Below are 93763 nucleotides of genomic sequence, written 5' to 3' on the forward strand. Positions count from 1 at the left end.
ATAGGACAAGGAACAAAAACGAACACAGACAGTGGTTCGCCCGAGAGGGTGATCCGGATCGTTCCCGTGGGGACGATGGGCAAGGTGATCCCGTTAGCAGGCACGATCCTGGGACGAACTCTCCCAAGGTCGTTCAACAGATTGAGACGCCTCGCTCTCCTGACCCCATCATGCGGCGGCTCCGCGCCGACCGCGACGAGAAGCGAGTGACCCGCGGGGCGACATGATCCGCAAAGAAGACAGGAAAAGCTTGACGTCAACGACCCCAATCAGAGAAGCCTGCTAGGACCGTGCGGCTGGTCGATCTAAACTATTTCATCGCAATCGTCTGATCCCCACACCATATCAGGGATGACAACGGGTTGGTTTCTGGGCAGACCAGCGAAAACGCCAAAAGACATTCCTGACAACAGGTCGGCGGCCTAAAATTGCGAGTCCAGCGCAGGCCTTTTGGCTAGGCGACAGAGGACACATATCAATGACTAGGATCACCTCAATACCCGTCGACGTGCGCGAGGCGATGGGCGCTATTCTCGAAACCGCTCGGGGACTCGATCGGCCGTTTGGTGTGTCGGAGGCGGTTGATCAAATCAGGCGCCAGTTTCCGAATATGGAGGTATCCGACAACGATTTGGTTGGAGCCTTCGTCGGCGAGGCCGTAACCGCCGATGTAAAAATGGACCTGGCTATGTCAACAGAGAATCGCCTTGGCACGCCTGAACCATCAAAATCGCTCCACCGGCAGAAAAGAGGAAGACCAGGCGAAAACGACAACTCACGATTGGAGCTCATGCAGAATGGGGAAGCAGGTATTATCAATAACAACGATATGTGAACCAATCGCCGCGAGCCGGAAAAGAGGTTTCTGGGAACGTGATATATGCCCGATACAACTGTCCATCGAGACATAGCATTCGAACTTTACGTAGTTGCTGAAAAGCTTGGCGCGTCGACCGATCTATTGGCAATCATCGGTAGTTACGGGCAAACACAGACGGATGAGGCTGTTCTAAGCGATTTGCGGATATGGAACGAACTTCATCTCGAAGGCTACGGTTTTTGGTCGAAGGTGAACCAGTCGATTAGGCTTCTTGGGCGACCCATTTCCCGGAGGCGCCGCTAACCGACCGAAAGATCACGTCGCAGCGAAGTCCGATCGCGTTGCGTGGCGTCTCCAAAATGCCGCAGAAATGCGAGGTTACGATGGCGGCGAGATTTACCGCCGAGATGTGCAGCCTGATAGGCGAACGTTTCAGTCGGAGCAAACGACTACGGTGCCCCTCGCTGATCGCATTCTTGGCGCCGTGCTGGCCTTAGATGAACATGGAAAACCGCTAGGCGTTGATCTTCATTGGTCCAGCCCCAAGGCCCGATGAAGCTTCAGATACGCTTTGCTGAGGCGATGGGTGTTCTGACGGTTATGAAAAGCATACAGCGCGACATCGGAACAAAGTTCCCAGACGATCCAAGGCCGCTGCTAAGCCGCATCCTCGGCCACCCGCTTCCCTAACTCCCGCATTTGCATGAACGCCTCGGGCAGGAACCTCGCCGGATGATTGTAGCGGCACAATTCTCGGATCGTGTCGTTAAACAGGGTCCGCATTGTGGTGCCCGGTAGCGCACGCGCGGCGCGGTAGATCATCTCCGTTGCTTTTCCGGCGGCAATTTCGATGCTCTCGTCCTTGGGAACTACCGCCCACTCGGCGCCGGCCCTGAATGCTTCGAACGTGACGGGTTCGGGCGTCCAGCGGGTGCCGTCCCGGTCGATGATCTGCGCCACCTTGTCCACATGCAGGATGTTTGCCGCCGGATAAACTAGGAGCGTTTCAGGGTGGGAGCACCAGAAGTAAGCGAGGCCGCCCTTCACGCCCGCGAATATCTTCACCAGCTTCGACGGGCTTCCCGCCGCCGCGTACATCACCACATCGCCGATGCGGACGGGCGCCTGCGGGTCGATCACCAGGCGCTCGGCGGCCTCGCCGATGATGGACTGAAGGCAATGCCCCTCAAGCGGGAACTCGGCCCTGCCTCTGAAGGCGTCCAGAAGCCCGGCGTCGACCATGATGCCGTCAAGGTCCAGTTCTGCCATCTGCTCGATCGCAGCGCGGCACTTTACCATGCTTGGGAGGTTTTCCGAACCGGCGAACAGGCGGTCGAACAGTTGTGGGCGAGACGTTGCTGCGATTGGCCAGTCGAACCGCCTCATGTTCCCGATGTTGCTCACCGTGTAGGCGCCAACGGGCGCCGTAAGCGCGCTGACGCCCGCCACTGCCGCCTGAGCCAAAAGTGCAACGCCTGCGAAAACCTGTGGCATGTTCGTCTCCTATAGTTGGCGAGCCTGCGCGTTTGCCATTCTGGCGCCGAAGCTGCGCTTCAGTTCGCCGTCGTATTGTTTGAGACCGGCGCGCGTCACATCCTTTGCTTGCTTCTGCGACACGCTTTCGACAAACGGCTGTAAATTGCCGTTATTGTCCGCGGACACCCCGACAGTGACGTGAACGTCCTGACCTGCACCGCCTCGATATCCACCTTTCGGCACTACGATCTCGCCACGCTGAAGGATGGCCGGAAACTCGTCGGGCAGAAGGCCCTTATGGAAGCGGCGAGCGCCTGCGAATGCTGAGGCTGAGACTGCGCGGTTGTGACCGTAGCCATCTTTGCCGACCACACCGCCGTCGTGCAGGATGCCGGGGATAAGCAGACCCCCGAGCAAGCCGCCTGCACCCGGAGCAGCCGGCGCAGGAGGGAAGAAATTGAGACCTGATCCCGTTCCCCCGCCACCGAACAGCCCGCCGAAGAGACCCCCGGCACCGCCAGCCCGAGGCATTGTCAGAAGCTGCTGCACGATCTGCATGATAATCTGAAGGACTTCCTCGCCCTCGATCTTCCCGTCAGCAAGGGCAGTGGCAATGCCGTTAAGCGCCGTAGTGCCTATCTGCCCGAGGTTATCATACGCTTGCTTCTGCGCTGCCACTGCTGCTGTCTGCGCATCTGTCGCGGCCTTGGCTTCTGCCGATTGCTGCGTCAGGTTTTGAAGCGCGTCCGTTGGAACTTGGAAAGCATCCGTAGCCCGACGCGCGACAACCTCTGAAGCGTTTACCCAATCCGTCGAAACCTTGTCCGACGCATTGCCGGAAAGCATTTCGATTTGCGAAATACCCTCCGCAGTGACGCGCAACTGTCCTGTGGCGAAACCTACGTGGCCGCCTGTCTGGCCGGCACGCCTGCCGTTCGCATCAACGAGGATGTCGCCGCGCTGGATGTCGGACAGGTTCACGCCCTTGCCAAAATTGAGGAAGTCGGTGGCGACGTTGCTGCCGGTGCCCTTCACTCCGACCTGCGCCAGCGCGGAATTAACGAACGCTGCACACCATGCGGATGTCGCCGCGTCGAGATCGACACCGCCACGCTTGAGGAAGGCATTGATCGTCGAAGCGTCGCTGTTTTCCGACTTGCCTAGAAGTGTCGTCGCGGCGTCGACGGCAACCGAAGTCTGGCGCGCGATGGCATCGTTCAGCTTATCTGCGGCGCGTTCAGCCTCGCGTTGGAGTTTTTCGGCCGCATTGTCGCTGCCGCGAAGGGCGTCGGCAAAAAACGGATCGACACGAGGTTCCGGCGTCTCGTTCACGGTATCCGGCAGCGGGATCGTTGGCCGTGACCGATCGCGCAGGAATGTTCCGACATCATCGCCCATGTCGACGCGGAAATTGGCCCCGAGATTGTCCGCGATGCGTCTGGTGCCTTCAAGCTTGGCATTGGCCTTGTCGACCAGCGGCAACAAATCCTGGATCTGCTGTTTGAGGGTGGAGAAACCCTTGGTCGTGCCGATGCTGGCTTCCAAATCCTGGAGCCGCGTGAAGATGGGCAAAATGTCGGTAGCGCTGGCGTTGCCGCCGTCGATGGCGTCCTTCATGCGATCGAAGTCTCGCCGGAGGTCGCTGAGAACCTTGGCGTCGACGTTTCGCGTTTCAAGCCGGGCGAACAGTTGGTCGAAGGTCTCGGCTGCTGCTGCTGCGGCCTCGTTGACCGGTTTCAGGCCGTCGCTGATGATGATCTTCAACGCCGCGCGCTGTTTCTCCAGATCGCTGAGCCGTTCCAGTTCCTGATTGTAAGCGACGAGTTCCTTCGGCGGTGCGCCATCCCATGCGTCGAGCGCGGCTTTTACAGCGGCACGATGCTCTTCCAACTTCTTGTTGGCGTCTTCCGCGTCCTTCGCCGTATCCTTGAAATATGCCGTCGCCACGCCGGCCAGCGTGGTGATTGCCACCGTCGCTAGCGTGAAGGGATTGAGCGCGGCGGCACCGACCAGCCGCAGCGCCCCGAGAACGCCGCCGGAGCCGGTGAGCGCCTGCACGACCTGCCCACCCTGCTGTGCCATCACCTGGAAGGGCGAGGTGCCGGATGCAAGCTGAGTGGCAATGTCGTTCAGTTGGAACTGAAGCTGTTGCGTGGCGGCTTTCTGCGCGCCAAGAGATTGGGTGACAGCCGTTTGCGCTCGGCGGGCGCCACCTTCCACAGTGCTGAATGTCCGCTTGAGATTGTCGTTGACCGCCGTGCCCATGTCAGTGAATTGCCGCTCGACAGCTTTCGCCGAGCGGTTGCTGTCCTTCTCCAGCCTTTCCATCGCGCGCCGGAGTTGGTTCGTGTCGGCGCTGATGCTCAGGACGAGTTTTTCAATGTCGTCGGCCACTTTATGCCGCTCCTTCTTCTGCACCGAATAGGACGCCGTACCTGTGAAAGACGCCGGCCCAAGCGGCTGGGTTCTCTGATTTCTTGGCGATGTCGAGTGCGCCGCCGAGGAAGCCGCAGGCAATCTGAGCCTCGGGAAGTCCGGCGGCACGTGCTCGGGTCAGAACGTCGGCAACGATGGTGCTGATGACGGTGGCGGCTTCGTCATCGGTCATCGGGACGCCTCCATCAGCGCCAGATGCAATCGCTGGCCTTCCGGCCACCAAGTCGCGCCACCAGAGCCTTGCGGCCAAGGCGAGGCCTCGTTCAGCGGTGGCAAGGTGGGAAATTCCCACGGGCACAGGGACATGGCGTCACGAAGGGCGGCCTCGTCACCGGCGACGAATGCAGCGACAGCGTCAGGGTTGATTTGCTGGCGCCTTTTGGTCGCGCGGCGCTTAACTGGCATTTCGAGGATCTCCGTAGGTGACCAGCCCGTACGGCGGTTCCGGAGATCGGGACGGGTGCTGCTCGAACTGGTCGAGAAATGCGCCTCCCAAGCGTGCCCAAGCCTCTGGGAACGCTGCGGCGACGGCCTCGTCGGTGCCGAGACCGAACTCCTCCAGATCGCGGAAGAAATCCCAACGATGCAGGAACGCGTCGCGCCATGCCGCAAGCTCGGCTGCATCGTTGGTGCGGCGCTTTCCATATCGACGCTTGACCGGCACGTTCATCCCCTCCTGTTGCTGGCGATGGCCGGCGGTCGACGGTCTGAGCGGCCGCCCTCGAAATCGAGGTCCAGTTCTCTCAGCAATCGCGCAAATCCAGTGCGCGCGTCCTTCTCTATTGCCACCGCCGGATGAGCCCGGACATTCTTCCGATCGTCGAGGACTGTGACGCCATCCTGCTCGATGATGGCGCGCGCTTGCTCGGCGCGGTCTAACGCTTCGGCGGCAAGCTTCAGCAACAGCTCGTGGTGTGGCTCCAGTTGATATTCCTCGGTCACCGTTCGCCACCATTTCTTGGCGGCGTCACTCAGGTGAGAAGGAGGGTTAGGTCCACGCTTTTTCATTAATCATCGTCCTCCTTGGCATGGCGTGGACGAACCGGGGACGCCATTGTGAAAATGGTGGGATGGCGCGGGTCTAGGATCGAAACCCCTTTGACTTCGGAACCCCCGCCCCCCTGGTCTGCCTTGATGATGGTCATGTGTTCACCACCGGTCGCCAAGAGAGATGCGGCAGGACCGACGCGAACTCGTCTATGCGCAGCAGCGCGTCGGGCGTGAGCGGCATGGGCGCGGGAAGCTTGGCGCGGTAGGTGCTACTAACGCCAGGGTGAATGTGCCTGTCGAACACAATGGTTCGGCCATCGTCGGACAGGTAAATGTGGATGGCTCCCATCTGCTTGACAGTGAGACACCGCTGCTCGGGCGGTATGATCTCGGCTTCAGGCACGCCACCGGCCCTTTGGACGGAAGCCCAAAGCACGTCCATTTCAGCCTCAGAAAGCGGGCGGCGTTCGGACTGAATGAAGGTCAGATACCAAAGCTTGGCCGTCTCGATCAGCTTTTCGCGGCTATCCTGTTCGGCAATCATCGGCCCGCATCCTTTCCGCGTTTCACAGCGAGCGTCCAAGCCCGCTCGGTTCCGTATTCTTCAGGGGTTGAGCTGGTTGCGCGGTCGCAGTGGAACATCGAGCCGGCATGGGTCACCATATCGCCGGGCCGATAAGCGGTTCCGGCCTTGAATGTGCCCCTGTAGTTCATGGGCTTTACCTCGCCGGCTTCGATCTTGTCGGCGAGCGCCTTAAGCGGCCCGGCGGCCTTGGCGAATTGCTGTTCCAGTGCGTGAAGTCGCACTTCCGCGAATTTCACCATCCCCATCTGCGAACCGATTATCATCGCTAGAGTGCGGAAGGAGACGTAGCCGTTGGGCGCTATGTTATGATCCTGGTACACACGCGAAACCGTTGCGATGCCCCAATCTTGAAAAGCATCGTAAGCAACTTCGAATGCAGGCTCTCCGAACTTGGCGTGCTCCGGGAAATCAGGTTTGTTTCGATGCGCCGGGTTGATTTCCCAGGGTGCCGGCGGGGCGGTCGGCGCGGCCTTGGCATGGATAGCGGGCCTCTGAAGCTCGTCGTCGTCGGCAAGTTCGATCGCCAGCCGCTCGGCGTGAAGCTTTTCGATCTTTTCATTGAAAGCCCGATGCTCTGTATTCAGGCGTCGCTCCTTTTCGTCGGAACGGTCCAGGCAATGCTTTCGCTCTTCGGCTGCGAGAAGATCGGCTCGCTCCTTGCGCAGCACCGTCAGGCGGGCGATGTCGGCGTCGATCGCTGCGATCCTAACGAACCGCGTGGCCGACTCCGGCGCCGCCTGTGCGGGGGGTGGTTGCGGGCGCCTGGTCACCGGATGACTTTCTTGACGTAACTGTGGTTTCGCAACGCCGAGCGCATGTGCTGGGCATTGTCCGTCGCGGAGTTGCTGCGCAGGGAGCGCGGCAAAATCGAAACCAACAGCCAAAACTGTCTGGATTGTGGGTCGCCGATCGGCGGGATTGAGACCGGCATATCCATTTTGGCCTGATAGGTTTCGCCGAGATATCGAACGCGGGTGCCTTCGAAATATTGCGAGCCCCGTTGCCATTGCCGTCTGTCTGTCATTGCCGTTGTCCCTTCACCACCGATCGACGAATGCCACCACGCCGTCGCGCAGAAGCCTCTTCACGGTCGAAGCTGCTCCAGTCGCCTTGCCGTCGAGCGTGATCCTGCGCGCTTTCACCGCGCCGTCGAGCGCGTCCAACGCGTCGATAATGGCGGCGGCCTCGTCCAGGCGGATGCGGACTGCGGCGATGGCCTCGGCGAGGGCTGGCGCAAGCTCGGCTCGCGCTGTCGCTTCGTATGCCGCCAGCGCCGGCAGGCGGGCGTCGTATGCGCATTTTAGGGTTTCGGCGGCGGCCATGCTTTCGCGGCATGTCGCCTCCTTTTCGACTAGTGCCTCCTCGACTTCGGCGAGCGGCCTGCCGGGCTTGCAGGCGATGGACATATGACGCTGATCGGCCCGCCGCGCGCGTTCCCGTGCTTCGTCCTCCACCTTGCGCGCCTCGGCCACGACCCTATCGGCGTCGAGCAGTTCGGCCGGCGCCGATGGCAGCGCCAAGGCGGCGCAAATACGCGATCCGGTGGTTTCCTTCTTTGTCAGTCTCGCCAGCAAGTCGGCCTCCATCTCTTCGGATTTCACAATAGCGCCAGTGAATCGCGTGACAGGAAAACCGTCACGCTGATTGCTTCAGCGCCGCCCTCAGTGCCTTGATGACCGCCGTGGCGTCGTCCGCGTCCCAGGCGCCGATGTCGCCGCGCTCGGCGAGTTCGTCGCCGATTTCGCCGAGTTGAGTGTCAAGCTTGCCGGCGCGGTCGCGATCTCGCTTTCGCCGCTGGCGAGCGCGGTCAAGTTCGCGACGACGTTCAAGGGTTGTCGTTTTCCGGCGGCTCATTCCGCGCCCCCGGGAATGTGCCACGCCTTCCAAGCGATCGGCTGCGCAATCCAGCCGGTTCGGCTTTGGCTTATCCACCACTTGTCGGTGCGCAGCGCGGCGCAAAGGCGGTTGCCATCGGCCAGGATCAGGCCCGCATCGCCCGGCATCGGCGTCAGCGTCTTAGGGAACCCATTCGCCCGCATGACGCGATTGACGGCCACCGCCAACCCACCACGCTCTTGAAGCCACCGCTCGCCGTCCTCGATCGGCCTGCCATAAACCGCGAGCGGGTCGCGCCCTGTTCGATGCGTGATCCAATCGCCGACTAACTTCGCGCAAGCCCAATCCTGCGCCGGCTGCCCCATGCGGCTGCGGACAAACTCGGCGGGCGTCATTCATCCCACCTCTTATCCGGCTCACCGCTAGCACCCCCCGTAAGAGCGATAAGATGATAAGATTCCGGATCGGCGTCCCCGTGCTGCTCGTCACCGCCGTCGACGTAGTTTCTTATCTTCTTATCGTTCTTATCGGGGGTAGAGGGGGAAGCGGCGATAAGGTCGCTGCGGTCGGGGTGCACATACAATCCACGGCCCGATTTGAGCACCTCACCGGCCTTCGCCATCTTGAAAAGCAACTGGTCGGCGTTGTTCCGAGGCATCCCGCAAGCGATGGAAATGTCGCGCGGGTTCATCGGTTCGGTGGCGTCGATAAGAACCGATAAGATTTCGGAACGCTCGTCGGTGCGGCGCACTTCGGCAGCATTGCCAAGAGCTCGCCACCGACAGGTCAGCTTGTCGAATTGAACCGCAGTCTCGATTTCCTCGATGTCGCGGCCTCTGCCGTAGAGGGTGCAGCCTTCCTGGTCGCGATCGAGGATCAGGGTAGTGTCGGCGGCACCGGACAGGCCCAATGTGCCGGACACCTTTTCGAACGGGTCAGCCTCGGCGCCGGATTTTCGTGTATGATGCACGACGACGATGGCAACACCGGTTTCCATCGCGAGACTCTGAAGCTCCTTGATGGCCATGTAGTCGGCCTCATAGAGCGTCTGGTCCTTTCCCTTGGCGGTCGCCTTAAACATTGCCAACACGTCGACAATCACGAGACGGGCTTCGGGGTGAACCTTGATCCAGTCGCGGATCGCGTCGATGCCGCCCTCGTTGGCCCTAGGCCATTCGGTGGCAAGATGGAGGCGCTCAGGAACCGGCGCGCGCACCATTGCCTCCATCTGCCAGAGCTTGTTGATGCGGGACTGAAGCCGGCGCGTGTTATCCTCAAGGGCGAGATAGAGCACGTCACCGGCTTCGCATTTTACGCCGCCCAGGCAGATACCGGCTTCAGAGACGGCGATGCCGATCTCCATGCAGAACCAGCTTTTGCCAAGTTTCGGCTTGCCCGCGAAGAGGGTCAGGCCCTCCGCAATGTAACCGGGCACGACGTACTTGATCGGCTCGAATTCGAGCGCGCAAAGATCGCGGGCGGTGATCGTCACCGGCTTTGATTTCGGGCGCTTGCGCGACGGGCGAACGTGTTCGTCGTCGTCATCCTTGATGGGGAGCCGATCGTCTTCAGGTATCAGCGGGTCCGACAGCGCATTCTCTTCAAGCCACCGATCGAACGGCACGGCGGAAACTTTAGTCATGGGCGCCTCGCTTCTGCGCGATCAGCGCATCGTTGAAATCGTCGTGTTGAGGAGAAGGGGTGAGGACTTGGACATCGCGTCGAGCGCGTTGCCACCGCGATCCGGTCAGGCGACAAGCCTCCCGGCTGGCCGCATTGTTCTCGGCGAGCAAGACGATGCGCTTTACGCCGTCGAGCACCGGGAAATGGCCGACTGCGCCGGCCGAGCCGCACGCCCACGCCGCCGGCAAAGCCGGGAACATTTCCATCGCGGCCAAGGCCGTCTCGACGCCCTCGGAGATTGCCAGCACTTCGCCCGGCGATCCGAGCCGGACTGCCGAGCGATGCGAAATTCCGAGCATCCGGCGATCCAGTTTCGAGCCGTCCGGCTTCAACGCGATCCGATGGATTGCCAGGGGAGTTGCGTCGTCTACGCTGGAGAACATCGCTACCAAGGCCGGCAAGAACACCGTCCGGCCTGTGTTCTCATCGCGCCATGGACAGCGCGGGTGGAACCGCAGCACATCGCCGTCAAATCGGCCTGCAAAATCGATTTGGCGGTGCTGCCGCAGATACCGCTCGGCCAAAGTTCCGCGGATGCGGACGGCCTCGTTCCAGACCTTCACGGAAGTATCGATGCGCCGCTGCTGGTCAACGTCCCACACGAGCCGCAGATCAATCTCACGGTCGACTGCGGCTGCATCGAATTGCTTTCGGGCGGCGGGATGGACACGGCGGTCACGATCGTCACCGGGTTCCCATCCGTCGTTGTCGTCGTGCGCGTAACCGGCCTCTCCGCACCGCGCGCACCGATAGGTCGCGAAGTGGGGGTCGTTGCGCCAGATGCGGAGGACAGGGCGTTTGCGGTTGGCGTTAGTCTTGCGGCCAGGGCCGCATTCCGGACAAGGCGCGTCGTGAACGCCGTTCCGGCCGTAGGTCAGGGCGTCGAGTTCGGAGAAGGCGATCATGTGCTCGCCACCTCCGATTTTTTCTTGCCACCGGACGGCCGCACGGAACGCGCGGAGATCAGGCTGTCGGCAATGACCTCCAGCGTCTCGCGCGGTGTGCCGGACTGATCGGTCCACTTAGAAAGCTGGCAGCGGCCGGAGACGCTGACCATCTCGCCCTTCATGTGGCGAAGGAGGATTTCAGCCAGTTTGTTGAATGCGACGACGCGAACCCAGAGGGTTTCGCCGTCGAGCGTCACAGCCACCGGCGCCGTCGCCATCGCAGTGCCGGTCTTCGTTGTGATCTGGTTTGGGTCGCGGCCGAGCCGGCCGTGGATGGCAGAGTGCATCATGTGCTGCACTCCTTCGCGAAGGCGAGGGACGCGACGGCGAGGGCCAATTCGGAGGAAATATGAAACCGCCTGCGGAGGCGGGCGGCTTGCAGGTCGAGGATGTTTTCGGTAATTTGCGGTTCTTCATGCTGCCAGGCTCTGAAGAAATCCGCGACGGCCACGTCACCAGCGTGGCCGTTCGCATTTTGGAGGTGCATGTCTTATGCTGCCCTCCGCGACGGGTTCGGGCGGTGCGCCCTACCTGCCAACCAATTCGCGGACGCCTTCACACCACGGAACTTTCTGCCGCCGACCATCCAGAAAGGGAGGCCGTTCGGCAGCTTTTCGTATCTGTTGAGAGTGCGGGTCGAGACGCCCCAGGACGCGGCGAGTTCCTCGTCGAGGACGAGTTCGTCGTCGGTGATGGGAATGCGGATACCGGATGTCACTGCATCGGCCCTTTCTGCCACGGTGTGGCGTTGGGTTGACGATGCAGGACGACTTAAGACACGCTGTTACACAGAAGCGCCGCTGCTGTGTCAGGCTGAGGAAGCCTCACGCTTTTTATTCAGGTATCCTTGCAAGAAGCTGCGCTTTTTAAGTGTGCCCACGTCTGCGCGGGTTGTCTCCCTGCCCATGTCGACACAGCAGACTTTTTCACCGTCCCTGTAAAATCCCAGAGCAATAGCCGCTGTGTCGATCTCCAATGGCTTCTCTCTCCCTGCCGGGATTTCCTCCCAACTATCGATGCTATCCGCCAGAACCTCGGCCCACGGCTTTCGTTTCGACACGCTGGCGTTCTTTCGATTTTGTTCGCTGGTAGCCCGTTCTTTCTCAGCGACCGCTGCTTCTGCGCGCATCAGGCGGGCCGCCTCCCTACTCCGCAATCGCTCCAGAACGAATTGGTATCCGTTTTCTAACGTTTCCAGATGGTGCTCCGCCTCATCGAGCTTGCCCATGCTCAGTTGGAAATCCGCGTTCCCCAAGTGGTGCAGCCACATATTAGGGTTGATGGCGTCGCGGATGGAGCGCTCATAAACTGGATCGTCATAGGCGGCGATGAGGCTTTCGACATGGTCTGCTGGGAGTGCTTTCCTGCCGCTAGCGGCATCGTCGCGCCAAGCAGCGATTCGAACCTCCAGCTTCACTCTTCGGATGCTCATGTCACACCGACCTTCATCGGCTTGATCTCGGCGCCCTCCCCTGTCGGCATCACGATTGCGCCGACGCGTTCTGTCGCCTGCCGCAGCGGGTCATCGAGCAGGTGCGAATAGCGGGCTGTCGTTGCGGGCTGCGAATGCCCGAGCAGCGCGCCGATGATGGGCAGGGACAGCCCAGCACTGGCCAACACAGATGCATAAGTGTGACGCAGGTCGTGAATGCGGGCCGATGGGGTGACGACGATGCGTTCCCTCCCCCTCCCGTCCTTTTCCGTCGTCGTCGTGACGATGCCGGCCGCAATGCAGACATCGCGCCAAGCATTCTTGATTTCGACGCGGTGTCCATCGCTGCGGCCGGGAAACACAAATTCGGCCCCCTCTTCGGCCTCGGCCAAAAGCGCGGCCAGCAATTGCCGAGCCGGTGCCGAAAGCGGTACCCGATGGGTTGTCTTTTGCTTGGTGGTCGAGCCCGGCTTGGTCCACACGCCGGTGGTTAGATCAAGGTCGGCCCAACGCGCCGCCTGCACCTCGCCCCGGCGTGCGCCGGTGAGCAGCAGCAGGCGGAAGATGTTCGCCGCCTGCTGATCCTCAAGAGCGGCCAGCGCCCCGGTGAGGCTCGATATCTCGGCGGGAGACAGATATCGGTGACGCTTGGCCTCCTGGTTGCGCTCGATGCCCTTTGCCGGGTTGTCCGTCCTCCACCGCCATTTCATCGCCAACGCGAACATCTTCGACAGGACGGCGACGGTGCGGTTCGCAAGGTAGGGCGCACCTCGTCGGGTTATCTTTCGGTGGAGAGCATCGATGTCGCTGAATTCAACCTCATCGACGCGCCTGTGCTTTAGTGCTGGTCGTATTTCGCGGCGGATGAGCGCCTTATAGTCGCGGGCTGTAGCCTCGCGTTTTGACCCAAGGTGATCTTCCTCGAAACGGTCGCAGAGGTCCGCCACCGTCTTCGCGGCGCGGTCTGCATCAACCTCAGCCATTGGATCGAAGCCAACGTCGATCCGCTTTTTGAGTTCGGCAGCTTGGGCTCGTGCTACCCCCGTTTTCCAATCCGGGAAGGCGCCGATCGTATACCGCCGCTCACGCCCTGTCCTAGTCCGATAGTTCAGAATGAAGGCGCGTGCGCCCGCCGCCGTGACGCGGACGCCGAACCCCTTTACGTCGGCATCGTAGGCGATCTTGTTGCCGGTCGCCGGCAGCGGCAGCGCTTTGACGATGGTGTCGGTCAGCTTCTGCATAAACAGTTGGTTCCCGTGTCCGCACTGTGTCCGTCCGATGGACGGCAGGTTAATTGCGGCTAGTGTCGCACGGTGTCCGAATGTGTCAAGATATGTCCATTGAAAATCAACGGCTTAATTGCTATCGTGCCGAAATGCGATTCATTTCAAGGGCTTGCCGGTTTCGGCTGAAATGAACTTTTAATCAGTAGGTCGTGGGTTCGAGTCCCACTGCGCTCACCAATAGTTTTACTGCTAAATCAACGCTCTACCCGCGTCGATGCACCTTATCCAACTCGCAGCGGAGGCCGTTTGGGTTTTGCGGCTGACGGTCAAATCCCATGAATTTGCCGTCGTTGCAGCTTCCCATGATTCCTGAGTACCCTGCCCACCCTGCCGGGAGTCTATGGCTATCCGTGCCGGGCCCATCGAGCCCTCACGTGGAAAACCGCATTGGAAACAGAGGAGACGGCCCTACCTCTGCTTCAATGGATACTGTCAAGGCGCTGATAACCATCGTCGCACCGCTGCTGATTATCGTTGCGGTCCTTTACGCGCTGTCGGTCTGGATTTAGGTCGTCTTGCCTGCCGCCAGCCCGTCAACACCCGGTTTGGCCTCGCGAAATCGGTGGCTACTCAGCGGCTTCCGAGCCACTTGATCCAGGATATTTGGCGTCATACTGCGGGTTTGGCGGCCACCGATTGTGAGGAGTGACGGGGTGATGGACCTGCGGCAACTGCGCTATTTTGTGCAGGTCGTGGAAAGCGGGTCGTTTTCGAAGGCGGCCGCCCAATTGCATGTCGCCCAGCCGGCCTTGAGCCAGCATGTCCGCCATATGGAGGAAGAACTGGGCACGACGCTGCTGCATCGCGGCACACATGGCGTGTCACCGACCGAGGCTGGCGGCCGCCTCATGCATCACGCCAGGCGCATCCTGGCGGAGTTCGCGGAGATCCCGGACAGCGTCCGCGGCGAGGCGGTCGCGCCGCGCGGCGAGGTCCGCTTCGGCCTGCCCGGCACGGTCAGCGAATTGCTGGCGGCACCGCTGATCGAGGCGGCTCGGGAACGCTACCCGCAGGTAAGGATCCGCGTCGTCGAGGCCATGAGCGGCTACATATTGGACTGGCTGAAGCGAGGCGACATAGATCTAGCGATGATCTACAATACGTCGAGCCCGAAGGGCCTCGCGGTCCATCACGCGCTGTCGGAGGAGATTTGTCTTTTTGCCGTCCCGTCCTTCGGCGGCAAGGACGACATCCATGGCGAGGCCGTGCGGCTGGAGGATGCAGCCACGCTGCCCCTGCTGGTGCCGGGGCCGGGACATGGGCTGCGCGAGTTGATCGAGGAGGCTGCGCGGACCATCCGCGTGCCCATCATGCCGGCGGTCGAGATCGATTCCTATAGCCAGATCAAGAAGTTGGCGGAACGCGGACTAGGCTGGGGCATCCTGCCGCGCATGGCGGTTCAGCGCGAGGCCGAGGCCGGGATATTCCGGGTGTGGCGGATTGAGGAACCCAAAATCACGCGAAAAGTCTACCTCGCCTATTCGACAGAGCGCCCGCTGCTCAATGCGCCACGCGCTGTCGGCCAACTGGCTTGGTACATAGTACGGGGGCTGGTTCAAGACTCGACCTGGACCGCCAAGCTTTCCGATGACAACCAGAACCCCAAGCTGTTCTCCTGACCCCTCAAATGGGTTTTCTCTCGGGGCGATTTTCATTTGTTTTCAATTTCTTATCTGGATCGTTGAAATTGATGCGTCATGCTTGTGCATCTGATATCCGGGCCAAAGACCGGGCGTCACGGCAACCCCTTAATATCAATTGATTTCAGTCACTTGCTTCGAAAACCATTGTGGAACGAAATTTTGACCTGACGCGACCCCCTCGCCAACTCGGCGCAGACCCATCGCGAGCTTGACGCGACCCGGCGCCTCCGGTGATTCGCGCCGACAGCCGGACTGCTTCGACACGAAGAAGCTCGGCGTATTTCTCGAAGACGCAAAAGGATGCGGAGGACTTCACCGGCAAAGCGCCTTATATAGAATCGTTATGATGGCTGCGTCTCGGTGTACGCTTTCGATATACCCCTTATCGCTAAATCCTATTTGACTTGACGTGCTGCCTGCACAAGGTCTGTGCCGGACAAACAAGGGCCAGACATGAGCGGCGCACTCGAGGGACAGATTGTCGTCGCACTGGAACAGGCGGTTGCCGCGCCGCTGGCGACCTCACGTCTGGCGGATGCCGGCGCCCGCGTCATCAAGCTGGAACGCCTCGAGGGCGATTTCGCTCGCGGCTATGACGACTATGTGCTCGGCCAGTCGAGCTATTTCGTCTGGAACAACCGCGGGAAAGAATCCTGCACGGTCGACCTGAAGAAGGCAGAAGATCTTGACCTGCTGCTGTCGATGCTGGAGCGGGCCGACGTGTTCGTCCAGAACCTGGCGGCCGGGGCCACGGATCGGCTGGGGATCGGCAGCTTATCGCTGAGGGAGCGGTTTCCGCGATTGATCGTCTGCGATATCGGCGGCTATGCCGAAGGCACGCCCGACCACCAGCGCAAGGCCTACGACCTGCTGATCCAGGCTGAGACGGGCCTTGCCGGCGTGACCGGTTCGGACGAATCAGGGCCGAGCCGCGTCGGCATATCGCTATGCGACATCGCCACCGGCGAAGCCGCCTATGCCGCCATACTGGAGGCGCTGTTCAAACGGGAGCGCACCGGCCAGGGCAGCCATGTCCAGCTTTCGCTGTTCGACACGATCGCGGAATTCATGAACGTGCCCTATCTGGCGCGCCGCTACGGCGGCAGGGAGCCCCGCCGCCCAGGCCTCGCGCATCCGTCCATCGCCCCCTATGGCGTGTTCCGCGCCAGCGACGGCGAAATCCTGATCTCCATCCAGAACGATCGGGAGTGGAAGGTTTTTTGCGAGGAGGTGCTGCGCGATGCGGCCCTCACTACCGATCCGCTCTATGCCCGCAACACCGAGCGCGTCAAAAACCGCGCCGGCCTGGATGCGAAGGTGCAGCAGGCGATCGGAGCCATGTCGAGCGATGACATCTGCCGCTTGCTGGATGCCGTTCGTATCGCCTATGGCCGGCTGTCGACCGTCGGCGACCTGATGCATCACCGAAGCGCGGCTTTTGCCGAGGTCGAGACGCCGGCAGGCAAGGTCGCGTTGCTCGCTCCGCCGAATGTCGTCGACGGCCGCCGGCCCGCACTGCGTCCGGTGCCGGCGCTCGGCGAGCACGATGCGGCGCTGCGCGCGGAATTCGGGCCCCGCGAGACCGCATCCCAAAACGCAAGGTAGTTGGCATGGTATTCGAAGCAGAAGACCATCCGGAAATCCGCGAGGCCGTGCGAAAACTGTGCGAGCGGTTTCCCGGCGAGTATTGGCGGAAACTTGATGCTGCCCGCGCCTATCCCGCCGAATTCGTCTCGGCGCTGACCGAAGCAGGATATCTGGCGACGCTCATCCCGGAAGAATATGGCGGCGCCGGGTTGAATTTGCCGGCGGCGGCGGCGGTGCTGGAGGAAATCCAGCGCTCCGGCTGCAACGGGGCTGCCTGCCACGCGCAGATGTATGTGATGGGCACGGTGCTGCGCCATGGCAATGCCGACCAGAAGGCGCGCTACCTGCCGCGCATCGCCACAGGAGAATTGCGGCTTCAGGCATTCGGTGTCACCGAGCCGACCAGCGGGACCGACACGTCTTCCATCCGCACCTTCGCCCGCCGCGACGGCGACCACTATGTCGTCAACGGCCAGAAGATATGGACCAGCCGCGCGGAACATTCAGACCTGATGCTGCTGCTTGCCCGCACGACGCCACGCGACGAGGTCGCCAAGCGGACGGACGGGCTGTCGGTTTTCATCCTCGACATGCGCGAGGCACTGCAGAATGGCCTCAGCATTCGGCCGATCCGCACCATGATGAATCATTCGACGACGGAGGTGTTTTTCGACAATGTCCGCGTGCCGGCCGAAAACCTGGTCGGCGTGGTAGGAAGAGGTTTTCGCTACATCCTGTCGGGCATGAATGCCGAGCGCATCCTGATCGCGGCGGAATGCGTCGGCGATGCAAAATGGCTGATCGAGAAGGCGGCGAATTATGCCAGGGAGCGCAACGTCTTCGGCCGCCCGATCGGCGCGAACCAGGGCGTGCAGTTCCCGATCGCGCGGGCCTATGCCAACATGCGCGCCGCGGAACTGATGGTGAAGGAGGCCGCCCGTCTGTACGAAGCCGGCCGCGACTGCGGCGCGGAAGCCAATATGGCGAAGATGCTCGCCGCCGATGCCTCCAACGAGGCCGCCAACGCGGCTATCCAAACCCATGGCGGCTTCGGCTTCTCCGAGGAATATGACGTCGAGCGAAAATTCCGCGAGACGAGGCTTTATCAGGTGGCGCCGATCTCCACCAATCTGATCCTTTCTTATCTGTCAGAACACGTGCTCGGCATGCCCCGCTCCTATTGAGCTGAGACTGGAGGGCAGACAGCCAGGAGAATGTCATGACGGACGCCAGCGAAAAACCTTTCGCCGACTGGATCGGACGGACTTCCGAGAGCGAGGACATGCTTACGGAGCGGCTGGCCGCGAGTTTCCGCGCCATCTTCGGAAAACATCTCGCGCCGGTGGCAGATGGCGCCGCGCCGCTCGGCATACACTGGTGCCTGTCGCCGTCGATCGCCGGAATGGACGAACTCGGGCCTGACGGTCACCCGGCCAAGAACCGCGACCTGCCGCCGGTCCCGCAACCGCGCCGCATGTGGGCGGGCGGTTCGGTCGAGACATTCGGCGAATTGAGGATAGGCGACCGTGTCAGCCGGACATCCAGCATCGCCGACGTGACGCGGAAAACTGGAAAATCCGGCGAGTTGTGGTTCGTGGCGGTCGATCATGTCTATTCGACTGAGCGCGGCATTGCGATCAGGGAACGGCACGACATCGTCTATCGCGAGGCAGCCAGACCGGCTCCGGCAAACTCGGCAGCAGCGCCAAACATGGCGCCGGCGGAACGGCCCTTCCAGCGTTCCGTCCAGGTAACCACCTCTCCGGTGATTCTGTTCCGTTATTCGGCGATCACTTTCAACGGCCACCGCATCCATTACGACCTGCCCTACGCGACCGAGGTGGAGGGATATTCAGGCCTTGTCGTCCATGGTCCGATCCAGGCGACCCTGCTCTTCAATATGGCGGCAACCGAAATCGGCGCCGCGCCTCGAAAATTCGACTACCGAGGACTTTCGGCGGCGATCGCGGGTACAGGCATTTTTGTCAGGCGCGGCATCGGCGCCGAAGCCGACACCTATTGGACACAGGGCGAAAGCGGCGCGATCCACATGGAGGCTAGATCCCAACAGTACGCCAGCGGCGTCGACTTGGTTCGGATCACATAGACCGTGTCCGACCAGGCACACTGAGCCGCTGGTCCTGTTTCGGGCAGGCCAGCGGCCCAGGGCCGCGTGATGTGGTCATCGCGTCAGTCTCACCGTCGGAGGTGACCCCTCTCGTCAGCCCGCACAAATCCTAACAGGCAAATTAGGAACTGCGAATTCATCAAATGGGGCTAAATCGTTAGAATAGTTTGATTATCGCCTCAATCGCCGCTCCCACGCCGCGGCGCTTCGCCTGCTAGTTCGCATAGTCGACAGGGAAGAGTTCATTTATCTTGTAAGCCACCTCGGTCCGGTTGGTGGCCTTGACCTTCTTCATGATGGCCCTGACGTGAACCTTGACCGTGCTCTCACAGAGCTTCAGGTCGTAGGCGATGATCTTATTGGCTTTTCCCTTGCGAAGAGCTTCCACCACTTCCGCCTGACGGGCGGTAAACATGCCCGCCATCGGCGGAGCCGCCCGCACGCCGCTTTCGAGCATCTGCCGCATGGAAATGACACTGCTCGCCGGTACGAAGATGCCGCCGGCAACGGCGAGATTAATCGCCTCGATGCAGATTTCGATGCCTACGGATGAGGGAATATATCCGCGAGCGCCATGTTCCAGGGCTTTCAGTATCTGGGGAAGTTCGTCCGTATCGGCCAGAACGATGACAGGCGTCTTATCGAATTCCGAGGAGAGTTTCTTGATCGTCTCGCCAACGGCCGGATCGGTGAACCTCTTGCCGCCGATATTGAGCAGGATCGCGGCAAGCGGAGGATGAACATCTTTCTCCCGCTTCCAGTCTTCAATCGATCCGAAGGCCAGGACTTCCATTTCAACGTCGTGCGCAATGATGCTCCGGGCGAGGCATTCCCTGTCGAGCGCCCGCGGATCGACAATCACCAGCGATGGATATGACTTGGAAGGTGCGGTGGCCTCGACTTCCGCCAGCGGATCGGCAAATTTCTTCAAAGCCGACGAAACGAGGCTGATCGGCGTCTTATTTGCATTGGTCGTGATCGTATACATTTCTGCCATGCTCCCAAAAATGCGCGTGACAGCCCACGCCTCCCGAAGAGACGCGATCATCTTATCCGCGCTGCTACCCACCCAGTTGCAGCCAAGTTAATGGATACGCCCTATGTAGGCGGTCGGTAAAACAAGACCGCAGGCATCAGGACCGAAGTCACTACCCAGCTCGCCGCGACACCCGCCGCAGTCACCCGATATGTATATAGATTGAAAGGCTGAGCACTAATCTAGATCAACTGTTTGATAATTTTCTGAAGACCTACGGCATTCGGAGTATTTTGTCCTCGATTAATGTTAATGAAACAATGGCAGGATCCGGAGCAAAGGGCGGCTGCACGCCCCGTTGCCCGCGATCCCGAATTCTGGACGCTTCGTCGTTTTCGAAGACGAATGCCAGGCGTCATCCCGATCTCTGTTCGATGAATACGACACCGGCCGCTTTTCCGAGACACCAAGTCAGACTGGGTTGCCTCATTTTCCTGATCCATGCTGGGAGGGCCAAAGAGCCGATTCCGCAGAGAAGCGAGCCCCCTGCGAATGGCGTCAAAAATGCCGCGGCAATGGAAAGCGACACGGCAAATAGAGAAGCCGCTCAGGTATCGGCGCGACTGCTTGAAAAAAGGCCGGGCTCGAAAACGGCCCGGCCAAATTGAAGGTTCAAAACCTCCAGAGGGGAACACCATCCGGCGACAATGGGAGGAGAACCGCCGGATGATGATTGCTATATTGGGGTATATCGCCCGCGATTCCAATCACTGCCTTCTCAAAATGAGGCGATATGGGAAAAATTCGTCCTAAAGTACGACGCTGCAGTGCCCCGAATCACCCTAATTGCTGTGTTGTGGGCCCTTTAGCCGTCTATCGTCGACTGGCTAGCACAGGTTTGGCGATCGTCGGCAGAGGCGAATCAGACATCCGGTCACTTATCGGATTTGCGTGCCACCCGTCTTATGCGCGCTCACCGCCCGAAAACGGACTGTGGCCGAGATCGGTACGTCGGGCAGCTTGGCATTGTGTGGCACGCCGGTGATGACGATGCTGACGGAGGCGTCGCCGACACCTTCGGGAAGGGGCGCCGTTCGCGGCACGACCGCGACGCCGGAGATGGCATCCGGCGGCAATTCGAGATTGGGCTGCGAGCGGGCCAGCATGGGTTCGCCGGCGGCCTGCGTCGCCCTGCCTTCGGGCGTGGTGTAGCTGGTGTAGAGCGCAACGCCGCGCAGGCCCGAGGAGCCCGCATCGACCTCGATGGCGCCCAGGGCTTCGAAACGCTCGCCGGCGGCAAGGTCGGGCGGGTCGATATCGGACGAGATCACCACGGACATCGGCGTCGGATCGACGGGATCTCCCCCGGCGTTGATGGCGGCCGGAACACCGGACACGACGACCTGCTGCCACTCCTCGCCCTCGACCATGACCTTGCTGAAGCTGGCGGACAGCCCCTGCCCGGCCTCAGCCGACCAGCCCTCCGCCAGATCGCCGCCGCAGCCTTCGCCGAGCAGGCCGCCGGTGCCTTCGAGCAAGGGGTTGAAGTTGAGCGATCCGCCGGGATCGGCCTGCGAATAAAGGTCGTCATTCGACGTGACGAGGCGCGCACGCGGCAAGAACAGCGTGTCGAAGATCGGAGCCAGCGCCTCAGCTACCAGCCGCGCGCCGACGGGTCCCCAATGTATACCATCGCGCAGGATACCGTCACGGGCGCGTCCTTCCGGACTTTCCGGATCGAGCATCAGCGGCCACGGATCGGCCGCATAGACGTTTCTGACGGCGGCCTGCGCCAGGAACCAGGACCGGACCTGCAGCGCGTCGTCCAGTTCGATGTCCGAAAGGGTGCGGCGGATGCCGTCCGGCGTGCTGTCGCCGCGCGGGCTGCCGGCGATCCAGATCAACTTGTGGCCGTAGGACAGAATCTTGGCCTGGTAGGCTGCCAGCGCCTCGATGGTGCGCGAGGCCCGCCAACCGGCGGTCCTGTCATTGGTGTCGACGATGGCGACGACGTAGCCAGGTGGCTTGCCGCGCAGGTCGGCCGCGCCGTCGCGAACCTCCTCGCTGTCCATTCCGCTCTTGGCGAAGTTATAACCGGGCTGGAAATCGAAGCGCCCGCCGGTCATCAGTTGCAGCCACCACAGCCAGCCTTGCGTGGTCGTCCTGCCGGTGTTCGAGGCGAGATCGGCGCGGCTGTCGCCGTCGAGGTAGACGCGTGGCAGCGCGGCGACGGCGGGCGCCTCCCCCGTGCCCGCGCCTGACGATCGGATCAGTTCCACCCGCTCGGCAAGATCGGCATCAGCCGTGTCGCTGAAGGCGAACAGGCCGAAACCGGAGAGCAGGATGCGGGCCACCAGTCCCGCCTTCGCGCCGAAATTCACGATGCTTGTTCCCTCGCGCCGGGTTCGCCGGCAGCGCACTGACCACCCGATCCCGACGAAATCGTGACTATTCGCGGACGGACGCTTCCGTCAGCATCAGGTGCTGGATGAGGATGATGGTCTTGGCGTCGATGATGCGTCCGTCGAGACAGGCCTCGTAGGCTTGCCGGAGCGGCATCTCGATCACTTCGATGTCCTCGCCCTCGTCGACATGGCCGCCGCCGTCGGACACGCGGTCCGCAGCGGAATAATGCGCGGTGAAGAAGGCAAGCTTTTCGGTGACGCTGCCGGGGCTCATGAACGGCATCATGACGAGCTTCAGGTCGCGCAGGCGGTAGCCAAGTTCCTCCTCCGCCTCGCGGCGGGCGCAGGTCTCGGGATCGTCGGCGTCGAGCAGCCCGGCGCAGGCTTCGAGCAGCGGCTCGGCATGGCCCTCGACATAGGCCGGGAAGCGGAACTGGCGGACCAGCAATACCGTACCGCGTTCGGGATCGAGGGGAAGCACGGTGGCACCGTGGCCGCGGTCATAGGTCTCGCGGACCTGCGGCTCCCAGATGCCTTTCGAGTTGCGGTAGTCCAGCGTCGTCTTTTTCAAGACGCCCCAATTGTCGGACAACAGAACGACCGAATTGATGCGAACGCGATCCTGCATGAAGCGGCTCCGAGTTTTTTCTCACGCTGCCGATACGCCGGAACGCCATGCCGCTCAACGCTTTCTTTGGCGTTCGGCGACAACCTCCGCGTGCCGTGGCGGCCGAAAATTTGGAACCATCGCTGATTCGTCCCGTTGGCGAACCGAGGACATCACTTCCAAGGAGACCGACATGAACAAGCTTTTGAGCGGCGTCTGCGCCACCACCCTCGCCTTCGCCGTCACCGCGACCGGAATGGCGCCGGCCTTCGCAGCACCCAGGGCAATGCCCGAATCACCGGCCACCGACGGCAACGGCGTCATCAAGGTGCAATCCAGCTCCGATGACGTGATCAAGCTCCGTCGCGACCGGCGCGAGGCTCAGCGCGAGCGGCGCGAGGACCGACGCGAAGCCAGCCGCGAACGCCAGCGCGATTGGCGCGAAGCCCGGCAGGAGCGCCGCGAGGACTGGCGAGAAGCAAGGCAGGATCGACGCGAGGCACGCCGGGACGATCGGCAGGGCTATTATCGGGGTTATCGGGGCTATCGGGACTACCGCCCCGGCTACAAACGCCATGGCGACTATTGGTATCCCGCGGCAGCTTTCCTTGCCGGCGGGTTGATCACGGGCGCCATCGCCAACTCGCAGCCGCGTGAGGTGATCGTACAACGCGGCGGCTCGCATGAAGAGTGGTGCGCCAACCGCTATCGGTCCTATAGGGCCTACGACAATAGCTTCCAGCCGTATAACGGGCCGCGCCAGCAGTGTGTCTCGCCTTACGGCTGATCGACACCCGATACGAAGCGACACACGATACGAATGACGGCACCGCTCTACAAGAAGGCGGTGCCGTTTTGTAATCCGACGACGAATGTTAAACTTTTGTACGCGGGGAACAAACCACATTCCCGCTCGTTTGCTGCCGCATAGGGACGACGTCCACCGCAAGGAGAAGTCATGAGGAAGTTCTTATCAGGGTTGTGCGCAACGGCGCTGGCCTTTTCGGTCACCGTCGTCGGCCTTGTGCCGGCGGAGGCCGCCCCCATCTATGTGCCGCAGACCGTGGCCAAGGCCCAAGGGGACGTGATCCAGGTGCAGTCGAACAGCGAACGGCGTAAGTGGCGCCGCGAAGGACGCCGGGATCGCCCCGAATGGCGTCGCGACAATCGGCGCGACCGGCGTGAATGGCGCCGCGACAACCGCCGCGACCGTTGGGATCGCCGCGAATGGCGGCGTGAGGCGCGCCGGGACTACCGTCGAGGTTATTATCGCGGCTATCGCGGCTACGACTACTACCGTCCGGGCTACCGCCGCTACGACGACGGCTATTGGTACCCGGCCGCCGCTTTCATTGCCGGTGCGATCGTATCCGGCGCAATCGCCAATTCTCAGCCGCGTGTCATAGTGGAGGAAGGCGGTTCGCATGCACAGTGGTGTTACAACCGCTACCGGTCGTATCGGGCCTATGACAATACGTTCCAGCCCTATAACGGGCCGCGCCAACAGTGCATTTCGCCCTATTGATAGCCGGCTAAATTACTGAACTCCGACCCGCGCCAAGCCTTGGCGCGGGTTTTGTTTTACGGGGAACTCAGCGTGCGGCGCACCGCGTCGCGCCAGCCCTTCAGCTTCGCGGTGCGCGTCTGACCGTCCATCGCCGGATCGAAGCGCCGCTCAAGCGCCCAGGATTTCGCGAAGGCTCGTGCGTCGGGCCAGACCCCTGCCCGCGACCCCGCAAGCCAGGCGGCGCCAAGCGCCGTGGTCTCCAGTACCGTCGGGCGGTCGACCGGGGCATCCAGAATGTCGGCCAGCCGCTGCATCGTCCAGTCGGACGCAACCATGCCGCCGTCTACCCTGAGCACCGTGCTCGACTTGCCGCCCTTCCAGTCCTTCTTCATCGCATCCAGCAGGTCGCGGGTCTGGAAGGCGACGGATTCGAGTGCGGCGCGGGCAAACTCGGCCGGCCCGGAATTGCGGGTCAGGCCGAAGATCGCGCCGCGCGCCTCGGCATCCCAGTGCGGCGCTCCGAGGCCGACAAAGGCGGGAACGAGATAGACCTCCTGCGCCGGATCGGCTCTTTCGGCGAGGTCGCCGCTATCGGCCGCCTTCGAAATCATCCTGGCGCCGTCTCTCAGCCACTGCACGGCCGCGCCCGCGATGAAGATCGAGCCTTCCAGAGCATAGGTCGTCTTGCCGTCCAGCCGATAGGCGATGGTGGTGAGTAGGCGGTTCTTCGACCGCACGAGGTCGGCGCCGGTGTTGAGGACGGCGAAACAGCCGGTGCCGTAGGTCGACTTCATCATGCCGGGTTCGAAGCAGGCCTGACCGATGGTGGCCGCATGCTGGTCGCCGGCCACCCCGAGGATCTTTATCTCGGCTCCAAACAGTGATTTTTCAGTGATCCCAAAATCGTCGGCGCAGTCCTTCACTTCCGGCAACAGCGCGGCCGGGATTTTGAGGATGTCGAGCAGTTCCTCGTCCCAGAGGTTCTTCTCGATGTTGTAGACCAGCGTGCGGGATGCGTTGGTGGCATCCGTCGCGTGAACCTTGCCGCCGGTCAGCCTCCAGACCAGGAATGTGTCGATGGTGCCGGCGAGCAATTCGCCTTTCTCGGCCCGCTTGCGCGCGCCTTTGACCTTGTCCAGCAGCCAGGCGATCTTGGGGCCCGAAAAATACGGATCGAGCAGCAGCCCCGTCTTCCTCGAGAATTTCTGCTCAAGACCCTGCTTGCGCAGTTTTTCGCACAGCGGCGCGGTGCGGCGGTCCTGCCAGACGATGGCGTTGTGGATCGGCTTGCCGGTCACCTTGTCCCAGATCACCACCGTCTCGCGCTGATTGGTGATACCAACGGCGGCGATATCCGCGGCGGTCACATCCGACTTCCTCAGCGCTTCCCTGACCGACCAGACGACCGAGTGCCAAATTTCTTCCGGATCGTGTTCGACCCAGCCGGAGGCTGGATAGATCTGGGTGAATTCCTTCTGGCCGGCGCCTGCTGGCTTCATCAAACCGTCGAAGACGATGGCGCGGGTCGAAGTGGTGCCTTGATCGATTGCAAGGATACGATCCTTCGTGCAAAGCATGTTACTTTTCATATCTCTACCCACATGCTACAATTACTTTGATTTGAGGGCACGCATTGACCTCTGAACTTAAGAGCGTGAAGAACCGCAACATCCCCACCTCGGGGATCGGGGAGCGATGGCTACCCGTTATGGAGGCCAGTTGGAAGCCAATCGCAGCGCTGGCAATCCCCATCGTCGTCGCGTTCGCGCCAAACTTCGGCAGCCTGCTCACCAACGACCGAAAAGTCGATTCGATCATTGTAGAGAAATCGCTCGAAATACTGGCGAAAGAACCACAATCCGAGGGTGACAAAGCGGTGCGAGACTGGGCCATCGCAAACCTCGAAACTTTTTCTGGTGTTGCGTTTTCTGCGGCGGCCAGAGATGCGCTCAGAAACGAACCGGGTCCGATTTCCCAGACCGCCATAAACCCATTTCCGGTTACCCCACAGGAAGTGGAGGAGGCCCTTGTTGCGGCAAAGGCCGTCAACAATGATAAGCTGCTCAAGTTCGCCGTACAAGAAATTGGTATAAATGAGAGCGACGCCAAAGGCCGATCCAGAATAGCACAGTATAACCAATCCGCCGGATTCAATTTCGACCCATCAACACCATGGAACTCACAGTTCCTCAACTGGATTGTCAAGACCGCAGGATATGAAGGGACGAACGATGCCAGAAGCCGCAGTTGGGCTAGCTGGGGGAAGGATTCGCAGGAGGAAGTCGGCGAAAATATCCCTGGATGCATAGCTGTCTTTTGGAGAACTAGGCCGGAAGATTGGGCTGGAATGGTCGGCATTTATCTGGGAACCGAGGATGGCGGCCGTATGCGTGTTATCGGCGGCAATTTTTACAACGCAGTTGATGCCACCTGGATCAAGTCGTCACAACTCCTCTCATGCCGGCTTGCAAACGATTGGGTCGGCCCGGCTCAGTGAAATTTGCCAAGGGGCAGGAGGCGGCGGTACGCCGCCTCCCATGGGTGTCGATCGAATAGTCTGGCTTGAGGTGTTACTTCTGCCAGCTCTTCACGAGTTCGTCGTAGCCGATGGTCAGCGGCTTTTCCTTCTCGTTCTCGATCTTGAGCTGCGGAGCGAGGTTGCCCTTCTTGACCGCATCGGCATTCCAGTAGGCAAGGTCATGCTCCTCGGCCAGCTTCGGACCGATGTCGCCTTGCACGCCGGCGCGCTCCAAGCGTTCCAGCACCTTCTCCTGCTCGGCGCAGAGCGAGTCCATCGCCTCCTGCGGCGTCTTGGCACCCGACGACGCGTCGCCGATCGCCTGCCACCAGAGCTGCGCCAGCTTCGGATAATCCGGGATGTTCGTGCCGGTCGGCGACCACTGGACGCGGGCCGGCGAACGGTAGAACTCGATCAGACCGCCGAGCTTGGGTGCCCGCTCTGTGAAGCTCTTATCCTGGATGGTCGACTCCCGGATGAGCGTCAGGCCGACATGGCTCTTCTTGACGTCGACGGTCTTCGATACGACGAACTGCGCGTAGAGCCAGGCGGCCTTGGCGCGGTCATCCGGCGTCGACTTGAGCAGCGTCCAGGAACCGACATCCTGATAGCCGAGCTTCATGCCGTCCTTCCAGTAGACGCCGTGCGGCGACGGTGCGAAGCGCCATTTCGGCGTGCCGTCCGCGTTCACCACCGGCAGGCCGTCCTTGACGAAGGATGCCGTGAACGCCGTGTAGGTGAACATCTGCTGGGCCACCTCGCCCTGAGATGGCACCGGGCCGGATTCGGAGAAGGTCATGCCCTGGGCGGCGGCCGGCGCGTAGGCCTTCAGCCAGTCCAGATACTTCTGGATCGCGTAGACCGAGGCGGGGCCGTTGGTGTCGCCGCCGCGCGCCACACAGGAGCCGACGGGCCGTGATTTCTCGTCGACCTTGATGCCCCATTCATCCACCGGCAGACCGTTCGGGATGCCCTTGTCGCCATTGCCGGCCATGGACAGCCAGGCGTCGGTGAACCGCCAGCCGAGCGACGGATCCTTCTTGCCGTAGTCCATGTGGCCATAGACCTTCTTGCCGTCTATCTCGCGGCCGGTGAAGAACTCGGCGATGTCCTCATAGGCCGACCAGTTGACCGGCACGCCGAGGTCGTAGCCATACTTCGCCTTGAAGTCGGCCTTGTTCTTCTCGTCGTTGAACCAGTCGTAGCGGAACCAGTACAGGTTCGCGAACTGCTGGTCGGGAAGCTGGTAGAGTTTTCCGTCCGGCGCGGTGGTGAAGGATTTTCCGATGAAGTCATCGAGGTCGAGGTTCGGGTTGGTGACGTCCTTGCCCTCATTGGCCATCCAGTCTGTCAGGCTTCGCGCCTGCTGGTAGCGCCAATGGGTGCCGATGAGGTCCGAGTCGTTGACATAGGCGTCGTAGATGTTCTCCTTGGACTGCATCTGCGTCTGGAGCTTTTCGATCACGTCACCCTCGCCGATGAGGTCGTGGGTGATCTTGATGCCGGTGATGGCGGTAAACGCGGGCGCCAGGACCTTCGACTCGTAGCTGTGTGTATCGATGGTCTCGGAGACCACCTTGATGTCCATGCCGGCGAAGGGCTTCGCCGCGTCGATGAACCATTGCATCTCGGCTTCCTGTGCCGCCCGGTCCAAAGTCGACAGATCGCCGATCTCGGCATCCAGAAAAGCCTTGGCCTCGTCCATGCCGGCGAAGGCCTGACTGCTGCCCAGAATGAGTGCAATGACGCTGGTTGATGCTAAAATATGCCGTCGCATGCGATTCCTCCCTTTTCAAAGGTTTTCAAGTGCGATCGAGGCGGTCGCCGGCACGCGGCCGCCTCAACGAGTTTTCCCCCTCTATACGTAGCGAAATACGCCGATGGCGTAGACCACGGAGAGAGCGAGAGCCCACCACAGGCTGGGTCCGACAAGACCCAGCCAAGCGAGATGGATGAAGGCGCTGCCGAGCAGCGAAACGAACAGACGATCGCCGCGCGTCGTCTCGAAACGCAAAATGCCGACCCGCGGATTGCCGCCCGGCGAGGCGTATTCCCACACCGCCATCAGGCAAAGCAGCAGAAGGATGGTGAGGAAGAACAAGGCGGTCGGGAACGTCCACGCCATCCAGCCAGCCCCGAGCGAGCCGAACCAGTCGATCGCGTCGTCCTTTCTGGGCAGCGCGGCGACCAGAAGCCCGGCGGCGGCAAGATAGGCTACGAGGACCGCGCCCAAGGGGATTTGCCAGCTGCGAGTGGCGGTCATGAGGCTTCTCCCCCTACCTGTCCCTCGGACAAGGATGGCTCGATAGTGGCCGCAGCCAAGGCGGAGCAGATGCCCGCAAGATGATGCAGGGCATGCCACGGCAGGCCAAGCGAAAGCGGGGATTCGGGGTCGCCGATTTCATCGCGAAGGTCGCCCAGGTCGTCAGCTATGTCCGACACGACCAGGTCCGGCTTTTCGGCAGAGAAGATATCGGTCGGAAATACCGACCAGTATGTCGCTCGACCAACCTCGATCGTCTCGATACCGGATGCCGCAAGCTTATCGAATACCGCCAGGGCAATTTTTCTTACCTCCCGCACCGAGATTGTCTGGCGGTCGCTCATCACACCCTCCCCAGGGCAAAGCCCTTGGCGATGTAGTTGCGCACGAACCAGATGACGAGCGCGCCTGGGATGATGGTGAGCACGCCGGCCGCCGCCAGCACGCCCCAGTCGAGGCCGGAGGCCGAGACGGTGCGGGTCATGATCGCAGCGATCGGCTTTGCATCCGTAGTCGTCAGCGTGCGGGCGATCAGCAGTTCCACCCAGGAGAACATGAAGCAGAAGAAGGCGGCGACGCCGACGCCGCTGGCGATCAGCGGCATGAAGATTTTTACGAAGAATTTCAGGAACGAATAGCCGTCGATATAGGCGGTCTCGTCGATCTCCTTCGGCACGCCGGACATGAAGCCTTCCAGGATCCACACTGCCAACGGCACGTTGAACAGGCAGTGCGCCAGCGCCACCGCGATATGCGTGTCGATCAACCCGAAGGCCGAATAGAGCTGGAAGAACGGCAGCGCGAACACCGCCGGCGGCGCCATGCGGTTGGTCAGCAGCCAGAAGAACAGGTGCTTGTCGCCGAGGAAGCGATAGCGTGAGAAGGCATAGGCGGCGGGCAACGCCACGACGATCGAAATCACCGTGTTCATCACCACATAGATGATCGAATTGATATACCCCGAGTACCAGGAGGGATCGGTGAAAATGACCCGGTAATTGCCCAGGGTCGGATTGTTGGGCCAGAGCGAGAAGGTGCCCAGAATCTCCTGATTGGTTTTGAAGCTCATGTTGATGAGCCAATAGATCGGCAGCATCAGGAAGATGATGTAGAGCGTCGGCACCAGCCACCAGAACCGGCTCTCGTCGCCGCGCCGGCGCATGGCGCGGGAAACCGCGTCCTGCCCGGCCGCGACAGTGCCGGCGGGTGCGGCGCCGAGATCCCCGGCTCGGGCACTGGCGGCGGTGGTCTTCACATCCGCCATCTCAGCGCTCCGCGTCGTAGTTGGTCATGACGGTGTAGAACACCCACGACAGGAGCAGGACAATGAGGAAGTAGATGATCGACATCGCCGCCGCCGGGCCGAGGTCGAACTGCCCGACCGCCATCTTGACCAGGTCGATCGACAGGAACGTCGTCGAATTGCCCGGGCCGCCGCCGGTCACCACGAACGGCTCGGTGTAGATCATGAAACTGTCCATGAAGCGCAGCAGCACTGCGATCAGCAGCACGCGGTTCATCTTGGGAAGCTGGATGTAGCGGAAGATCGACCAGCGCGAGGCCCCGTCGATCTTGGCGGCCTGGTAATAGGCATCAGGGATCGAGACCAGACCAGCGTAGCAGAGCAGAACGACCAGGCTCGTCCAGTGCCAGATATCCATGACGATCACCGTCACCCAGGCATCGAACGGGTCGTTGACATAATTGTAGTCGATGCCGATCGCCTCCAGCGAATGGCCAAGCAGGCCGATGTCGACGCGGCCGAACACCTGCCAGATCGTGCCGACCACGTTCCACGGGATCAGCAGCGGCAGCGCCATCAGCACAAGGCAAACCGGCACGCCCCAGCCGCTCTTCGGCATGTTGAGCGCTATGAAGATGCCGAGCGGGATCTGGATCGCCAGGATGACGAAGGAGAAGATGAGGTTGCGGCCCATCGCCTCCCAGAACCGGTCGGAACTCAGCATCTCCTGGAACCACTCGGTTCCGGCCCAGAAGAACTCGTTGTTGCCGAAGGTGTCCTGCACCGAATAGTTGACGACCGTCATAAGCGGGATCACCGCCGAGAACGCCACTAGGAGCAGCACCGGCAGCACCATGAACCAGGCCCGGTTGTTCCAGGTCTTGTTCATCGAACGCCCCCCGTCTCTATGCGCCAGGAATCGGCGTAGAGGTTTATGCCGGCTGGATCGAAGGCTATGCGCGGGTCGGCAGGCAGCTCCTCGTCCTCGTGAAGGATCGCGGCGATCTCGCGTCCTTCCAGCGTGGCGCGAACCACCTTGTGGCGGCCGATGTCCTCGACCTTGGTGACAGAGACGGGCATGCCGGATGTTCCGAGCCTGACATACTCCGGCCTGATGCCGAGTTCGACCGTGCCGCTCGCGCCCGCAGGCGCGCCCGGCAGTGCGACCACATGCCCGCCCAGCCGCGCGCTGGCTCCATCGACCTCGACAGGGATCACGTTCATGCCCGGCGAGCCGATGAAATAACCGACGAAAGTATGCCTTGGCCGTTCGAACAGTTCGGCCGGCGTGCCGATCTGCACGATCTCACCGTCATACATCACCACCACTTTTTCCGCGAAGGTCAGCGCCTCGGTCTGGTCATGTGTGACATAGACCATGGTGTAGCCGAAGCGCTTGTGCAGCTGCTTCAACTGCGAGCGCAGCACCCATTTCATATGCGGGTCGATGACGGTCAGCGGTTCGTCGAACAGGATGGCGTTGACGTCGGAACGCACCAGCCCGCGGCCGAGCGAGATCTTTTGCTTCTGGTCGGCGGTGAGCCCCCTCGCCCGGCGTTTCGCCCAGTCGGCGAGGTCGATCATGTCGAGCGTCTCGCGCACCTTGCGGTCGACCTCGGCCTCCGGCACGCCGCGGTTGCGCAGCGGGAAGGCCAGATTGTCGTAAACGGTCATGGTGTCGTAGATGACCGGGAACTGGAACACTTGGGCGATGTTGCGCTCCTGCGTCGAGGTGTGGCTGACGTCGCGGCCATTGAACAGCAGCCTTCCATGCGAGGCGTGCAGAAGCCCGGATATGATGTTGAGCAGCGTGGTCTTGCCGCATCCCGAAGGGCCCAGCAGCGCATAGGCGCCGCCGTCCTCGAAGGTGTGGTCCACTTCCTTCAGCGCGTAATCCTTCGGCGAGGTCGGATTCGCCGTGTAGGCATGGCGGATATGGTCGAGATCGATGCGTGCCACCCCTCCCTCCTCAAGCCGCCAGCTTCCGCCGCGAAGCCGCCGAACGGCCGGCCGCGTCGAACACCATGATGTGGCGCGGGTCGATGAACACTTCGACCGTCTCGTCCGCCTCGAACACTCTTATGCCGGGCGTCAGCATCACCCATTTCGCGTCGGCGAAATGCAGATGAACGAAACTCTCGGAGCCGGTGATTTCCGTCACCGTCACTTTGGCCGGTACGGAGACGGCGTTCGCCGTCGGCCGCGTCAGCGACAAATGATGCGGCTGGAACCCGACCGTGTAGGCACCGTCGGCAATGCCGGAAAGTTCCGGGGGCACGGGCAGCCCCACGCCGCCGTCGAGCAGGAAGCGCGCGCCCTCCTTGCGCATGACGATGGTGTTCAGCGGCGGATCGGAGAAGGTTTTGGCGGTAATCAGATCGACGGGCTGGCGGAAGACGTCGATGGTCGGCCCGAACTGGGTGACGCGGCCTTGCGACAGGGTCGCTGTGTTGCCGCCGAGCAGCAGCGCTTCGTGCGGCTCCGTGGTCGCATAGACGAAGATCGTGCCGGCCTCCGCGAACAGCTTTGGCAGTTCGGCGCGCAGTTCCTCGCGCAGCTTGTAGTCGAGATTGGCGAGCGGTTCGTCGAGCAGCACGAGGCTGGCATTCTTCACGATGGCGCGGGCAAGTGCCGTCCGCTGCTGCTGGCCGCCGGACAGGTTGAGCGGCGTGCGCTGCAGATAGGGCGTCAGTTTCATCAACTCGGCCGCGCGCTTCACCTCGCGATCGATCCTGGCCTGATCGGTGCCGGCGACGCGCAGCGGCGAGGCGATGTTTTCATAGACGGTCATCGCGGGATAGTTGATGAATTGCTGGTAAACCATTGCGACGTTTCGCTTTTGCACGGCGATGCCGGTGACGTCCTTGCCGTCGAACCAGACAGAGCCGGAAGTGGGGGCGTCGAGGCCAGCCATCAGCCGCATCAGGCTGGTCTTGCCGGACAGAGTCGGCCCGAGCAGCACGTTGAGCGAGCCGTGGCGAAGCGTCAGCGAAACGTCGCGAATGTGATCCGCGCCCGCCACCGATTTCGTCACGTTTCTCAGTTCGAGCATTCCGCCTCCTCCCAGGCCCGTGCTTGCCGACTATCTTGCCGCCTACTCCGCCGCAGCGCGATCCCCCTGCGCCGCGCTCATGTACTGGTCGAGCGCAGCTGCCTGCTCCTCGCTCAGCCTAAGGCCGCGCTTGGTCCTGCGCCACAGCACGTCGTTGGCCGTCACCGCCCATTCGTGCTGCATGAGATAGCGCACCTCGGCCTCGAACAGGTCGGCGCCGAAGTTGCGGCCGAGATCGGCCTGCGAACGCGCTAGGCCCAACAAAGTGCGGGCGCGCGTGCCGTAAAGGCGTGTCAGGCGGCGGGCATGAGGCAGATCCAGGAAAGGATAGGACGCCTTCAGTTTCGCGGCCTCTGCTTCAAAACCGTCCGCAGCGAAATCGCCGCCCGGCAGCGTGGCGCCTGCCGTCCACGGCTTGCCGCGCTTGCCGAGATGCTCCTCGATCTTCTCAAGCATCGATTCAGCGAGCCGCCGGTAAGTGGTTATTTTTCCACCGAAAACATTGACGATCGGTGCCTGGCCGCTGCCGCCTTCGGCCTTCAGCACATAATCGCGCGTCGCCTCCTGCGCCTTCGACGCGCCGTCGTCATAAAGCGGGCGCACGGCCGAATAGGTCCAGACGATGTCGGAGCGGCGTACCGGCTCCGCGAAATATTCGCTTGCGGCATCGCAGAGATAGTCGGTTTCGACATCGCTGATACGCGCATCCTTCGGATCGCCGACGAAATCCTGGTCGGTGGTGCCGATGAGCGTGAAGTCCACTTCGTATGGAATTGCGAAGATGATGCGGCCGTCGCGGTTCTGGAAAAAATAGGCGCGCGGATCGTCGAATTTCTTGCGAACGACAATATGGCTGCCGCCGACAAGGCGCACATTGTGCACGTCGTTCTGGCCGACCGTGCCCGACAGCACACGGTCCACCCAAGGGCCGGCCGCATTGACGATCAGCCTGGCCTTGACCGTCGCGGTCGCGCGGCCGCGCGTATCCTCGATGACGATCGACCAGTGTCCGTTCTCGCGGCGGGCTTCGACCACCTTGGTGCGTGTGCGGATGACCGCGCCGCGATCGGCAGCGTCGCGGGCGTTGAGCACCACGAGGCGTGCATCGTTGACCCAGCCGTCGGAATATTCAAATGCCTTTTTGAAAAGCGGCTTGAGTGGCTTGCCGGCGGGATCACGCGTCATGTCGAGCGTCTTCGTCGCCGGCAGCAGCTTGCGTCCGCCTATATGGTCGTAAAGAAAGAGGCCGAGGCGCAGGAGCCAGGCCGGCCGCAGGCCCTTGGCGTGCGGCAGGACAAATCGCATCGGCCAAATGATGTGCGGGGCCATCTTCCACAGCACCTCGCGTTCCATCAGCGCCTCACGCACCAGCCGGAACTCGAAATGCTCGAGATAGCGCAAGCCGCCATGGATCAGTTTGGTGGAGCCGGACGACGTGCCGCTCGCCAAGTCGTTCATCTCGCAGAGGAAAACCGAGTAACCACGGCCGACGGCGTCACGTGCGATGCCGCATCCGTTGATGCCCCCGCCGATAACGAACACGTCATGGATCGCGCTTGCGTCCAACAATCCCTCCACGCTTTCGCAATGCAGCATTTTGCCAACACCGAAAGTCTGTTGGGATTATTTCGAAATAATAACGAATGTCAAACGAAAATAACCGGAGTGTGCGGCGGGGCCTGATCAGGAGGAAGCGAGCCGCTCGGTCTCCACAAGCTCGACCTCGTTTTCCTCGCAGATGCGGCGGATTGCCGGAAGTTCGCAAAGGTCGGTGATAAAGGTGTTCACTTGCGAGAGATGACCAATGCGCACAGGCGCGGTTCGCTCGAACTTGGTTGCATCCGAAACCAGGATGACATGGCGAGCATTGGCGATGATCGCCTGCGCGACCTTCACCTCGCGAAAATCGAAATCGAGCAGCGCGCCGTCATGGTCGATAGCCGAGGCGCCGATCACCGCATAGTCAACCTTGAACTGCTTGATAAAATCGACCGCCGCCTCGCCGACTACGCCGCCGTCAGAGCCGCGCACGACACCGCCGGCGATCACCACCTCAATGCCGGGATAGACCCTCATCCTGTTGGCGACATTGATGTTATTGGTGATGACCATAAGGCCGGCATGGTCGAGCAGCGCCTTGCTGACCTCCTCCGTCGTGGTACCGATGTTGATGAACAGCGATGCATTGTCGGGAATGATGCGGGCCGCCGCGCGGCCGATCGCCTCCTTCTCGGAAGCCGCGATCTTGCGCCGCGCCTCATATTCGACATTGGCGATGCCCGAGGGAAAAAGCGCGCCACCATGGATGCGCGAAAGCAAGCGTTGATCGCACAAGTCATTGAGATCCTTGCGGATCGTCTGGGGAGTCACGCTGAAATGCGCTGCAAGGTCGTCAACCAGGACGCGGCCGTGATCCTTCGCCATCTGCATGATTTCAGAATGGCGTGGCGACAGATACATTAGTCTTCCTCCCGGTTTCGTTTTGACGTCTTCTAGTACGAAACGAAAGTCGGTGATAGCCCAATGCCCGCCGCAGCGCCGCCGCGAGCCGCCGGCAACGGCTGAGCCTCCCGGCGGGCAGATGTCCGGGATAGCGTTCGATTTGTGATCGACGTTGTTTCAAGCCACGCGACGCCGGAGCCGCCGACAAGCAGGATCAGTGGAATGCAGGCGATGCTATTCCTGCTTCTGGCGGGCCTGCACCGGCTTCAGTCTGACGTCCCTTTGAGGACGCTTCAGGATCTTGGCGAGTTCCGGAACCTCGGCCGGCTGACGATTGCGCAGCGGCGCCTTGACCGCCATACCGTCGACGATTCGCAGCACGCTGTCGTAGAAATCGGATCCCGCCGCCGATTTTGGCGGCTCGGCCTCGTGCATGACACTGATCACCGTGATTGCGGGGCAATTGTCCTTGATCGCCTGGTGGAAAGCCGTCTTTGCCTGCACGTCCAGCGCGCCGGTCGCCTCGTCGAGGAAAAGCAGACCGGGCTTGTGCAGCAGGATGCGCGCCAGCACCAGCCTTTGCTTCTGGCCGCCTGACAGTGTCTCGTCCCACAGTTTTCCGTCGCGGCTGGCGTCGGCCAGCCATTCGATGAATTCGCCCAGCCCCGACCTGTGCATGGCGGCGGCAACGGCGGTGTCGGCGTGGTCCCCTTCGTCGCCGGGAAGGCAGATGAGTTGTTTGAGCGACACCGGCGGCAGCCGCACGTCCTGCGCGGCATAGAAGACCGGCACGCCGTCGGGGAAGGAAACGTCACCGCCGCCATGCGGCCACAGACCGTTGATCGCCTTGATCAGACTGGACTTGCCGGAACCGGACTCGCCCTTGACGAAGGTCCATTCGCCGCGCCGGAAGCGCAGGATCGGCGCGGCCACGAACGGTATCGCATCGTCGCCGGCATGCATGAGCTCGAGGTTGCGCACGGTCAGGCCGAACACCGCGTGCTGGCGGGCATAGCTGAAATCGAAGCGTCCGGTCGAGCGGTAGAAGTCGTCAGGGTGCTGCACGCGCTCGATGGCCTCCGCCAGATCGGTGATGCGGCGTGCATTGGCCTTCAGCGAGGCGATCGCCGGCATGACGTGGATGAACCACGAACATTCGCGGATCAATTGGTTCACCAGCTCGGCGCCGGTGACGTAGTTCCTCAGGCTGATGTTGTTGTTGATGTAGGGCAGAAGTCCAGGCCCGTAGGAGATGATCCTGAAGGCGACGAAATCATAGATGAGTTGGAAGGACTTGAAGCCCGAATCGAACCAGTTGAGGCGCGCCCAGACGCGGTCGATGCCGGCGTAGAGGCTGGCGTTCATCTGCCGCTGCACCGCCTCGCCATGCGATGCGGCAACGTGGAAGCTGCGACGCAGGAATGTCGTCAACTCGCCGCGATAGCTGCCTTCGGCCTTCTGGCTGGCGACCGTCAGGCGCTCCAGGGCACGGCCGATCCACAGCGCGAACCAAGTGTTCAGCGGAACATAGGCGGCGACCACCGCGAAGGCGAGAACGGCCGCGCCATACTGGCCGAGGAATTCGAGGCCGTCGATCGCCGTCGACGTCTCGATCAGCTTCTGGCCGACGAAGAACAGAGAGCTGACCACGCCCATGACGCCCATGGCCAACCCGATCGCACCACCCGCCATGTCCTTGATCGATTCGTGGACGCGCTGGTCGATGTTGTCGGGCGGCGGCAATTCATTGCCGTCGACAGAGCGGGCGGCGTGCTGGACGTGGAAATGAGTGTGATTGGCGTCGAGCAGCGCGTCGTTGAAGCGGCCATTCAGCCAGCCCCGCCATTTGCGGTGCAAGGTCGTGGATAGGAGATGGCGTATGCCGGTGAGCACGATCTCCTTGGCGACGACGAGGAAAACCAGGAAACCCGCGGTGCTCAGGATGGAGGCAAGCGGCGCTTCGTTGCCCGGCCAATGGTAAAGCGCGATGGCGCTGGTCAGATCACCGCCCGCCTCGGCCAGCCATACGCCGACCTTGCTTGAGAAAGCCGTGAGAAGCGCGATGGCCGCGGTGAGGATCCAGGCCTCCCGCCACCGCTCGGAGAACCAGTAGGCCCGCATCAGGCCCCAAAAACCGCGCATACCCGATACCGGCGTCAGCGGCGGTAACTGAGCCTTGTCTTTGCGCCACCTGCGGAACAGACGTGGCGCAGGCCCGAAGACCCACGTCCGAATCAAGGATTCCACCCCATGCCCTTTTTTTGGAATCGTAACACTTTTCGCGGTTTTTCAAACCGAAATGTCTGAAGCCGCCTAAGAAACGGGCGTCAACTTAAAGTGTCAGGTACCCACTTCGGAAGGCTAAGGGTGTGTTTCTCAAGGGATTAAGCGGGATCACTCACCCGCCGATCAAGCGTTCGTGAACTGCCCGAATGACGACTTCTTAACGACTGCGAATCGGCGTGAAAAGAGATTCGCGAAATACTTACGATGACCATCGGCGAGGCGCCGAAATCACCCGAGACGCACACCGGCGAAATGGTTTACGCGGCACATCTGCGCCATGAGGGAGTAGGCCCGACCCAGTCAAAGGACGCGCTGTTTGCGCAGGCCGCTCTACTGCGAGAGGGACCTGCAAATAGAACCCGCGTCAAGACGGTTGCCGTAGATGCGGATCAAGATTCCGCAAGCCGCCCTCGCCCACTCTTCCAGCCGCCCACCCAGCGGATAACCGCCGAGTTCCGCGGGACGCTCGGTCTTGGCGTCCCATACCATCGAAGTGCCCGACGGCTCCGGCAAACAACTGAACCTCGGCCTATTCATCTCCACGACCACCTCCGACAAACGCCAACGCCGGCCCGTCGAATCGGTTCATGAGGAATCAAGTCATGATTAACGGTAGGTTAGGATCGGCGACGGCTCCAAACGAGACGAGAAAACCGGCTGTCTCACCGGGAACTCCCGTCGCGCCGTGCGAGACGGGAACGCAACCAGCCCGGCGCCTCGCCAACCCGGAGGACCCGATCCTTGCGGGCCTGCGGTATGCCCCAATGCTCGCGATAGATTTCCTCGAAGAGGAATTTAACGGGATGCATGATCATGCTCCTTAGGATTTGAATCGATCCAAAGACAGACCCGTGAAAAGCCCTTCTGCCCTCCGGTCGGACCTCCGGCGCCAGCCGATCACGTCCCAGCGCACCGAATGGCGGTCGGCGCGCGGAATGCCCCAGTCGTTGCGGTAGATGTCCTCGAACACGTAGCTTAGCGGATGCATCGCACCCTCCTTCAGAATCTATATCGACCCAATCAAGAGCCTATCGCTCATTTTGGATCGATTCAAGAATAGACCTTCTCTGCGCGATGTCAAGCATAATTTGAATCGATCCAAGATTTGCGCTATATGTCTCCTGACAAATTCGGGGGTATAAGCGACCCGATCAAAGGGAGCGGAGTTGGCAAAGAGACCGATCAGGCTGGCGGACGTGGCCGTCGAGGCGGGCGTGTCGCATGGCACCGCGTCCAACGCCTTCAGCCGTCCGGAGATCGTGCGTGAAGAGGTGCGCGAGCGGGTATTCGCGGCCGCGCAGAAACTTGGGTATGCCGGCCCTGACCCACGCGGCAGGCTGTTGCGCGCCGGAAAAGTCAACGCCATCGGCGTCGCCACGGCGGAACCTCTCTCCTATTTTTTCGACGACCCGTTCGCCCGCGTTGTCATGTCAAGCATCACGCAGGCCTGCGATGCCACCGGCGCCGGCATATCGCTGGTTTCGGCCGTCAACCAGGAGCAGCTCGCTTGGAACATCCAGAGCGCGGTGGTCGACGGATTCATCGTGTTCTGCATCGAAGGCGGCTCGCGGTTGGTCGACCTCACCCGAGAGCGCCGGCTGCCTTTCGTGGCGCTGGACTACGGCTTTGACGACGATTCGATTTCGACGATCGGCGTCGACGATGTCGCGGGCGCCCGGATGGCGGCGCTGCACCTGACCGGACTGGGGCACCGGCGCTTCGCGGTTCTGTCGCTGCAACTGGCCGATGTCACGGCCGGCGCGATCTCCTGGGTCGAGGCGGACAAGGCGGTCTATGCCGGCACACGCGACCGGTTGCGCGGTTACGCCGAGGAACTCGCCGCCGCCGGCATCGCCACGAACGACATTCCGCTCTACGAGACAGACAATGACTGGCCAAGCACCGCGGCCGGCCTGGAACACCTTTTCGCCGCGCCTAACCCGCCCACGGCGATCCTGGCGATGTCCGACAAGGTGGCGCTGCATGCGCTGGACTGGTTCAAGGCGCGCGGCATCGCCGTGCCGCGCGACGTGTCGGTTGTCGGTTTCGACGGCGTGCCGGAAGGCCTTGTGTCCGACCCGCCACTGACGACGATAAGCCAGCCGATGGCCGAGATGGGCCGCCGCGCCGTCCAGACCATCCTCGGCTTCGACGGGACGAACCGGCGCGAGACTCTGGACGTCGCGCTTACCGTGCGCGGCTCGACCGCGCCGCCGCCGGTTTGAGGCGGCGGCCGGGTCCGGGACGGATCATTCGGACGATCCGTTCACGATCGCTTTTCATTCCGAGCCCGCTTCGTGGTAGATGGAAGGCAATCCCCTGTTTTGCGCCCGATCGAGAGGGAGTGTCTGGCGATGAATATGAGGTTTCGCGCGCTGCTGGCCGCCTTTGCATTGGCCGGCGCGGGTTGGCTGGCGGTGGTGCCTGTTTCCGCACAGTCGAAGACCGGCGGCTGCGCGCTGGAACAGATTGGCGGCACCGACCGGCATCGCGTGCGCTGCACGAACGGCCTGTCGATCGTCGTCGAGCCCGGCGCGCGCTACACGCTGCTCGACCGAGACCGCAACGGTGAGACGGACGCGGTGCGCCTGGCCGAAAAGGCGCTTTTGCTGGAGTTTCCCGATGGCGGCGCGCCCGCCGGTTTCGAGGTGATCACGCCCCAGGCGATCGCCGCTGTGCGCGGCACGAAATGGGCGGTCGACGTCGAGGCCGAAAAGACATCGGTCTTCGTCGAGCGTGGCAGCGTCGCGGTCGCGCGCGAGTCGGGCGAGCACAGGGTGACGCTCTCCGCCGGCGACGGTGTCGATGTCGGCCCTGGCTCAGGCCCACTGACGGTCAAGCAGTGGCCTGCACGCCGCGTCACGGCGCTGATGGCCCGATTCGGCCGATAGTCGCGCATGCGCGCACGCCGGCTGTCGGTTCTGATCGCCATCATGTTGGCCGGACTGTGGGGCGCCGGCCTCGGCCTCATGCATCTTCGTGGCGGCGTCTGGTTTCTCGACCGGGTCGAGGCCACCATGGTCGACCTGCGGCTGATGATGCGCGGGCCAAGGCCTGCTCCCGACCTCGTCACCATCGTTGCCATTGACGACGAGACGGCGCGGCAGGCAGGGGGCTATCCGCTGCCACGCGCCGTGCTTGCCCGCGTCGTCGCGGATATCGCTCGGATGCAGCCAAAGGCGATTGCCGCCGACCTGCTGTTCGTCGATCCCGGGCCGGGCGACGGCGACATGCTGCTGGCCGAGGCGCTGAAGTCCGCACCGGCCGTTATCGCCGCCGCGGCGGTGTTTCCCGAGGACCGGCAGCTTGCACCGGGCAGCGGCTCTCTGGAGGGCGTACCGGTGGCGCAACGCCTGCTGGCGCCGCTGGAGGTCTTCTCGCAAGCCGCGGCAATCGGCGTCGTCAACGTCTCCACCGACCAGACCGGAACGCCGCGTTTCGTGCCGATGCTTTTCCGCAGCGGCGATCAGCTCGAGACGTCGCTGCCGCTGCGCGCCGCTTCGATCGCCACACAGACCGAGCCGGTGATCGAGCCGGGGCGGATCGCGGTGGGCGGCAAGAGCATCCGCACCGACATCGGCCAGGCGCTGCCGCTCGCCTTCTACGGCCCTCGCGGCACGGTGCGCACCGTCAGCGCCGCCGACGTGCTGGCGGGACGGTTCGATCCCGGTCTGATCAAGGGTCGCGTGGTGGTCATCGGCGCGACCGTGACCGGCGGCGGCGACGTGTTCCCGACGCCGTTCGATCCGATTCTGCCCGGCGTCGAGGTCATCTCCACCGCGATCCTGCACTTGATGACAGGCGACGGGCTGGTGCGAGACAGCGCGACGCGCCTCGCCGATGCCGGGATTGCCGTGGTTCTGCCGATGGTCATGATTGGGCTGCTGGCCTGGCGACGCAACGCCGCCGGCCTGATCCTCGCTGCGGCCGTGTTGCTGCTGGCGCTCGCCGTCAACGTGTTCGCATTCCGTCAGGGCATATGGCTGAGTGCCGCGCTGCCAATCACAGCCGCCGGGGTGCCGGCGCTGCTGTTCGGCGGCACGCAGCTCTGGCTCGGGCGGCGAAGCGCTCAGCATTTCGCCACGCAGAGCGCGCTGCTGCAGCGCATCCAGGCGCCGGGCCTCGGCCAGTGGCTGGCCCGTGACCCCGATTTCCTGGTCGAACCGGTGCGTCAGGACGCGGCGGTGGTGTTCGTCGACCTGTCCGGCTTTACCGGCCTCAGCGAGACGCTCGGCCCCGGCGCAACGCGCGAGCTGCTCGATGTCTTCTACGACATGGTCGCGGACGAGGCGTCGGCCAGCGGCGGCGCCGTCACCAGCTTCATGGGCGATGGCGCGATGATCCTGTTCGGCCTGCCCCAGCCCGAACCCGTCGATGCCGCGAATGCCGCCCGCTGCTGCGTGTCCTTGTCACGGCGGGTCCGGCATTGGATCGCGACCTTGCCGGGTCCCGTTGCCGCGAGGCTGGGATACAAGATCGGGGCGCATTTCGGGGTGGTGGTGGCCTCACGACTGGGGCGAGGCGAAAACCAGCAGATCACGGTGACCGGCGATACGGTCAACGTCGCCAACAGGCTGATGGAAGTGGCCGCCAGCCGGCAGATGCCGGTGGCGGTCAGCGACGCCCTGATGCAGGCTTCGGGCCGTGAACCTTTTGCTGCCGGCCGGCTCGACGGACCGATGCAGGCCGCGCTGCGCGGCCGGGTGGAAACGCTGCCGGCCTGGGGGTGGCGGGACGCGGAAGCGACCTGACGCAAGTCCGCCGTCAGCCTCCCGGCAGCCCTGTTCGCCACTCACACCAGCCAGTTTCCGTGCACCCAGCCGGTCTTGTCGTGCTGCCCCACAGCATTGAGCGTCGTAACCTCGACCCAGCCGCCATCGCTTCCCATCGGCGCCACCAGCGTGCCGTCGGGAAGGCTGACAATCGCCGCGAAAGTCGTTCCCGGCCCCTTGCGCAGGTTCAGGCCGGTCGCAGAATGGACGCGCATCGTCGTTCCGAAATCCTCCGCGCGGCCAAACACCTTGGCACGGAAGGCATTCAGGTCGAAGGCAGGCCCGGGATCCTGCTTTCGGATCGGCGCGATATCGTCATGGCCGAGCACATTCTCTTCGGGAATGCCATATCTGGAGACGATCGCTGCTGCGGCGGCGACCGTCGCGTCGATCTGGTCCTCGTCGAAAATCTCCCACGCATTGATCCTGGAGGGTTCAAAATTCTTGTGCCGCCTCAGCACCACCCGGGAATCCGGCACGATGGTTCCCGTCCAGCTACGCCACGCGCCATGGGCGCCATGCAGAAGCCCCCAATTGGCGATCTCGATGCCGACCGAATGGCTGTTCAGCCCATCGACGCCTTTCCAGCTCGAGCGGCCGGCATGCCAGGCGATCCTGTCGAAACTCATCATCTGGGTGATCGCGCCATTGTGGTCGACCACCAGATGCGCGGAAGCTTTCGCCGCCGGGTTGTTGAACCAGCTCACGGTGCCCGAACCCGACGCTCCTGCCGTATAGTGGATGATCAGAAATCTCGGCACGCCGCCATACAGGCCGCCACCGCCGTTCGGCGTTTCGTCGTAGGCCATCTGCCGATTGTCGTTGCCTACCAGCCTGTGAGTTGCGTTGACCTTCATATTCGTCTCCTGATTGAACAGGAGAAGCATATGTTTGGCTCGGGCGAGGGGGACAAAGGCTACTCTAAAAGCCAGAAAACAGGTCGGAACACCTACGGGCCAAGCGCCCCAAGATCTTGAAACGATTGTCTATTTCGGTAAGGGAAATTTCCGAACCAAGGCAATCTTTCCCCCGAAAACAAAAATCTCTCCCCGCTGTCTAACCCACGCCCATGCGGTTCCAGGCATCGAGCCCGGCGATCTTGTAGGCCTCGGCCAGCGTCGGATAGTTGAAGGTGTTGTTGACGAAGAAATCCACCGTGCCGCCGAGATTGATCACCGCCTGGCCGATGTGGATAAGCTCGGTGGCGCCTTCGCCCACGATATGCGCGCCAAGCAGTCGGCGCGTATCCAATGAAAAGATCAGTTTCAGAAAACCGGAATCGACACCCATGATGTGGCCGCGCGAGGTCTCGCGGAAGCGTGCCACGCCGCATTCATAGGGCTCGCCGCTCTTGCGCACCTCCTCCTCCGACTGCCCGACGGTGGAGATCTCCGGCACGGCATAGATGCCGTAGGGAAAGGTGGCGGGCGGCGGCGGCAGCGGCACGCCGAAGGCGTGGCAGGCGGCCACCCTGCCCTGCTCCATAGAGGTCGATGCGAGGCTCGGAAAGCCGATGACGTCGCCGGTCGCATAGATGTTCGGGATGGAGGTCTGAAAAGTCTGGGCGTCGACCTCGATGCGGCCGCGCGAATCCGCTTTGATGCCGATGGCATCGAGCCCGAGGCTGCCGACATTGCCGCTGCGGCCCGCCGCATAGAGAAGAATGTCGGTGCGCACCACGCGCCCGTCGGCCAGCAGCGTCTCGACGCCGGTCGGCCCGACCTTCACCTCCTTGACCGCCGCGCCCAGCCGCAAGGTGACGCCGCGGTCGCGCAACTGGTGCATGAAATCGTCGACCAGTTCGCGGTCGACGAAGTCCAGAATGGTCTGGCGCGATTCGATCAGCGTCACCGGCACATCGAGCGCCGAGAAGATCGTGGCATATTCGACGCCGATGACGCCGCCGCCCACCACGGTCAGCGTGCGCGGCAGGGTCTGAAGCTCCAGAATGTCGTCGCTGTCGAACACCCGCTTGCCGTCGAAGGGCACGTTGGACGGACGGAACGGCCTCGTGCCGACCGACACCAGCGCATTGAGGAAACCGACCTCGTTGTGGACGCCGGCGTCAGTGGTCAAGCTGACGCGATTGGCGTCGATGAATTTCGCCATCGCCTTGATTGAGCGCACGGCATTGCGCATGAACTGGTGCTGCAGCACCTCGACCTCGTGGTCCAGCGTCTTGTGCAGCCGGGCGATCAGGTCGGCCATGACGATGTCCTGCTTGACCCGATAACCGCGGCCGTAAAAACCGCGTTCGCGCCAGCCGGACAGGTTGAGCACCGTCTCGCGCAAGGTCTTCGACGGGATGGTGCCGGTGTGCACGGAGACGCCGCCGAGCCGCCTGCCCTTGTCGACCACCAGCACGGAGCGGCCGAGCTTCGCCGCCTGGACGGCGGCGCGCCGCCCGGACGGCCCGCTGCCGATCACGATCATGTCGTAAGTTTCCATCGAGTTTCCCCGCGAGATGGAATGGCGCCAATCCGGTCAAACTAACGCGACCTATCATTGCTGCACTGCAAATAAACGACAATTTCAGGCGCAACTCAAATCGTTTCAACTGGAGGGAAAACGGTGTTTCGGCTTGCCGGTAACCGGTTCGTGGATCGCCGGTAAGCTTGAATCCGCTGCGCCGCGCACCATCTGACTCCGAGGGCCGGCGGATGGCAAAATCCCGGTCCATGACGAGGCGAAGGCGAAATGAACGAACAGGTGCTTCACGGCGAGATTCTCGGGTCGCGGCTGGACGATGTGCGCGCCTATGACGGCGTGCGGACGCGGCGCATCTTTGCGTTCCTGCTCGACTATGTGATTGTGCTTCTGCTACTGATCCCCTTCGGCATCGTCGTTTTCCTGCTCGGCCTGCTCACCTTCGGGCTTGGATGGGGCCTGTTCGGTATCCTCGCCCCGCTGGTCGCCATCATCTATGTCTGGAATACGCTCGGCGGCCGAAGTCAGGCGACGCTCGGCATGCGGGCTTTCGGCATCCGGCTCGACCGCCTCGACGAAAAACCTGTCGACGGACTATTGGCGGTCGTTCACTCGGTGCTGTTCTGGGCCGGCAACGTCATCCTGACGCCGCTGATCCTGCTGGTCACGCTGTTTTCCGACCGCAAGCGCACGCTGCACGACCTGCTGCTCGGCACGGTGGTGACACGATCCGACCGTTGAAGCGATAGTCGACCGCGCGCCGCCCTCGCTCAAACATGCACCGCAGTTGCGGCAAAACCGCAGCGAGGCGTGCGTGACAAAACCATCGCGCGCTCTTGTGATCGTGCGCTATAAACCCCACCATCAATCTCCTGTTGAATTTTTCGCCGACAAGCCCAAGGTAGAGCGATTCATGGACTGTCCCAGACTCTGATGACTCACCACCCGACCCAGTCGCCCCAGTTCTTCCTGACCGCGCCCTCTCCTTGTCCCTATATCGACGGCCAGTTCGAGCGGAAGGTGTTTACCCACCTGGTGGGCGACAAGGCGCCGGAGATGAACGATCTGCTCACCCAGGGAGGCTTCCGCCGCTCGCAGAACATCGCCTACCGGCCGGCCTGCGAATCCTGCCGCTCCTGCGTGTCGGTGCGCATCCTGGCCGGCGAATTCGAGCCAACCCGCAACATGCGCCGCGTGATGGCCCACAATTCCGACCTGATCGGCGCCATGCACGACGCGGAACCCTCGACCGAGCAATACTCGCTGTTCCGCACCTATCTCGATGCCCGCCACCGCCGCGGCGGCATGTCGGAAATGACGGTTCTCGACTACGCCATGATGGTCGAGGACACGCATGTCGACACGAAGATCATCGAATACCGCAAGCGCGGCCCCGACTCCTTCATCACCGGGCGCGGCGAAGGCGAACTGATCGCGGTGGCGCTTTCCGACAAGATGGCCGATGGCCTCTCGATGGTCTATTCCTATTTCAACCCGGTGCATGACGAGCGCTCGCTGGGCACCTTCATGATACTCGACCATATCGCCCGCGCCCGCGCCGAGGGCCTGCCCCATGTCTATCTCGGTTATTGGGTCAACGGCTCGCGCAAGATGAACTATAAGGTGCGCTTCACGCCGCAGGAGCATCTCGGCCCGAGGGGCTGGGAGCGGTTCCCGAAAGTCGGCTGACGACGACCGGCCGTACCGCCCGTCGCGAGCGACGGAGCGAGCTTTCCCTTGACGACGTATCATCCCGACCATCGCAAGGGCTTGCTGCTGACGGCCATAGGTGGCCTGACGCTCAGCTTCGACGTACCGCTGGTCCGCCTTGCCAGTGGAGATCAATGGACCGTGCTACTGCTGCGCAGTTCGGCGACGCTCGCCGTTGCACTGCTGGTCTGGCTCCTGTGGCGCTGGCTGCGCGGCGACGCGCCGAGACTGGTGCCGGGGCGCCACGGCATCGCCGTCGCGCTGCTCTACGGCCTTTCGTCAGTGGCCTTCGTCGCTGGCGTCTTCCACACAAGCACCGCCAATCTCGTGTTCATCCTGGCCTTTGCCCCGATGTTCGCCGCCCTGCTCGGCTGGCTGTTCCGCGGCGAAAGACCGTCGCGAGCCACGCTGGCGGCGATGGCGCTCATGGTCCTTGGCGTGCTGATCATCGTCGGCGACTCGATCGGCACCGGCAATCTGTTCGGCGACCTGATGGCGCTGGCAAGCGCGCTCATGATTGCCTCGGCAATCACGATAACGCGGATCAGCGGCGACGACATGGGGTTTACAGCGCTCGTCGCGGTGGTCGTCCCGCTCGCCCTCGCTGTTGTGATGACCGGCAAGACCGGTTTTCAGGCCGACGCGCCGTGGTGGATCGTTTTCAACGGCGCCGTCATCATGCCGGTCGCTTTCTTCTGCCTCGCCACGGGCCCGAAATATCTGTCCGGACCGGAAGTAGCGATGTTCTACCTTCTGGAAACGGTGCTTGCGCCGATCTGGGTGTGGATGATCTTTTCCGAAACGCCCACCCGCAACAGCCTGATCGGCGGCGCGATCCTGATCGCCGCGCTGCTGGCGCACTCGCTATGGCAGCTTACCAACAGCCGGCGGCGAAGCGCCGCCGAGGAACTGCGTCATCCGGCTTAGAGCCGGGTAGGGTTTTGGCCGCCCGGCTCCCGACATCTGGGTAAGTCTAGAGCAAGCCCACTGCCCTTTGTGGCGAACCGAGTTCCGGCGGACTTGCCGATACCGTCCGTGGCGAGACAGCGGTCCGTCATACCAGCCCGACCACCGGCACCAATGCGCCATGCATCGCCGAAGCGCCATCCGAGCACAGGAAGGCGATGACCGCGGCGAGCTCGACCGGCTTCACCCATTTCGAAAAGTCGGCCTTCGGCATGCCGGCGCGGTTTTCCGGGGTGTCGATGGTCGAGGGCAGCACGCAGTTGACGTTGATGCCACTCCCGCGCAGTTCCGCCGCCATGGATTCGGTGAGCCGCATCACCGTGCTTTTCGATGCCGTGTAGGCGCCCATGCCGGCGGTGCCCTTCAGCGCGGCGGTCGAGCCGATCGTGACGATCTTTCCGGATTTCCGCGCGATCATGCCGGGAACGGCCGCCCGCACCACATTGACCATGGTCGCGACATTGGCCTTCATCATCCGCTCGGCCAGTTCCGGCGGCGCCTCATGCACGGCGCCTCCCATCTCGAAGGCTCCGGCGATGGCGCAGACGGCGTCGATACGGCCGAACACCCGCTCCGCCTCGGCGACCGCGCCGGCTGCGGCCAAAGCATCGCCCAGATCCGCCGCCAGCCCGAGATGCTCCGCCGCCAGCCCGCCATAGGCGCGCTCGAGACTTTCCTTGCGCGAACCGACCAGCGCCAGCCGCGCGCCTTCCTTCAGAAAAGATTCCGCCACGGCCCTGCCGAGATTGCCGGTCGCGCCGGTGATCAGAACGGTCTTGTCAGCCATTGCCCGCCGCCTTGTGTTGACTGCCCTTGAAATAGTCCAGCGTGCCACGGTTGAGCACATCGTCGCCAGGGACAATCTCGTGCGGCTCGATCGTCGACGCGTTCGCCAGCCGCCCATAGAGCGGCCCGAAATCCTCGTAGCAATCCTTCAGCAATTGCTCGAAACTGTCGATGACGAAATAGATTTTCTGGAAGTCGTCGATGATGTAGCTGGTGCGCATCACCCGCTCCAGGTCGAAGCCAATGCGGTGCGGCGACGGGTCGTCCAGCGCAAACACGCTCTCGGCTGTCGACGACATGATGCCGGCGCCGAAGATGCGCAATTCGCCCTTTTCGCGGATCAGGCCGAACTCCACCGTATACCAGTAGAGCCGCGCCAGGTTCGCCAGCCGCCCAAGCTTCAGCGCGCGCTGGCCGCCCTGGCCGTAGGCCTGGATGAAGTCCGAATAGACCGGATTGGCCAGCAGCGGCACATGGCCGAAGATGTCGTGGAAAATGTCGGGTTCCTCCAGATAGTCCATCTCCTTCTCCGAGCGGATGAAGGCGCCGGCCGGGAAGCGCTTGTTGGCGAGGTGGTCGAAGAAAACGTCGTCGGGCACAAGCCCCGCGACCGGCACCACGCGCCAGCCGGTGATCTTTTCCAGCCGGTCGCTCAGGCGGCGCATGTCGGGCACGCCGCCCTCGGACAGTTTCAACGTGTTCACTGCCTGCAGAAAGTCCGCGCAGGCGCGGCCCCGCAGCACCTTCAGCGAACGCGCGAACAGCCGGTCCCAACGGCCGTGCTCGTCGGCCGAATAGGAGTTCCAATCCTGGTCGATGGTGAAATCGGGATTCTTCGGGGCGTTTTCGTAGCGGTTCTTCGCGGGCTCCTCGGCCCGTACGGCAGCATTCGTCGCCATGTCTTCCTCCTCGGTTCGAGGCCTTGCCTCGATATGACGGAGCGGGCCCTCGCCCGATCGGCATAGCCCGCCGGTTCGATGAAAAGATTTTGAACCCGATGCGCTGAAAAATCTTGCCTTTCTTCCGTGGCGACAGGCCAATTGTGGTGATATCCTCCAATTGAGCCGGATTGCCGAAAGGATTTTTCATCTGGTGAAAACGGAAGAAGACGACCGCAAAATCCTGCGCGAATTGCAGCGCGACGCCACGCTCACCCTCAAGCAGCTTTCGGAGCGGCTCGCCATGTCGCAGTCCACCATCTGGCGGCGCGTCCAGGAGATGGAGAAGGCCGGCGTCATCCTCGGCCGCGCCACGCTGGTCGATCCGCTCGCGGTCGGCCTGTCGGTCTGCGTCTTCGTGCATGTCAACATGGTCGCCCACAGCACCGAAATCCGCGGCGCCTTCGAGGCTTTTGCCCGCGACGCAGCCGAGATCGTCGACTGCTATTCGGTCACCGGCGCGCATGACTACACGCTGATCGTGCGCACGCGCTCGGTCGAGGAGTTCGAGAGTTTTCTGATGCGCGAGGTTTTGGGCCATCCGGGCGTGGCAACGGCCTCGTCGAACCTCGCGCTCCGCCAGCACAAACGCAGCGCGGTGCTGCCGATCTGACCCGCTAACCGGCCTGCCGCTTGGCGGGATCCTGGTCGAGGGCCAGCGGGATCGGCGGCGGCTCCAGCGGCACGGCATTTGCCGCCTCGTCGGTGAGTTCCACCTCGCGCAGCCATTCGCGCCAGATGGCGACCAGCAGTGCCATCAGCACCGGACCGATGAACAGGCCCAAAAATCCCATGGTCTTCACGCCGCCGATCAGACCGAAGAAGGTCGGCAGGAACGGCAGCTTTATCGGCCCGCCCACCAGTTTCGGCCGGAGCGTCTTGTCGACGATGAACAGTTCGACCGAGCCCCAGATCAACAGCGCCGCGCCGGCGAACAGAGAGCCGCTTGCAGCCAGGTAGATCGACACCAGCGTGAAGGACAGCGGCGCGCCGCCGGGGATCAGCGCCATGATGCCGGTGATCACGCCCAGCGTCACCGGCGACGGCACGCCGGCGATCCAGTAGGCGATGCCCAGCACCACGCCCTCGCCGATGGCGATCAGCGTCATGCCAGTGACCGTCGAGCTGATCGTCGCCGGCACGACGCGTGAGATGCGGCCCCAGCGCGTCGGCAGGATGCGTTCGCCGACCCGGTCGATCTGCGCGGCGAAATGCTCGCCGTCGCGATAGACGAAAAACAGCGCGATCAGCATGAACAGCAGTGTCAAAAGCAGGCTGAAGGCCCCGCCTCCGGCCGCCAGCACGGCCCGGTAGATGTTGCCGATATTGGCGCCGCTGATCAGTTGGATCAGCTCGCCGATGGCACCGGGGTGGCCGATGTGACGTATCCACTGCTCACCCAGCCATGGCCCCACCATCGGCATGGTGGCGATCCAGTCGGGCGTGGGCGCGCCGGCCCGGTTGGTCTCGAAGGCCCAGCCGATCCATTGCCGGACCTCCTCCACCGCATAGGTTCCCGCCACCGCGATCGGCACCACCAGGAATGCCAGGATGGCCAGAAGCGCGATCGCCGCGGCAACGGTGCGGTTGCCGTCGACGGCGGCGAGCAGCCGGCGGTAGAGCGGCCAGCTGGCGAAGGCAATCACCAGGGCCGCCAGCACCGGCACGACAAAACCATGGAAGAAATAGACGCCGGCGGCGATCACCGCCAGCAAGAGCCAACGCGCCGCCGAAAGCGGCGGCACCACCGCAATGCGCGTCGGCGTCGCCGGGCCCATCAGGCGCGGTTCGGTCGGCATTTTTCGGGATTCGTGCCTGGTCAAATGCACGGTCTCCGCAGAGTCACACAGGCGCGCCCGCCGGCCGGCGGGTGCTGCCGCATTCCCTATAGCGCAGAAATGTTGCGGGACGGCAAATTTGTTTGCGCCCTTTACCTCCCCTTTGCGGGGGTGAGGCGTGGTCCGCGAAGCGGACGAAAAGCCAACGATTTGGCTTTTAGAACGACGAACGCCCGGAGCGAAAGCGGAGGGCAGGCAGTTTCGCCTCCGGCCGGGTCCCCGCTGCTTCGCAGCGTCCCGGTGTTCGCTGGCCTTTCATCGTGCCACTGGCACGATCAATTCGCTTCGCGAACCGGCCGCTCACCCCCGCAAGGGGGAGGGTTCACGTCGGCCCTACTCCGCCGCCACGGGATAACGCTCCTCCGGCTTCGGCACGACATGCAGCGCTGCGCCATGTCCGTGTCCGTCGTGAGCATCCGGCTCGTCGGCCGAATTCGGGCGCACCAGCCAGCGGAACGCCTTCGCCGTCCAGATCGCCGCGTCGTCCATGATCGTGTAGAAGGACGGCACGAACACCAGCGACAGCAGCGTCGACACCAGCAGGCCGCCGATCACCGCGATCGCCATCGGCGCGCGGAACTCGCCGCCGTCGCCCAGTCCCATAGCGGCCGGGATCATGCCCGCCGACATGGCAATGGTCGTCATGACGATCGGCCGGGCCCGCTTGCGGCCGGCGTCGATGATCGCTTCCTTGCGCGGAATGCCGTGCTTGACCTCCTCGACCGCGAAGTCGACCAGCATGATTGCGTTCTTGGTAACGATGCCCATCAGCATGAGGATGCCGATGACGACAGGCATCGAGATCGCCGAATTGGTCAGCCAGAGTGCCGCCACCACGCCGCCGATCGCCAGGGGCAGCGAGCCGAGAATGGTGAAGGAGTGGAACACCGAGCCGAACAGCAGGATCAGCACGACCAGCACCAGCATAAGCCCGGTGGTCATCGCGGTGGCGAAGCCGGAAAACACTTCGCCCATGACTTCCGCGTCGCCGGTCTCCTGGATGCGCACGCCGGCCGGCATATTCTTCACCTCCGGCAGCGCCCAGACGGTGCCAAGGCCTTCGCTGAGTTCTGCGCCCTGCGCCATATCCGCGCCGATCACCACCCGCCGTTCGCGGTTGAAGCGGTTGATCGACGACGGTCCCTGCCCGAAGCGGATGTCGGCCACCGACGACAGCGGCACGGTGGCGCCGCCGGGGGTCGGCACCGGCAACGTGCTCACCACCGAAAGATCGTCCTTCGCCCGCTCGTTCAATTGCACGCGGATGGGGATCTGGCGGTCGCCCACCGTGAACTTCGCCAGATTGGCGTCGATGTCGCCGATGGTGGCAACGCGCAAGGTCTCGGAAAGAGCCGCCGTCGAGATGCCGAGTTCGGCCAGCCGCACGAGATTGGGTACGATGATGACTTCCGGCCGGTCGAGCGCAGCGTTGGAGCTGACGGCGCGGAATTTGCCGGTTGCGGTCATGGCGCTCTGTATTTTTCGCGCCTGCTCATCGAGAACCGCGCCATCCGTGCCCATTACACCGAAGGCCAGCGCCCGCTCGCCGCGGTCGTTGACGAAATAGACGCGCAGGTCGGGGATGACCGCCAGCTTTTGCAGCAGCGTCTCCTCGATTTCGTACTGCGGCACCTTGCGCTCGGACTTGTGCACGAGGTCGGCGACCACGGTTGCGCGGCGTGTTTCCAGCGTGCCGGTCGGGCTGGCGCCGCCGATCACATAGACGTTCTCGACCTCGGGCACCTCCCGCATCAGCCTCGTCACCTCATCGGTGGTCTCGCGCGTGTCCTCGAGCAGGCTGCCCGGCGGCAGTTCGAGCGAAAACACGATGCGGCTGGCGTCCTCGCGCGGGATGAAACCCGAGGGCAGGAAACCTGTCGCGTAGATCGAGCCAGCGAAGAAGGCGATGCCGGCGATCAGCGTCAGCCAGCGGAAGCGCAGCGTGCCCTTGAGCAGCGCCACATAGCCGCGCAGGAACATGCCGGGCTTCGGTTCGGCATGGCCGTGGCCGCGCAGGAAATAGGCCGCCATCATCGGGGTCAGCAGGCGAGCGACCAGCAGCGAGAAGAACACGGCGACTGCCACCGTCAGACCGAACTGCTTGAAATACTGGCCGGCGATGCCGCCCATGAACGACACCGGCGCGAACACCGCCATGATCGTCGCGGAAATCGCGATGACCGCAAGACCGATCTCGTCGGCAGCCTCAAGCGACGCGCGATAGGGCGACTTGCCCATCTTGACATGCCGCACGATGTTCTCGATCTCGACGATTGCGTCGTCGACCAAGATGCCGACCACCAGCGTGATGCCGAGCAGGCTGACGAGGTTGAGCGAAAAGCCCATCATGTCCAGCGCCCAGAAGGTCGGGATGATGGACAGCGGCAGGGCCATGGCCGCGACGATCGTGGCACGGATGTCGCGGAGGAAAATCAGCACGACGATGATGGAAAGGGCAGCGCCCTCCATCAGCATCTCCATCGCAGAATCGTAGTTGCCCTCGGTATAGGTCACCGAATCGTCGACCTTGCTGATGGTCACGCCTGGATGGCTTTCCTGGAGCGTCGCGATCGCCGCCTCGGCACGCCGGTTCACCTCGACGTCGCTCTCGCCCTTGGCTCGGAAGATGCCGAAGGACACGACCGTCTGGTTGTTGACGCGGGCAAAACTCTTCGGCTCCGCCCAGGCGTCGGTCACCGTGGCGATGTCGGAGAGTTTCACCATGCGTCCGGCTGAAAGCGGGATTTCCAGCGCTTCGAGGTCGGCGACGGTCTTGGCGCCGCCAAGCGCGCGGATCGCCTGGTCGCGGTTGGAGAATTTTCCGCTGCCGCCGGTCAGGTCGACATTGGCGGCCTTGAGCGCGCGGTTCACGTCGCCGGCGGTCACCCCCAGCGCATTCAGCCGGTCGGGGTCGAGGTCGACCTTGATCTCGCGCGTCACGCCGCCATAGCGGTCGACGCGGGCGACACCCTTAAGGCCCTGCAGCTTGCGGATCACCGTGTCGTCGACGAACCACGACAGTTCCTCCAGCGTCATCGCCGGGGCGGAAACGGCATAGGTCAGGATCGCCTGGCCTTCCACGTCGATACGCTTGACGACGGGCTCGTCGGCTGTCGCCGGCAAGTCGCTGCGGATACGCTCGACCGCGTCCTTGACGTCGTTGACGGCGGTCTGGGTATCGACCTCCAGCCGGAACTCGATCAAAGTCTCCGAATTGCCCTCGGTGATCGTCGAGGTGACATTCTTGACGCCGGAAATATTGGCGACCGCGTCCTCGACCCGCTTGGTGACCTGCGTTTCCAACTCGCTCGGCGCGACGCCGGGATCGGTCACCGTCACGGCGACCAGCGGCACGTCGATATTGGGAAAGCGCGTGACCGGCAGTTTGCCGAAGCTCATCAGCCCCAGGATGAAGAGCACGATGAACAGCAGGATCGGCGGAACCGGGTTGCGGATCGACCAGGCGGAGAAATTCCAGCTCATTTGGCGATCGCCCCCGTCGTGTCGGCGCGCACCGGCGTGACCATGTCGCCGTCGGCGACGAACGTGCCCGCGCGGGCAACGACCTCGTCGCCTTCCCCGACGCCCGAAACGACCTCGACATTGCCGGAAGCGCGCGCGCCAAGCTGTACGGGCGTGGTGGCGACACGGCCATCCCGCACGACCTGCAGCAGCGGCGCCTCGCCACGGTAAAGCACGGCGGAGATCGGTACGGAGACGCCGTCGTGGCGGAGCAGTTCGATCTCGCCGCGCGCAAAACTGCCGGCGCGCGCCGGCGCGTCCTTGGGCAGCGCGATGCGGATCAGCCCGAGCCGCGACTTCATATCGACTTCCGGCGCGATGCGGCGAATGGTTCCGGCGATCTTATGGTCGATGCCGGGCAACGAGACCTCGGTTTTCATGCCGACGGCTAGGCGTGGAAGCGATGTTTCGGCGACACTGGCCTCAAGCTCGAATTCGGCGTCGATTGCCATGCGGAACAGCGGGCCAGTGGTCGGAGACACCACGCCGCCCATCGTCGCGGCGCGTGCAAGCACCAGCCCGTCGGCCGGCGCGCGCACCTCGGTCTTGTCGATCTGTACCTGGATCCCCTTGATCTGGGCGTCGATGACGGCAAGCTGCGCCGTGGTCGCGGCGAGCGCCTTGACGGCGGAATCGAGTTTGGCGCGCGCGCTGGCCGCCGCATTGTCGGCATTGTCGAGCTGCGCTTGCGTGGCGACCGCCTTCTTCTGCAACGCTCTGGCGCGCTCGAGCGCCTCGTCAGCCTGCTTCACCCCTACCCTGGCGTCGGCGATCTGCGCCTCCATCTGCGCCACGCTCGCCTCGCCCTGGGCGCGGGTCGCCTGCATCTGAGCAAGCTGGGTGTCGAGCATCGAACGGTCGAGAACCGCCAGCACGTCGCCCTTCTTCACATGGTCGCCGATGTCGAAATTGAGCGCGGTGACGATCATGCCGTTGAGATCGGTGCCAGCGGCCGCCTCGTCGCGCGGCACGATCGTGCCGTTGACGGACAGAGTCTCGACAAGCTCCTTGCGCTCGGCCGTGATCACGCGAATGGCCGGGGGCGCCTGGGTGGTTGCGGATGATGTTTCGCCCGCGGCCATGACCTGTGCTGGCACACCGGCCAACATGGTCGCCGAGAGCAGGAACGCCGCGAACGCGGACAACGACTTTTTACAGACCATTTCGTCTCTCACTCACAAGAGAGGAAGTGCGGAGAAAATCCACTCATTTCCAAGATGCATTCGCAGCGGACAGGTCGCTCTCGTGGAAGTAGGTAAATTTTCTCCGTATTTCCGCGGCTCTTCAAACCCTGCCGGAGGCGGTCGGGCGAAGCATGCCCACCACCATCGCGCGGAACAAAATTTCAAGTTTCTCATAAGGGACGCCCATCGCCGGCAGGTCATTCAACGCCATGCCATGAGCGACCGACATCAGCGTCGGCAGAAGCGCGTCGAGCCCGACGGGCGGATCGATCTCGCCACGCTCGATCGCCTTGCCGATGTAAGCGGCGAACATCTGCTGCACCTCAACCATGTTCTTCATACAGGTCGTCTCGACCGCCGGGTTGCGCATCGCCTCCGAACAGATCTCGGCAAAGAGCTTGGCGTTGTCGTCCTCGTGCATGTGGCGGATATGGGCCATCGCGCCTAGCACCAGACCCTCGACCACGTCCGGCTCCTGCAGAACCCTGGCGAACAACACCGCGTCCTCGCGGCGGTCGGCTTCGCAGATGGCCTCCACGATTGCCTCTTTCGACGGGAAATAGCGGTACAGCGCGCCCGGGCTCATGCCGACCTCGGCGCATATCTCCTGCATCGAGGCGCCCTTGAAGCCAGAGCGCACAAAACACACCTTCGCCGCCGCGAGGATGCGCCGTGCCTGCTGCTCGCGGCGCTCCGTCCTGGTCAACGCGACGCCCTCCCCGACTTCGATCGGGGCGTAGATGTTTTCGACGAGATCATCCATGGTTTGAGCCGGAAGAAAGAGTGAACGTTCATTCTCAATTTATGCGAATGATCGTTCGCAGTCAATATGGTGCGCCGCAAAATGATTTTTCGGAGCTGTACGCCCTGAGTGAATAGTCGGTCGGCGGAATTTCTGTACGTATCGCCGATCGTCCTTGTTGCCGGCAGACGCATCTTCGCAGTCGGAGCGCGGGCAATAGACCACGCGGCTGCGCCGGCCATGAGTGCGGCAGGTGACATCAGCGGCAAGGGCCATCCAGCAGTTCGTGACGCGGAAAACCGGGCTCACGGCAAGTTCGTCGAGGGCGCGCGTCAGGTCAATCGCCCCACAAAGTAGCGAAAATCCTGATAACTAGCTGCTTTCAAACGATATTCCGAACTTTCCGGGCTCTTCGCCGGGAATTTCCATCCCCGCTTGATTGCGGTCAGCCGAACTTTCCGGATCGCGGAAAACCCTTTGGAACCATGCGTCCGGCAGCGGCGCGGTTGCCCAGCCACTCGGTCAGGTCAGCTTGCGTCCGGGTAAACGTCCGGCCCGAAGAATCCTGCCAGGTCAGGCCATCATCCATGCTGAAAAGCTTGATGTCGAGCACCCCGCCGTCCTTGTAACGCTGGAGGCGAACGCCCTTTCCGCGTGTCATTTCAACGACTTCCGACAATGCGAAGACAAGCAGCTTGCGGTTCTCGCCGACGATCGCGACATGGTCGCCCGACACAGGAAGACAGCGCACCGCCTCGTCCGGTGCCTTGACGTTCATGACCTGTTTGCCCTTGCGGGTATTGGCGGCAACTTCTTGTTCCGGAACGATAAATCCGTTCCCGTCGCGCGACACCAGCATCAGCTTGCGCTTCGGATCGTGAACGAAGGCGGTGACGATGTCCTGGTCGTTCTCCATGTCGACGATGATGCGGATCGGCTCGCCGTGCCCCCGCCCGCCGGGCAGCCGGTCGGCGCCGATCGTGTAGAATTTTCCGCCAGTCGTGAACACCAGGATCTTATCGGTGGTCTGTGCCGGGAAGGCCAGTTTCAGGCTGTCGCCTTCCTTGAAAGTCAGCAGTGAGAGGTCAGTCAGGTGGCCCTTCAGCGCCCGCAGCCAACCCTTCGCCGATACCACGACGGTGATTGGCTCCTTCTCGATCATCGCCTGATGAATGTCGGCTACATCGTGGTCCGGAGCCTCGGCGAAGGTCGTCCTGCGCTTGCCAAGTTCGGGATTATCCTCCGGGCCGAAGTCGCGGCGGGCCTTCTGGATCTGCCAGGACACCGTCTGCCACTGTTTCGCGTCGGAAGCGAGCAGCGCCTCGATCGATGCCTTCTCGGCGCTGAGCCCATCGAATTCCTTGCGGATCTCGATCTCTTCGAGTTTGCGCAGGGCGCGCAGCCGCATGTTGAGGATGGCTTCGGCCTGATTGTCGGTGAGTGACCAGCGGGCCATCATCACCTGCTTCGGCTCGTCCTCCTCGCGGATAATCCGGATCACCTCGTCTATGTTCAGATAGGCGATGAGGTAACCGGCAAGGATTTCCAGCCGCCTCTCGATCTCCGCCAGCCGATGTTTTGACCGGCGGATCAAGACCTCCTTGCGGTGCTCCAGCCATTCCCGCAGTACCGTCTTCAGCGACAGAACGTTCGGCACCTTTCCGCGCGACAAGACGTTCATGTTCAAGGGGAAACGGATTTCCAGGTCGGAGAGCTTGAACAGCGATTCCATCAGCAGGCTGGGATCGACCGTGCGGCTTTTCGGGATGAGCACGAGGCGGATGTCCTCGGCGCTCTCGTCGCGCACGTCCTCCAGCAGCGGCAGTTTGCGGGCGACCAGCAACTCGGCGATTTTCTCGACCAGCTTCGCCTTCTGCACCTGATACGGGATCTCGGTGACGACGATCTGCCAGGTGCCCCTGCCCTGGTCCTCGGTGATATAGCGCGCGCGCAGCCTGAATCCCCCGCGGCCGGTCTCGTAGGCTTCCTGGATCGAGGCGCGGCTGTCGACGATGATGCCGCCGGTCGGAAAGTCCGGACCCTGCACGAACTGCATCAGGTCGGCGACGGAAGCGTCCGGCTTTTCAATGAGATGCAGCGCGGCATCGCAGAGTTCCGCGGCGTTGTGCGGCGGGATCGAGGTCGCCATGCCGACGGCGATGCCCGACGATCCGTTGGCGAGCAGGTTCGGGAACGCGCCCGGCAGGACGACCGGCTCCTCGTCCTCCTCATTGTAGGTCGGGCGGAAATCGACCGCGTCCTCGGTGATGCCTTCCAGCAGCGCGGTGGCCACCTCGGTCATGCGCGCCTCGGTGTAGCGCATGGCCGCCGGGTTATCGCCGTCGATGTTGCCGAAATTGCCCTGCCCATCGACCAGCGGGTAGCGGACCGAGAATTCCTGGGCCAGCCGCACCAGCGCATCGTAGATCGACTGGTCGCCATGCGGGTGGAATTTGCCCATCACCTCGCCGACGATGCGGGCGCATTTGGCAAAACCCTGGTCGGGATTGAGGCGCAGGAGCCGCATCGCATGCATGATGCGGCGATGCACAGGCTTCAGCCCGTCGCGCACGTCAGGCAAGGCACGGTGCATGATGGTCGATAGCGCATAGGCAAGGTAGCGCTCCTCGAGCGCCTTCTTGAGGTCGACCGGTTCTATCGAATCGCCGCCTGAACCTTGCGGCGGAAGCTCCTTACCCATGGCGCCGGGTTAGCGAAACGGGTGATTCGCGGCAAGTGCCACAAGGCTTTTCACCATGCTTGCGCAGGCTTCTTGCATTTTTCCGGCAATTTCGCTGAATGTGTCCGACGCGCCTTTTTCCGGACCAGTTCCTCACCAACAGGAAAGGCGCAGGGATTCACGACAACCCCAGGAAATCTCAGGGAACGACAATGGCCGTCCACCGACATGTTTTCAGCAAGTTGACCCTTTCAACCTTTATTTTCGCGGCGGCGATTGCCAGCGCGAACGCGCAGGATGCAAGCGCCGTCGCCGACCGCGTCAAGCAACTCATGGCCAACCAGGGCACGGAGATAAGCTGGTCCGCCATCAATGGCAGCGGCTCTTCCTTTAAGCTTGAGGGCGTCAAGCTCAGCTTCGCCGGCCATGCGGCACCGCTCGAACTCGGAAATGTCAGCTTCGAGGGGGTCAGCGACGACAATGGCGGCTATCGCATCGAGAGCATCAGCACCGAGGCCTACACCACCACGGAAGATGGCGCGACGATCGAGATCAGTCCGTTCAAGACGACCGGGCTCAAGGTGCCGGCCGCGGGCTCGACCGATCCGATGGCCCAGATGCTGTTTGCCGAGGGCGCGGAACTTGCCAGCCTCAGCGTCAAGTTGGGCGACAAGACCCCGTTCTCGCTCGAAGGCTTCTCGGTCGAGGTGACGCCGCCCGCCGACGGCAAGCCCATCGAATTCTCGGGCGCGGCCGAGAAATTCACCGCCGACCTGTCGCTGGTCACGGACCCGCAGGCGAAGGCCGCGATCGAGGCGATGGGATATCAGACGATCAATGGTTCTCTGGACATGGCCGGCTCGTGGCAGCTCTCAGACGGGCGCATGGGGCTCAGCCAGTTCGACGTCACGGTCGACAACGCCGGAACGTTCGGCATGACCTACGATATCGGCGGCTATACGCCGGACTTCATCAAGGCCATGCAGGACGTCCAGAAGCAGATGGCCGCGCAGCCGGAGGGCGCCGACAATTCGGCGCAGGGCCTGGCCATGCTCGGCCTGATGCAGCAACTGACCTTCCAGGCGGCCAGCCTGCGCTGGGACGACGATTCGCTGACCGGCAAGGTGATCGACTACGTCGCCAAGCTGCAGAACATGAAGCCCGAGGACATCAAGAACCAGGCCAAGGCGATCGTGCCGTTCCTGACGGCGCAACTGAACAATCCCGACCTGTCCGCCGCGCTCACCGCCGCGGTGACAAAATATCTCGACGACCCGCAGAGCCTGGAAATTTCGGCTGAGCCGGCCTCGCCGGTGCCGTTCTCGCAAATCGCGGCATCCAGCATGGCGGATCCGATGGCCCTCACCAAGTCGCTCGGCGTCACGGTGACCGCGAACGAAGAGGAATAAGACTCGCGTCTTCCGTCCTCGAAAGCCCGGCCGCGCGCCGGGCTTTTGCACTGTTGCAACACCCTTCAATAATTCTCCAAGCCGATATTCCTCCGCAATCCGGTCCAATTGCAGCCGCGTTCACGCGCAAGATCTTAGCTGGTTGAGAGGGATTGCGAATGATCAAGACCGCGCTGGTTGCAATGACCGTCATAGGCTGCGATTGCGACGCAAAGCTCTGCGAATACATCGCCGAGACGCCTGCCCAGTGGACGACGGTCGCCGAATGCGAAGCCGCGATGCAGTCGCAGATCGTCGGCCGCAACAGTTTCAATTACCCGCTGATCTCGGGCATTTGCCGCACCGTTCAGGATCCGGTGGAAGGTGCCATTGCCGTCTCGGCCGGGCGCGAGCGCGATTTGCCGGCGACGTTTGATACCAGCCCTCCCGGTGCCACTGGCCTTTACGGAAACGTCCTGGCCGGAGGCGAACTGGTGTTCCGCGGGGGCGCCGACGGATATGCGCTGGTCAAGTCGGGGTTCGGCCAAGCGGCCGGCGGCACGATCGGTCTGTTCAGGCGCTCGGCCTCGTATCTGCTTCCGGCGGGCTGGGTCGAGCAGGCCGCGAAGTAGCCGCCGCGCTGGACAGCACGGTGCGCAGGATCATGCCTTCGCCGCGAAGCAACGCCTCATCGGACAATATGCATCCCGCGCCGACCATCGGAACGTGGACAAATCCGCTGATACCAGGCGAAAAGCTCTCGCAGACGCCGGCCAGAGACAACGTCATCACGACATTGCAGAGATAGCCTCCCGCGTCGTCGGACCAGGAGACGGGCAGGTTTTCAGCCTTCAGCGCATCGTGAATGGCATGAAGCGGGAGGCGCGATTCCAGCAGCGCGGGCGCCGCGCAGATCGGCCCATCCGGCGGCGCGAAACCGGAATTGTCCGGCTTTGCATTCTGGAATCCGTTGCGGGCCAGACTTTCGAGCCGGAACCCGCCGCAGCCATGGGCGAGGCCGAAATGCAAGGCGATGTCCGGTGCGAAGGTTTTGCCGATCATCGACAGGCGCGGCCCGATCGATCGGTAATCGACCGGCAGCAATTCGGCGCGGAAGGCGGCCATGCCGTCGAGCGGCGGCGGCTCGTTGCGCAGCCGTTCGACGAGCCATTGCGTCGGATTGACCGGCGCCCCGGGAAACGGCTCGAACCCGGTCACAAGGACGCGCGGCAGGTTTTCCGAGCCCGCCGCGCCGCTCATCGGTCAGGCCGGCTTCTTGTCCGCCACGACCCGCAACGCCAGTTCGCGTAACTGCGTGGGGGTCGCCGGCGACGGCGCGGCCATCAGCAGGTCGTAGGCCTGCTGATTCATCGGGAACATGGTGACTTCGCGCAGATTGGTCGCGCCGACGAGCAGCATGACGATGCGATCGACGCCGGCCGCCATGCCGCCATGCGGCGGCGCGCCATACTGGAAGGCGCGATAAAGCCCGCCGAAACGCTCCTCGACGGTCGCACGGTCCAGCCCGACCATCTCGAAGGCCTTGACCATGGTTTCCGGCAGATGGTTGCGGATGCCGCCGGATGCGATCTCGAACCCGTTGCAGACCATGTCGTACTGGAACGCCTTGATTCCCAACGGTTCCGCCCCCGTCAACGCCTCGATGCCGCCCTGCGGCATGGAGAACGGATTGTGGGCGAAGTCGATCTTCTTCTCGTCCTCGTTCCATTCGAAGAACGGGAAATCGACGATCCAGCATAAGGCAAATCGCTCGCGGTCGACGAGGTTCAGTTCCTCGCCCGCCCGCGTCCGCGCCGCGCCGGCGAATTTATAGAATTTCTCCGGGTTGCCGGCGACGAAGAAGGCCGCATCGCCCTCGGCTAGGCCAAGCTGCTGGCGGATGGCCTCGGTGCGCTCCTCGCCGATGTTCTTGGCAATCGGGCCGGCGCCTTCCAGCTTCTCACCCTCCTTGCGCCAGAAGATGTAGCCGAGGCCGGGCTGGCCCTCGCCCTGCGCCCATGAATTCATGCGGTCGCAAAAAGCCCTGGAGCCGCCGGTCTTGGCCGGCACGGCCCAGACCTCAGCCTTCGCATCGTTGGCCAGGATCCCGGCGAACACCTTGAAGCCGGAACCGCGGAAATGCTCGGACACCGCCTGCATCTCGATCGGGTTGCGCAGGTCGGGTTTGTCGGAACCGTATTTGCGGATCGCGACGTCGTAAGGGATGCGCGGAAATTTTTCCGTCACCGGCTTTCCGTCGGCAAAGGCCTCGAACACACCGCGCAACACCGGCTCCATGGTGCCCAGCACATCATCCTGCTCGACAAAACTCATTTCCAGGTCGAGCTGGTAGAACTCACCGGGCAGGCGGTCGGCGCGCGGGTCCTCGTCGCGAAAACACGGTGCGATCTGGAAATAGCGGTCGAAACCCGACACCATGATGAGCTGCTTGTACTGCTGCGGCGCCTGCGGCAGCGCGTAGAATGTGCCGGGATGGATGCGACTCGGCACCAGAAAATCGCGCGCGCCTTCCGGCGACGACGCAGTCAGAATCGGCGTCGAGAATTCCGTAAAACCCGCCTCGCCCATCCGCTTGCGCATCTCGGCGATGATTTTTGTCCGCGCCACGATGTTTTTGTGCAGCGTATCGCGGCGCAGGTCGAGGAACCTGTATTTGAGGCGGATGTCCTCCGGATATTCGGGCTCGCCGAACACCGGCAGCGGCAATTCTTTCGCCGCCGACAGCACTTCGATCTCGTTGGCATAGAGCTCGATCTCGCCGGTCGGCATATTCTTGTTGACGGTTTCGGGCGCCCTCGCCTTGACCTCGCCGTCGACGCGGACGACCCACTCGCCGCGCACGGTCTCCGCCGTCTTGAACGCCGGCGAATCCGGATCGGCGACGATCTGGGTGATGCCGTAATGGTCGCGCAGGTCGATGAAGAGCAGGCCGCCATGGTCGCGGACGCGATGCACCCAGCCCGACAGGCGAACCGCCTGTCCGACTTCCGATTTCCTCAATTGTGCGCAGGTATGGCTGCGATAGCGATGCATGGTCTGCTTTTCCGGCGATGATTTGCTGACCGGACCGACGCATGCGGCCCGAAATTCGCGCGGAAAAGCGCATGGGAGGTGCGGTTTGTCAAGGTTAAGCGGGATGTGGACCAAACCGTGTCGGTTTTGTCGCTGGATATGGCACGCCGCCATGGTTCATAGAGGGCAAGACGCTTGAATTGAACCAATGTCCGCCATCCGCCCCCTTATCCCACTCCTAATCGCCGCCGGCATCCTTCTCGGCGGAAACGGCCTGCAGGGCACGCTGATCGCGCTGCGCGGTGCGCAGGAAGGCTTCTCGCCGGCCGTCATCGGTTTCATGGGCACCGCCTATTTCGGCGGATTCCTGCTCGGCTGCCTGGCAGTGGGTCGCATCATGAAGGCGGTCGGGCATGTCAGATCGTTCTCGGCGCTGGCGGCAATCGCATCGTCGGGAACACTCATGCTGGTGCTGGTGATCGATCCGGTGATGTGGTCGGTGATCCGTTTCGCCACCGGCTTCTGCTTCGCCGGCCTGTTCACCATCATGGAGAGCTGGCTGAATTCCGGCGCACCCAATGAGCACCGGGCCCGCGTGCTCGCCTTCTACCGCATGGTCGATATCGGCTCGGTCACCAGCGCGCAGTTCCTGATCCCGGTGTTCGGATCCGAGGGTTTTACCATCTTCGCCATCATGTCGATCATGATCACCCTGTCGCTGGTGCCGGTGTCGCTCGGCGACCGGTCGAATCCAACCGCGCCCGACGACGTCAAGCTCGACCTGCGCCGCGTCTTCCGCATCTCGCCGCTGGGGTGCATCGGCTGCGTCGCCGTGGGCCTCACCAACAGCGCCTTCCGCACGCTGTCGCCGGTCTATGCGGAAGAAATCGGCATGTCAGTCACCGACGTCGTCGCCTTCGTCAGCGTCGGCATCATCGGCGGCGCGCTGATCCAGTATCCTCTCGGTTATCTTTCCGACCGCTGGGACCGGCGCAAGGTGTTGCTTTTCTCGACGATCGGCGCGCTGCTGACGGCGCTGACCCTGGCGTTCCTCGCCGGCAGCAACTCGCTGGCGAACTTTGTGCTGGTCTTCATCTTCGGCTCCTTCGCGATGCCGCTGTTCTCGCTTTCCGCGGCACACGCCAACGACCGCGCGGGTCCCGGCGAGTTCGTGGTGGTCAACGCCGCGCTGATGCTGTTCTATTCGTTCGGCGCAATCGTCGGGCCGTTCACCGCTTCGTTCTTCATGGAGAGTTTCGGGCCCGGCGCGCTGTTCGGCTCGATCGCGTCGGTCTATGTCATCTTCATCGCCATCATCCTCTACCGGATGCGCGCGCGGTCGAGTGTGCCGGCAGACCATCGCGGACGGTTCATCGCACTGCTGAGAACCTCGACGATCTTCGCCAAACTGGCGCGGCAGGCCGGAGAATCCAAGTCAAATGGAAAACCGGACGACGGAACCGGCGGCGCCAGCTTGACGAAATCGCCCCCGGCTGAAAAGAAACAGCGATAATTCGGATCACCCAAGTCTTTTCATGCGCCTGATCACCACCAATCTCGAACTTCAGACAGCGGTCGCCACGCTGGCTCAATCTCCCTTCGTCACCGTCGATACCGAGTTCATCCGCGAAACGACGTTCTGGCCCGAACTCTGCCTCATCCAGATGGCGGCGCCGGGCGTGACAGCGCTGATCGATCCGCTGGCGCCGGATCTCGACCTCGCTCCGTTCTTCAAATTGATGGCCGACGAGGCGGTGACCAAGGTCTTTCATGCCGCGCGGCAGGACATAGAAATCATCCATCATCTCGGCAATCTGCTGCCGCATCCGGTGTTCGACACGCAGGTCGCCGCCATGGTCTGCGGCTTCGGCGACAGCGTCTCCTACGACCAGCTCGTCCAGAAGATCACAGGCGCCCAGCTCGACAAGTCGTCGCGCTTCACCGACTGGCGGCACCGGCCGCTGTCGGACAAGCAATTGGCCTATGCGCTGGCCGACGTCACGCATCTGATCGATGTCTACAAACATCTCGCCGCCGAACTGGAACGCGAGCAGCGCGGCCATTGGCTGAACGAGGAAATGGACGTGCTGACCTCGCGCGAGACCTACGATCCGGACCCCGAGGATGCCTGGAAGCGGCTGAAGATGCGGCTGCGCAAGCCGCAGGAACTCGCCGTCGTGCAGGCGGTGGCGGCATGGCGCGAGCGCGAGGCGCGCGACCGCAACGTGCCCCGCGGCCGGGTGATCAAGGACGACGCGGTCTACGAGATCGCACAGCAGCAGCCGCGCGACACGACCGCGCTTTCACGGCTGCGCACCGTGCCAAAAGGCTGGGAACGGTCGGCGACCGCGACCGCTCTGCTTCAAGTGGTCAACACGGCGCTGGAATTGCCAAAGGACCAGATGCCGCGCCTGCCGAAGCTGGCGCAGGCGCCGGAAGGTTCCAGCGCCGCGGCCGAATTGCTGAAGGTGCTGCTGCGGCAGGTGGCTGAGAAAGAGGGTGTTGCCGCCAAGGTTCTTGCCTCCGGCGACGACATCGACCGCATAGCCGCCGAGGGCGAAGAGGCCGACGTGCCGGCCATGCATGGCTGGCGCCGCCAGGTGTTCGGCGACATGGCGGTGAAGCTGGTGCGCGGCGAGATCGCGCTGAAGTTCGATCGGCGCAAGGTCACGGTGTTCAACCTCGCGCAATAGAGCTACCGAGATTCAGGCTGAACCTGCCTGAATCTCAACCTTCGGCGTTCTTCTACATCCCGCCCGAATAATTCGGGCTCTCGCGTGTGATCGTCACGTCATGGGCGTGGCTCTCGCGAAGTCCCGCATTGGAGATGCGCACGAAGGTGGCGCGCTGCTGCAGGTCGGTCAGCGTGCGGGCGCCGACATAACCCATCGCGGCCCTCAGGCCGCCGGTGAGCTGGTGGAGGACGCCGGAAACCGGCCCCTTGTAGGGAACCTGACCCTCGATGCCTTCGGGCACCAGCTTCAGCGTGTCGCGCACCTCGGCCTGGAAATAGCGGTCGGCCGAGCCGCGCGCCATGGCGCCGACAGACCCCATGCCGCGATAGGCTTTGAACGAGCGGCCCTGGTAGAGATAGACTTCTCCGGGGCTTTCGTCGGTGCCGGCGAGCAGCGAGCCGATCATCGCCGCCCCTGCGCCGGCGGCCAAGGCCTTGGCCAGATCGCCCGAATATTTGATGCCGCCATCGGCGATCACCGTGACGCCGGACTTCATCGCGGTCTCGGCCGCCGACATGACGGCCGAAAGCTGCGGAACGCCGACGCCGGCCACGATGCGGGTCGTGCAGATCGAACCAGGGCCGATGCCGACCTTGACGGCATCCGCGCCCGCGTCGATCAGCGCCTGCGTGCCAGCCGCCGTGGCGACGTTGCCGGCCATGATGCGCACCGAATTGGACAGTTTTTTCGCCCGCGTCACGGCGTCGAGCACGCGCTGCGAATGGCCGTGCGCGGTGTCGATGACCAAAAGGTCGACGCCGGCATCGATCAGCCGCTCGGCGCGCTCGAACCCGTCGTCGCCGACGCTCGTGGCGGCGGCGGCGCGCAGACGGCCCTGCGCGTCCTTCGTCGCATTGGGATTGAGCTGCGCCTTCTCGATGTCCTTGACGGTGATCAGCCCGACGCAATTGCCGGCGGCGTCAACCACCAGCAGCTTTTCGATGCGGCGCTGGTGCAGCAGGCGTTTTGCCTCGGTCTGGTCGACGTTCTCCTTCACCGTGACCAGGTTCTCCTTGGTCATCAGCTCGTAGACCTTCTGGCCCGGATCGGTGGCGAAACGCACGTCGCGGTTGGTCAGGATGCCGACCAGCCGGCCCATGATCTGGCCGCCCTTGCCGCCGCCCTCGACGACGGGAATGCCTGAGATCGAATAGGTGCGCATCAGCGCCTGCGCGTCGGCCAGGGTGGCTTCCGGGCCGATGGTGACCGGGTTGACCACCATGCCGGATTCGAATTTTTTCACCTGCCGCACCTGCTCGGCTTGTTCGACGGGCGAAAAATTGCGGTGGATGACACCGATGCCGCCGGCTTGCGCCATGGCGATGGCGAGGCGTGCCTCGGTCACCGTGTCCATCGCGGCGGACAGGATCGGGATGTTGAGGTCGATGTCGCCGGCGATGCGGGTGCGGACATCGGTCTCGCCCGGCAGCACTTCCGAATGTCCGGGCTGCAACAGCACGTCATCGAATGTGAGCGCCAGCGCCCCGGTTGCGGTCTCGATGATTTCAGCCATTGCCATTCCTCAAAACGTGAAGCGGGCGCTGAGGCCCTATGGCCGGCGCCGACTCTTGATCTTCCCTTTCAGGATTGGCACGGGCTGGTAACACGTCCGCGACAGCTTGGAAAGCCGGCTGCGCGCGATTGCCCTGGGGCCGTTCGGGCAACGCAACATCCCCGCCAGGCCGCGAAACTTTTCGCGCTGGCCGCCGATCCCCGGCTCGTGGTGTCGGGCAAGGCTGGAGCGTCATGACGTGTCGGGGCGCTGGAGGACGTCGAAGGCGAGGCCGTGGAGGTCGTTCAGCACTTCGTGGACATCGTGGGTGGGTTTTTGGCGCCAGCCCGGCGGCCAGCCGGGTTTCAGCGGCCAAATGCGGCGGGACCGCGTGGCCTTGCCGGCTCTCCTGGATCGCGCATTTCCCACCTCGCGGCGTTGCTTGTCTCGGGCAATCATGGCCTCGTTGCGCGCCCGCCAGCGGGCGAACCGTCTTGCCTGGCCTGGCAGATCGTCCAATGCGGCCGCCAGCGCCCGCAGCCGCAGGGCGAGCCGCGTCGCATCGACGGCATCGCCGGCAGGCAGGCGGCGGAACGGCATGCCCGATCCATCGGCAGCGACCGGCCGTGGGCGCACACTCCACGGTTTCAGCGGATCGAACAGCGGCAGGCTGAGTTTCTGCGGCCGGGCGGCGCGAAGTTCGGCCGCCCGCCTGGCCGCCGCGGCCCGCCTGATCTGCTCACGCGACATGGTGACGGCAATGCCAAAACCGCGCAGCATCGGCTCCGGGCTTTTCGGCTTCGGCTCCCGCAAACGCGGCGGCGGCAGGACCAGCCCGCGCGCCGCGACGATGATCAGGCGCCGCGCCGCCGCCTCGGCCGGACGCAGCAGTTTCAGCACCGCGCAGTAGAGATAGCGCGGCAGGGTAAATGCCGGGGACAGTCTGTTTCTCTCCGCCAGCGCTCTTTTTCGCGCCGCAGCGCCTTTTCGTGCGAACAGAGACGACTGATCGTCGGTAGCCGGCGTGGCCTCGGCGTTTATGCCGGCCATGGCGACGAGCATGATGACGACGCGCCTCAGCGCCTCAAGGTGCCTGTCGACCGTCAGCGTCCAGTCCATCGCCACCCGCCTCCTTTCCAGCACGGGCGACGGCAATTGTCGCGCAGGCGGGACGGAGGGGGATAAGGTCCGCGAAAAATAACTCTGGCGGAAGCCGGAAGGGCGGTGTTCGCACGGCGCTTGCTGCGCGATTTTCCTTGTCGTTCCAATGGGTTGCTCTGGGCGCCTGCCCTTGACCATCGGCACCGGCCCTCATGCGCCTGCCGGCATCTTCTCCCCGTCTGGAGACCAGGGCGAGCGGATACGGTTTTGCTTTGGCAACAATCCTCCCCGCCTCGCCTGCGGCGAGACGGAGAGGAGGAAACGTCGGCGCAGGTTTCGCCGATCGCAGGGTCGGTGATTGACGAAACCGAAACGGACAGGCTCCCTCGCCCCGCTCTTACGTGGGCCGAAGCCGGCTCCGGGCGGATCGTCACGAGCCACCCGGTGACGGATATCGAATTGCAGGGGGCGGCGGGCCGGCGGCCAGCCGGTTCATATTCTACAGATCGAGCTGATAGGTCTCGGGGATATACCGGTAGCCGGTCCCCGTCTTCTCGACATAACCGACTGCCGGAAACGGCATATGGTAGCCGATGAATGGCAGGCGGTCGGTGGCGATCATATCGAAAACTTTTCGCCGCGATGCGGCGCCTTGCGTCTTGTCGGCGTCGAAGCGCACGTGCCAGTCCGGCTGTTGCAGCGAGGCGACATAGTGGTTCGCGGTGTCGGCGGTCAGCACCAGCTTCCTGCCCGATGACTCCACCGTGAAGATCAAATGGCCGGGCGTGTGGCCGGGAGCGCCCATGGCTCGGATTCCGGAGACAACCTCGCCGCCATCGTCGACAAAAATCGTCTTCTCCGCCAGCGGCTTGACATTGGCGGCCACGGCCTTGGCGTTGCCTTCGGTCGGGCCGGCCATGCGTTCCGGCGCCGTCCAGAAATCGAACTCTGTCTTGCCCATGACGTAACGCGCATTGGCGAAGGTCGGCGCGCCATTCTCCATCAATCCGCCGATGTGGTCGCCATGCATGTGGGTGATGACGACGACCGACACGTCTTCGGGCCTGTAACCGGAAGCGTGCAGGCGCGACGGCAATTGTCCCATGCCGTTGGCGCGGGCGCCGGCTCCAAGGCCGGTGTCGAACAGGATGAGTTCCGAACCGGTGTTGACCAGCACCGGCGTGAAACCGTTGACGAAGCGGTCCGACGGCAGAAGGTTTTCCCGCATCAGTTCCGCAACCGCCTCCGCCGTCTGGTTCTCGCCGAAAATCGGAAAAGGCCCCTCGCCCGGCCGCAATCCGTCCAGGATCGTCGTCACCTCGAAATCGCCCAGGGCAAAGCGGTTGAAACCGGCATTGCCGACGTCAGCCTTGGGTGCCGCGGCGCTGGCGGCGCGGACCATGATCTGCGGGAACAGCAAGGCGGATGCGCCCACGGCCCCCAGTTTCAGCGCGGTCCTGCGGTCGATGTCGATGGTCATGTCGCTATTTCTCCTCTTTCGTCGAAGCAATAACGACATTTGTATGCGACCTTTTCCCGACGACTTTTCACATGGCCGTGAGGACAGGACTTCGATCGTCTCCACGGCCAAGCTGGACCGCCGGCCATCGTTGACGCGGCCCGCACGGGTAGCGAAAATGAGCCGCACAACCCACGGGTATCGGCATGAGAATCGGTATCATCGGCGCCGGAAACATCGGACAGGCTCTGGCAAAACTCGCCGTCGGCGCAGGCCACGAGGTGATGCTCAGCAATTCACGCGGGCCGGAGAGCCTGGCGGAAACGGCGGCCGAGATCGGCTGCGCGGCCGGCACCGCCGCGCAGGCGGCGGAGTTCGGCGAGATCGTCGTGGTTACCGTCCCATTGAAGAACGTCACCCAGATCGACCCCGCACCGCTCGCCGGCAAGACCGTCATCGACACCAACAACTATTACCCGAACCGGGACGGCCGGATCGCCGACCTCGACGAATTGCGCACCACGACGAGTTCGATGGTGGCCGCGCATTTTTCCCGATCGCATGTCGTGAAGGCGTTCAATGCGATCCTGGCTGCCGATCTTCCGAAGTCCGCGGGCTCCCTTGGACTGCCGGGCCGGCGTGCCCTGCCGATTGCGGGAGACGATGCGGCCTCCAAGGCGGCGGTGGCCGATCTGCATGCGCAGTTCGGTTTCGACGTGGTCGACGCCGGCAGGCTGGAGGAAAGCTGGCGCTTCGAGCGCGCCAAGCCGGCCTATTGCATCCCGCTGGTTCGAGACGATCTGCGCGCCGCGCTGGCCAAGGCGGAGCGGGACGTGGAACTGCCGCACGGCTCCTGGTGGCGGTGAGCGTGCCCAGCACGTCCTCCGCCGCGTCGATCCGCGTTTTCTGGCTTGCCGGTTCACCACTTGTGGCACCCTGCCGCTTGACGGCCGGCACCTTACATTCGATTGCGAGTCTTCCCGCCGGTCCAGTTCACACCGGACCACGACAACCGGAATAACACGTTGCAACGCACCGTCCCGCTGATCCTCGCGGTCGCCCTGTTCATGGAGAACGTGTAAATCCCATACAATGTGCGGGTATGTGCACACCTGCAATGGACAGTTCATAAGTTATCTCATAATTGCCGACAGACCCTAAAAGCCCCTGTCGCGATGTGCCCACCCCCCGTGCCCACCTTGACGGAAATAATGCGCATACCGCACGATGCACGCTGACCCATCGAAGGTGGCTGCCATGGATGATCGACTGTCAACGAAAAAGGCCTTGGAGGTCTTGGGCTGGACTCATCGGAACACCCTCTACACGCGGGTAAAGGCCGGCGAAATTGCAGTCATTAAGGACGGCCAGCGAAGCTACTACCTGCGATCCGAGTTGGAGCGCTATTTGAACGCGGTGCAAAACCCAGAGATCACGGTCGAAGAGGCTCACCGTCGAGCGCAGGAAGCCGCTGACTATGCGGATCGCGGGCTGGAATGGCCGCCGAAATCTTAGCCCGAACTTTGCTCGGCTTCTGCCTCGCTGACGCTCGGGGCAACGAAGTGCATCCATGTGCATCCGCCTGTGCATCAAAGCTGGCGATTTCGGCAGGCCCGCCTGATAGATGAAATGTCCTCACAACCGAAGAGGACATTCAAATGGACGATCAAGACCTTAAAGCGAAGGCGGACAGCATCCGAGAACGGATGAAAAAGAACGAGGCCGATAAACTGGCGATCGGGCACGAGCTTATCCTGATTAAGAAGACTCTCGGCCACGGGAATTTCACGAATTGGGTGAACCAGCACCTTCGCGTCACCATGCGGACGGTTCAAAACTATATTAAGGCCGCGAAGCAGCCAATTCTCTCCACTCCTCGTGCCAAAAGCGAAAGTCGTTCGCTTTTGGCCAAACCTGCGACGGTGACGCGTGGGGAGTCCGTCACGAGCAAGGCTGTCATGGGGCCGGACGAGGGGCACGAGGCCGCCGCCAGCTTGTTCGCATGGATCAACGAGGAGTGGGCCGTCTTCGCGGACGAGCGCTTAGAGGGGCACGAGATCGTCATGAAGATCGATGGTCACGAGTTCCCGCTAAACTCACCGATACCGAAGGCTAAGCTCGTAGCAGTCCACTGATAAGCGCCTACGCATTACCGGACGATGCGCGTTGCGGATTGGTCATCGACTCGTAACGCGCGTCCGCCAACCGCTCTTTCACCGAACCGGCATATTCGCGCTCTGACATCGTGCGGTAGCTTCCGCCGATTGAAGCGTCCGAGCCGCCGCCGGGAACTCGCCTGTAGATCAGGTCTAACGCGATCCGCAGCTTGTCCTGATTGCGTTTGCGAAATGGGACTTTGATGCCTGCTGCGATCCGCTCCGCCTCGTCCCGGTCCTTCCGCTCGACGGCGGCGACGTAGCGCCGGGCTACATTGAACTCTACCCGGTCGTCCCTTTCCTCCAGCCAGCGATGCCATACGGCCAGCTTGGACAGCTTCGAAATCCATTCCTCAATCATAAGTCGTTCCAGTCGGACGGATCAAACGTAAAGCGCTTTCGGCGCGCCGGTGGCGCATCATCGAGGGCGTCGGTCTGCTGACCAAACAACGCGAGATAGAACTCGTCGCTCTCCTTGAGCAGGTTGCCGGTAGGGTCCTCCAGATCGACATCGTGCCCCCCTGTGTCCATGTCGCGACCATCCCCTGACAGGGTGACCAGCTGCTCGATCTCGGGAGGCTGCGGAGCCGGGATGAAGCGCAGTTCGGCGCTGTCTGGATCGATGAACTGACCGGCATCGCAAACGACGAAGGTCACCGTCGGCGCGTCGAAGTCATCGCCGCTGATTCTTTCGGGGACCGACATCTCGTCGCCGTCAATGTTGAGGAGTCTAACCGTCGCCATGGCTCAGAACCCCGGCACGCGAAACATCTCGACCTCGTGCGAGCCGATCACGTCGCGAGCCATGACGGCGTAACGGATCGAATCCCAGCAATGGTCGTGGCCCTTGCGCGGCATTTGGAGCCGCTTGCCGGTCTGTCGGTCGATCTTCCATTTGTAGTGCTTCGTCTCGGTCCACGTTTCGGTGCAGGCCGGATGAACGATGATCCGCGAGTGGCCGTTGATGAAGCGGATGCCCTCGACAACCGACTTCCCGACCACGTTTTTCGCCGTGACCTCTATCGAAAAGCCCTTGGCCGACAGGGCCGATGTGGTGCGCTGCTCGGAATTGTCGGAGATAACCACGGCGTCCCTGCGGTGCAGAACGTCGGTCAGCAGGTCGGCGATGCCGTCAACGTCCTCGCCATAGCCGACGGCTTCCCTCTCGACGTAGATGGTGTTGTACTTTTCCAGAACCCACGTCTTGGTGGCGACGGTCGGGTCGTCGGTGTAGCCGAGATCAAGCCCGTAGCATGGCTCCACGCCTTCAAGGTATTGCGCGGGAACCGTCCCGATTTCGGCCTTGGTGTAAATGCGGTCCCCTTGCGCGATGTCGTAAGCGCCGCCGTAGACGTGCCCCCACATCTGCTCGTCAACGGCTTTCAGGCGCCAGTATTCGTCGGCCATCGGTGACGCGAAAAATAGCGGATTGTCCTCCTGCGCGGTGTCGATAAGCAGGAGGTGCTGCGGCGCAACATTGCCACGATAGAATCGCTCCACCGCGTCTTCAGGGTCCAGCGGATTCCAAGAGCATATCAATTCCGCGCCTATCGCCCGGATAGCGCGAACCAGATTCATCAGATCGTTGTGGGCAACGTTCCGAGCCTCGTCCAACCAGAAGATGTTCACATCATCTAAGCCGCGAGTGTCCTCGTCGCTATCGTGCTCAAGACCCCGGAAGAACGCGAAGGAGCCGGTGACCCGATTGCGGATTTCGTGCAGCGTAACTTCGAACCGATGTTGCAGGCCAAGCCATCTAATCGCGCGTTCCAACGCCCCCTTGCTGGTATGACGAAGGGACACCTGTCGCTTGCGCATACCGGCGACAATGACGAAAGCGGCATCCATACGAAGCACGATATAGATGGCTATTGACGTTGACTTGGCCGTGCCACGCCCGCCGAACACGGCTTTATGAGTGAAGCCGGGCCGGAATAGCTGGAGGTACTTCTTGCTCAGAACGAGCTTCCCGTTCCAGCTTGCCGAATTGTTGACGGTCTCGCGCAACGTTCGGAGAGCCCGGTTGGCCATCGCCGGATTGGTGAGCGTGTTCCAACCCTCAATCATCGCGGAGGGTCCACGCCTGCACCACTGTGCCGACCTTGCTCACTTACACGACCTTGCCCGACGGCGGCCGCTTGATCGGATCGGCCAGCTTGTCGGCTGATTTCTTGGCGGTGACCTGCTCGATTTTCAGGCCGTTGACCTTCGCGCCCAGAAGCCCGAGCAGCGTCTTCACAAACGTCTCGTCGCATTCGCCGTTGGCGTAAGACTGGAGAACGGTGTCGATTGCATCGACCGGCGCAAGGTTCGTCAGTTCCCTTGCATCGCCAAGCGAGTTGGGCACAGCGGCGGGGCCGACCGCCCGCTTGATGATCTCGCTCGCGACATCAAGCCTGTCTTGCAGCTTGCCATTGCTGGTCAGCACCTCCTCCATCACCTCGAATGCCTGTTTGAGGCAGGACGCGGCACGGGCGCGCACATACTTCTTGGCCGTTGCCACATCCATTGCGTCACCTCTCGCGCCGACATTTCCCAAGAAATGCTCGTGGCGCTTTTTCAGGTGGTCGGCTCGCCTGCGCTCCTCGGCCTCCTGCCTGAGCCTTTTCGCCGCCCAAGCCTCCTCCTCCGAAAGGTTCGTCGCGGAGGTGCGGCGCAGGTGCTCAAGCTGCTCGTCGCTTAGCTCGACAATCGGCTTGACCGTAGAGGCGTCAAACATAAGCGGAAAAGACATCGCGCATCCCCAAACACATAGTGCATCCGTGTCAATATATACACAGTTATATAAGTATTAACAAGGTTGAACGTTGAATCTACATTGACAATTGATAGCAACTGATCAACGTTACACATGCACAACTGCGATGTCCCCGAGCCGGCAATGCTCGTCTCTCCTGTGGCTTTGCCGGCTCACCCCGCAGATGTGCCGGGAAAGGATAAGCGCCGTGCCAAAATTACCCAAAGCCACGCCTGAGATGCCGCCGACAGACAAGGCGAAGGCTAAGGCGGAATTCATGGCCCTGTATAAGGACCGCGATCTTTCTGGCCTGCTCGTGTTTGGCGGTCCGGGGATCGTGACAAACTTCTCGGTCGATGGCCGTCTGGTTCCCGCCGACGCGATCAAGGCGCCTCCGAAGTCGGATTTGAACTGACATGTCGGGCCTCGACGATCTCACTAAGGGGTTCGCCAGAACTCAGGCCTTGATCCTCGGCGTTCGGGCCAAGTTGGTGAAATATCAGGCGCTGGGCGAAGGCGATGCAGCAACCGTAGCTGGTGCAGATAGAGCCATCGCACAAGCCAAGTTTGCTCTGGTGGACGATGGACGCATGCTCGGCAAAGACCGCGCGTCATCCGTCCAGGCCGATAGCAGCGACGGCGTTGTCTCCGGCCTCGCCTCGACCGATGACATGGACCTCTATCGGCATGTCGTGACAGCCGGGGCGTTTTCTCAATCCATCCGTAAGCGCGGGCTGACGGGGCCGCCAGCCATCAAGCTGCTGTTGGACCATGACTGGACAAAAATTGCCGGCGTTATTCGCCGTTTGGAGTATCGCGGCGGGCGGCTAGAGATCGACGCCAAACTGAATCTCGACATCGACTACGTGCGCGACCGCTACTCAGCGATGAAGATGCTCGGGGGCTTCAACTTCTCGGTCGGATTTTTACTTCAGGAATACGAGATCAAGACCGACGCCAACAAGGTCGAATACCTCCAGATCAACCGGGGTGATCTCTTCGAGGTAAGTCTGGTCGCGTTCCCCGGTAACGAAGCCGCGACGCTCACCTCCATCAAGCAGCAATCGCTCGAAGGGCAATCACCACTCGACCCGGCCATTGCAGCCATCCAACGCATCCAAGGGCTACTGGCTACCCTCAGATAGAAGGAACGACTTTTATGAACGGAAAAGAGACAGCCGCAATTATGAACAAGGCCGGATGGACGCCAGCCGCGTTCGCAGACAGCCTCAACTCGACAATCAAGAATGAACGCCTCGCGACTGCCGAAAGGGCGCGGCTCGCGAGAGTGGCCGGGCGCACGCCCCAGCCTCAACCCCACCCCGAACCAATCACCTTGGCTCAGGCCACAGAATTCCTCGACAGGGGTACCGGAATCAGTGGGGATACGGCAGACACGTTGGAACGTTGGGCCGAGCGCCGCCGGGGAATCACCAACAATTCCGGCCCATGTTTCATGCCTCCGGCCGCGTCGCTGAAATTGTCCACCGTCATGCCGCCAGTCATCATCGGCGACGACATCGAGATGACCGCTGACGGCCCGGACATCAAGTTCAGTGACGTCACTGATCACAAGGCGCGTAACAGATACCTGACCGGGACGGTGGCTCGCTAGATCGGAATCGAAGAGCCGAATAGGCACGGCTCGATCTTGGTGAAACTATGTACGCCTTGGCACCGCAACCCCACCCTTTCGCTTGATGCCGGCCTCAACTCTGAAAATGTCCGGCACATTGATTTTGCCGTTTGCGCGCTCCTCGGTAACCGCAATGCTGTTCATCGCATCGAGAAGGGCGTTAGCGTCCCTATTATCAGCCAATTGCACCGGAGCGAGCCATCCCCCCGACTTAGCCTCTTTCAGAATACGTTGAACAACTTGGGAATCGTCCCAAATCTCGATCAAGTCGCCGCGTTCAATCGGAACGAATTGACCCGCGAGCGCCCCAAGTGCTCCATCGATCCAGCGATAGTCTTCGCGAAGTTCTGCCAACCGGGTGCTCGAAGCTTTTCGTACCCCTTCGATCAAACCCAAATGGTCCACCGCCCGATCACTTGGAGCGGGATGATGCTCTGCTGCCTTCTGCCAGGCTGTTAGAAATGTTCTCGGCGAACAAGCGTTTCTCGCGTCGCTAAGGTGCAATGGCACCCACGTATAGACTCTGCCTCGTCTGGCATCAGAGCCCATATAGGCCCCCGCAATGGCGTTGATCAGGTCTCGTTGATCTTCCGGTGAGCTTCGGGCTGGCTTAGAGGCTTGATTCAACGCATCAGATGCACCTACATTTTTCGCGACGGCACTTAGAGAAGATTTACCTGAGGCGTCGCGCATGATCTCAAAGAAAAGTAGCCCAAAAAGCTCATAAGGCTGCCAGCTAAGATCAACATGATCATTCTGAATCTTCGAGCCGTCAGGGAACTGAAAGATGCTCTTGTCAGAAAACTGATCGGGTCGAATGAATATCTTCATACGTAGCGATCTGAAGGATTTCAGTCCCACCGCACGGCGCAACAATGCAGTGGTAAGCTGTCTGATGACATGCCAATCGCCCGGGAGGCGATCCAATGCATCAAACAGAATCAAGATTCCCCTTCCTGTCTTCGAGAACCCATCGTCTACGTTAGAAAGCGTTTCTTCAAATTCTTCAGGCTTCTGCTTTAGTCGCGAAAGTGTCTTCTCGAATTGCAGTGGTTCGGCACTAGGTCCCACACTCTTCACAGCCCGGAATATCACCGCCCTCCAGATATCCTCAGCTCTGTATCCCTCCGCCAGTGCGCGCTCGATGCCGTTCGGAGTGGGTGCTACCGGAAGGGCTTTCTCAGAGCCGTTGAAACCGATTACCACTTCATTTTTCTTCAGTTGCTGCTGACCATAGACGTCTGCCACGCGGTTGCGCACTGTTGGATCAGTCAACGCATGGGTCCATAAACTCTTTCCCATCCCACGATTGCCAACAACCAACTGCCGGCCGAGATCCAGCACGGCACGATGACTCTCGGGTGTAAATACACGATCCGGCCCTACTGCCTCATTCGGCTCCACTTTACTGGCAGGGCTGAGCGCGCCCATCGTCTCCCGTATAACCTGCATGTCTCTGTCATTGCGCGCATTCATACCGCAAGAGCCCCATTCTGATGAGGCAAATTGTCGATCGCCTCGTAAAGACCATGGAGAAAAGGCCTATAGGTTTGTTCGAAGAAAGCCCCTAGCAACTGATCTCCGCGTTGTGCGGGATCAAAGTCCAGAAAGCGGCCGTCGAACGGAATAACCAGTGGTTGGTGAGGCCCATCGGGATCATCAGGGGCGAAATTGATTGCATTTTCCGACTGTCCGTCCTCGTCAATCTCGTCATAAAGATTCTCTGCGAACAATTCGTACAGATTATCCGCGTATGCGGCCGCAGTCTCGGCGCTGGTACTGGCTTTCGCATAAACTGGACGAATCATGAGGCGCCAATCTGAGGATACGCCCAGTTGCACCGACCGTTCCGCCAAAAGACGCAGGGCGGCGAACAGTGCCCGATACCCCCTAATTGTCTGCTGCTGGGCGGTTCCGAAAAACAGAACCAAGGCTCCCAAACTCAGGACAGCAGGTGCAGCAAGCTCTGCCAGCCCGGCTCGACTATCGATTAGGACAACATCGTATGATTCAAGACCCGAAATTCGGTCGATCATCCCTGATATCTGCAAACCAACAGTTGCCACATCTCCGTCTGCGTCGACGTCATCGGTCATGGCGCGTGCCAACTTGGCCAACACGTTCGCAGGATATTTCACGGAACTACTACCAAGTGCAGGCATTACGTCTACCCGCCCTCCACCGGGTAACGTTAGCTCGCTGGTTCCGATAAATTTGTGAAGTATTCGGTCTGAAACTCCACCGATACTATTCTCCACTAGATAGTCCACTACCCCAAACAAAGGGGTCCGGTCGTCCGACAAGAGTAAATCTCCTAACCCGGGAGCCTCTAAGTCAAGATCAACGACAAGAACATTCCTTCCTCTTGCAGCAAGATCAGCTGCGGTGACGGTAAGTGCCGTAGAACGGCCAACGCCGCCTTTCAAACTCGCAAAGACCACCCGCGGCGGCACGGCCACAGTCGATACTGGTTCCGATAGCCACGCAGCACCAACAATGCGTCGGTCGATCAGCCAGAACTCGTTCCTATTATCGGAAACGAAGAGCCGGTCACTCGCGGCAAGCAATCTTGCAGAGCCAGGATCATCGGAAAAAGCTACGACACCGTCGGCGCGAGCGTATGGACCGAGAGCCGTGTGCAGCTTATCGACTAGCGCTTCGGCATCCTCGAGCGATCCCGCGATCTCAGCGGTGACGAACTTCAAGTGCCCCACACCATCCCTAACCATGACTCCGTCGCGAAGGACATCCGGGCCCCAGTGCGCGGATATTGTCTCGGCGGCAACCACTAGAGCCTCATCAAAAAATGGGTGTTCACTCATAGATCACCCATCTTGTCCACGAGATCGGTAGCCTGGGTTCTCCACTTGTCCACCCATGAGTCTTTGATTTCGGCTGTCGGCGCATATCGCATATCCGTGCTCCAATTTTCAAAAACACCGGAGGCAGAGATTTGCTTCAGTCGGCCCTGTAGCCTGCCATGAGCTGCATCTGCGACCATCGTTCTCAGACTTGGGAAATGGGCGTAGAATGGATCGTTCCTTCTGTCTCCAGAATCCGGCTTCATCCCGCTTCGCGACATCATGTGCTTTACGGCCAATTCCCCTGCCAGCCCAAACAGGTAACCAGATACGGCTCGACAACCGGGCTTGGCCGTCGGCTGCTGTTCGTCATAGAGCTTTTGCGCAGCCTTGAGATGCCGCCTTGCGGCACCAGCCATGTCGTATCCATAAGCCATCGCGCTATCGTCCCCTCCCGGCACTACATAGCCGCGGGGAACGTCGGGACCAATACCAAACGATCACGTTCGCTGTGCATGCGGTTGGAACAAGCTATTGCATGGCTTCTCATGGGCCAAGCGATTCTCTGTTTCTCAGTCCACTAACGCCCCTATACGTTCGGCATTGTGGTGGCACGCACCCTCGGCGCCCTGACCTTACCCGACATACCCCAAAGGTCGCCAACGCGCGTCACTGGTGCCCCTCCTCACCCTGCGGGTGGGATTTTCATGAACGACGGGGTGACGGGCTGCCCATCACCCTTGGGCGTCTCGAGTATTGTGGAAAGAGCCGGAGCCACCACGCGGCTCCACAGGTCAGCGAGCGCATTTTGGCGATGCGAATAGCCGTCCTTCCAGACAACCGAGTCCTTGATTATCGCCCAAAGCACATCGGCATCACGGGCACCGGCTTTGACGAGGTAGCCGACATAGCGTCGCATCAACCATGTACGGTCAGGCCCGGTCACGCCATGATGCCCTGACCCCTGTGCCCATCTTGCCGCTGCTGCGTAATCGTCGCGCATCCACAGGTAGGGCTGCGCATTTTTCCATTTCCCGATTTTCTCGTGAATGCGGTTGATCTCGATAGGGGGGATGGTTCTTCCCGTTAGCAAGGTGGACACAGGGGGTATGTCGTCCCCTGCCTTCGGTTGCAGCCCGAGGCGATCAGCGAGGATCGGTAGGCGGTTCGAGTAGTCGGCGATTGGAAGGTTGGCGATTACATGGCCCGTAACCGTGAAATAGCCACTGTCCGAGTAAAGTTCTAAGCCGGGAATTATGTTGCGGATGCCTTGGAGACGCTGCTTCATCTCGGCATTAACTGAAACGATTGCCCGCCCGCCTTTACCGGAGGGCGAGAACTCGCAATAGGTCGTTGTGCGGCAGCCGTTCCAAAGATTCAGCGCACTGGTCGATGCGTGATCGAGCTGGTCGAAATCCAGACCCGTGAAAGGATCGTCTAAAGCAGGAACGTAGCCCACTCCCGCGAAGGCACCGGGCGCTAGCCCCCACAATGCGAGCGCCTCAGCAAATGTCCCGAGCCTAACATCGGGCCGATTGCGCTGCTTCCGCTTTTCATTCGAAAGGCCCGGAAACTGATTGAGGTCGAGAGGGAGCTTGCGGCGTTTGCCCTCATCATTGGTGTAGTGGCGCCACAGTACCCAGCGCTGGCGTGCCTTCATTGCGTCAAGCGCTGATGGGAGGGTGATCATGGCTAGCAGGGCACCGCAATCGACATAAGAAACGGTCGGAATTTTATCTCATCCACGGACTTCATATGGGACAGACTGACGCCCGTGGCGAGAAGGAGTTGCTGCAGGTTTTGGGTGGCCAATTGATGCTGCGGCCCATTGCTGAAATCGAGCTCGCAGACGATGCCGTTGCCGCCGCACAGCGCGCGCCCATGTTCGCAATCGCCGTCCAAGATTTCAAATGTCAGGTCGATGCCGTTGGGGGTGCGTTTTATCTTTGAGACTTGAGCCAGCACAGTCGTTTCGCACCGGGCAAAGGGGATCACCTCACGCCGCTCAAACGGCAGATCGCCGCGCATGCCCTCGGCATTCAGGGGCAACGGGTAGACATAGGAAGATGGGGCCATGCCTTGAAAGACAGCGGTCATCAGTATATCCGATCGTATCTATTAGTTTATTCAATCATAATACAAACACACTCCTTGACAGTTGTCAACACAATATGTTTATATTTATGCAGAAACAACGCGAGGTAAATCTAATGTTGCCATGTATAGATCCAAGTTTTGCCGAACACATTGCTGGCGCGACAAACCGCGACGAGCTAAACAACCGACTTATCTACGTGTTGAAACAACTCGACCAGCGATGCTTTCATGATCTGGCGAAGGAAATCGGCGTCACTTACGCTACGCTCTACGCACTGAGAAACGGGAGGTCTCCGCAACCCAACTTCAACACAGCGGATCGACTCGTATCCTATTTCGCGCCCGGATATCGCCTCGGTGTCGTCAAGGACGACACACCAAAGTGCGTTGCCGTTCCGCCGACCGTCGAGTGGAGGCCAATCGCAGGCCACGCCCAATATATCGGTGAATATGTCGGCGGGCGGTTTACGGGAAAGGTCGCGGCCATTGCCGCGACTCGTGCTCAGGCATAGGGTACTTTTTCTTCGACACCTCCGGTCTGTCGGTAACCTCCGGTCGCACTTGCCCACACGCGGGCGCGCTTTACGACCTCGGAGAGAATGACCGTGATGTCAGACACCAAAGACCAAACCTGCGACCATTGCGGCATGCGGCACGGCCCGGGGTGGGAGCCTTATGCGCCCGGCTTCTGTCGGAGGATTGCTTCCCCTTCCCCTGCTCCACCACAAAACGCAGCAGCTCCCGTCAGCACCACTCACAGCCGGGACGACGGGTTTGGCCCTGCGATGCCGCGCGAGGCTGCGGACGAATGGGAGAGTTACGTCGGGAGTCTTCCAACAGCGTCCTTGTCGCAGGAGGTTCCGCCCCCTTTCGAGGCCATCGCGACAATGGAGTCAGCCATCCATCTAGCAGCCCAGGACGCCGCAGATAATGCGGCTATGGCAGACGCCGAGTGGTTGTCCGATCCGGCCACACTCGCCAAGAGCGTTGGCATCATGACTCAGGCAGATGCGAAGGCGCTCTTCGATTATCATTTCTACATCGTTCTCGAAAAAGGCGGCATGAGCGTCGTGCGCCAGTACGGCGAGATGCGAACCCTGAAATCCATTCCGAAATTTCGGGAGGCGTATGATCACAAGAAAATGTGGGTCAAGCGGAAGGACAAGAGTGGGGCCGAGGTGTTGGTGGCTACGCCCGCCGCTTCGGCTTGGTTGAATTCCGGCGATGCGCCGAGGTACCGCTACGAGGTTTTCCGCCCGATCGGGATCAATAAGATCGGCAGTGATTTTGAAGCTCGGCGCATCAAAAATATGTGGCGCGGCTTCGCGGCGAAGAAAGTAAGCGGAATGGCGACCGACGAGATCAAACTGTCGGAGGCCTGCCCAACAATCTTTGAGTACCTGTGGACGGTCGTCGCATCGCAGCGCCCCGAAGTGATGGTCTATGTTGTGAAGTGGATCGCTGACGCGGTTCAGAATCCTTGTCGCGTTGCCGGGCGCACCGCAATCGTGCTTCGGTCAGCCGACGAAAGAACCGGAAAGACCACGTTCATCGAACTGCTCGTCGCGATCTTCGGTCACGAACATTGCTTTCCGGCTGCGCGCATGAAGGACCTTGAAGGCAAGTTCAGCGGCCAGTTCGAGGGCAAGTCCATCGTCGGGTGCAACGAGTTTTATGCGCTGTCGACTGGGGGCCGCGATGCGATGACAGCCGAGGCGGTCAGGTCAACGATCTTCGACTTGATCGACAACGGAAAGGCGACAATTGAGCCGAAAGGCATTGGCGCGTACGTGGTCGATAACTTCATGCGCTTCGTTTTCACGACCAACAAGGAAGCCGCAATGCCGCAAGGCTCACAAGGAACGCGGTTCGCCGTGTTCGAGGTGTCGAATTGCCGTCGCGGCGACAAGGCATTCTTTGGCAAGCTCCATGAGGTGTTCGAACGCGCGGACGGGTACGGCGGCGAGTTAGATCGCTTCATGACGATCCTCGCCTCAGTGCCGCTCAAGGGGTTTCACCCGCAAGGCGACAAGCCGGTGACGGTCGAGACGGAGAGACAGGCGGAACTCGCGGCGACCGGATCGAAGAAGTGGCTCATGAACCTGCTCGACCGTGGCGAGATGATTGTAGCGGGCAAGGGCGAGCAGTTCCATGACGGGCCGACCTACCTCGTGACGTCGAAGGCCGTGCAATCGCTCATTGAACTGCAAGGTGGGCACGTGGGGCAGATGTCATCGACCGCCTTCGGTCGAGAGGTCATGAACGTCCTTGCGGTCGATGGCACGAAGGACGTTTGGGTGCCGGGTAGCCGGAAGTCATTGGGTGGTCGTCGGATTCCCGAATTGAAAGAGGCGCGGAAATTGTTCGAAGAGCGCAGGAACAATGGGATGAAAGTGGATTGGTCCAACGGTCAGACAACATGGAGTGAAGTTACCCCGACAGGATGATGGCAGTAGGATTCCTCGGGACTTGGGACCTCGGGAGTCTGTAAACATCCCTTGCCCGCATATATAGGAGCCGATCTGCCCCTTCATTTTACCGATTTCATTTTACCCCCGAGACCCCCGAGACTCCCGATGAATAACCCGAGAACCCTTATTCCGTGGGGGGTTGAGGTCATCGGGTGTTGTCAAGACGGACGGCAGGGAACTCCCCGGACTCCCGATGAACTGCGGCGGATGAACCTTGTAGCACCACCAACCCCCTGTGCCCACCTTGCCACCAAACGCGTTAACGAACCGAGCGTTGCGGAAGCGGCGGGGCACGGTTCCCCAGGCCCAGCTCGCTATTGTCCGAACCGGATTGATTTCCTAGTTTTCAAGTCAAAGGCGCGTGTTGGCTCACGACCGCATTGTCGAAAGGCTGTTAAGTATGAGCGATTCAACGCAGACGATTTGGGAAGACGACGATTACGTCTATATTCCTGAAGAGCTTTTCAAGCACCTGCCGCCGGAATACCGCGCAGCCGCAGAAGCGCGAAAGCAGCAGGGTAGCGATATGCTGCAGATCGCGGATCAGGATATCAAAAGCCTCATCCGGCTAATCAACGCAGTCCCAACGACGGCAAGCCTAGGCTATATTTATCACCGCCTCCGGACCACAGAGTTCGATGTAACGTCAGAAGCTCTCATGGAGCAGGAGTTGCTGACGACAGCGTTCGTGGTGACTTACTCCCGCTTGTTCGTAAGCGGAAGTGGTGCGGGCGGTTTCTCAAGGGACCAAATCCCGTCTCATCTACAAGGCGTTCACGACGACATAATCGACATCCGCCACAAGCGTTATGCACATAATGACCGGCATGGGTCGATCACCGGTGCCATCAAGATTGACTTTGACGACACGGAAGTTCGGGTCAATTTGCAGATGGGCCTAGGGCTCTACATCGGAGGCCGGAACGAGTGGCAAGAGCTCATAACCTTCCTCGATGAGCGTATGTACGAACGCCTGCAGAAAATACTTGGCCGGCTCTCGGCCAAGACCGGATACAAATGGAAATTCCCTGTTGGGCCAGGGCCTGACTGGGCGAAGGAATCCGGTTAGCGGGCTGGCCTGATGCCAGGGTGACGTCACCCACGCCGGTTCGAACGAGTCTAGCATCCTCCCGCCTCGTCAGGCCACAGCCGCGTCTACGTATGACCTCGCTTATGAACCGCGCCCTGCCCTCACCCGAACTGCACTAATCGCGTGCATCTACGTGTTTGTCGTCAACACGTACCGTGCCCACTCGTCATGCATTACCCGGCGTTCGTCTAGGCGGTCATCGCGGTCGTATGCCCGCGTGACCTCAGTGCCAACCAAATGCCCGAGGCACCGCTGCGCCAAATCGTCACTGAACTTTCCGACCTTTGTGGCCCAGCCGACAAACGAGGTACGGAAGCCGTGCGGTTTGGCGTCAACTTCAAGGTCGGCGAGGATTCCGGCGAAGGCGTGCTGAGAGAGCGGGCGGGCGCGACGATAGCCGATGAAAACCAGCGAGTCTGGATCGCGGTTGGATTTGATCGACTCCAACAGCGCGACCGCCTCGGGCGCGAGCGGGATGCGGTGATCGATGCGGGTCTTGTATCGCTCAGCAGGAATCGTCCAAAGCGCGGCATCAAGGTCGATTTCCTTCCATGTGGCCTCCCGCGTTTCCCGTTGACGGGTCGCGGTCAGCACCATGAAACGAAACGCGAGGGACGCCATGCCCTCAATCCCCCGCGCGCCCGTCATACAGTGCGGCACGCGGTCGTAAGGCAGTGCGTCGTGATGTCGGGTGGTATGCGCGCGATCATGCATCACGCTCGCGATTGCGTCGGGGCGCGCCGGGTTCAACCGCTCGGCAATCAAGCCCGAATGCATGGCGAATGTCAGCGCTCGTTCGATGAATGAGCGCAAGAACGGGCCGGTAGGCGTGTTCCAAAGCGGACGCAGCACGCCAGCCACGCGGGCCGTATCGATCAGCGCGGCCTCAACCCCTGCGATCTCAGCCAAGTGGTTTTTGACATAGCCGCTGTAGCGCGTGCGAATATCGTGCGTCCAACCGGCTTCCTTCGCCCGGATGAACTGTTCGCAGACGAACCCAAAGGTTATGACCGCAGCGGCGACGGGCACCACGGCAGCTTCGGCGGCGGCCTGGCGGTCCTGCGCTCGTGCCTCAATCGGATCGATGCCCTTGACCCGCAAAGCCACTGCACCATCTCGAAGTTCGCGGGCATCTTTTAAGCCGACGGTCGGATAGGCACCGAGTCCCATCTCCCGACGCTTCCCACCTGCCCCAGCGTAAATATACACCCACGACCGGTTGTCACCCTGCACCCGCAGGTATAGGCCTCCACCATCGCCATGAACCCCCGCCCCCAACTTTCCCCTTCGCAGAAACGTGTCTGTTAACTTGTTCGTCGCCCGTGCCATAGGACCTGCACCCACCACCGTGCCATCACCCCGTGTGAGGCATCAAACATGTATTTCATAATATGCTTGAACTTATGAAACAAGGTTCATCATTCATAAATCACGACCGTGTTCGAGCATGTGCATCAATGTTCACGCCATGTGCATCCGATGTGCACCAAGCCAATAAATCCAGTGAATCCAAACAGATAAATGGCTAGAAATCCTCGCGTTCTCCCCCTCATCCTAGCAACCGCATTGTTCATGGAGAACATGGATTCGACGGTGATCGCCACGTCGCTTCCAGCCATCGCCAACGATATCGGCACGAGTCCGATTGCGCTGAAGCTGGCGCTGACCGCCTATCTCGTGTCGCTTGCCGTCTTCATTCCGATCAGCGGCTGGATGGGCGACCGGTTCGGCGCCAAGCGGGTCTTCCGCATGGCCATCGGGGTGTTCGTCATCGGCTCGATCGCCTGCGCGGTTTCGGGCTCCCTCGGTGCTTTCGTGGCGGCACGGTCGCTGCAGGGCCTCGGCGGCGCGATGATGACGCCGCTGGCGCGGCTGGTGCTGGTGAGGGCGACGCCGCGCAACGAACTGGTCGGCGCGATGGCGTGGCTGACCTTCCCGGCCCTGATCGGCCCGCTGGTCGGCCCGCCCGTCGGCGGTTTCATCACCACCTTCTTCACCTGGCACTGGATTTTTCTGATCAACGTGCCGATCGGGCTCGCCGGCATCTTCCTTGCGGGGAAATTCCTGCCCGAGGTGGAACTGTCGGGATCGCCGCCGCTCGACTGGCGGGGTTTCGTGCTGTCCGGCGTCGCGGCCTCGGGCGTGGTGTTCGGGCTTTCGGTGGTCAGCCTGCCGGCGCTGCCGCCGATCGTCGGGATGATCACCGTCGGCGTCGGGGCCGCCGCCGCGCTCCTCTATTTCCATCATGCGCGCCGCGCGGCGCACCCGATCCTCGACCTTCGCCTGTTTGCCAATCCGGCCTTCCGCGCCGCGGTCATCGGCAGCTCGATCTTCCGCATCGGCAACGGGGCCGTGCCGTTCCTGCTGCCGCTGATGTTCCAACTGGGTTTCGGCATGACGCCGTTCCAGTCGGGCATGCTGACTTTCGCCTCGGCTTTCGGGGCGATGGGCATGAAGCTGCTGGCCAAGACCACGCTGAAGCTTGGCGGCTTCCGCACCGTGCTGATCAGCGCGGCCCTGATGGCTTCGGCGTTCATTGCCGCCAACGGGCTGTTCACGGCCTACACGCCGCCCTCGGTCATCATCGCGGTGCTGATCGGTGCCGGGTTCCTGCGATCGCTGTTCTTCACCTCGTCGAATGCCCTGGTGTTCGCGGAGGTCAACGACCGGCAGGCAAGCCAGGCGACGGCGATTGCCTCCGTCTCGCAGCAGATCACGGTGGCGCTCGGCGTCGCCATCGGCGGCGGCATCCTGGAAATGCGCGGCTATTTCCACGGCGGCGGCCTGACCGCGGACGATTTCTCCTGGGCCTTCATGCTCGTCGCCGGCATCACGGCGACCGCCATCGTGCCGTTCCTGACCATGCCGTCGGACGCCGGCATATCGGTGTCGGGCCACAAGCCGCGGGCGCGTCCGATGTCCGACTAGGGCCTTGCGATACTGTTCACGGCTCCTGACGGCCCTTGAAATCCCGGGCAAGCAAATAGAGCTCGACCGACTCGTCGCGCGAAGCCGGCGGCTTGACGTGATGCACCGAGCGGAAATTCTGCTTCAAGCGGGTCAGCAGCTCGGCCTCCGTGCCGCCCTGGAAGGTCTTGGTGAGGAAATGGCCGCCGGGCCGGAGCACCGAAATGGCGAAATCGGCGGCGACTTCGCACAGATGCATGGTGCGCAGATGATCCGTCCGGCGGTGGCCGGTGGTCGGGGCGGCCATGTCCGAGACAACGATGTCCGGCGCCCCGCCCAGCGCCTCCGAAAGCCTGGCCGGCGCGTCGTCGTCGAGAAAATCCATTTGCAGCAGGGTCGCGCCCGGCACGGCGTCCATTTCGAGATAGTCGATGCCGACCACGGCGGGATGCTCGAGCGGCGAATGCGTGCGCGCCGCCGCGACCTGGCACCAGCCGCCGGGTGCCGCGCCAAGGTCGATGACGCGCATGCCGGGCTTCAGAAGATGGTATTTGTCGTCGATCTCGATCAGCTTGTAGGCGGCGCGGGAGCGAAAACCCTCCGCCTTGGATCGCTGGACATAGGGATCGTTCATGTGCCGCTGCAGCCAGCGGCGCGACGATTCCTTGAGGCTGCTGTTCTTGATGCGCGTCTTCAGGGCGCGGCTCGCGCCCGGCTTTCCCTGCTTGTCCTTCAAGGCCGGCCTCCCCCGTTCTGGGGCCGCCGCCAGACTCCCTCCTCCGCCATCAACTCGCTCAAAATGCCTTCGCGCAGGCCGCGGTCGGCGACGCGCAGGCGCGGCGAAGGCCAGTGCGCGCGGATCGCCTCCAGGATGGCGCAGCCGGCCAGCACCAGATCGGCGCGGTCGGCGCCGATGCAGGGATTGGCGACGCGCTGCTGAAAATCCCAGCCGCGGAGCTTGGCGATCATGCTGTCGACATGCTCGTTGTCGAGCCAGAGCCCGTCGACGCGGCGGCGGTCGTAGCGCTCCAGGCCGAGATGCACGCCGGCCAGCGTCGTGACGGTGCCGGACGTGCCGAGAAGATGAAAGCGCGAGCCCTTCATCAGATGGCTGATGCGGTGGCGGCCGTCGAAGGCGCCGATCATTTCCGCGACGTCGGCCACCATCGCGGCGAAGGTCTCGGGCGTCACGTCGCGTCCGCCGTAACGCTCCGCCAGCGACACCACGCCGACCGGCAGCGAGGTCCAGGAGACGATGTGGTTGGAAAGCCGCGGCGTGCGGTGCCGCGACAGGTCGATCAGCGCGATCTCCGATGAGCCGCCGCCGATGTCGAACAGAACGACGGCATCCGTATCGCGCTCGACCAGCGGGCCGCATCCGGACACGGCGAGCCGCGCCTCGGTCTGCCGGTCGATGATCTCCAGGTCGATCCTGGCCTCCCGCCGCACCCGGTCGAGAAACTCGACACCGTTCTCGGCGGCGCGGCAGGCTTCCGTGGCGACCAGCCGCGCCCGGCGGATCGAGCGGTTGCGCAGCTTGTCGGCGCACACTTTCAGCGCCTCGACGGTGCGGTCCATCGCGGCCTGGCTCAGCCTGCCGGTGGCCGACAGGCCCTCGCCCAATCTCACGATCCGCGAATAGGCGTCTACCACTCTGAACTGCCCGGGGCGGCCGGGGGTGGCGACCAGAAGCCGGCAGTTGTTGGTGCCGAGATCGAGTGCCGCGAAAATCGGCCCATCGCGGCCATAGAGAGGACCGCCCCGCTCCCAGGGACGGCCCGAAGGCTCCAGAGGAGGCGGCGGAATCCTGATCGGCGCCGGCGATTCGGGCGGCGCGGCAACGGCCTCAACCACAGCGGCGCCTTGCGGATTCTGCGAGGAGATCCCCGGCGCGAAGACCTTGCGGCCGCGTCTGCGCTTGCGCCGCTTCCTGCCCTTCTTGGCATTTGCCGGAGCGCCGTCCGCCGGACCTGGCCGGGCGGGGTCGAACCCGCCGGCACCTTTCGGTTGCCGGGAAGGCTCTTCACCTGAAACGCCGAGATACGTTCCAGGGCTTTCGGACACCCCGTCTCCCCGCGCCATCGCGCCGGTGTCAGGGTCTTCCACCTAAAATTCCTTCCAGCACCGCACGAACCTGGGGAACGCGGCTGCCATATGTCTTGCGTTGGGCAAACCATAACAGCGCCGCGGCGGATCACCAAGCGGATTGTCCGAATTGTCGCAGTGCCTTGCGGGAGAGCGCGCCGGCATCCTATCCTTCGCTGCTCAAGACCCATCCCCCAGAAAAAGCTGCCGGCAAACGATCGATGATCCCCACGCGATGAAGCCAAAGAACTATTTCTGGCCGGCGATCGGCCTCATCGCCGTCGGCTTCTCGATATGGCTGCTCTACAACGAGTTGCGCGGAATCTCGCTGGAGGACCTGGGTGACGGGCTGGAGGCCATCCCCGCCCACCGCTGGGTGCTGGCGGCGTGCAGTTCGGTCCTCGCCTATGCCGCGCTGGCCGGCTACGACCACATCGCGCTGACCCATCTCGGCAAGAAGGTTCCGTTCAGCTTCATCACGGTGTGCTCGTTCACCACCTATGCGCTGGCGCACAATATCGGCGGATCGGTGCTGTCGGGCGCGGTGATCCGCTACCGCGCCTATGCCACGCAGGGGCTCTCCGGACAGGAGGTCGGCGTGCTGGTGGCGCTCTGCTCGTTCACCTTCGTGCTCGGCGCGATCCTGCTCGGCGCGTTCCTGCTGCTCCTGGAACCCGAGGTCTTCGACGGTTTTGTGCATTTCATGCCGGTCTCGGCGACGCGGCTGACCGGACTTGGGCTGTTGCTGCTGGTCGGGCTCTACATCTTCGGAAGCTGGCTGCAGTTCAGGCCGCTGAGGATCGGAAAATTCGCCATTCTCTATCCGCGGCTGCCGATCGTCGGGCGGCAATTGGTGATCGCGCCGATGGAACTGATCGGGGCGGCCGGCATCATCTATTTCGCCCTTCCGGAGGCCGGCAATCCAGGCTTCCTGGTCGTCCTCGGCGTCTTCGTGGTGGCATTTTCCGCCGCGCTGATCTCGCATGCGCCCGGAGGGCTGGGTGTGCTGGAGGTCGTCTTCATCGCCGGCCTTTCCCAGATGGACCCCGTGGCGGTGCTGTCCGCGCTGCTGGTGTTCAGGCTGTTCTACCTGATCGTTCCGCTGCTGCTGGCGCTGGTGGTGGTGCTGGCATTCGAACGCTCGCGGTTCGGACGGGATTAGACGCCCGAACCGAAGGCGGACCGCCGACGGCTTGGAGGCGACGGTGGCTTGCTTGCGCGGACGCCGCATATGGAAAGGCGCGCCGCCCGCCATGAGCAGTTCGCTAGGGCCTCCGCGACACGCCGAAGGTGTTTGGGGCCGAATGCGAGGAAATTAGGGCTCGATGGACTGACGGCATGACCTTCGCCCTTCACAGCCCTAGCAAGGTAGCCGGCTAGCCCGGTCCGCCGTCCCGCGATGGGAGCACTTCGAATGCGTGGCCGCGTGGGAGCGCGCCCGGCGCTTCGCCACGGTCGAGGAATCGCAGGAGATCGCCGGCAGCACCCGGCACGCGGTCTCTGTGATCATGGAAGCTGACTGGCGTAGGCTCGGCGGCGCCTAACCGCCGATCTTCACCGGCTGGCCTACCAGAAGCCCGCCCTCACCCGGCGGGCTTTTTTCTTGTGCACTCTTTCGGAGCGTGTTGCAGAAATGGAAATATTTCGTCACGGTAACTCTACCGCCCAACGTGTGATCCGGCGGCTACCGGACCACACGCCTGCGGGCGTAGCGCCATCTGGCGTTGGGGTTTGTGGCTATCTGTCACTTGTCAGACGACACCGCAAACCCCTGCCAGCGCGGCGAATATGCCATATCTCGCGCTGCTTTTTCGCAGCCGGCGGATTTCACACGCCCCTGTCCACAATTTGTTTGTATGTGGTTTGTTCCTGCCGATCGATTATCGCCAGCGGGCGGCTTTGGCTGAGTCGGATAGACCGCTAAATATTAAGGATTGCAGGCTGTCCCTTTGCAATTAATGAATGTCTCATGACTTTTTAAGCACTCAGGGTGCTGTGCAATCCGGCCAATGGGCATCCATCTAACCGTAATTGTGACATGCACAAATTGATTTTGCCTTCTAGGTGGGACAACAAAATATGTAGATAGACCTTCAACCCCACCTCTAACCACTTTGGCCGAAAACGTGCTTTCGTCCGAAATTCCATTGTTGCTCACGGTCACGTCGCAAGATGTATATCCCGCTGGGCCATTTACATCTATCTGATGCTCGTCGCCCCTTCCATGATCGCCAGAAAAAGTTGGATATACTTTTTTAGCAATCATCACTCCAGCTGCCGCCTGACGAGAACAATCAACAGAAAATGCAGCGCAGCCTGCAGTAATAAGTATCCCTGCTTCTTTTGTCCCAAGTTCCTTAATTGTTTTGAGGACAACGGATCCATTTACGTCTAGGTCAAAACTAACTGGGCTTATTATTTCATCTGCGTCACTATGCGCCGCTGCAGGCGATGCCAAGCCCAAAAGGATAGGAAATATTACGGTATGATATCGCACGTCGCCCTCCCTTTTTCCCCAAACGGATGAAGGTAGCACTTATTCCAGTAATGAGTCTAGTAGTCGCTAGCTGGAGACCCGCATTAACCGTCCCGGTAGGGATGGAATTGTGATTCACTGCTTCTGTCGTGATTTGGAGACGGGACGATGGAGCAGCGGTCGCTATTCGGGCTTTCGGAACATCTCGACCGGCTGAGCAAGAATGGTGATCCGCTCGAGGTTCTGGAGGCGACGGTCAACTTTGAGTATTTCCGTGACTGGCTGGTCGAAGGACTTGGCTATGGCGAGGGTGGCAAGGGTGGTCGCCCGCCGTTCGATCCGGTGTCGATGTTCAAGGCGCTGATTTTGCAGGCGCAGCACAATC

The 93763-nt window shown here is 62.1% G+C and carries 90 protein-coding genes; 31 read left to right on the forward strand and 59 right to left on the reverse strand.

The window, feature by feature from the left end:
* The first annotated feature begins 478 nt into the window (after positions 1-478).
* Positions 479-835, forward strand: a complete 357-nt coding sequence (locus ABMA59_RS28470) for a hypothetical protein (protein ID WP_349008760.1) — start codon at positions 479-481, stop codon at positions 833-835.
* Between the two features lie 642 nt (positions 836-1477).
* Here ABMA59_RS28470 and ABMA59_RS28475 read toward each other — a convergent pair.
* The 17 genes from ABMA59_RS28475 to ABMA59_RS28555 all read right to left on the reverse strand — a co-directional run bounded on the left by ABMA59_RS28475 (position 1478) and on the right by ABMA59_RS28555 (position 13447).
* Positions 1478-2284: a hypothetical protein gene (locus ABMA59_RS28475; protein WP_349008761.1), complete on the reverse strand. Its 807-nt coding sequence runs from the start codon at positions 2282-2284 to the stop codon at positions 1478-1480.
* A 39-nt stretch (positions 2285-2323) separates the two neighbouring features.
* Complete coding sequence (locus ABMA59_RS28480; RefSeq protein ID WP_349008762.1) at positions 2324-4690, reverse strand: phage tail length tape measure family protein; 2367 nt, start codon at positions 4688-4690, stop codon at positions 2324-2326.
* A gap of 1 nt (position 4691) precedes the next feature.
* Positions 4692-4904, reverse strand: a complete 213-nt coding sequence (locus tag ABMA59_RS28485) for a hypothetical protein (RefSeq protein ID WP_349008763.1) — start codon at positions 4902-4904, stop codon at positions 4692-4694.
* A gap of 222 nt (positions 4905-5126) precedes the next feature.
* Complete coding sequence (locus tag ABMA59_RS28490) at positions 5127-5402, reverse strand: hypothetical protein (protein WP_349008764.1); 276 nt, start codon at positions 5400-5402, stop codon at positions 5127-5129.
* Positions 5399-5740, reverse strand: a complete 342-nt coding sequence (locus ABMA59_RS28495) for a P27 family phage terminase small subunit (protein WP_349008765.1) — start codon at positions 5738-5740, stop codon at positions 5399-5401. Before ABMA59_RS28495 ends, ABMA59_RS28490 begins: the two co-directional genes overlap by 4 nt.
* Positions 5741-5873: 133 nt before the next feature.
* On the reverse strand, positions 5874-6266 hold the full coding sequence (locus ABMA59_RS28500; protein ID WP_349008766.1) for a hypothetical protein: 393 nt from the start codon (positions 6264-6266) through the stop codon (positions 5874-5876).
* On the reverse strand, positions 6263-7192 hold the full coding sequence (locus ABMA59_RS28505) for a hypothetical protein (RefSeq protein ID WP_349008767.1): 930 nt from the start codon (positions 7190-7192) through the stop codon (positions 6263-6265). Before ABMA59_RS28505 ends, ABMA59_RS28500 begins: the two co-directional genes overlap by 4 nt.
* Positions 7193-7345: 153 nt before the next feature.
* Complete coding sequence (locus ABMA59_RS28510) at positions 7346-7882, reverse strand: hypothetical protein (RefSeq protein ID WP_349008768.1); 537 nt, start codon at positions 7880-7882, stop codon at positions 7346-7348.
* Positions 7883-7943: 61 nt separating this feature from the next.
* Entirely contained in the window at positions 7944-8162 is a 219-nt protein-coding gene (locus ABMA59_RS28515) for a hypothetical protein (protein ID WP_349008769.1), read from the reverse strand.
* On the reverse strand, positions 8159-8539 hold the full coding sequence (locus ABMA59_RS28520; RefSeq protein ID WP_349008770.1) for a hypothetical protein: 381 nt from the start codon (positions 8537-8539) through the stop codon (positions 8159-8161). The genes ABMA59_RS28515 and ABMA59_RS28520 overlap by 4 nt, the downstream gene beginning before the upstream one ends.
* On the reverse strand, positions 8536-9786 hold the full coding sequence (locus tag ABMA59_RS28525; protein ID WP_349008771.1) for an AAA family ATPase: 1251 nt from the start codon (positions 9784-9786) through the stop codon (positions 8536-8538). The genes ABMA59_RS28520 and ABMA59_RS28525 overlap by 4 nt, the downstream gene beginning before the upstream one ends.
* Positions 9779-10732 carry a DUF7146 domain-containing protein gene (locus ABMA59_RS28530; protein WP_349008772.1) on the reverse strand — a complete coding sequence of 318 codons (954 nt, stop codon included), beginning with the start codon at positions 10730-10732 and terminating at the stop codon, positions 9779-9781. Before ABMA59_RS28530 ends, ABMA59_RS28525 begins: the two co-directional genes overlap by 8 nt.
* Entirely contained in the window at positions 10729-11064 is a 336-nt protein-coding gene (locus ABMA59_RS28535) for a single-stranded DNA-binding protein (RefSeq protein ID WP_349008773.1), read from the reverse strand. Before ABMA59_RS28535 ends, ABMA59_RS28530 begins: the two co-directional genes overlap by 4 nt.
* A complete protein-coding gene (locus ABMA59_RS28540; RefSeq protein ID WP_349008774.1) occupies positions 11061-11261 on the reverse strand; it encodes a hypothetical protein in 201 nt (66 codons plus the stop codon). The genes ABMA59_RS28535 and ABMA59_RS28540 overlap by 4 nt, the downstream gene beginning before the upstream one ends.
* Positions 11262-11264: 3 nt before the next feature.
* Positions 11265-11492 carry a hypothetical protein gene (locus ABMA59_RS28545; protein ID WP_349008775.1) on the reverse strand — a complete coding sequence of 76 codons (228 nt, stop codon included), beginning with the start codon at positions 11490-11492 and terminating at the stop codon, positions 11265-11267.
* Positions 11493-11582: 90 nt separating this feature from the next.
* A complete protein-coding gene (locus tag ABMA59_RS28550) occupies positions 11583-12206 on the reverse strand; it encodes a hypothetical protein (protein ID WP_349008776.1) in 624 nt (207 codons plus the stop codon).
* Positions 12203-13447: a tyrosine-type recombinase/integrase gene (locus tag ABMA59_RS28555; RefSeq protein ID WP_349008777.1), complete on the reverse strand. Its 1245-nt coding sequence runs from the start codon at positions 13445-13447 to the stop codon at positions 12203-12205. Before ABMA59_RS28555 ends, ABMA59_RS28550 begins: the two co-directional genes overlap by 4 nt.
* 701 nt (positions 13448-14148) lie before the next feature.
* Between ABMA59_RS28555 and ABMA59_RS28560 the strand changes: the two genes are divergently transcribed.
* The 4 genes from ABMA59_RS28560 (at position 14149) to ABMA59_RS28575 (ending at position 18829) form a co-directional block, all read left to right on the forward strand.
* Complete coding sequence (locus ABMA59_RS28560) at positions 14149-15111, forward strand: LysR family transcriptional regulator (RefSeq protein ID WP_349008778.1); 963 nt, start codon at positions 14149-14151, stop codon at positions 15109-15111.
* A 477-nt stretch (positions 15112-15588) separates the two neighbouring features.
* Positions 15589-16740, forward strand: a complete 1152-nt coding sequence (locus ABMA59_RS28565) for a CaiB/BaiF CoA transferase family protein (RefSeq protein ID WP_349008779.1) — start codon at positions 15589-15591, stop codon at positions 16738-16740.
* A gap of 5 nt (positions 16741-16745) precedes the next feature.
* Positions 16746-17906 carry an acyl-CoA dehydrogenase family protein gene (locus ABMA59_RS28570; protein WP_349008780.1) on the forward strand — a complete coding sequence of 387 codons (1161 nt, stop codon included), beginning with the start codon at positions 16746-16748 and terminating at the stop codon, positions 17904-17906.
* Positions 17907-17941: 35 nt separating this feature from the next.
* On the forward strand, positions 17942-18829 hold the full coding sequence (locus ABMA59_RS28575) for an HTD2 family dehydratase (protein WP_349008781.1): 888 nt from the start codon (positions 17942-17944) through the stop codon (positions 18827-18829).
* 235 nt (positions 18830-19064) lie between these two features.
* Here ABMA59_RS28575 and ABMA59_RS28580 read toward each other — a convergent pair whose 3' ends face one another.
* The 3 genes from ABMA59_RS28580 to ABMA59_RS28590 form a co-directional block, all read right to left on the reverse strand.
* Entirely contained in the window at positions 19065-19838 is a 774-nt protein-coding gene (locus ABMA59_RS28580) for a LuxR C-terminal-related transcriptional regulator (protein ID WP_349008782.1), read from the reverse strand.
* A gap of 926 nt (positions 19839-20764) precedes the next feature.
* Positions 20765-22207, reverse strand: a complete 1443-nt coding sequence (locus tag ABMA59_RS28585; RefSeq protein WP_349008783.1) for an SGNH/GDSL hydrolase family protein — start codon at positions 22205-22207, stop codon at positions 20765-20767.
* A gap of 67 nt (positions 22208-22274) precedes the next feature.
* A complete protein-coding gene (locus ABMA59_RS28590; protein ID WP_349008784.1) occupies positions 22275-22859 on the reverse strand; it encodes an NUDIX domain-containing protein in 585 nt (194 codons plus the stop codon).
* Between the two features lie 172 nt (positions 22860-23031).
* Here ABMA59_RS28590 and ABMA59_RS28595 point away from each other — a divergent pair, with 172 nt between their 5' ends.
* Together ABMA59_RS28595 and ABMA59_RS28600 are read left to right on the forward strand one after the other, a co-directional pair.
* On the forward strand, positions 23032-23625 hold the full coding sequence (locus ABMA59_RS28595) for a BA14K family protein (RefSeq protein WP_349008785.1): 594 nt from the start codon (positions 23032-23034) through the stop codon (positions 23623-23625).
* Between the two features lie 171 nt (positions 23626-23796).
* Positions 23797-24363, forward strand: a complete 567-nt coding sequence (locus ABMA59_RS28600) for a BA14K family protein (protein WP_349008786.1) — start codon at positions 23797-23799, stop codon at positions 24361-24363.
* A gap of 56 nt (positions 24364-24419) precedes the next feature.
* On the opposite strand, the gene glpK is transcribed toward ABMA59_RS28600, so the two are convergent.
* Positions 24420-25934, reverse strand: a complete 1515-nt coding sequence (gene glpK / locus ABMA59_RS28605) for a glycerol kinase GlpK (RefSeq protein ID WP_349008787.1) — start codon at positions 25932-25934, stop codon at positions 24420-24422.
* Positions 25935-25978: 44 nt separating this feature from the next.
* On the opposite strand from glpK, the gene ABMA59_RS28610 reads away from it, so the two are divergent.
* A complete protein-coding gene (locus ABMA59_RS28610) occupies positions 25979-26842 on the forward strand; it encodes a TIGR02594 family protein (RefSeq protein ID WP_349008788.1) in 864 nt (287 codons plus the stop codon).
* Positions 26843-26915: 73 nt separating this feature from the next.
* Here ABMA59_RS28610 and ABMA59_RS28615 read toward each other — a convergent pair whose 3' ends face one another.
* From ABMA59_RS28615 to ABMA59_RS28665, 11 genes are all read right to left on the reverse strand, one after another.
* Entirely contained in the window at positions 26916-28640 is a 1725-nt protein-coding gene (locus ABMA59_RS28615; protein WP_349008789.1) for an ABC transporter substrate-binding protein, read from the reverse strand.
* An 81-nt stretch (positions 28641-28721) separates the two neighbouring features.
* Positions 28722-29126, reverse strand: a complete 405-nt coding sequence (locus ABMA59_RS28620) for a DUF2160 domain-containing protein (protein WP_349008790.1) — start codon at positions 29124-29126, stop codon at positions 28722-28724.
* Complete coding sequence (locus ABMA59_RS28625) at positions 29123-29470, reverse strand: hypothetical protein (protein WP_349008791.1); 348 nt, start codon at positions 29468-29470, stop codon at positions 29123-29125. The genes ABMA59_RS28620 and ABMA59_RS28625 overlap by 4 nt, the downstream gene beginning before the upstream one ends.
* Positions 29470-30288, reverse strand: a complete 819-nt coding sequence (locus ABMA59_RS28630) for a carbohydrate ABC transporter permease (protein WP_349008848.1) — start codon at positions 30286-30288, stop codon at positions 29470-29472. The genes ABMA59_RS28625 and ABMA59_RS28630 overlap by 1 nt, the downstream gene beginning before the upstream one ends.
* Positions 30289-30391: 103 nt before the next feature.
* Positions 30392-31258: a carbohydrate ABC transporter permease gene (locus ABMA59_RS28635; RefSeq protein ID WP_349008792.1), complete on the reverse strand. Its 867-nt coding sequence runs from the start codon at positions 31256-31258 to the stop codon at positions 30392-30394.
* A complete protein-coding gene (locus tag ABMA59_RS28640; RefSeq protein ID WP_349008793.1) occupies positions 31255-32328 on the reverse strand; it encodes an ABC transporter ATP-binding protein in 1074 nt (357 codons plus the stop codon). The genes ABMA59_RS28635 and ABMA59_RS28640 overlap by 4 nt, the downstream gene beginning before the upstream one ends.
* 10 nt (positions 32329-32338) lie before the next feature.
* The gene (locus ABMA59_RS28645) at positions 32339-33421 is read right to left on the reverse strand and encodes an ABC transporter ATP-binding protein (RefSeq protein WP_349008794.1); all 1083 of its coding nucleotides are present in this window, start codon (positions 33419-33421) and stop codon (positions 32339-32341) included.
* Positions 33422-33463: 42 nt separating this feature from the next.
* A complete protein-coding gene (gene glpD, locus ABMA59_RS28650; RefSeq protein ID WP_349008795.1) occupies positions 33464-34987 on the reverse strand; it encodes a glycerol-3-phosphate dehydrogenase in 1524 nt (507 codons plus the stop codon).
* 117 nt (positions 34988-35104) lie between these two features.
* The gene (locus tag ABMA59_RS28655; protein ID WP_349008796.1) at positions 35105-35881 is read right to left on the reverse strand and encodes a DeoR/GlpR family DNA-binding transcription regulator; all 777 of its coding nucleotides are present in this window, start codon (positions 35879-35881) and stop codon (positions 35105-35107) included.
* 216 nt (positions 35882-36097) lie between these two features.
* Positions 36098-38005 carry an ABC transporter ATP-binding protein/permease gene (locus tag ABMA59_RS28660; RefSeq protein WP_349008797.1) on the reverse strand — a complete coding sequence of 636 codons (1908 nt, stop codon included), beginning with the start codon at positions 38003-38005 and terminating at the stop codon, positions 36098-36100.
* 964 nt (positions 38006-38969) lie between these two features.
* Positions 38970-39137, reverse strand: coding sequence for a hypothetical protein (locus tag ABMA59_RS28665; RefSeq protein WP_349008798.1), 168 nt, complete (start codon positions 39135-39137; stop codon positions 38970-38972).
* 178 nt (positions 39138-39315) lie between these two features.
* Between ABMA59_RS28665 and ABMA59_RS28670 the strand changes: the two genes are divergently transcribed.
* The 3 genes from ABMA59_RS28670 to ABMA59_RS28680 all read left to right on the forward strand — a co-directional run bounded on the left by ABMA59_RS28670 (position 39316) and on the right by ABMA59_RS28680 (position 42900).
* Positions 39316-40374: a LacI family DNA-binding transcriptional regulator gene (locus ABMA59_RS28670; protein WP_349008799.1), complete on the forward strand. Its 1059-nt coding sequence runs from the start codon at positions 39316-39318 to the stop codon at positions 40372-40374.
* Between the two features lie 129 nt (positions 40375-40503).
* On the forward strand, positions 40504-41040 hold the full coding sequence (locus tag ABMA59_RS28675) for a FecR domain-containing protein (RefSeq protein ID WP_349008800.1): 537 nt from the start codon (positions 40504-40506) through the stop codon (positions 41038-41040).
* A gap of 6 nt (positions 41041-41046) precedes the next feature.
* Positions 41047-42900, forward strand: a complete 1854-nt coding sequence (locus ABMA59_RS28680) for a CHASE2 domain-containing protein (RefSeq protein ID WP_349008801.1) — start codon at positions 41047-41049, stop codon at positions 42898-42900.
* Positions 42901-42941: 41 nt separating this feature from the next.
* On the opposite strand, the gene ABMA59_RS28685 is transcribed toward ABMA59_RS28680, so the two are convergent.
* Both ABMA59_RS28685 and sthA read right to left on the reverse strand, forming a co-directional pair.
* Complete coding sequence (locus ABMA59_RS28685; protein ID WP_349008802.1) at positions 42942-43778, reverse strand: N-acetylmuramoyl-L-alanine amidase; 837 nt, start codon at positions 43776-43778, stop codon at positions 42942-42944.
* Between the two features lie 199 nt (positions 43779-43977).
* Positions 43978-45369 carry a Si-specific NAD(P)(+) transhydrogenase gene (gene sthA / locus ABMA59_RS28690; RefSeq protein WP_349008803.1) on the reverse strand — a complete coding sequence of 464 codons (1392 nt, stop codon included), beginning with the start codon at positions 45367-45369 and terminating at the stop codon, positions 43978-43980.
* Between the two features lie 249 nt (positions 45370-45618).
* Between sthA and ABMA59_RS28695 the strand changes: the two genes are divergently transcribed.
* The 3 genes from ABMA59_RS28695 to ABMA59_RS28705 all read left to right on the forward strand — a co-directional run bounded on the left by ABMA59_RS28695 (position 45619) and on the right by ABMA59_RS28705 (position 47985).
* On the forward strand, positions 45619-46089 hold the full coding sequence (locus tag ABMA59_RS28695; protein ID WP_349008804.1) for an RDD family protein: 471 nt from the start codon (positions 45619-45621) through the stop codon (positions 46087-46089).
* Between the two features lie 192 nt (positions 46090-46281).
* Positions 46282-47037, forward strand: coding sequence for an arginyltransferase (locus ABMA59_RS28700; RefSeq protein ID WP_349008805.1), 756 nt, complete (start codon positions 46282-46284; stop codon positions 47035-47037).
* A 48-nt stretch (positions 47038-47085) separates the two neighbouring features.
* A complete protein-coding gene (locus ABMA59_RS28705) occupies positions 47086-47985 on the forward strand; it encodes a DMT family transporter (RefSeq protein WP_349008806.1) in 900 nt (299 codons plus the stop codon).
* Positions 47986-48112: 127 nt separating this feature from the next.
* Here the strand turns inward: ABMA59_RS28705 and ABMA59_RS28710 are convergent, their stop codons facing one another.
* Both ABMA59_RS28710 and phhA read right to left on the reverse strand, forming a co-directional pair.
* Positions 48113-48811: an SDR family NAD(P)-dependent oxidoreductase gene (locus tag ABMA59_RS28710; RefSeq protein WP_349008807.1), complete on the reverse strand. Its 699-nt coding sequence runs from the start codon at positions 48809-48811 to the stop codon at positions 48113-48115.
* A complete protein-coding gene (gene phhA / locus ABMA59_RS28715; protein ID WP_349008808.1) occupies positions 48804-49709 on the reverse strand; it encodes a phenylalanine 4-monooxygenase in 906 nt (301 codons plus the stop codon). Before phhA ends, ABMA59_RS28710 begins: the two co-directional genes overlap by 8 nt.
* A 193-nt stretch (positions 49710-49902) precedes the next feature.
* Between phhA and ABMA59_RS28720 the strand changes: the two genes are divergently transcribed.
* On the forward strand, positions 49903-50361 hold the full coding sequence (locus tag ABMA59_RS28720) for an Lrp/AsnC family transcriptional regulator (RefSeq protein ID WP_349008809.1): 459 nt from the start codon (positions 49903-49905) through the stop codon (positions 50359-50361).
* A gap of 4 nt (positions 50362-50365) precedes the next feature.
* Here ABMA59_RS28720 and ABMA59_RS28725 read toward each other — a convergent pair whose 3' ends face one another.
* From ABMA59_RS28725 to parC, 5 genes are all read right to left on the reverse strand, one after another.
* The gene (locus ABMA59_RS28725; RefSeq protein ID WP_349008810.1) at positions 50366-51571 is read right to left on the reverse strand and encodes an AI-2E family transporter; all 1206 of its coding nucleotides are present in this window, start codon (positions 51569-51571) and stop codon (positions 50366-50368) included.
* A gap of 348 nt (positions 51572-51919) precedes the next feature.
* Positions 51920-55069 carry an efflux RND transporter permease subunit gene (locus tag ABMA59_RS28730; protein ID WP_349008811.1) on the reverse strand — a complete coding sequence of 1050 codons (3150 nt, stop codon included), beginning with the start codon at positions 55067-55069 and terminating at the stop codon, positions 51920-51922.
* A complete protein-coding gene (locus ABMA59_RS28735; RefSeq protein WP_349008812.1) occupies positions 55066-56271 on the reverse strand; it encodes an efflux RND transporter periplasmic adaptor subunit in 1206 nt (401 codons plus the stop codon). The genes ABMA59_RS28730 and ABMA59_RS28735 overlap by 4 nt, the downstream gene beginning before the upstream one ends.
* Positions 56272-56392: 121 nt before the next feature.
* Positions 56393-57055, reverse strand: a complete 663-nt coding sequence (locus tag ABMA59_RS28740; RefSeq protein ID WP_349008813.1) for a TetR/AcrR family transcriptional regulator — start codon at positions 57053-57055, stop codon at positions 56393-56395.
* A 424-nt stretch (positions 57056-57479) separates the two neighbouring features.
* Entirely contained in the window at positions 57480-59735 is a 2256-nt protein-coding gene (gene parC, locus ABMA59_RS28745) for a DNA topoisomerase IV subunit A (RefSeq protein ID WP_349008814.1), read from the reverse strand.
* 191 nt (positions 59736-59926) lie between these two features.
* Here parC and ABMA59_RS28750 point away from each other — a divergent pair, with 191 nt between their 5' ends.
* On the forward strand, positions 59927-61123 hold the full coding sequence (locus ABMA59_RS28750; protein WP_349008815.1) for a hypothetical protein: 1197 nt from the start codon (positions 59927-59929) through the stop codon (positions 61121-61123).
* 158 nt (positions 61124-61281) lie between these two features.
* Positions 61282-61734: a hypothetical protein gene (locus ABMA59_RS28755; RefSeq protein ID WP_349008816.1), complete on the forward strand. Its 453-nt coding sequence runs from the start codon at positions 61282-61284 to the stop codon at positions 61732-61734.
* Here the strand turns inward: ABMA59_RS28755 and ABMA59_RS28760 are convergent.
* On the reverse strand, positions 61676-62362 hold the full coding sequence (locus tag ABMA59_RS28760; protein WP_349008817.1) for a pyroglutamyl-peptidase I: 687 nt from the start codon (positions 62360-62362) through the stop codon (positions 61676-61678). The genes ABMA59_RS28755 and ABMA59_RS28760 overlap by 59 nt on opposite strands.
* Before the next feature lie 3 nt (positions 62363-62365).
* Entirely contained in the window at positions 62366-64156 is a 1791-nt protein-coding gene (gene aspS / locus ABMA59_RS28765; RefSeq protein WP_349008818.1) for an aspartate--tRNA ligase, read from the reverse strand.
* A 187-nt stretch (positions 64157-64343) separates the two neighbouring features.
* Here aspS and ABMA59_RS28770 point away from each other — a divergent pair, with 187 nt between their 5' ends.
* Together ABMA59_RS28770 and rnd are read left to right on the forward strand one after the other, a co-directional pair.
* The gene (locus tag ABMA59_RS28770) at positions 64344-65648 is read left to right on the forward strand and encodes an MFS transporter (RefSeq protein WP_349008819.1); all 1305 of its coding nucleotides are present in this window, start codon (positions 64344-64346) and stop codon (positions 65646-65648) included.
* A gap of 22 nt (positions 65649-65670) precedes the next feature.
* Positions 65671-66828, forward strand: a complete 1158-nt coding sequence (gene rnd / locus ABMA59_RS28775; RefSeq protein ID WP_349008820.1) for a ribonuclease D — start codon at positions 65671-65673, stop codon at positions 66826-66828.
* A gap of 52 nt (positions 66829-66880) precedes the next feature.
* Here rnd and guaB read toward each other — a convergent pair whose 3' ends face one another.
* The 3 genes from guaB to ABMA59_RS28790 form a co-directional block, all read right to left on the reverse strand.
* The gene (guaB, locus tag ABMA59_RS28780; protein WP_349008821.1) at positions 66881-68383 is read right to left on the reverse strand and encodes an IMP dehydrogenase; all 1503 of its coding nucleotides are present in this window, start codon (positions 68381-68383) and stop codon (positions 66881-66883) included.
* Positions 68384-68614: 231 nt separating this feature from the next.
* A complete protein-coding gene (locus ABMA59_RS28785) occupies positions 68615-69481 on the reverse strand; it encodes a hypothetical protein (protein ID WP_349008822.1) in 867 nt (288 codons plus the stop codon).
* 481 nt (positions 69482-69962) lie between these two features.
* On the reverse strand, positions 69963-70943 hold the full coding sequence (locus ABMA59_RS28790; protein ID WP_349008823.1) for an MBL fold metallo-hydrolase: 981 nt from the start codon (positions 70941-70943) through the stop codon (positions 69963-69965).
* Positions 70944-71128: 185 nt separating this feature from the next.
* On the opposite strand from ABMA59_RS28790, the gene ABMA59_RS28795 reads away from it, so the two are divergent.
* The 3 genes from ABMA59_RS28795 to ABMA59_RS28805 all read left to right on the forward strand — a co-directional run bounded on the left by ABMA59_RS28795 (position 71129) and on the right by ABMA59_RS28805 (position 73057).
* Positions 71129-71788: an NADPH-dependent F420 reductase gene (locus ABMA59_RS28795; protein WP_349008824.1), complete on the forward strand. Its 660-nt coding sequence runs from the start codon at positions 71129-71131 to the stop codon at positions 71786-71788.
* 391 nt (positions 71789-72179) lie between these two features.
* The gene (locus ABMA59_RS28800) at positions 72180-72437 is read left to right on the forward strand and encodes a helix-turn-helix domain-containing protein (protein ID WP_349008825.1); all 258 of its coding nucleotides are present in this window, start codon (positions 72180-72182) and stop codon (positions 72435-72437) included.
* Positions 72438-72580: 143 nt separating this feature from the next.
* The gene (locus tag ABMA59_RS28805; protein ID WP_349008826.1) at positions 72581-73057 is read left to right on the forward strand and encodes a hypothetical protein; all 477 of its coding nucleotides are present in this window, start codon (positions 72581-72583) and stop codon (positions 73055-73057) included.
* Between the two features lie 7 nt (positions 73058-73064).
* Here the strand turns inward: ABMA59_RS28805 and ABMA59_RS28810 are convergent, their stop codons facing one another.
* From ABMA59_RS28810 to ABMA59_RS28825, 4 genes are read right to left on the reverse strand one after another with little or no spacing between them, the layout of a single operon-like run.
* Complete coding sequence (locus tag ABMA59_RS28810; protein ID WP_349008827.1) at positions 73065-73439, reverse strand: hypothetical protein; 375 nt, start codon at positions 73437-73439, stop codon at positions 73065-73067.
* Entirely contained in the window at positions 73436-73822 is a 387-nt protein-coding gene (locus ABMA59_RS28815) for a hypothetical protein (RefSeq protein ID WP_349008828.1), read from the reverse strand. Before ABMA59_RS28815 ends, ABMA59_RS28810 begins: the two co-directional genes overlap by 4 nt.
* A 3-nt stretch (positions 73823-73825) precedes the next feature.
* Positions 73826-75145, reverse strand: coding sequence for a PBSX family phage terminase large subunit (locus ABMA59_RS28820; protein WP_349008829.1), 1320 nt, complete (start codon positions 75143-75145; stop codon positions 73826-73828).
* A 43-nt stretch (positions 75146-75188) separates the two neighbouring features.
* Positions 75189-75812: a hypothetical protein gene (locus tag ABMA59_RS28825; RefSeq protein WP_349008830.1), complete on the reverse strand. Its 624-nt coding sequence runs from the start codon at positions 75810-75812 to the stop codon at positions 75189-75191.
* Positions 75813-76092: 280 nt separating this feature from the next.
* On the opposite strand from ABMA59_RS28825, the gene ABMA59_RS28830 reads away from it, so the two are divergent.
* The 3 genes from ABMA59_RS28830 to ABMA59_RS28840 are packed head-to-tail and all read left to right on the forward strand — an operon-like array spanning position 76093 to position 77430.
* Complete coding sequence (locus tag ABMA59_RS28830; protein ID WP_349008831.1) at positions 76093-76230, forward strand: hypothetical protein; 138 nt, start codon at positions 76093-76095, stop codon at positions 76228-76230.
* Between the two features lies 1 nt (position 76231).
* Positions 76232-76960: an HK97 family phage prohead protease gene (locus tag ABMA59_RS28835; RefSeq protein ID WP_349008832.1), complete on the forward strand. Its 729-nt coding sequence runs from the start codon at positions 76232-76234 to the stop codon at positions 76958-76960.
* Between the two features lie 14 nt (positions 76961-76974).
* Complete coding sequence (locus ABMA59_RS28840) at positions 76975-77430, forward strand: hypothetical protein (RefSeq protein ID WP_349008833.1); 456 nt, start codon at positions 76975-76977, stop codon at positions 77428-77430.
* 45 nt (positions 77431-77475) lie between these two features.
* Here the strand turns inward: ABMA59_RS28840 and ABMA59_RS28845 are convergent, their stop codons facing one another.
* The 5 genes from ABMA59_RS28845 to ABMA59_RS28865 form a co-directional block, all read right to left on the reverse strand.
* A complete protein-coding gene (locus tag ABMA59_RS28845) occupies positions 77476-78882 on the reverse strand; it encodes a hypothetical protein (protein ID WP_349008834.1) in 1407 nt (468 codons plus the stop codon).
* Positions 78883-78923: 41 nt separating this feature from the next.
* Complete coding sequence (locus ABMA59_RS28850; RefSeq protein WP_349008835.1) at positions 78924-80156, reverse strand: KGGVGR-motif variant AAA ATPase; 1233 nt, start codon at positions 80154-80156, stop codon at positions 78924-78926.
* A gap of 113 nt (positions 80157-80269) precedes the next feature.
* Positions 80270-80671, reverse strand: a complete 402-nt coding sequence (locus tag ABMA59_RS28855; RefSeq protein WP_349008836.1) for a hypothetical protein — start codon at positions 80669-80671, stop codon at positions 80270-80272.
* Between the two features lie 266 nt (positions 80672-80937).
* Complete coding sequence (locus tag ABMA59_RS28860) at positions 80938-81942, reverse strand: hypothetical protein (protein ID WP_349008837.1); 1005 nt, start codon at positions 81940-81942, stop codon at positions 80938-80940.
* Positions 81943-81944: 2 nt separating this feature from the next.
* Entirely contained in the window at positions 81945-82349 is a 405-nt protein-coding gene (locus tag ABMA59_RS28865) for a hypothetical protein (protein ID WP_349008838.1), read from the reverse strand.
* A gap of 887 nt (positions 82350-83236) precedes the next feature.
* Here ABMA59_RS28865 and ABMA59_RS28870 point away from each other — a divergent pair.
* Positions 83237-84796, forward strand: coding sequence for a primase-helicase family protein (locus ABMA59_RS28870; RefSeq protein WP_349008839.1), 1560 nt, complete (start codon positions 83237-83239; stop codon positions 84794-84796).
* A 424-nt stretch (positions 84797-85220) separates the two neighbouring features.
* Positions 85221-85889 (forward strand): hypothetical protein, encoded by a 669-nt coding sequence (locus ABMA59_RS28875; RefSeq protein ID WP_349008840.1) that lies wholly within the window; start codon positions 85221-85223, stop codon positions 85887-85889.
* Positions 85890-86039: 150 nt separating this feature from the next.
* On the opposite strand, the gene ABMA59_RS28880 is transcribed toward ABMA59_RS28875, so the two are convergent.
* Positions 86040-87239 carry a tyrosine-type recombinase/integrase gene (locus ABMA59_RS28880; protein WP_349008841.1) on the reverse strand — a complete coding sequence of 400 codons (1200 nt, stop codon included), beginning with the start codon at positions 87237-87239 and terminating at the stop codon, positions 86040-86042.
* Positions 87240-87431: 192 nt separating this feature from the next.
* Here ABMA59_RS28880 and ABMA59_RS28885 point away from each other — a divergent pair, with 192 nt between their 5' ends.
* Entirely contained in the window at positions 87432-88838 is a 1407-nt protein-coding gene (locus ABMA59_RS28885; protein WP_349008842.1) for an MFS transporter, read from the forward strand.
* A 16-nt stretch (positions 88839-88854) separates the two neighbouring features.
* Here the strand turns inward: ABMA59_RS28885 and ABMA59_RS28890 are convergent, their stop codons facing one another.
* Together ABMA59_RS28890 and ABMA59_RS28895 are read right to left on the reverse strand one after the other, a co-directional pair.
* Positions 88855-89553, reverse strand: coding sequence for an RlmE family RNA methyltransferase (locus tag ABMA59_RS28890; RefSeq protein WP_349008843.1), 699 nt, complete (start codon positions 89551-89553; stop codon positions 88855-88857).
* Entirely contained in the window at positions 89550-90923 is a 1374-nt protein-coding gene (locus ABMA59_RS28895; protein ID WP_349008844.1) for a Ppx/GppA phosphatase family protein, read from the reverse strand. The genes ABMA59_RS28890 and ABMA59_RS28895 overlap by 4 nt, the downstream gene beginning before the upstream one ends.
* A 214-nt stretch (positions 90924-91137) precedes the next feature.
* Between ABMA59_RS28895 and ABMA59_RS28900 the strand changes: the two genes are divergently transcribed.
* Positions 91138-92064 (forward strand): lysylphosphatidylglycerol synthase domain-containing protein, encoded by a 927-nt coding sequence (locus ABMA59_RS28900; RefSeq protein WP_349008845.1) that lies wholly within the window; start codon positions 91138-91140, stop codon positions 92062-92064.
* Between the two features lie 256 nt (positions 92065-92320).
* A complete protein-coding gene (locus ABMA59_RS28905) occupies positions 92321-92446 on the forward strand; it encodes a hypothetical protein (protein ID WP_349008846.1) in 126 nt (41 codons plus the stop codon).
* A gap of 383 nt (positions 92447-92829) precedes the next feature.
* Here ABMA59_RS28905 and ABMA59_RS28910 read toward each other — a convergent pair whose 3' ends face one another.
* The gene (locus ABMA59_RS28910) at positions 92830-93399 is read right to left on the reverse strand and encodes a hypothetical protein (RefSeq protein WP_349008847.1); all 570 of its coding nucleotides are present in this window, start codon (positions 93397-93399) and stop codon (positions 92830-92832) included.
* A gap of 147 nt (positions 93400-93546) precedes the next feature.
* Between ABMA59_RS28910 and ABMA59_RS28915 the strand changes: the two genes are divergently transcribed.
* A partial coding sequence (locus ABMA59_RS28915) for a transposase (RefSeq protein WP_484534586.1) occupies positions 93547-93763 on the forward strand: 217 nt, incomplete at its 3' end.

This window comes from Mesorhizobium yinganensis (genome assembly GCF_040081985.1).
GTDB classification, from domain to species: Bacteria; Pseudomonadota; Alphaproteobacteria; order Rhizobiales; family Rhizobiaceae; genus Kumtagia; species Kumtagia yinganensis.

What these genes read in the sequence shown, in the direction of transcription:
- ABMA59_RS28770 (WP_349008819.1), top strand. Translation starts at nt 64,344, where the DNA reads ATGTCCGCCATCCGCCCCCTTATCCCACTCCTAATCGCCGCCGGCATC.
- sthA (WP_349008803.1), bottom strand. Translation starts at nt 45,369, where the DNA reads ATGGAAACTTACGACATGATCGTGATCGGCAGCGGGCCGTCCGGGCGG.
- ABMA59_RS28600 (WP_349008786.1), top strand. Translation starts at nt 23,797, where the DNA reads ATGAGGAAGTTCTTATCAGGGTTGTGCGCAACGGCGCTGGCCTTTTCG.
- ABMA59_RS28845 (WP_349008834.1), bottom strand. Translation starts at nt 78,882, where the DNA reads ATGGGCGCGCTCAGCCCTGCCAGTAAAGTGGAGCCGAATGAGGCAGTA.
- ABMA59_RS28615 (WP_349008789.1), bottom strand. Translation starts at nt 28,640, where the DNA reads ATGCGACGGCATATTTTAGCATCAACCAGCGTCATTGCACTCATTCTG.
- ABMA59_RS28860 (WP_349008837.1), bottom strand. Translation starts at nt 81,942, where the DNA reads ATGATCACCCTCCCATCAGCGCTTGACGCAATGAAGGCACGCCAGCGC.
- ABMA59_RS28500 (WP_349008766.1), bottom strand. Translation starts at nt 6,266, where the DNA reads ATGATTGCCGAACAGGATAGCCGCGAAAAGCTGATCGAGACGGCCAAG.
- ABMA59_RS28595 (WP_349008785.1), top strand. Translation starts at nt 23,032, where the DNA reads ATGAACAAGCTTTTGAGCGGCGTCTGCGCCACCACCCTCGCCTTCGCC.
- phhA (WP_349008808.1), bottom strand. Translation starts at nt 49,709, where the DNA reads ATGGCGACGAATGCTGCCGTACGGGCCGAGGAGCCCGCGAAGAACCGC.
- ABMA59_RS28735 (WP_349008812.1), bottom strand. Translation starts at nt 56,271, where the DNA reads ATGGTCTGTAAAAAGTCGTTGTCCGCGTTCGCGGCGTTCCTGCTCTCG.
- ABMA59_RS28750 (WP_349008815.1), top strand. Translation starts at nt 59,927, where the DNA reads ATGGCCGTCCACCGACATGTTTTCAGCAAGTTGACCCTTTCAACCTTT.
- ABMA59_RS28470 (WP_349008760.1), top strand. Translation starts at nt 479, where the DNA reads ATGACTAGGATCACCTCAATACCCGTCGACGTGCGCGAGGCGATGGGC.
- ABMA59_RS28665 (WP_349008798.1), bottom strand. Translation starts at nt 39,137, where the DNA reads ATGCATCCGCTAAGCTACGTGTTCGAGGACATCTACCGCAACGACTGG.
- ABMA59_RS28880 (WP_349008841.1), bottom strand. Translation starts at nt 87,239, where the DNA reads ATGGCACGGGCGACGAACAAGTTAACAGACACGTTTCTGCGAAGGGGA.
- ABMA59_RS28885 (WP_349008842.1), top strand. Translation starts at nt 87,432, where the DNA reads ATGGCTAGAAATCCTCGCGTTCTCCCCCTCATCCTAGCAACCGCATTG.
- ABMA59_RS28710 (WP_349008807.1), bottom strand. Translation starts at nt 48,811, where the DNA reads ATGGCTGACAAGACCGTTCTGATCACCGGCGCGACCGGCAATCTCGGC.
- ABMA59_RS28645 (WP_349008794.1), bottom strand. Translation starts at nt 33,421, where the DNA reads ATGCTCGAACTGAGAAACGTGACGAAATCGGTGGCGGGCGCGGATCAC.
- ABMA59_RS28580 (WP_349008782.1), bottom strand. Translation starts at nt 19,838, where the DNA reads ATGTATACGATCACGACCAATGCAAATAAGACGCCGATCAGCCTCGTT.
- ABMA59_RS28540 (WP_349008774.1), bottom strand. Translation starts at nt 11,261, where the DNA reads ATGCACCTCCAAAATGCGAACGGCCACGCTGGTGACGTGGCCGTCGCG.
- ABMA59_RS28800 (WP_349008825.1), top strand. Translation starts at nt 72,180, where the DNA reads ATGGATGATCGACTGTCAACGAAAAAGGCCTTGGAGGTCTTGGGCTGG.
- ABMA59_RS28825 (WP_349008830.1), bottom strand. Translation starts at nt 75,812, where the DNA reads ATGTCTTTTCCGCTTATGTTTGACGCCTCTACGGTCAAGCCGATTGTC.
- ABMA59_RS28560 (WP_349008778.1), top strand. Translation starts at nt 14,149, where the DNA reads ATGGACCTGCGGCAACTGCGCTATTTTGTGCAGGTCGTGGAAAGCGGG.
- ABMA59_RS28840 (WP_349008833.1), top strand. Translation starts at nt 76,975, where the DNA reads ATGAACGGAAAAGAGACAGCCGCAATTATGAACAAGGCCGGATGGACG.
- ABMA59_RS28535 (WP_349008773.1), bottom strand. Translation starts at nt 11,064, where the DNA reads ATGATGCACTCTGCCATCCACGGCCGGCTCGGCCGCGACCCAAACCAG.
- ABMA59_RS28525 (WP_349008771.1), bottom strand. Translation starts at nt 9,786, where the DNA reads ATGACTAAAGTTTCCGCCGTGCCGTTCGATCGGTGGCTTGAAGAGAAT.
- guaB (WP_349008821.1), bottom strand. Translation starts at nt 68,383, where the DNA reads ATGGCTGAAATCATCGAGACCGCAACCGGGGCGCTGGCGCTCACATTC.
- ABMA59_RS28820 (WP_349008829.1), bottom strand. Translation starts at nt 75,145, where the DNA reads ATGATTGAGGGTTGGAACACGCTCACCAATCCGGCGATGGCCAACCGG.
- ABMA59_RS28575 (WP_349008781.1), top strand. Translation starts at nt 17,942, where the DNA reads ATGACGGACGCCAGCGAAAAACCTTTCGCCGACTGGATCGGACGGACT.
- ABMA59_RS28675 (WP_349008800.1), top strand. Translation starts at nt 40,504, where the DNA reads ATGAATATGAGGTTTCGCGCGCTGCTGGCCGCCTTTGCATTGGCCGGC.
- ABMA59_RS28700 (WP_349008805.1), top strand. Translation starts at nt 46,282, where the DNA reads ATGACTCACCACCCGACCCAGTCGCCCCAGTTCTTCCTGACCGCGCCC.
- ABMA59_RS28555 (WP_349008777.1), bottom strand. Translation starts at nt 13,447, where the DNA reads ATGCAGAAGCTGACCGACACCATCGTCAAAGCGCTGCCGCTGCCGGCG.
- ABMA59_RS28685 (WP_349008802.1), bottom strand. Translation starts at nt 43,778, where the DNA reads ATGAAGGTCAACGCAACTCACAGGCTGGTAGGCAACGACAATCGGCAG.
- parC (WP_349008814.1), bottom strand. Translation starts at nt 59,735, where the DNA reads ATGGGTAAGGAGCTTCCGCCGCAAGGTTCAGGCGGCGATTCGATAGAA.
- ABMA59_RS28760 (WP_349008817.1), bottom strand. Translation starts at nt 62,362, where the DNA reads ATGAGCGGCGCGGCGGGCTCGGAAAACCTGCCGCGCGTCCTTGTGACC.
- ABMA59_RS28515 (WP_349008769.1), bottom strand. Translation starts at nt 8,162, where the DNA reads ATGAGCCGCCGGAAAACGACAACCCTTGAACGTCGTCGCGAACTTGAC.
- ABMA59_RS28815 (WP_349008828.1), bottom strand. Translation starts at nt 73,822, where the DNA reads ATGGCGACGGTTAGACTCCTCAACATTGACGGCGACGAGATGTCGGTC.
- ABMA59_RS28590 (WP_349008784.1), bottom strand. Translation starts at nt 22,859, where the DNA reads ATGCAGGATCGCGTTCGCATCAATTCGGTCGTTCTGTTGTCCGACAAT.
- ABMA59_RS28730 (WP_349008811.1), bottom strand. Translation starts at nt 55,069, where the DNA reads ATGAGCTGGAATTTCTCCGCCTGGTCGATCCGCAACCCGGTTCCGCCG.
- rnd (WP_349008820.1), top strand. Translation starts at nt 65,671, where the DNA reads ATGCGCCTGATCACCACCAATCTCGAACTTCAGACAGCGGTCGCCACG.
- ABMA59_RS28785 (WP_349008822.1), bottom strand. Translation starts at nt 69,481, where the DNA reads ATGGACTGGACGCTGACGGTCGACAGGCACCTTGAGGCGCTGAGGCGC.
- ABMA59_RS28755 (WP_349008816.1), top strand. Translation starts at nt 61,282, where the DNA reads ATGATCAAGACCGCGCTGGTTGCAATGACCGTCATAGGCTGCGATTGC.
- ABMA59_RS28740 (WP_349008813.1), bottom strand. Translation starts at nt 57,055, where the DNA reads ATGGATGATCTCGTCGAAAACATCTACGCCCCGATCGAAGTCGGGGAG.
- ABMA59_RS28900 (WP_349008845.1), top strand. Translation starts at nt 91,138, where the DNA reads ATGAAGCCAAAGAACTATTTCTGGCCGGCGATCGGCCTCATCGCCGTC.
- ABMA59_RS28835 (WP_349008832.1), top strand. Translation starts at nt 76,232, where the DNA reads ATGTCGGGCCTCGACGATCTCACTAAGGGGTTCGCCAGAACTCAGGCC.
- ABMA59_RS28695 (WP_349008804.1), top strand. Translation starts at nt 45,619, where the DNA reads ATGAACGAACAGGTGCTTCACGGCGAGATTCTCGGGTCGCGGCTGGAC.
- ABMA59_RS28490 (WP_349008764.1), bottom strand. Translation starts at nt 5,402, where the DNA reads ATGAACGTGCCGGTCAAGCGTCGATATGGAAAGCGCCGCACCAACGAT.
- ABMA59_RS28630 (WP_349008848.1), bottom strand. Translation starts at nt 30,288, where the DNA reads ATGCGCCGGCGCGGCGACGAGAGCCGGTTCTGGTGGCTGGTGCCGACG.
- ABMA59_RS28810 (WP_349008827.1), bottom strand. Translation starts at nt 73,439, where the DNA reads ATGATTGAGGAATGGATTTCGAAGCTGTCCAAGCTGGCCGTATGGCAT.
- ABMA59_RS28620 (WP_349008790.1), bottom strand. Translation starts at nt 29,126, where the DNA reads ATGACCGCCACTCGCAGCTGGCAAATCCCCTTGGGCGCGGTCCTCGTA.
- glpK (WP_349008787.1), bottom strand. Translation starts at nt 25,934, where the DNA reads ATGAAAAGTAACATGCTTTGCACGAAGGATCGTATCCTTGCAATCGAT.
- ABMA59_RS28570 (WP_349008780.1), top strand. Translation starts at nt 16,746, where the DNA reads ATGGTATTCGAAGCAGAAGACCATCCGGAAATCCGCGAGGCCGTGCGA.
- ABMA59_RS28875 (WP_349008840.1), top strand. Translation starts at nt 85,221, where the DNA reads ATGAGCGATTCAACGCAGACGATTTGGGAAGACGACGATTACGTCTAT.
- ABMA59_RS28655 (WP_349008796.1), bottom strand. Translation starts at nt 35,881, where the DNA reads ATGTATCTGTCGCCACGCCATTCTGAAATCATGCAGATGGCGAAGGAT.
- ABMA59_RS28865 (WP_349008838.1), bottom strand. Translation starts at nt 82,349, where the DNA reads ATGACCGCTGTCTTTCAAGGCATGGCCCCATCTTCCTATGTCTACCCG.
- ABMA59_RS28795 (WP_349008824.1), top strand. Translation starts at nt 71,129, where the DNA reads ATGAGAATCGGTATCATCGGCGCCGGAAACATCGGACAGGCTCTGGCA.
- ABMA59_RS28635 (WP_349008792.1), bottom strand. Translation starts at nt 31,258, where the DNA reads ATGAACAAGACCTGGAACAACCGGGCCTGGTTCATGGTGCTGCCGGTG.
- ABMA59_RS28520 (WP_349008770.1), bottom strand. Translation starts at nt 8,539, where the DNA reads ATGACGCCCGCCGAGTTTGTCCGCAGCCGCATGGGGCAGCCGGCGCAG.
- ABMA59_RS28550 (WP_349008776.1), bottom strand. Translation starts at nt 12,206, where the DNA reads ATGAGCATCCGAAGAGTGAAGCTGGAGGTTCGAATCGCTGCTTGGCGC.
- ABMA59_RS28680 (WP_349008801.1), top strand. Translation starts at nt 41,047, where the DNA reads ATGCGCGCACGCCGGCTGTCGGTTCTGATCGCCATCATGTTGGCCGGA.
- ABMA59_RS28805 (WP_349008826.1), top strand. Translation starts at nt 72,581, where the DNA reads ATGGACGATCAAGACCTTAAAGCGAAGGCGGACAGCATCCGAGAACGG.
- ABMA59_RS28495 (WP_349008765.1), bottom strand. Translation starts at nt 5,740, where the DNA reads ATGAAAAAGCGTGGACCTAACCCTCCTTCTCACCTGAGTGACGCCGCC.
- ABMA59_RS28790 (WP_349008823.1), bottom strand. Translation starts at nt 70,943, where the DNA reads ATGACCATCGACATCGACCGCAGGACCGCGCTGAAACTGGGGGCCGTG.
- ABMA59_RS28870 (WP_349008839.1), top strand. Translation starts at nt 83,237, where the DNA reads ATGGAGTCAGCCATCCATCTAGCAGCCCAGGACGCCGCAGATAATGCG.
- ABMA59_RS28565 (WP_349008779.1), top strand. Translation starts at nt 15,589, where the DNA reads ATGAGCGGCGCACTCGAGGGACAGATTGTCGTCGCACTGGAACAGGCG.
- ABMA59_RS28660 (WP_349008797.1), bottom strand. Translation starts at nt 38,005, where the DNA reads ATGCGCGGTTTTTGGGGCCTGATGCGGGCCTACTGGTTCTCCGAGCGG.
- ABMA59_RS28855 (WP_349008836.1), bottom strand. Translation starts at nt 80,671, where the DNA reads ATGGCTGGTGCCGCAAGGCGGCATCTCAAGGCTGCGCAAAAGCTCTAT.
- aspS (WP_349008818.1), bottom strand. Translation starts at nt 64,156, where the DNA reads ATGCATCGCTATCGCAGCCATACCTGCGCACAATTGAGGAAATCGGAA.
- ABMA59_RS28625 (WP_349008791.1), bottom strand. Translation starts at nt 29,470, where the DNA reads ATGAGCGACCGCCAGACAATCTCGGTGCGGGAGGTAAGAAAAATTGCC.
- ABMA59_RS28530 (WP_349008772.1), bottom strand. Translation starts at nt 10,732, where the DNA reads ATGATCGCCTTCTCCGAACTCGACGCCCTGACCTACGGCCGGAACGGC.
- ABMA59_RS28485 (WP_349008763.1), bottom strand. Translation starts at nt 4,904, where the DNA reads ATGACCGATGACGAAGCCGCCACCGTCATCAGCACCATCGTTGCCGAC.
- ABMA59_RS28830 (WP_349008831.1), top strand. Translation starts at nt 76,093, where the DNA reads ATGGCCCTGTATAAGGACCGCGATCTTTCTGGCCTGCTCGTGTTTGGC.